At 44.5% G+C, this 115,343-nt stretch carries 102 protein-coding genes, 14 tRNA genes, 1 pseudogene and 1 riboswitch (1 of these 118 running past the window's edge); of the genes and pseudogenes, 64 read left to right on the forward strand and 53 right to left on the reverse strand.

Annotation, left to right across the window (positions count from 1 at the left end; genetic code table 11):
• Positions 1 to 166: 166 nt before the first annotated feature.
• The 3 genes from BK820_RS00005 (at position 167) to BK820_RS00015 (ending at position 4,862) form a co-directional block, all read left to right on the forward strand.
• Entirely contained in the window at positions 167 to 1,381 is a 1,215-nt protein-coding gene (locus BK820_RS00005; protein ID WP_071319742.1) for an MFS transporter, read from the forward strand.
• Between the two features lie 143 nt (positions 1,382 to 1,524).
• A complete protein-coding gene (locus BK820_RS00010; protein ID WP_071319883.1) occupies positions 1,525 to 3,921 on the forward strand; it encodes a YgiQ family radical SAM protein in 2,397 nt (798 codons plus the stop codon).
• A gap of 392 nt (positions 3,922 to 4,313) precedes the next feature.
• A complete protein-coding gene (locus BK820_RS00015) occupies positions 4,314 to 4,862 on the forward strand; it encodes a DUF2726 domain-containing protein (protein WP_071319743.1) in 549 nt (182 codons plus the stop codon).
• 67 nt (positions 4,863 to 4,929) lie between these two features.
• Here BK820_RS00015 and BK820_RS00020 read toward each other — a convergent pair whose 3' ends face one another.
• The 6 genes and pseudogenes from BK820_RS00020 to mdtD all read right to left on the reverse strand — a co-directional run bounded on the left by BK820_RS00020 (position 4,930) and on the right by mdtD (position 11,169).
• Positions 4,930 to 5,286 carry a RidA family protein gene (locus BK820_RS00020; protein WP_071319744.1) on the reverse strand — a complete coding sequence of 119 codons (357 nt, stop codon included), beginning with the start codon at positions 5,284 to 5,286 and terminating at the stop codon, positions 4,930 to 4,932.
• A 4-nt stretch (positions 5,287 to 5,290) separates the two neighbouring features.
• Positions 5,291 to 6,586 carry a shikimate transporter gene (shiA, locus tag BK820_RS00025; RefSeq protein ID WP_071319745.1) on the reverse strand — a complete coding sequence of 432 codons (1,296 nt, stop codon included), beginning with the start codon at positions 6,584 to 6,586 and terminating at the stop codon, positions 5,291 to 5,293.
• Positions 6,587 to 6,807: 221 nt separating this feature from the next.
• Positions 6,808 to 7,863, reverse strand: coding sequence for a DNA polymerase IV (gene dinB, locus BK820_RS00030; RefSeq protein WP_071319746.1), 1,056 nt, complete (start codon positions 7,861 to 7,863; stop codon positions 6,808 to 6,810).
• Positions 7,864 to 7,881: 18 nt separating this feature from the next.
• A pseudogene (locus tag BK820_RS00035) lies at positions 7,882 to 8,898 on the reverse strand (MBL fold metallo-hydrolase).
• 43 nt (positions 8,899 to 8,941) lie between these two features.
• Positions 8,942 to 9,715 (reverse strand): glycoside hydrolase family 25 protein, encoded by a 774-nt coding sequence (locus tag BK820_RS00040; protein ID WP_071319747.1) that lies wholly within the window; start codon positions 9,713 to 9,715, stop codon positions 8,942 to 8,944.
• 62 nt (positions 9,716 to 9,777) lie between these two features.
• The gene (gene mdtD / locus BK820_RS00045) at positions 9,778 to 11,169 is read right to left on the reverse strand and encodes a multidrug transporter subunit MdtD (protein WP_071319748.1); all 1,392 of its coding nucleotides are present in this window, start codon (positions 11,167 to 11,169) and stop codon (positions 9,778 to 9,780) included.
• Positions 11,170 to 11,479: 310 nt separating this feature from the next.
• On the opposite strand from mdtD, the gene BK820_RS00050 reads away from it, so the two are divergent.
• A complete protein-coding gene (locus BK820_RS00050) occupies positions 11,480 to 12,454 on the forward strand; it encodes a hypothetical protein (protein WP_004810207.1) in 975 nt (324 codons plus the stop codon).
• Between the two features lie 57 nt (positions 12,455 to 12,511).
• Here the strand turns inward: BK820_RS00050 and BK820_RS00055 are convergent, their stop codons facing one another.
• Positions 12,512 to 13,129: an LOG family protein gene (locus tag BK820_RS00055; RefSeq protein WP_008305153.1), complete on the reverse strand. Its 618-nt coding sequence runs from the start codon at positions 13,127 to 13,129 to the stop codon at positions 12,512 to 12,514.
• Between the two features lie 320 nt (positions 13,130 to 13,449).
• Between BK820_RS00055 and BK820_RS00060 the strand changes: the two genes are divergently transcribed.
• The 6 genes from BK820_RS00060 (at position 13,450) to BK820_RS00085 (ending at position 21,943) form a co-directional block, all read left to right on the forward strand.
• Positions 13,450 to 15,030: a TerC family protein gene (locus BK820_RS00060; RefSeq protein ID WP_004810201.1), complete on the forward strand. Its 1,581-nt coding sequence runs from the start codon at positions 13,450 to 13,452 to the stop codon at positions 15,028 to 15,030.
• A gap of 74 nt (positions 15,031 to 15,104) precedes the next feature.
• Complete coding sequence (locus tag BK820_RS00065) at positions 15,105 to 15,581, forward strand: YchJ family protein (RefSeq protein ID WP_071319749.1); 477 nt, start codon at positions 15,105 to 15,107, stop codon at positions 15,579 to 15,581.
• 61 nt (positions 15,582 to 15,642) lie between these two features.
• Positions 15,643 to 16,287: a trimeric intracellular cation channel family protein gene (locus BK820_RS00070; RefSeq protein WP_008305156.1), complete on the forward strand. Its 645-nt coding sequence runs from the start codon at positions 15,643 to 15,645 to the stop codon at positions 16,285 to 16,287.
• A gap of 125 nt (positions 16,288 to 16,412) precedes the next feature.
• A complete protein-coding gene (gene niaP / locus BK820_RS00075; RefSeq protein ID WP_071319750.1) occupies positions 16,413 to 17,732 on the forward strand; it encodes a niacin transporter NiaP in 1,320 nt (439 codons plus the stop codon).
• A 165-nt stretch (positions 17,733 to 17,897) separates the two neighbouring features.
• Complete coding sequence (parC, locus tag BK820_RS00080; RefSeq protein WP_004896423.1) at positions 17,898 to 20,117, forward strand: DNA topoisomerase IV subunit A; 2,220 nt, start codon at positions 17,898 to 17,900, stop codon at positions 20,115 to 20,117.
• Between the two features lie 149 nt (positions 20,118 to 20,266).
• Positions 20,267 to 21,943, forward strand: a complete 1,677-nt coding sequence (locus tag BK820_RS00085) for an AMP-binding protein (RefSeq protein WP_008305159.1) — start codon at positions 20,267 to 20,269, stop codon at positions 21,941 to 21,943.
• A 51-nt stretch (positions 21,944 to 21,994) separates the two neighbouring features.
• On the opposite strand, the gene BK820_RS00090 is transcribed toward BK820_RS00085, so the two are convergent.
• Complete coding sequence (locus BK820_RS00090) at positions 21,995 to 22,393, reverse strand: hypothetical protein (RefSeq protein ID WP_004810189.1); 399 nt, start codon at positions 22,391 to 22,393, stop codon at positions 21,995 to 21,997.
• A 99-nt stretch (positions 22,394 to 22,492) separates the two neighbouring features.
• On the opposite strand from BK820_RS00090, the gene BK820_RS00095 reads away from it, so the two are divergent.
• Positions 22,493 to 22,891, forward strand: coding sequence for an MAPEG family protein (locus BK820_RS00095; RefSeq protein ID WP_004810187.1), 399 nt, complete (start codon positions 22,493 to 22,495; stop codon positions 22,889 to 22,891).
• A 120-nt stretch (positions 22,892 to 23,011) separates the two neighbouring features.
• Positions 23,012 to 23,548 carry an inorganic diphosphatase gene (gene ppa, locus BK820_RS00100; protein WP_004281037.1) on the forward strand — a complete coding sequence of 179 codons (537 nt, stop codon included), beginning with the start codon at positions 23,012 to 23,014 and terminating at the stop codon, positions 23,546 to 23,548.
• 99 nt (positions 23,549 to 23,647) lie between these two features.
• On the opposite strand, the gene BK820_RS00105 is transcribed toward ppa, so the two are convergent.
• Positions 23,648 to 24,973: an OprD family outer membrane porin gene (locus BK820_RS00105; RefSeq protein WP_004810184.1), complete on the reverse strand. Its 1,326-nt coding sequence runs from the start codon at positions 24,971 to 24,973 to the stop codon at positions 23,648 to 23,650.
• Positions 24,974 to 25,482: 509 nt separating this feature from the next.
• On the opposite strand from BK820_RS00105, the gene BK820_RS00110 reads away from it, so the two are divergent.
• The 3 genes from BK820_RS00110 (at position 25,483) to BK820_RS00120 (ending at position 27,355) form a co-directional block, all read left to right on the forward strand.
• Complete coding sequence (locus tag BK820_RS00110) at positions 25,483 to 25,857, forward strand: TorF family putative porin (protein WP_071319751.1); 375 nt, start codon at positions 25,483 to 25,485, stop codon at positions 25,855 to 25,857.
• Positions 25,841 to 26,248: a hypothetical protein gene (locus tag BK820_RS00115; RefSeq protein ID WP_228715843.1), complete on the forward strand. Its 408-nt coding sequence runs from the start codon at positions 25,841 to 25,843 to the stop codon at positions 26,246 to 26,248. Before BK820_RS00110 ends, BK820_RS00115 begins: the two co-directional genes overlap by 17 nt.
• Before the next feature lie 372 nt (positions 26,249 to 26,620).
• A complete protein-coding gene (locus BK820_RS00120) occupies positions 26,621 to 27,355 on the forward strand; it encodes a TorF family putative porin (protein WP_004810177.1) in 735 nt (244 codons plus the stop codon).
• A gap of 58 nt (positions 27,356 to 27,413) precedes the next feature.
• On the opposite strand, the gene BK820_RS00125 is transcribed toward BK820_RS00120, so the two are convergent.
• A complete protein-coding gene (locus BK820_RS00125; protein ID WP_071319752.1) occupies positions 27,414 to 28,901 on the reverse strand; it encodes a YifB family Mg chelatase-like AAA ATPase in 1,488 nt (495 codons plus the stop codon).
• Positions 28,902 to 28,965: 64 nt separating this feature from the next.
• Positions 28,966 to 29,193, reverse strand: a complete 228-nt coding sequence (locus BK820_RS00130; RefSeq protein ID WP_004810171.1) for an accessory factor UbiK family protein — start codon at positions 29,191 to 29,193, stop codon at positions 28,966 to 28,968.
• Between the two features lie 276 nt (positions 29,194 to 29,469).
• On the opposite strand from BK820_RS00130, the gene glnK reads away from it, so the two are divergent.
• The 7 genes from glnK (at position 29,470) to BK820_RS00165 (ending at position 35,597) form a co-directional block, all read left to right on the forward strand.
• Positions 29,470 to 29,808 carry a P-II family nitrogen regulator gene (gene glnK / locus BK820_RS00135; RefSeq protein WP_004281042.1) on the forward strand — a complete coding sequence of 113 codons (339 nt, stop codon included), beginning with the start codon at positions 29,470 to 29,472 and terminating at the stop codon, positions 29,806 to 29,808.
• A gap of 59 nt (positions 29,809 to 29,867) precedes the next feature.
• Positions 29,868 to 31,274, forward strand: coding sequence for an ammonium transporter (locus BK820_RS00140; protein WP_071319753.1), 1,407 nt, complete (start codon positions 29,868 to 29,870; stop codon positions 31,272 to 31,274).
• A 139-nt stretch (positions 31,275 to 31,413) separates the two neighbouring features.
• Positions 31,414 to 31,881, forward strand: coding sequence for a transcriptional regulator NrdR (gene nrdR / locus BK820_RS00145; RefSeq protein WP_004810168.1), 468 nt, complete (start codon positions 31,414 to 31,416; stop codon positions 31,879 to 31,881).
• 2 nt (positions 31,882 to 31,883) lie between these two features.
• Complete coding sequence (ribD, locus tag BK820_RS00150) at positions 31,884 to 32,972, forward strand: bifunctional diaminohydroxyphosphoribosylaminopyrimidine deaminase/5-amino-6-(5-phosphoribosylamino)uracil reductase RibD (RefSeq protein WP_004896403.1); 1,089 nt, start codon at positions 31,884 to 31,886, stop codon at positions 32,970 to 32,972.
• Complete coding sequence (locus tag BK820_RS00155) at positions 32,969 to 34,261, forward strand: DNA adenine methylase (RefSeq protein ID WP_071319754.1); 1,293 nt, start codon at positions 32,969 to 32,971, stop codon at positions 34,259 to 34,261. Before ribD ends, BK820_RS00155 begins: the two co-directional genes overlap by 4 nt.
• A 21-nt stretch (positions 34,262 to 34,282) precedes the next feature.
• On the forward strand, positions 34,283 to 34,942 hold the full coding sequence (locus tag BK820_RS00160) for a riboflavin synthase (protein ID WP_048881727.1): 660 nt from the start codon (positions 34,283 to 34,285) through the stop codon (positions 34,940 to 34,942).
• Between the two features lie 109 nt (positions 34,943 to 35,051).
• Positions 35,052 to 35,597, forward strand: a complete 546-nt coding sequence (locus BK820_RS00165; protein ID WP_004810159.1) for a VTT domain-containing protein — start codon at positions 35,052 to 35,054, stop codon at positions 35,595 to 35,597.
• 59 nt (positions 35,598 to 35,656) lie between these two features.
• On the opposite strand, the gene blhA is transcribed toward BK820_RS00165, so the two are convergent.
• From blhA to BK820_RS00180, 3 genes are read right to left on the reverse strand one after another with little or no spacing between them, the layout of a single operon-like run.
• A complete protein-coding gene (gene blhA, locus BK820_RS00170) occupies positions 35,657 to 36,247 on the reverse strand; it encodes a cell division protein BlhA (protein ID WP_071319755.1) in 591 nt (196 codons plus the stop codon).
• Between the two features lie 29 nt (positions 36,248 to 36,276).
• The gene (locus BK820_RS00175) at positions 36,277 to 36,684 is read right to left on the reverse strand and encodes a DNA polymerase III subunit chi (protein ID WP_071319756.1); all 408 of its coding nucleotides are present in this window, start codon (positions 36,682 to 36,684) and stop codon (positions 36,277 to 36,279) included.
• Entirely contained in the window at positions 36,677 to 38,125 is a 1,449-nt protein-coding gene (locus BK820_RS00180) for a leucyl aminopeptidase (RefSeq protein ID WP_071319757.1), read from the reverse strand. Before BK820_RS00180 ends, BK820_RS00175 begins: the two co-directional genes overlap by 8 nt.
• A gap of 162 nt (positions 38,126 to 38,287) precedes the next feature.
• On the opposite strand from BK820_RS00180, the gene lptF reads away from it, so the two are divergent.
• The 4 genes from lptF to BK820_RS00200 all read left to right on the forward strand — a co-directional run bounded on the left by lptF (position 38,288) and on the right by BK820_RS00200 (position 43,329).
• Positions 38,288 to 39,388, forward strand: coding sequence for an LPS export ABC transporter permease LptF (gene lptF / locus BK820_RS00185; protein WP_005223518.1), 1,101 nt, complete (start codon positions 38,288 to 38,290; stop codon positions 39,386 to 39,388).
• Positions 39,389 to 39,390: 2 nt separating this feature from the next.
• Positions 39,391 to 40,461: an LPS export ABC transporter permease LptG gene (gene lptG / locus BK820_RS00190; protein WP_004810149.1), complete on the forward strand. Its 1,071-nt coding sequence runs from the start codon at positions 39,391 to 39,393 to the stop codon at positions 40,459 to 40,461.
• A 124-nt stretch (positions 40,462 to 40,585) separates the two neighbouring features.
• On the forward strand, positions 40,586 to 42,136 hold the full coding sequence (gene gpmI, locus BK820_RS00195) for a 2,3-bisphosphoglycerate-independent phosphoglycerate mutase (RefSeq protein WP_071319758.1): 1,551 nt from the start codon (positions 40,586 to 40,588) through the stop codon (positions 42,134 to 42,136).
• Positions 42,137 to 42,156: 20 nt separating this feature from the next.
• A complete protein-coding gene (locus BK820_RS00200) occupies positions 42,157 to 43,329 on the forward strand; it encodes a S41 family peptidase (protein ID WP_004810144.1) in 1,173 nt (390 codons plus the stop codon).
• 26 nt (positions 43,330 to 43,355) lie between these two features.
• Here the strand turns inward: BK820_RS00200 and BK820_RS00205 are convergent, their stop codons facing one another.
• From BK820_RS00205 to gacA, 3 genes are read right to left on the reverse strand one after another with little or no spacing between them, the layout of a single operon-like run.
• Positions 43,356 to 44,774: a sigma-54-dependent transcriptional regulator gene (locus BK820_RS00205; protein ID WP_004810143.1), complete on the reverse strand. Its 1,419-nt coding sequence runs from the start codon at positions 44,772 to 44,774 to the stop codon at positions 43,356 to 43,358.
• Positions 44,775 to 44,797: 23 nt separating this feature from the next.
• The gene (locus BK820_RS00210; RefSeq protein WP_071319759.1) at positions 44,798 to 46,363 is read right to left on the reverse strand and encodes a two-component system sensor histidine kinase NtrB; all 1,566 of its coding nucleotides are present in this window, start codon (positions 46,361 to 46,363) and stop codon (positions 44,798 to 44,800) included.
• 49 nt (positions 46,364 to 46,412) lie between these two features.
• The gene (gene gacA, locus BK820_RS00215; RefSeq protein ID WP_004810139.1) at positions 46,413 to 47,048 is read right to left on the reverse strand and encodes a response regulator transcription factor GacA; all 636 of its coding nucleotides are present in this window, start codon (positions 47,046 to 47,048) and stop codon (positions 46,413 to 46,415) included.
• 223 nt (positions 47,049 to 47,271) lie between these two features.
• On the opposite strand from gacA, the gene BK820_RS00220 reads away from it, so the two are divergent.
• A complete protein-coding gene (locus BK820_RS00220) occupies positions 47,272 to 48,327 on the forward strand; it encodes a serine hydrolase family protein (RefSeq protein ID WP_026056747.1) in 1,056 nt (351 codons plus the stop codon).
• A 64-nt stretch (positions 48,328 to 48,391) separates the two neighbouring features.
• Here BK820_RS00220 and thrC read toward each other — a convergent pair whose 3' ends face one another.
• The 4 genes from thrC to xerD form a co-directional block, all read right to left on the reverse strand.
• Positions 48,392 to 49,531 carry a threonine synthase gene (gene thrC, locus BK820_RS00225; RefSeq protein ID WP_071319760.1) on the reverse strand — a complete coding sequence of 380 codons (1,140 nt, stop codon included), beginning with the start codon at positions 49,529 to 49,531 and terminating at the stop codon, positions 48,392 to 48,394.
• 56 nt (positions 49,532 to 49,587) lie between these two features.
• Complete coding sequence (locus BK820_RS00230; RefSeq protein ID WP_071319761.1) at positions 49,588 to 50,892, reverse strand: homoserine dehydrogenase; 1,305 nt, start codon at positions 50,890 to 50,892, stop codon at positions 49,588 to 49,590.
• 127 nt (positions 50,893 to 51,019) lie between these two features.
• Complete coding sequence (locus tag BK820_RS00235; protein WP_071319762.1) at positions 51,020 to 51,835, reverse strand: DsbC family protein; 816 nt, start codon at positions 51,833 to 51,835, stop codon at positions 51,020 to 51,022.
• A gap of 97 nt (positions 51,836 to 51,932) precedes the next feature.
• On the reverse strand, positions 51,933 to 52,850 hold the full coding sequence (gene xerD, locus BK820_RS00240; RefSeq protein WP_071319763.1) for a site-specific tyrosine recombinase XerD: 918 nt from the start codon (positions 52,848 to 52,850) through the stop codon (positions 51,933 to 51,935).
• A gap of 174 nt (positions 52,851 to 53,024) precedes the next feature.
• Here xerD and BK820_RS00245 point away from each other — a divergent pair, with 174 nt between their 5' ends.
• From BK820_RS00245 to ftsW, 5 genes are all read left to right on the forward strand, one after another.
• Positions 53,025 to 53,285 carry a FeoA family protein gene (locus tag BK820_RS00245; RefSeq protein ID WP_004810128.1) on the forward strand — a complete coding sequence of 87 codons (261 nt, stop codon included), beginning with the start codon at positions 53,025 to 53,027 and terminating at the stop codon, positions 53,283 to 53,285.
• Positions 53,282 to 55,138: a ferrous iron transporter B gene (feoB, locus tag BK820_RS00250; protein ID WP_071319764.1), complete on the forward strand. Its 1,857-nt coding sequence runs from the start codon at positions 53,282 to 53,284 to the stop codon at positions 55,136 to 55,138. The genes BK820_RS00245 and feoB overlap by 4 nt, the downstream gene beginning before the upstream one ends.
• Before the next feature lie 36 nt (positions 55,139 to 55,174).
• Positions 55,175 to 55,426 carry a DUF6587 family protein gene (locus BK820_RS00255; RefSeq protein ID WP_004896377.1) on the forward strand — a complete coding sequence of 84 codons (252 nt, stop codon included), beginning with the start codon at positions 55,175 to 55,177 and terminating at the stop codon, positions 55,424 to 55,426.
• 161 nt (positions 55,427 to 55,587) lie between these two features.
• Positions 55,588 to 56,934 carry a UDP-N-acetylmuramoyl-L-alanine--D-glutamate ligase gene (murD, locus tag BK820_RS00260; protein WP_071319765.1) on the forward strand — a complete coding sequence of 449 codons (1,347 nt, stop codon included), beginning with the start codon at positions 55,588 to 55,590 and terminating at the stop codon, positions 56,932 to 56,934.
• 20 nt (positions 56,935 to 56,954) lie between these two features.
• Complete coding sequence (gene ftsW, locus BK820_RS00265; RefSeq protein ID WP_071319766.1) at positions 56,955 to 58,151, forward strand: putative lipid II flippase FtsW; 1,197 nt, start codon at positions 56,955 to 56,957, stop codon at positions 58,149 to 58,151.
• On the opposite strand, the gene BK820_RS00270 is transcribed toward ftsW, so the two are convergent.
• The 7 genes from BK820_RS00270 to BK820_RS00300 all read right to left on the reverse strand — a co-directional run bounded on the left by BK820_RS00270 (position 58,140) and on the right by BK820_RS00300 (position 64,900).
• Positions 58,140 to 58,400 carry a zinc ribbon domain-containing protein gene (locus tag BK820_RS00270; protein ID WP_004896373.1) on the reverse strand — a complete coding sequence of 87 codons (261 nt, stop codon included), beginning with the start codon at positions 58,398 to 58,400 and terminating at the stop codon, positions 58,140 to 58,142. The two genes, ftsW and BK820_RS00270, sit on opposite strands and share 12 nt — an antisense overlap.
• A gap of 49 nt (positions 58,401 to 58,449) precedes the next feature.
• Positions 58,450 to 59,397: a tRNA glutamyl-Q(34) synthetase GluQRS gene (gene gluQRS / locus BK820_RS00275; RefSeq protein WP_071319767.1), complete on the reverse strand. Its 948-nt coding sequence runs from the start codon at positions 59,395 to 59,397 to the stop codon at positions 58,450 to 58,452.
• Between the two features lie 2 nt (positions 59,398 to 59,399).
• The gene (gene dksA, locus BK820_RS00280; RefSeq protein WP_004810113.1) at positions 59,400 to 59,927 is read right to left on the reverse strand and encodes an RNA polymerase-binding protein DksA; all 528 of its coding nucleotides are present in this window, start codon (positions 59,925 to 59,927) and stop codon (positions 59,400 to 59,402) included.
• A gap of 210 nt (positions 59,928 to 60,137) precedes the next feature.
• Positions 60,138 to 60,950, reverse strand: coding sequence for a 3',5'-cyclic-AMP phosphodiesterase (cpdA, locus tag BK820_RS00285; protein WP_071319768.1), 813 nt, complete (start codon positions 60,948 to 60,950; stop codon positions 60,138 to 60,140).
• A 5-nt stretch (positions 60,951 to 60,955) separates the two neighbouring features.
• On the reverse strand, positions 60,956 to 61,579 hold the full coding sequence (locus BK820_RS00290) for an NUDIX domain-containing protein (RefSeq protein ID WP_071319769.1): 624 nt from the start codon (positions 61,577 to 61,579) through the stop codon (positions 60,956 to 60,958).
• A gap of 75 nt (positions 61,580 to 61,654) precedes the next feature.
• Entirely contained in the window at positions 61,655 to 63,550 is a 1,896-nt protein-coding gene (gene thiC, locus BK820_RS00295; RefSeq protein ID WP_071319770.1) for a phosphomethylpyrimidine synthase ThiC, read from the reverse strand.
• Between the two features lie 86 nt (positions 63,551 to 63,636).
• Positions 63,637 to 63,767: riboswitch (TPP riboswitch) on the reverse strand.
• A 92-nt stretch (positions 63,768 to 63,859) separates the two neighbouring features.
• Complete coding sequence (locus tag BK820_RS00300) at positions 63,860 to 64,900, reverse strand: hypothetical protein (protein ID WP_071319771.1); 1,041 nt, start codon at positions 64,898 to 64,900, stop codon at positions 63,860 to 63,862.
• Between the two features lie 293 nt (positions 64,901 to 65,193).
• Here BK820_RS00300 and abuO point away from each other — a divergent pair, with 293 nt between their 5' ends.
• From abuO to BK820_RS00315, 3 genes are all read left to right on the forward strand, one after another.
• A complete protein-coding gene (abuO, locus tag BK820_RS00305; RefSeq protein WP_071319772.1) occupies positions 65,194 to 66,537 on the forward strand; it encodes a multidrug efflux outer membrane protein AbuO in 1,344 nt (447 codons plus the stop codon).
• A gap of 483 nt (positions 66,538 to 67,020) precedes the next feature.
• Complete coding sequence (locus tag BK820_RS00310) at positions 67,021 to 68,358, forward strand: glycosyltransferase family 2 protein (protein ID WP_071319773.1); 1,338 nt, start codon at positions 67,021 to 67,023, stop codon at positions 68,356 to 68,358.
• A gap of 1 nt (position 68,359) precedes the next feature.
• Positions 68,360 to 69,316 carry a hypothetical protein gene (locus BK820_RS00315; protein ID WP_228715844.1) on the forward strand — a complete coding sequence of 319 codons (957 nt, stop codon included), beginning with the start codon at positions 68,360 to 68,362 and terminating at the stop codon, positions 69,314 to 69,316.
• A gap of 87 nt (positions 69,317 to 69,403) precedes the next feature.
• On the opposite strand, the gene BK820_RS00320 is transcribed toward BK820_RS00315, so the two are convergent.
• Positions 69,404 to 71,206 (reverse strand): ABC transporter ATP-binding protein, encoded by a 1,803-nt coding sequence (locus tag BK820_RS00320; protein ID WP_071319775.1) that lies wholly within the window; start codon positions 71,204 to 71,206, stop codon positions 69,404 to 69,406.
• Between the two features lie 150 nt (positions 71,207 to 71,356).
• Here BK820_RS00320 and BK820_RS00325 point away from each other — a divergent pair, with 150 nt between their 5' ends.
• On the forward strand, positions 71,357 to 71,980 hold the full coding sequence (locus BK820_RS00325; RefSeq protein ID WP_071319776.1) for an alpha-ketoglutarate-dependent dioxygenase AlkB family protein: 624 nt from the start codon (positions 71,357 to 71,359) through the stop codon (positions 71,978 to 71,980).
• A gap of 93 nt (positions 71,981 to 72,073) precedes the next feature.
• Here the strand turns inward: BK820_RS00325 and ruvX are convergent, their stop codons facing one another.
• The 3 genes from ruvX to recN form a co-directional block, all read right to left on the reverse strand.
• Positions 72,074 to 72,517 carry a Holliday junction resolvase RuvX gene (ruvX, locus tag BK820_RS00330; protein WP_071319777.1) on the reverse strand — a complete coding sequence of 148 codons (444 nt, stop codon included), beginning with the start codon at positions 72,515 to 72,517 and terminating at the stop codon, positions 72,074 to 72,076.
• Complete coding sequence (locus BK820_RS00335) at positions 72,510 to 73,064, reverse strand: YqgE/AlgH family protein (RefSeq protein ID WP_004810091.1); 555 nt, start codon at positions 73,062 to 73,064, stop codon at positions 72,510 to 72,512. Before BK820_RS00335 ends, ruvX begins: the two co-directional genes overlap by 8 nt.
• A 115-nt stretch (positions 73,065 to 73,179) precedes the next feature.
• On the reverse strand, positions 73,180 to 74,841 hold the full coding sequence (gene recN, locus BK820_RS00340) for a DNA repair protein RecN (RefSeq protein ID WP_048881744.1): 1,662 nt from the start codon (positions 74,839 to 74,841) through the stop codon (positions 73,180 to 73,182).
• A gap of 418 nt (positions 74,842 to 75,259) precedes the next feature.
• On the opposite strand from recN, the gene ppnP reads away from it, so the two are divergent.
• The 3 genes from ppnP (at position 75,260) to BK820_RS00355 (ending at position 77,415) form a co-directional block, all read left to right on the forward strand.
• Positions 75,260 to 75,583, forward strand: a complete 324-nt coding sequence (gene ppnP, locus BK820_RS00345) for a pyrimidine/purine nucleoside phosphorylase (RefSeq protein ID WP_004810087.1) — start codon at positions 75,260 to 75,262, stop codon at positions 75,581 to 75,583.
• Between the two features lie 152 nt (positions 75,584 to 75,735).
• Positions 75,736 to 76,485: a 23S rRNA (guanosine(2251)-2'-O)-methyltransferase RlmB gene (gene rlmB / locus BK820_RS00350; protein WP_004810085.1), complete on the forward strand. Its 750-nt coding sequence runs from the start codon at positions 75,736 to 75,738 to the stop codon at positions 76,483 to 76,485.
• A 6-nt stretch (positions 76,486 to 76,491) separates the two neighbouring features.
• Positions 76,492 to 77,415: a DMT family transporter gene (locus BK820_RS00355; protein ID WP_081405839.1), complete on the forward strand. Its 924-nt coding sequence runs from the start codon at positions 76,492 to 76,494 to the stop codon at positions 77,413 to 77,415.
• Positions 77,416 to 77,435: 20 nt separating this feature from the next.
• Here BK820_RS00355 and coaE read toward each other — a convergent pair whose 3' ends face one another.
• The 4 genes from coaE to pilB are packed head-to-tail and all read right to left on the reverse strand — an operon-like array spanning position 77,436 to position 81,864.
• On the reverse strand, positions 77,436 to 78,032 hold the full coding sequence (gene coaE, locus BK820_RS00360; protein WP_071319778.1) for a dephospho-CoA kinase: 597 nt from the start codon (positions 78,030 to 78,032) through the stop codon (positions 77,436 to 77,438).
• Between the two features lies 1 nt (position 78,033).
• Complete coding sequence (locus BK820_RS00365) at positions 78,034 to 78,894, reverse strand: prepilin peptidase (protein ID WP_071319779.1); 861 nt, start codon at positions 78,892 to 78,894, stop codon at positions 78,034 to 78,036.
• A complete protein-coding gene (locus BK820_RS00370; RefSeq protein ID WP_004810078.1) occupies positions 78,894 to 80,123 on the reverse strand; it encodes a type II secretion system F family protein in 1,230 nt (409 codons plus the stop codon). The genes BK820_RS00365 and BK820_RS00370 overlap by 1 nt, the downstream gene beginning before the upstream one ends.
• Before the next feature lie 31 nt (positions 80,124 to 80,154).
• Positions 80,155 to 81,864 (reverse strand): type IV-A pilus assembly ATPase PilB, encoded by a 1,710-nt coding sequence (gene pilB, locus BK820_RS00375; RefSeq protein ID WP_071319780.1) that lies wholly within the window; start codon positions 81,862 to 81,864, stop codon positions 80,155 to 80,157.
• A gap of 282 nt (positions 81,865 to 82,146) precedes the next feature.
• Here pilB and tpiA point away from each other — a divergent pair, with 282 nt between their 5' ends.
• The 18 genes from tpiA to BK820_RS00465 all read left to right on the forward strand — a co-directional run bounded on the left by tpiA (position 82,147) and on the right by BK820_RS00465 (position 90,488).
• A complete protein-coding gene (gene tpiA, locus BK820_RS00380) occupies positions 82,147 to 82,938 on the forward strand; it encodes a triose-phosphate isomerase (protein ID WP_071319781.1) in 792 nt (263 codons plus the stop codon).
• 13 nt (positions 82,939 to 82,951) lie between these two features.
• A complete protein-coding gene (secG, locus tag BK820_RS00385; protein WP_004810073.1) occupies positions 82,952 to 83,281 on the forward strand; it encodes a preprotein translocase subunit SecG in 330 nt (109 codons plus the stop codon).
• A 52-nt stretch (positions 83,282 to 83,333) separates the two neighbouring features.
• A tRNA-Leu gene (locus tag BK820_RS00390) sits at positions 83,334 to 83,418 on the forward strand.
• A gap of 52 nt (positions 83,419 to 83,470) precedes the next feature.
• Positions 83,471 to 83,547, forward strand: a tRNA-Met gene (locus tag BK820_RS00395).
• A 67-nt stretch (positions 83,548 to 83,614) separates the two neighbouring features.
• A tRNA-Met gene (locus BK820_RS00400) sits at positions 83,615 to 83,691 on the forward strand.
• Positions 83,692 to 83,758: 67 nt separating this feature from the next.
• Positions 83,759 to 83,835: transfer RNA gene (locus BK820_RS00405), tRNA-Met, on the forward strand.
• A 62-nt stretch (positions 83,836 to 83,897) separates the two neighbouring features.
• Positions 83,898 to 83,974 (forward strand) — tRNA-Met (locus tag BK820_RS00410).
• A gap of 67 nt (positions 83,975 to 84,041) precedes the next feature.
• Positions 84,042 to 84,118: transfer RNA gene (locus tag BK820_RS00415), tRNA-Met, on the forward strand.
• Between the two features lie 62 nt (positions 84,119 to 84,180).
• Positions 84,181 to 84,257 (forward strand) — tRNA-Met (locus tag BK820_RS00420).
• Positions 84,258 to 84,453: 196 nt separating this feature from the next.
• Positions 84,454 to 84,530, forward strand: a tRNA-Met gene (locus BK820_RS00425).
• Positions 84,531 to 84,597: 67 nt separating this feature from the next.
• A tRNA-Met gene (locus BK820_RS00430) sits at positions 84,598 to 84,674 on the forward strand.
• A 62-nt stretch (positions 84,675 to 84,736) separates the two neighbouring features.
• Positions 84,737 to 84,813: transfer RNA gene (locus BK820_RS00435), tRNA-Met, on the forward strand.
• 67 nt (positions 84,814 to 84,880) lie between these two features.
• Positions 84,881 to 84,957 (forward strand) — tRNA-Met (locus BK820_RS00440).
• Between the two features lie 62 nt (positions 84,958 to 85,019).
• A tRNA-Met gene (locus tag BK820_RS00445) sits at positions 85,020 to 85,096 on the forward strand.
• Positions 85,097 to 85,320: 224 nt separating this feature from the next.
• Positions 85,321 to 85,845: a ribosome maturation factor RimP gene (gene rimP / locus BK820_RS00450; protein WP_004810072.1), complete on the forward strand. Its 525-nt coding sequence runs from the start codon at positions 85,321 to 85,323 to the stop codon at positions 85,843 to 85,845.
• Between the two features lie 35 nt (positions 85,846 to 85,880).
• Complete coding sequence (gene nusA / locus BK820_RS00455; protein ID WP_004810069.1) at positions 85,881 to 87,365, forward strand: transcription termination factor NusA; 1,485 nt, start codon at positions 85,881 to 85,883, stop codon at positions 87,363 to 87,365.
• Between the two features lie 10 nt (positions 87,366 to 87,375).
• Positions 87,376 to 90,084: a translation initiation factor IF-2 gene (gene infB, locus BK820_RS00460; protein WP_048881747.1), complete on the forward strand. Its 2,709-nt coding sequence runs from the start codon at positions 87,376 to 87,378 to the stop codon at positions 90,082 to 90,084.
• The gene (locus BK820_RS00465) at positions 90,084 to 90,488 is read left to right on the forward strand and encodes a ribosome-binding factor A (protein WP_004810065.1); all 405 of its coding nucleotides are present in this window, start codon (positions 90,084 to 90,086) and stop codon (positions 90,486 to 90,488) included. Before infB ends, BK820_RS00465 begins: the two co-directional genes overlap by 1 nt.
• 142 nt (positions 90,489 to 90,630) lie before the next feature.
• Here the strand turns inward: BK820_RS00465 and BK820_RS00470 are convergent, their stop codons facing one another.
• The 11 genes from BK820_RS00470 to BK820_RS00520 all read right to left on the reverse strand — a co-directional run bounded on the left by BK820_RS00470 (position 90,631) and on the right by BK820_RS00520 (position 103,668).
• Complete coding sequence (locus BK820_RS00470) at positions 90,631 to 91,029, reverse strand: Na+/H+ antiporter subunit G (protein WP_004810062.1); 399 nt, start codon at positions 91,027 to 91,029, stop codon at positions 90,631 to 90,633.
• Positions 91,030 to 91,039: 10 nt separating this feature from the next.
• Positions 91,040 to 91,315, reverse strand: coding sequence for a monovalent cation/H+ antiporter subunit F (locus tag BK820_RS00475; RefSeq protein WP_004810060.1), 276 nt, complete (start codon positions 91,313 to 91,315; stop codon positions 91,040 to 91,042).
• On the reverse strand, positions 91,312 to 91,830 hold the full coding sequence (locus BK820_RS00480) for a Na+/H+ antiporter subunit E (RefSeq protein ID WP_004896311.1): 519 nt from the start codon (positions 91,828 to 91,830) through the stop codon (positions 91,312 to 91,314). Before BK820_RS00480 ends, BK820_RS00475 begins: the two co-directional genes overlap by 4 nt.
• Complete coding sequence (locus tag BK820_RS00485; protein ID WP_071319782.1) at positions 91,830 to 93,641, reverse strand: monovalent cation/H+ antiporter subunit D; 1,812 nt, start codon at positions 93,639 to 93,641, stop codon at positions 91,830 to 91,832. Before BK820_RS00485 ends, BK820_RS00480 begins: the two co-directional genes overlap by 1 nt.
• Entirely contained in the window at positions 93,641 to 94,006 is a 366-nt protein-coding gene (locus BK820_RS00490) for a Na+/H+ antiporter subunit C (RefSeq protein ID WP_071319783.1), read from the reverse strand. The genes BK820_RS00485 and BK820_RS00490 overlap by 1 nt, the downstream gene beginning before the upstream one ends.
• A gap of 4 nt (positions 94,007 to 94,010) precedes the next feature.
• Entirely contained in the window at positions 94,011 to 96,848 is a 2,838-nt protein-coding gene (locus BK820_RS00495) for a monovalent cation/H+ antiporter subunit A (RefSeq protein ID WP_071319784.1), read from the reverse strand.
• A 423-nt stretch (positions 96,849 to 97,271) separates the two neighbouring features.
• Complete coding sequence (locus tag BK820_RS00500; protein ID WP_071319785.1) at positions 97,272 to 98,654, reverse strand: AAA family ATPase; 1,383 nt, start codon at positions 98,652 to 98,654, stop codon at positions 97,272 to 97,274.
• A 37-nt stretch (positions 98,655 to 98,691) separates the two neighbouring features.
• A complete protein-coding gene (locus tag BK820_RS00505; RefSeq protein WP_071319786.1) occupies positions 98,692 to 100,194 on the reverse strand; it encodes a UvrD-helicase domain-containing protein in 1,503 nt (500 codons plus the stop codon).
• Between the two features lie 15 nt (positions 100,195 to 100,209).
• The gene (gene hisIE, locus BK820_RS00510; RefSeq protein ID WP_071319787.1) at positions 100,210 to 100,992 is read right to left on the reverse strand and encodes a bifunctional phosphoribosyl-AMP cyclohydrolase/phosphoribosyl-ATP diphosphatase HisIE; all 783 of its coding nucleotides are present in this window, start codon (positions 100,990 to 100,992) and stop codon (positions 100,210 to 100,212) included.
• A 217-nt stretch (positions 100,993 to 101,209) separates the two neighbouring features.
• The gene (locus BK820_RS00515) at positions 101,210 to 102,097 is read right to left on the reverse strand and encodes an SDR family NAD(P)-dependent oxidoreductase (RefSeq protein WP_004810045.1); all 888 of its coding nucleotides are present in this window, start codon (positions 102,095 to 102,097) and stop codon (positions 101,210 to 101,212) included.
• Between the two features lie 293 nt (positions 102,098 to 102,390).
• On the reverse strand, positions 102,391 to 103,668 hold the full coding sequence (locus BK820_RS00520; protein WP_071319788.1) for an O-acetylhomoserine aminocarboxypropyltransferase/cysteine synthase family protein: 1,278 nt from the start codon (positions 103,666 to 103,668) through the stop codon (positions 102,391 to 102,393).
• Between the two features lie 317 nt (positions 103,669 to 103,985).
• Between BK820_RS00520 and ettA the strand changes: the two genes are divergently transcribed.
• On the forward strand, positions 103,986 to 105,647 hold the full coding sequence (ettA, locus tag BK820_RS00525; RefSeq protein ID WP_004810042.1) for an energy-dependent translational throttle protein EttA: 1,662 nt from the start codon (positions 103,986 to 103,988) through the stop codon (positions 105,645 to 105,647).
• 57 nt (positions 105,648 to 105,704) lie between these two features.
• Here the strand turns inward: ettA and BK820_RS00530 are convergent, their stop codons facing one another.
• The 6 genes from BK820_RS00530 to BK820_RS00555 form a co-directional block, all read right to left on the reverse strand.
• Positions 105,705 to 106,091 (reverse strand): SEL1-like repeat protein, encoded by a 387-nt coding sequence (locus BK820_RS00530; RefSeq protein WP_004810040.1) that lies wholly within the window; start codon positions 106,089 to 106,091, stop codon positions 105,705 to 105,707.
• Between the two features lie 175 nt (positions 106,092 to 106,266).
• The gene (locus BK820_RS00535; protein WP_004810038.1) at positions 106,267 to 106,608 is read right to left on the reverse strand and encodes a hypothetical protein; all 342 of its coding nucleotides are present in this window, start codon (positions 106,606 to 106,608) and stop codon (positions 106,267 to 106,269) included.
• 164 nt (positions 106,609 to 106,772) lie between these two features.
• Positions 106,773 to 106,848 (reverse strand) — tRNA-Glu (locus tag BK820_RS00540).
• A gap of 34 nt (positions 106,849 to 106,882) precedes the next feature.
• Positions 106,883 to 106,958 (reverse strand) — tRNA-Ala (locus BK820_RS00545).
• A gap of 57 nt (positions 106,959 to 107,015) precedes the next feature.
• Positions 107,016 to 108,524 carry a glutamate--tRNA ligase gene (gltX, locus tag BK820_RS00550; RefSeq protein WP_071319789.1) on the reverse strand — a complete coding sequence of 503 codons (1,509 nt, stop codon included), beginning with the start codon at positions 108,522 to 108,524 and terminating at the stop codon, positions 107,016 to 107,018.
• 135 nt (positions 108,525 to 108,659) lie between these two features.
• Positions 108,660 to 108,989 carry a hypothetical protein gene (locus tag BK820_RS00555; RefSeq protein WP_004896289.1) on the reverse strand — a complete coding sequence of 110 codons (330 nt, stop codon included), beginning with the start codon at positions 108,987 to 108,989 and terminating at the stop codon, positions 108,660 to 108,662.
• Between the two features lie 399 nt (positions 108,990 to 109,388).
• On the opposite strand from BK820_RS00555, the gene BK820_RS00560 reads away from it, so the two are divergent.
• The 6 genes from BK820_RS00560 to BK820_RS00585 form a co-directional block, all read left to right on the forward strand.
• Entirely contained in the window at positions 109,389 to 110,390 is a 1,002-nt protein-coding gene (locus tag BK820_RS00560; RefSeq protein WP_004896287.1) for a sulfate ABC transporter substrate-binding protein, read from the forward strand.
• Positions 110,391 to 110,644: 254 nt separating this feature from the next.
• Complete coding sequence (locus BK820_RS00565; RefSeq protein WP_005223477.1) at positions 110,645 to 111,664, forward strand: sulfate ABC transporter substrate-binding protein; 1,020 nt, start codon at positions 110,645 to 110,647, stop codon at positions 111,662 to 111,664.
• Between the two features lie 190 nt (positions 111,665 to 111,854).
• Positions 111,855 to 112,766, forward strand: coding sequence for a 16S rRNA (cytosine(1402)-N(4))-methyltransferase RsmH (gene rsmH, locus BK820_RS00570; RefSeq protein WP_004896284.1), 912 nt, complete (start codon positions 111,855 to 111,857; stop codon positions 112,764 to 112,766).
• Positions 112,767 to 112,776: 10 nt separating this feature from the next.
• The gene (ftsL, locus tag BK820_RS00575; protein WP_004810026.1) at positions 112,777 to 113,109 is read left to right on the forward strand and encodes a cell division protein FtsL; all 333 of its coding nucleotides are present in this window, start codon (positions 112,777 to 112,779) and stop codon (positions 113,107 to 113,109) included.
• A gap of 15 nt (positions 113,110 to 113,124) precedes the next feature.
• Positions 113,125 to 114,948: a penicillin-binding protein PBP3 gene (ftsI, locus tag BK820_RS00580; protein WP_071319790.1), complete on the forward strand. Its 1,824-nt coding sequence runs from the start codon at positions 113,125 to 113,127 to the stop codon at positions 114,946 to 114,948.
• Between the two features lie 11 nt (positions 114,949 to 114,959).
• A protein-coding gene (locus tag BK820_RS00585) for a UDP-N-acetylmuramoyl-L-alanyl-D-glutamate--2,6-diaminopimelate ligase (RefSeq protein WP_004896282.1) crosses the window boundary here: on the forward strand, positions 114,960 to 115,343 show its beginning. 1,113 nt of this gene lie beyond the right edge of the window; the window shows 384 of its 1,497 coding nt (coding positions 1-384); the start codon lies at positions 114,960 to 114,962; the stop codon falls past the right edge of the window.

Consider the following 115,343-nt stretch of genomic DNA (forward strand, 5'->3'; position numbering starts at 1 on the left):
AGTCATCGCCAGCTCATTATTTTAAACACCCCCTGTCAAATGGCAGGGGGTGTTTTTTTATGCGCGGGATTTAGTCAAATAACTGTTGTTTATATGCTATTTCGACTGAAATATCACATAAAAATAAACTTGAGAGGCGTATACTGAACCGGTCTAAGGAGCGGATATGTCCCCAAATTTATCTTCAAGCCATATTGAATATGAGTCATCTGCCTTTAAAGCGGTTTTGTTTTCCTTGTTTCTGGCTGGATTTGCAATTTTTTCATCATTGTATTGTGTACAGCCGATGATGCCGATTCTGGCAGACTATTTTCATATCTCTCCTACGCAAAGCAGTTTTCCACTTTCATTTTCTACCATTGCATTAGCTGTTGGCCTGATTTTTACTGGACTCATTTCTGACCGTTTTGGCCGTAAGCCGATTATGGTCTGGTCTTTATTTTCGGTTGCAGTATTGTTGTTGCTGAGTGCTGTATTGCCAGTCTGGTCAGTGTTTCTGGCGACCCGGGTGTTAATAGGTTTAACCGTAAGTGGCGTGGCCGCAGTGGCGATGACCTATATTGGGGAAGAGGTAGCCGCGAAAGATGTTGGTTTTGCCATGGGACTCTATATTTCTGGAACTGCAATTGGCGGTATGAGTGGCCGTTTGATTGCAGGAGTATTGGTGGATTTTATTTCCTGGCAGTCAGCGACTTTAATCATTGGACTAATTAATCTCTGTATTGCAACAACCTTCTATTTCTTATTGCCTAAATCCAGGAATTTTCAAGCTTATCCTATTAAGTTGAGCCGCTTTATTACTGCGTTTCAGCATAATTTGAGTGATCCCAAGCTGCGAATCTTGTTCTTGCAAGGTTTCATCCTGATGGGCTGTTTTGTTTCAGTCTTTAATTATCTCAGCTATCGCCTGATTCAGGCACCTTTTGAGCTGTCGCATGTCTGGATTGGGCTAATTTCGGTTACCTATCTGGCAGGAATCTATAGCTCACCTCGTGCTGCGCGCTGGAGCCAGAAGTCTGGACGTTTCCAAGTATTGGTAACCATGCTTGTCAGCATGTTACTAGGATTAGGGTTGATGTTAGTTAACAGTTTGCTATTGGTCTTTATTGGATTGCTCATTTTTACCTTTGCATTTTTTGCTGCACATTCGATAGCCAGCAGCTGGGTATCTGTACAATCTTTACAATATCGTGCTGTAGGATCATCACTCTATTTATTCTGCTACTATCTTGGATCCAGTGTCCTTGGCAGCTCCAGTGGTTTGGTCTGGGAAAATACAGGATGGTTCGGCCTCAGTGTGTTCATCGGTATTATTTTGGTAATTGGTTTATTGGTAGCTCAAAAGTTAAAATCTCAAATAAGCAGGCTAGAAACAGAATAAGCATATATTCCTGATTAAGGTCTTAAAGCCAGTATTGTATAAATTATAATCAAGCAACCTCAGCCGAATTCATGCTAAAATGCTCGGCTTTCATCTTTGATCTATTTTTTGATCTTCCATCTGCCAGCCGAGAATTGCTAGCCATGTCTACTGCTTATACCATGCAGACAGCGCCTACAGCGTTGTTTGATTACGACAAATATTGGGCGTCATGTTTTGAACCTGCGCCATTTTTGCCGATGTCACGCGAGGAGATGGATCAACTCGGCTGGGACAGTTGTGACTTTATTTTAGTCTGTGGCGATGCCTATATTGATCATCCTTCATTCTGTTCAGGCATTATTGGCCGTACCCTAGAAGCGCAAGGTTTCCGTGTCGGGATTATTGCGCAGCCAGACTGGACCAATGTTGAAGCCTTCCGTGTATTGGGTAAACCAAACATTGCATGGGGTGTGACAGCAGGTAACATGGACTCGATGATCAACCGTTATACGGCAGATCGCAAGATTCGTTCAGATGATGCCTATTCACCAGACAATCAGCCAAACAAACGCCCAGACCGGGCGGCAACCGTATATTGCCAGCGTGTGCGTGAAGCTTATCCAGATGTACCTGTATTGTTAGGTGGTATTGAAGCATCATTACGTCGTATTGCGCATTATGATTATTGGTCAGATAAAGTGCGTCGTTCAGTATTGATGGACTCTAAAGCCGATCTTTTGATGTACGGTAATGGTGAGCGTTCCATCACTGAAATCATGCATCGTCTGGCGCGTGGCGAAAAAATCCAAGACATTACCGATGTTCGTGGTACAGCATTTATTGTCAATAAACACAACCGCCCGTCGAAAGCAAAATTTGTTGAAATCGCATCGAATGATGTCGATACGATTGGTCGTGTCGATCCAATTATTAACCCTTATGTCATGACTGAAGATATTGAAGGTTGTGAAATTGAGCAGGGGAAGGACTCGAGCCAGTACCAGGGTTTCCAAAAAGAACATGTAGCTAATCCGATTGTACGTGAAGGCGACAATTTGGACGAAAATACGCAAATCGTTCAGCTACAACCGGCGTCGAAAGCGATTAAACATAAATTACCACCGCGTGAATTGGCTGTGATTCGTTTGCCTGCTTTTGAAGAAGTGGTGAATGATCCGGTGCTTTATGCACATGCTAACCGTATTTTACATCTGGAAACAAATCCAGGGAATGCGCGTGCATTAGTACAAAAGCATGGTGAACGTGACGTATGGTTAAATCCACCGCCAATTCCGTTGACTACGGAAGAGATGGACTACGTGTTTGACCTGCCTTATGCACGTCTACCACATCCATCATACGGTAATGCACGTTTCCCAGCCTTTGACATGATCAAGTTCTCTGTGAACATCATGCGTGGCTGTTTCGGTGGTTGTACCTTCTGTTCGATTACGGAACATGAAGGTCGTATTATTCAGAACCGTTCGGAAGAATCGATTCTGCGTGAAGTGGAAAAAATTCGTGATACTGCACCAGGCTTTACTGGCATCATTTCGGATTTGGGTGGCCCAACAGCCAACATGTACCGTTTGGCCTGTAAAGATCCTGAGATCGAAAAGAACTGTCGTAAGCCTTCGTGTGTGTTCCCAGGAGTATGTCAAAACTTACATACCGACCATGCGCCATTGACACAGTTATATCGTAAGGCACGTGCTCTACCAGGCATTAAAAAAATTCTGATCGGTTCAGGTCTGCGTTATGATCTTGCGGTCTTAAACCCAGAATATGTCAAAGAATTGGTCACTCACCACGTAGGTGGTTACTTAAAAATTGCGCCCGAGCATACCGAAAAAGGTCCGCTCAATAAAATGATGAAGCCGGGCATTGGAACTTATGACCGATTCAAGCAAATGTTTGATCGTTATAGTAAGGAAGCAGGCAAGGAACAATACTTGATTCCTTATTTCATCGCGGCGCATCCGGGTACAACCGATTATGACATGATGAACCTGGCGATTTGGTTGAAGAAGAATGGTTTCCGTGCTGATCAGGTACAGACCTTCTATCCGTCGCCTATGGCGACTGCAACCACCATGTACTACACCGGTAAAAACCCACTGGCGAAAGTGGCGCGTTATACTGAAAATGTCGACATTGTGAAAGGTGAGAAGCGTCGTCGTTTGCATAAAGCGTTCTTGCGTTACCATGATCCAAATAACTGGCCTTTACTGCGTGATGCCTTGCGCGAAATGGGCCGTCAGGACCTGATTGGTAATTCGAAACAGCATCTGATTCCGACCTATCAGCCTGCAGGTGTGGATGGTCAGTATCAGTCAGCACGTAAGAAGAACTCGACTGTTGCAGGCGATTCACAGAAACGTACCGGTCAGGCAGGCAATCGTGGACAAGGTCAAAGCCAAGGACAGAACAATCGCCCGAAGAAAGGGCAGATCTTGACCCAGCACACCGGTTTACCACCACGTGAAACCGGTGATGCGAAAAAGCCTTTTGGCGGTTCTAAAGCTAAAGGCAAAACCAAACCAAAAAGTCGTGCCTAAATCACTTAAAAAAGACACTTCGGTGTCTTTTTTATTTTTCTACTGATTTTTTATTAAAAGAAGTCAAATCTCAATTAAACAATAATTAAATTAAGATATTTATTAGAAAAAACTGTTTTAAAAATTATACTTTATCGGAATTGTAAGAAAAAAAGAGGAAAATGCTCTTGCTTAAATTTGAGTGGCTGATTTAGAGTGAGTAAGGAACACATTACATTTCCAGTACACGGAATTTTTTAATCTCCCGAAATGTAATGCCCTTATATAAGTTTTGATACCGGATGTTGCAGTATCTAAGCAAATTGGTTGTACCGTGATTTTCGGATGAAAATCGATCTATACTCACGACAATAAAACAAAAACGATTATAAGAATGCAGAAAGGACTAACGCATGACCACCTATATCATAATTGGCAGTTTTCTGCTCTTGTGCACCATCCTGATGGCATATAAGAGAGTACGGAACAGCGGCAAGCAGCAAGACAGTGTGTTGAAGCAGCGCGCCATTTTTAACCTGAATCAACAGTTGACTTATACCCGTCTAAAGGAAATTCTGCCAGAGAACATCATTCTGGCCCATGTCTCCTATGATGCGCTGTTGACCACCAAATTTTTTCGTACCCGTAACAAATATCGCAATCTGGTCGCGGACTTTGTGGTTCTAGATCAGGATCATCTGGTTGTTGCCATCGTGGCCGTGGACGATCCGATGATTTTAAAACGCCCACAACAATCCCAGTATCAGGATGCCTTGCTGACTATGGCAGGCTATCGGGTAATCCGTTATGAAGATATTCCGGAATATTATCAGCTGCGCCGTGACTTCCTGAATGAACAGGGTGAGGAGGACAGTTTAGTCAACCCGAATAACCTGACTGCACTAAAGAAGTTTCCACTGTACTCCGCTCTGGGTCGCCCTAAGGTGAAGACAGTGGGTTAATATATCTGGCACAAATAAAAGCATGCAGATCGCATGCTTTTTTATTGGAAGACAAGTTCTATCGGCATTATTCCGGTTTTACTGCGACAACGGTCAGTTCGACCAATACCCTTGGATCATACAACTTGGCTTCTACACAGGTACGCGGTAGGGCCTGAATATCAGCTACCCATGTGTCCCACACTTCATTAAAAGCTGCATAGTCACGCTCAATATCTTTGAGATAAATGGTAACTGACATGATGTGGCTCTTATCTGTTCCCGCATCTGCGAGGAACTGATCAATAATGTCTAAAGTTTGCTGTGTCTGACCTTTAATATCCAGATCAAAATCACTGGCCAGTTGACCTGCCAGATGAACGAGATTGCCTGAAATCGCGATTTCAGAGAAGCGTTGAGACACATGCAAACGTTGAATAGTCATGAGTTTAATCCTGGGTTTTTGGCATCAGGGCAGCAACCAATGCAGTCAGTAGACAGCCCACAGCAAGATAGATGGCTACATAATGCCATGAACCATCACCCCAAATCACTAAGGAAGCCGCAATCATTGGGGTAAAACCACCACCAATAATACTTGCTACCTGATAACCTACACCGGCGCCACTGTAACGATACTCGGTACCAAACAGTGAGGTAAAGATGGGTTGATGTACACTGACTACCATGTCATGCGCGATATTGGCCAGTAGAATTGAGCCAACAATAATCATCCAGGTATTTTGAGCATCCAGCGCCATAAAGAACGGGAAAGCCGACAAGGCACCGATTAAACCACCCCAAACACACATGGTTTTATGGTTAATTTTGTCTGAGATCCAGGCAAAGAACGGAATACTGATACAACTAATCGCACCGACCATCAGGGTGATATTCAGGAAGAATTGCTTGTCCATGCCCAGATTATTGGTGGAATAATTCAGTGCAAAATTGGTCACCAGATACATGGTGAGCAGCTCGGTCATACGCAAGGCAATAATGTACAGGAATGCTTTAGGATGCTTGCTGATCGCCTGAAAAATTGGCAGTTTGGTTGGATGTTGCTTGGCTTTAACCACTTTTTCGACAAATTCTTGTGACTCCTCCTGATCACGCCGAATCCACATGGCAATGCCGATCAGCACAATACTGGCAATAAATGGAATACGCCATGCCCAGTCCGAAAATGCCTCTTCGCCTAGAGTCGCAATGATCAGTGATACAGCACCCGTAGCGAGAACTAAACCGACACCATAACCAACCTGAACGCCACTACTGTAAAAGGCTTTTTTGCCTTTCGGCGCATTTTCAACCGCCATCAGGGCAGCGCCACCCCATTCACCACCGACGGCAAAACCTTGAATGGCACGTAAGGTCACCAGCAGTACAGGCGCCCACCAGCCAATGGCTTCGAAATTCGGCAACAGGCCAATCCCGACAGTAGAAATCCCCATGAGGATGACAGTGAGTACCAGCATTTTTTTACGGCCGAGTTTGTCACCGAAGTGACCAAACACTACACCACCGAGTGGACGGAACAGAAAGCCGACACCAAAGGTTGCCAAGGCGGCTAATGTGCCCATATTGTTGCCAATACTTGGGAAAAATTGATCTTTAAAAATCAGGGCTGCGACAATCCCGTAAAGAAGAAAATCGTACCAGTCGACAACAGCACCAATAAAACTGGAAAGCGCTGCTTTTCGCGCGCGTTGTTCTTGAAAAGAAATTGAATTTGCAGAAGACATGCAGGATAGGATTCCATGGGGAGAACAGAGTTGCCCTGTAATATTCGGATTTGATCGTCACGCCAATCACAGGACAGCATGCTGAAAGTAAAGGTGATTTTCAGCATCTCAGCATATACATGGATAATGCATTGCGCGGATAGATTACTCTAAAAACATACAATGGTAAAAATAAAGTTGTTGGCTTTTTAAACTAGTGACTACTTCTTGCTCAGTTTACTTTAAAGCAGGGACAGTTGTGCTTCTTGCTGGCGAGGTGACAGCTGATACACTCCAACACCAATCAGGCGAAATTGCAGGGCTGGATCCAGATGCATATCCTGCAGCAAGAACTGTAACGCCTGATGTAGCTCTAGCGGATTTTTAAGCACGGAACGGAAGCTGCGGCTATGTTGCATGATCTGGAAATTTTTTAGCCTGAGTTTCACGGTAATGCCACGTGCAGTCAGCTGTTTCTTTTCCAGACTGTTCCAGACCTGCTGGATCAGTTGATCCCAGTAAGGGCTGCACTGGCTAAGTAGCAGGTCATCACCAAAGGTAGTTTCCTTGGAAATCTGCTGGCGTTCACGTTCGGTTTCGACCGGACGTTCATCGATGCCTTGTGCATAGAGATACAGCCGCTTGCCGTATTTGCCAAAATGCTGAATCAGGACAGCTTCATCCATCTGTTGCAAATCACCCAGCGTTTCCAGATTGAGACTTTTCAATTTTTCCTGCGTAACCTTGCCGACCCCGGGAATTTTCTTAAGCGGTAAATCCTGAATAAAGGCCTGTACCTGTGAAGGCTTGATCACACAAATGCCATTCGGTTTATGCCAGTCTGAAGCAACTTTGGCCAGGAATTTATTTGGTGCAACACCCGCAGAAGCGGTGAGTCTAGTCAGCTGAAAAATGTCTTCACGGATACGCATCGCAACTTCTGTTGCACTGGGGATTTGCAGCAGATTATTAGTCACATCCAGATAGGCTTCATCCAGTGAAAGTGGTTCAATAACTGCTGTATATTTTTGAAAAATCTGATGGATCTGTGAGGAAACCTCACGGTATTTCTGAAAATCCGGTTCAATCACAATCAGCTGCGAACAACGTTTGCGTGCCTGACTCATTGGCATGGCAGAATGCACACCAAATTCCCGAGCTGGATACGAGGCAGCCGCAACCACAGCCCGTGGATGATGCGAAGCGATCACCACAGGCAAATGTTTTAGTTCCGGACGTTCACGCAGTTCTACCGAGGCGTAGAAGGCGTCCATATCGATATGGATAATTTTACGCATATGCCATCTTAAAAGGCTTTAAGGCACTTGGGAAGATGCTGATTTCAAAAGATTATAGGGTTGACTATTACTCAGTAGCACAACCTGAATCTGTTGCGCTTCAGCCGCTTTGATCAGAATTCGTATACTCTCGGGAGCATTATCGGCAAAGCGTGGCAAAAATTGTAAGGGTTGATCTAGCGGCTGAAAGAAATCATCCCAGTGAATCGGAATGACAATCTTGGGTTTTACCATTGCCAGCGTTTGTTACAGATAAGATTTCTGATAATCCTCAGGCTGTCGCGACAGCTGGGCTATGCCTAAAAATAAAATATCGGCCTGAATATTCTTGAGCTGTCCTGGAATAAACCCTGTGCTGGCTTTAACCAGAATTCGTTGTCTGTCATGTTCAATCAGATAATCAAAGCTGCTGCCTTCTTTAAATTCGGAAAACTTGGCAGGCAGTTTCAGTGGTGCTGTAATTTCTTCACCGAGATCATCATTTACGGGTGTTGGAGGCGTATGTGCGGAAGCAAGTGGAGTGACTTTAAACTGTCCCGATCGGAGCGATTACGCTGATACAGCACGCCGTAGCTGGGAGGCTTTTACCTCTGGATGACTGCGTGCAATATTCAGGGTGCTATTCGATCCGATGATCTGGGGTTGAGGTAACAGGGCAGCCAGTTCAGGAATATCCAGAGCATGATCATAATGGCTATGGGTCACTAAAATCGCCTGTGTCCGATCCAGCTGTTCCTCCTGAATAATCTTCTGAAGTAACCTAGAATCGCTGGAAACCTTAGAACTGAGAACATGCCAAAGACTGGGACGGCTAAAGAAGCCATCAATTAAAATCTGCTCCTCACCATTATCAAACAGCAGGGTAGACACCCCAAAGAAGCGGACATTTAAGCCTTCTGCGGATGTATTGGATCTGGCTTGCCACGCGTCAAAGTCACGCAGCTGACCTGAAGGTTGGCGTAAATAAGCGCCCATTCCCCCCAGTATGACTACCACTATCAGAATGGTAGTCACGATAATTTTTCCAAGCTTCACAGCTATTTATCCTTTTATTTTTGATTACATTGCAATTGTAGAATTATTTTGCCGATTTTTGTGCAGGTGCAGTCTTAATACCATTCTGTTTTAAAAAATTCAGCCAGTCCTTTTCCGAACCATAAAACACATTCAGGTCTACAGCCGTTGCAATACCTTTGATCTGACCCTGACTGGTATGCTGCCAGAAATGCCATTTCGGATTATCTTTGAGCTCAGGCAGACCCTTGTATTCACGTATCCAGAGAGGGACATCAGTAAATTGTCCTACCAGCACAATATTATAGAAAGCTTTAGAGGTATAGAACATCGGCTGCTTGCCGTAGTGCTGCTTGAGCAGGTCATGCATGACCTGGATTTCTTTGAGTAACTGTTCCTTGGAATAGGTATTGATACAGTTACTATCATATTCAAGATCGATTACCGGAGGTAAGGCATCCGCTCTGTTCGGTACGGTTTCGATAAAGTTTTGCGCTTGAACCTTACCCTCCCGACAGAGGCGATAAAAATGATAGGCGCCGACCAGCAAACCCTGTTCGCGAGCCTTAAACCAGTTTTCCTGAAATTTGCTGTCCTTAAAGTCACCGCCTTCGGTTGATTTTAAATAAACAAAGCGGTATTTATCTTTGGGAATCTGCTGCCAGTTAATCTCTTTTTGATGATGCGAAACATCAAAACCATGAATGTCATATTCGGAAGCGTTGGCAGGTAGCGGTTTCAGCAATAGCCACCAGATTGCACAGACCACAGCAAGCAGCAGAATGACACTCATGATTGCTGCCCAAAGAGGTGGATAATGCTTGTCTGGCTTTTTCATCACGTTCTTCAAAATTTGACTCTATCTAGCTTATACCGATTTGTCTTGTATCGGGATGATGATCATACTGGCGTATTCTTAGGAATATGCCAGAAAATATAGGCGGCAATAATATTCAAACAGCCCAGACAAATCAGGGCGAGATGGAATGCATTATCCAGCTGCTCAGCGCCAAAGTAGGCACTAAACATATTTACCAGCGTACCTGCCAGTGCGACCCCAATACTCATCGATAGCATCATGATCATGGACAGAAAACTGTTGCCACTACTGGCATCCTGCTGACTTAAGTCTTTTAAGGTTAAAGTATTCATGGAAACAAACTGCAGTGAGTTCAGGATACCAAAAATAAAGAAATGAATCGCACGTAGCCAGATCGGTGTATCCGCCGTAGTCAGGGCAAAGCTGGCAATACATAGCCCCACCAGCAAAGTATTTACCAGTAACACCTGGCGATAGCCAAAGTGCTGAATGATCTTGCGAATAATGGGTTTGGAAGCCAACGAGCCTAATACGGTTGGAATCATCAGCAAGCCGGTAATAAAGGGTTCAAAACCAAACGCGACCTGCAACATTAGTGGTAACAGGAAAGGAATGGAGTTACCACCAAGACGGGCAAAGAAATTGCCCAGAATCCCAATAGAATAAATCCGGTTTTTAAACAGCTTACTGCGGAACAGGGCATTGCTATGGGTATGTGAATGATAGGCATAGATCAGCGAAAACAGGAACCCAGCTGCAACTAAGCTGAGACTCCACCACAATGGATATTGCGGATTGGCAAAGTTCTCAATGCCCAGACATAGCCCGACCATCGCCACCACCAGCATAACAAAACCAGCATAGTCAAACTTCGCCACATCCGGTTCAGTAACATTCGGCATGGCTTTGAAGGTAATCAGGGTGCCAAGCAGGCCAATCGGCAGGTTAATCAGAAATACCCATTGCCAGGACAGGTATTCGACCATCCAGCCACCTAGCGTCGGGCCAATCAGGGGACCAATCAGGCCGGCCAGACTCATCAGGCTCATTGCCGCCAGAAACTGGGTGCGTGGAATAATCTTCAGCATTGCCAGACGGCCGACTGGTAGCAGCAAAGCACCACCAATGCCTTGCAGAACCCGATAGAGCAGGAGTTCATTCAGGCTGTTTGAGACAGCACAACCTATTGATGCAAGCGTAAAAATAATGATGGCGCTAAAATAGGTATTACGTACACCAAAACGATCTGCCAGCCAGCCACTCAAGGGAATACAGACTGCAACCGAAAGCACATAAGCCACCACCACACTATGCATTCGCAACGGATCTTCCTGCAGGCTAAGAGCAATCGCTGGCAGGGCAGTATTGATAATTGTGGTATCCAGACCTTGCATGAAAAAGCCGATCGATACCAATAAGACCAGCAGTCTAAATTCGGGTTGCAGTGCTTGATGGGTGGGCGTGGCATTCATGTGATATTTAGAAAGTCATATAATTTTGAATGTGAGCTCAGTTTAAATCAATTCACCCCATCCGTTGTACTAAATCAGTGTCTTATTCTGGTATTTATGACATGAAATAGAACTATGAAAACTGATTGATATCAGTTGGATAAATGGGATTTAGCAGAAATAGCAACTGCTTGCTGAAAGGTAATAAATGTCTTGAAACTGGCTAGTGTTACAAGAATATATGACGTTTCTGTCATGAAACTGCAATAAAAACGTCATAATCTTGGCCACATCTTACAGTAATGCTGATCTCCCTCAGCAGGTATGTTTTATGTCTATCGAAATCTTGATGGTTATCGGCTTCTGTCTAGCAGCCTACTCCATTGTCGGCAATGATGTGCCTCAGACATTGGGAACCTTTATCTCATCAAATTCACATCGACCTTGGTGGCTGCTGTGGATTTATATCAGCGTCATCCTTGTGGTGGTTTTGGTCTATGGCTGGTATGCATCAGGGGTAGGAGATGCCTCTTATGGCCGTCTCGAAACGATTCCATTCCCTGAGGGTGGGATTACCTGGCTGTATATTGTACCGCCAATTCTACTCTTGTTATTAACCAAATATGGTATTCCAGTCAGTACTACATTCTTGGTGCTCACCATTTTCTCTCCAGCGAGCTTAGGTTCGATGATGGTGAAATCGATGATGGGTTATGCTGTAGCCTTCATCTCAGCTTTGGTGATTTACCGTTTTGTTGCCAACAAAATGACGGTGTACTTTAACCAAACCAAAGACCAAGAGCATTCGACCAAATGGATGATCTTACAATGGTTATCAACCGGTTTCTTGTGGAGCCAATGGTTGATCCAGGACTTAGCCAATATCTTTGTGTATGTGCCACGTCAGGTTCCATTTGAATTCCTGATGTTTGCGATTGCGGTATTCGTGGTCTTGCTGGGTGTGATTCTGTACCAACGTGGTGGTGCAATCCAGAAGATCGTCGATACCAAAACCGATGTAACCGATGTTCGTGCAGCAACCATTGTTGACTTTATCTATGCCATTATCTTGTTGATTTTCAAAGAGTGGAGCAACATCCCAATGAGTACCACATGGGTGTTCTTGGGTCTATTGGCCGGTCGTGAGTTTGCCATCTCGATGATCGTCAATGGTGTGAGCAAACACCGTACTTCACGGAACGTCAGCAAAGATGCAATGAAGTTGATGTTTGGTTTGGCAATGTCTGTGATTTTGGCGACAACACTACCTTGGTTCTATAACCTGGTGACTAATTTGGCTTCTTAAGAGTTAAAAAATAAAAAAGCGAGCTTCGGCTCGCTTTTTTATTTTTTAGATCAGCATTTAAATTGCAAACTGTTTTGGACTATCCAGATTTTTCAGGGCATTAAAGATATGTGCAGAATGTTCACAGACAATTAGTTTGGCACGATGCTGGGGCGGCAAAAAGCCTTCATTCACGGCATGATCCAGCTGGGCAATGAGTGGATCATAAAAGTTATTCACGTTGTATAGCATCATTGGTTTCTGGTGCTGGTTCAACTGTCCCCAAGTCGCAATTTCCAGAATTTCCTCAAAGGTGCCTAGTCCACCTGGCAGAGCAACGAAGGCACAGGCACGTTCTGCCATTAACGCTTTGCGTTCATGCATAGACTGCACAATATGCAGTTCAGTCAGCTTGCTATGCGCGATTTCATAATCCAGCATAAACTCGGGAATCACACCTACAGCTTCACCGCCATGTTCAATCATGGCATCAGCGACCTGACCCATCAGGCCGATGCTGGCACCGCCGTAGACCAGACCAAAGCCTTGCTGGGCCAGACTCTGTACAAGCTGAATAGCTTTTTCCTGATAAATAGGATTATTGCCAGCACGTGAACCACAATATAGGGCAACGAGCGGGCGGGTAGTACGGGGAGATTTGTTTTTATGTTCAGTCATTTTAATTACGCTAGTCATGTCTCTCTTTCACCTTATCATTTTTTAATTTTGTTACTACAACATATATTAAAAATATGACAATTCTATGCATCATTCTTGCCAATCTTGAAGTCAAGAGTCGGGAAGCTTAAACCAAAGCATGAAAACTGGTGAATTTCATTTTGAACTTGCTATACTGAAAATCTGTCTTACTACAATAGAAATCACATGGGTAGTCGAAGTTGGCGCTTTAACCAGATAAAACGTCACCATATCAAGTGTTTAAATAAAATTGGATATAGTTCCGCGCTACGCAGCAGCATTGCATGTCTTTCCACTGATCTACAGGAGAGAATGCAATGATTTTCGAATGGATGTCAGATCCTTCTGCCTGGATTGGCCTGCTGACTCTGATTGTGCTGGAAATTGTTCTGGGCATCGATAACCTGGTCTTTATTGCAATTCTTGCTGAAAAACTGCCGCCAGAACAACGTAATACCGCCCGAATTGTAGGTTTGACCCTGGCCTTGGTCATGCGTCTGATCCTGCTGGCTTCTATTGCCTGGGTAGTCACGCTGACTGAACCGTTCTTCTATATTTTTGATCATCCATTTTCCGGACGTGACCTGATTCTGCTGTTTGGTGGGGTATTCCTGTTATTTAAAGGTACCATGGAATTACATGAGCGCCTTGAAGCCAAGCCAGTGGTCAAAGAAGAAAATCCGGTGCATGCCGTGTTCTGGATGGTGATCGTTCAGATTGTGGTGCTGGATGCCGTGTTCTCACTCGACAGTGTGATTACTGCTGTGGGTATGGTCAAAGACCTGTCGGTAATGATGATTGCAGTGATTATCGCCGTCGGCATCATGCTGTGGGCTTCCAAGGCCTTGATGGATTTTGTGAATCGTCATCCTACTGTGGTCATCCTTTGTCTCGGCTTCCTGATGATGATCGGTTTCTCGCTGGTGGTTGAAGGTTTCGGCTTCCATATTCCAAAAGGCTACCTGTACGCAGCGATTGGTTTCTCGGTCATTGTCGAATTTATTAACCAGACCATGAAACGCAATCAGGAAAAAATGGTGACAACTACAGATCTGCGTTATCGCACTGCTTCAGCTGTGATGCGTATGCTCGGTGGTAAACCTGCTCAGGATAATGCTGCTTCTGAGCCGGTAGATGTACTGGCAACGCGTGCCTTTGCTGACGAAGTGTTTAATGATGATGAAAATGGCGTTTATCACAGTGTGATGGTGCAGGGCGTACTCGGCCTGTCTGAACGTCCGGTGAAGTCGGTGATGACCCCACGTCCTGAACTGGAATGGATTGATCTGGATGAAGATGAAGCTATCATTAAGGCCCATTTGTTGCAGATGAGTCATTCACGTCTGATCGTGGCACGTGGTGAGCTGGACAATATTGCTGGTGTAGTACTGACCCATAAAGTGCTAAACGAATATATCGAAACGGGTGTACTTGATTTCGAAAAACATCTACGTGAACCGGTAATTGTGCATGAAAATGCTCAGGTACTGATGGTGATGGACCAGTTGCGTCAGGCGCCGCTACAAATGGCGATTGTGCTGAACGAGTATGGTTCGATCGAAGGGATTGCAACACCGATTGATGTGCTTGAAGCCATTGCCGGTGAATTCCCGGATGAAGATGAAATGGAAACTGCAGCTGAAAGTCTGCATGACGGTAGTCTGTTGCTGGAAGGTTCAACCGATATTCGTCATGTATCCTTGCTGATTGGCCGTGATCTGGTGGATGAATCAGAAGAATATTCGACGCTGTCGGGCTATATTTTATTCCACCTTGGCCGTCTGCCTGAAAATGGTGAGAAGTTCGAAGCCGATGGTCATATCTTTGAAGTCGTGACAATGGATGGTCATAAGATCGAAAAAGTCCATATTATTCCGCAAGAGCAAAACAAGAATTGAGTTCTGCCTCAGGCATGCGCTGAATTTTGCTAAAATAGCCCGCATCGTCGGGCTATTTTTTTTGGAATTCATTTTTGGAACTTACCACTTCAGAAGCATGTCCATGTGGACTGGGCATTTATGAAAGCTGTTGTCAGCCACTGCATCAAGGCAAGCGAACTGCACAGACAGCCGAACAGTTGATGCGTTCACGTTATAGCGCCTTTGCCAAACAGGAAATTAACTATATCCAGCAGACGACCGCATTGGGACAGCAAAGGTTTTTAGATATGCCAGCAATTGCCGAGTGGAGCAGGGCCAATCAATGGCTGAAACTGGAAATCGTACAAACCAATGAAAAATTAGATAAATGTCATGCACTGGTCGATTTCAAGGCACATTTTCATGATGGTACACAGGCACAAATTCATCATGAAGCGTCCCATTTCGTCAAAGTAGAAGGCTGCTGGTATTTTCTCGATCCGACCACAGATCAACAATTTACAATGAAGCAAGCCTGCATTTGCGGTTCAGGGAAAAAATTTAAGCTATGTTGTGCGCAATTTTTGTAACTTTCACATAGATTTGCCTTAGAATAGCCGCCATCTCAAAGCCTCAGGTGGAAGCAGGGCGATGTTGTTGACCGTAATCTATATTATTGCCATTACCGCAGAAGCGATGACCGGTGCTTTATCCGCTGGACGGCGCAGCATGGACTGGTTTGGGGTCGTGATCATTGCCTGTGTTACGGCACTGGGAGGTGGTTCGGTTCGCGATGTGCTGCTTGGTCACTATCCACTAACCTGGGTCAAGCATCCTGAATATCTGGTGCTGACCTGCTGTGCGGCTTTTGTCACCATTCTGATTGCCAAATGGATGCGTCATTTACGTAACATCTTCCTGGTACTAGATGCCTTGGGACTCATCGGTTTTACCATCATCGGTTGCCAGATCGCATTAGAAATGGGACATGGCTTTGTGGTCAGCGCCGTAGCTGGTGTCCTGACGGGTGTCTCCGGCGGTATTCTGCGTGACATTCTGTGTAATGATGTGCCGCTGGTGTTCCGTCGTGAACTATATGCCAGTATTTCCTTCGTTGCGGTAATCTTCTACTGGCTGTGTAGCCACGCAGGTCTGTCGCTTGAGCTGACCATCATTTCTACCTTGATCTTCGGTTTTAGCCTGCGCCTGATCGCCATTTACTTTGGCCTGGAAATGCCGAAATTTATCTATAAAGATGATGATGAACAATCCGCCTCATCTAAGGATGAATCATAAAACACGATTTTCAGATGAGCGAGGCAAAATAGCCTCGTTTCTGTATTCAATCGTAGTATAAAAATAGGATGAACACTTCTGCTTTCCCTGCAGTTTCTCCCGAATCACATATCAGAGATTTATTTATGGACCTAGTTTCCCGGATTCAGCGCTTACCTGTAGGCAGGTTTCACTATATGTTGCTGGTCGTGATTGGTTTAGGCTGGATGTTCGATGCCATGGACACCGGACTGATTTCCTTCATTCTGGCCAAAATGGCAGAAGACTGGCAGATGACCCCTGACCAGAAAAGCTGGGTAGTTTCAATCGGTTTTATCGGGATGGCAATTGGGGCAATCTGTTCTGGCGGTCTGGCAGACCGTTATGGCCGCAAAACCATATTCGCTTTAACGCTGGTGATCTATAGCCTGGCAACCGCGGCTTGTGCCTTTGCACCGAACCTGACCTGGCTACTGGTCTTCCGCTTTATTGTCGGCCTGGGGTTGGGTGGCCAGTTACCGGTTGCGGTAACGCTGGTCAGTGAATATATTCCGGCGCAGGTGCGTGGCCGTTTTATTGTTTTACTGGAAAGTTTCTGGGGATTGGGCTGGCTCTGTGCAGCCTTGATTTCTTATTTTGTGATTCCGAAATTTGACTGGCATACCGCCTTTTTAATCGGTGGTATTCCTGCACTGTATGCAATTGTGATCTGGAGGTTCGTTCCGGAATCGATTCCCTTCCTGATCAACCGTGGCCGTATCGATGAAGCGCATGCCTTGGTGAAAAAAATTGAAGCCAAATGTGGGGTAGAGGTATTGGAAATCTTCCAGGTTCAACCTGTGGCCGAAAAACAGACGATTTCTTTTGCTCAGCTCTGGTCAGGCATATTTGCCCGCCGTACCTTAATGCTGTGGTTGATCTGGTTCGGCATCATCTTCTCTTACTATGGTATTTTCACCTGGTTGCCAAGTCTGTTAGTGAAGGAAGGCTATACCATTGTCCAGTCTTTTGAATATGTACTGATCATGATTCTGGCGCAGTTGCCAGGCTATCTGGTTGCAGCATGGCTGGTAGAAAAACTTGGACGTAAGGTAACACTGGCCGGCTTTATTGGCATGTGTGCCGTATCTGCCTATTTCTTTGGTCAGTCCGGCAGTGTTACCGAAATCGTGATCTGGGGTTGTCTGATGTCCTTCTTTAACCTCGGTGCTTGGGGTGTGCTCTATACCTATACGCCAGAACAGTACCCAACCAATATCCGTGCTTTTGGTTCGGGCTGGGCAGGGGCAATCGGCCGGATTGGTGGTATTGTTGCGCCATTTGCAGTGACCCATCTGATGGTCATGCCGAGCGGCTTCAGCTATGTCTTTACCATGTTTACCGTGGTTCTAATTGCTGTAGCTGTGGTGATCTTGGTACTGGGTGAAGAAACCAAAGGTCGGACTTTAGAATCCTTGAGTCAATAAAGGTGGGGATTTTTTAGTTGCTTAGGGCGTTTAAAGTGGATATTTTTACGCCATAAGACACGATTTGTCGCACTGTGTACTGTACTGCTCTTGTGCAGTCAGGCAGTGCGACTTAGCATAAGAAACATTGATACAAAAACGACATTTTTAGGATTATAGGTTGTTATGACAAGCCTTGCGCATCATGCGACAGAAAACCGTTCCGTAGCAGAATTTACCGAACAGGCCTACCTCAACTACGCCATGTACGTCATCATGGATCGTGCACTGCCACACATCAGTGACGGTCTGAAACCGGTACAGCGCCGTATTGTTTATGCCATGAGTGAGCTGGGGCTCAAGTGGACCAGCAAACCAAAGAAATCTGCACGTACTGTGGGTGATGTACTGGGCAAATACCATCCACATGGCGACTCAGCCTGCTATGAAGCGATGGTGCTGATGGCACAGCCGTTCAGTTACCGTTATCCGTTTATTGAGGGGCAGGGCAACTGGGGTTCACCAGATGATCCAAAGTCTTTCGCGGCGATGCGATATACCGAAGCCAAACTGTCACAATATAGTGAATTATTGCTTTCTGAGTTGGGTCAAGGCACCTGTGACTGGCAGGACAACTTCGACGGTTCGATGAAAGAGCCAGTCAATCTGCCGGCACGCGTACCGAACATCTTGTTGAATGGTACCACGGGTATTGCCGTGGGTATGGCAACCGATATTCCACCACATAACCTGCGTGAAGTGGTCAAAGGTACAATTGCACTGATTCGTAATCCGAACCTGACCGATGTCAAAGTAGCTGAATATATTCCGGGACCGGACTTACCAACCAAAGCAGAAATTATTACTCCACCGGCTGAATTGCTGAAAATGCAAACGACAGGTCGTGGTAGTTACCGTATGCGTGCCGTATATACGGTTGAAAAAAACGAGATCGTGATTACTGAACTGCCCTATCAGGTGTCTGGTTCCAAGATCATTACCCAGATTGCAGACCAGATGCAGGCGAAGAAACTGCCTTTAGTCACAGATGTGCGTGATGAATCCGATCATGAAAATCCGACCCGTCTGGTCATTGTGTTGCGTTCAAATCGTATCGATGCTGAATCGGTAATGAGTCATCTGTTCGCAACCACCGATTTGGAATCCAGCTATCGCGTCAATATGAATATGATTGGTGCAGATGGTCGCCCGCAGGTGAAATCGATCCGTCGTATTTTGCTGGAATGGATTGAAATCCGTAAGACCACCGTGACCCGTCGTCTGCAATTCCATTTGAATAAAATCGAGAAACGCTTACATATTTTGGGTGGCCTGATCATTGCCTACCTGAATATTGATGAAGTGATTCAGATCATCCGTGAAGAAGATCAGCCCAAACCGGTGCTGATGCAACGATTCGGTATTGATGAAATTCAGGCAGAAGCCATTTTAGAACTCAAGTTGCGCCATTTGGCCAAGCTTGAAGAAATGGAAATGCGCCGTGAGCAGGAAGAGTTAGAAGCCAAGGCAGCTGAAATCCGTGAGCAACTGGCCAATCCAGAATCTTTAAAGAATTTGATCATCAATGAACTTAAAGATGATGCCAAGAAATTTGGTGATGATCGCCGTTCTCCAATCGTAGAGCGTGCCGAAGCTGCGGCAATTGATGAAACTGAAATGCTGCCTGCTGATCCGGTGACCGTGGTCTTATCTGAAGCTGGCTGGATCCGCTGTGCCAAAGGCCATGAAGTGGATGCCGAAAACCTGAACTTCCGTGCAGGGGATCAGTACTTGAGTCATGCCCAAGGCAAATCTAATCAGCGTGTTTATGTACTGGATGATACGGGGCGCAGTTATGCCTTGGCCATCAACAGTCTGCCGTCTGCGCGAGGATTAGGTGAACCACTGAGTTCAAAACTTTCTCCTGCAAGTGGCGTCGGCTTTAAACAGGTTCTGGTTGCCGAAGATGAGGCAGAAATCCTGGCAATCAGCAGCAAAGGTTATGGTTTCAAGACCCAAGCCAAGCAGCTGGATACCAATGCCAAGGCGGGCAAGGCATTCCTGACTGTGCCGGAAGGTGCGCAGGCAATGAATCTGCAGCCACTTGAAGACAAAACTCATCTGGCATTGCTCAGCTCTGCAGGTCGTCTATTAATTGTTGATTTGACTGAATTACCTGTGTTGAATAAAGGCAAAGGTAATAAATTGATACAACTTGAAGATAAAGATCAGATTTTGTCCATGACAGCCTTGAGTTTAGATGAAATAATTCAAGTGCTTGCAGGACAACAGCAAATAAAATTAAAAGGGGATGATCTGCAAAAGTACATCGGCAAACGCGGTTCGAAAGGACAGCTTTTACCACGCGGATATCAAAAAGCAAATAAACTGTTGATTCAAAGATAAGACTAGCATCCATCAATCGAAATACGTTATATATGAACAACGATTCGACAAGATGGATGCATTATTGCGCATAAACAAGTTAAAAAATTAGCGCAATATTGAAAAAAACAGTTGAGATTCTAAGGATTATGATTGGAGAGAATGGCATTATGGAAAAGATTTGGTTCGCTGAATACGAGAAAACAGGGATTCCACGCACTGTAGAACTGCCACCAGAAAACACTTCATTAGTTGATATTTTTGAGCGTAATTTCCAGAAGTTTGGCTCACGTGATGCCTTTATCTTTATGGATAAAGTAATGACGTTTAACGAGCTGGAAGAAGCTAGTCGTAAATTTGCAACATATTTACAGAGCTTGGGGCTTGCAAAAGGTACACGCGTGGCAGTGATGATGCCAAACGTGTTGCAATATCCGGTCGTGGCATTGGGCGTATTCCGTGCTGGTCTGGTATTGGTCAATGTAAATCCACTTTATACTTCACGTGAACTTGAACATCAGTTAAATGACTCTGGTACAGAAGTACTGGTGATCATTGAAAACTTCGCTTCTGTATATCAAGCAATTATTGGCAAAACACCAGTGAAGCACGTCGTTGTTGCTTCTGTAGGTGATATGCTGGGTGCACTTAAAGGTACGCTAGTTAATTTTGTGCTACGTTCTGTACGTAAACAGATTCCAGCATGGGATATTCCAGGTCACATCAAGTTCAATGCTGCGCTGAACAAAGTCAGCCCAACGAACTATAAACGTCCTGAACTGACTTTAAGTGATACTGCTGTACTGCAATATACTGGTGGTACGACAGGTGTTTCTAAAGGTGCTGAACTGACACATCGCAACCTGGTTGCAAACATGCTGCAATGTGATGGTATTTTCCAGAGCAAATTCGGTGCACAAGATGGCCAGCCAGATGACCGTATTTTCTGTGCTCTACCGTTGTACCATATCTTTGCATTCATGGTGTGTGCACTGTACGGTATGTACAAAGGTCAAGCCAACGTTCTGATTCCAAATCCGCGTGATCTGCCTGCGGTAATTAAAGAATTACGTAAATACCAGCCGACGTTCTTCCCGGCAGTGAATACTTTATTCAATGCATTGATCAATAATGAAGACTTCAAACAGCTGGATCACAGTCGTCTGAAAATGGCGATGGGTGGTGGTATGGCGGTGCTGCCTTCTACTGCAGAAGCATGGAAGAAAGTTACAGGCACTAACATCATCGAAGGTTATGGTTTATCAGAAACTTCTCCGGTTGCAACTGCAAACCCGCCTGCATCTGAAGAATTTAGCGGCACCATTGGTATTCCATTGCCGTTGACTGAAGTTGCAATTTTAGATGATGATGGCAATGAAGTACCATTGGGCGAGCAGGGCGAGATTTCGATCCGTGGTCCTCAGGTGATGAAGGGTTACTGGAATCGCCAGGATGAAACTGACAAAGTCATGATTAATGGTTACTTCCGTACCGGTGATATCGGTGTGATGAACGATCGTGGTTATGTGAAGATTGTAGATCGTAAAAAAGACATGATTCTGGTATCTGGTTTCAACGTTTATCCTTCAGAGATTGAAGAAATCGTTGCGAAACATCCAAAAGTGCTGGAAGTGGCTGCTATTGGTGTACCAGATGAGAAATCAGGTGAAGTGCCTAAACTGTTCGTGGTGAAAAAAGACCCATCTTTAACAACTGAAGAAGTTCTGGCATTCGCAAAAGAAAATCTGACAGGTTACAAGCGTCCGCGTTATGTAGAATTCCTGGATGAATTGCCAAAATCTAACGTAGGTAAAATCCTGCGTAAAGATCTACGCAAAACAGCTTAAAAGCTGTGTAAAAAAAGCGCCTTTGAGAGGCGCTTTTTTTATGGAATCTTTTCAAAGTTGGGCAGATTTATTCTTTTCCATCCACCAGCGGTCGAAGTAGCGACGACCAACACCTACAATCCCGACGAAGATAAACAGGCTAATGAAGTGACGGTTGAAACCAGGGCGGTAGAACTCGCCATAGCTGAGCACATTATCAATCAGGCAATATACTAAAATAATTGTCAGCCAATGCCACAGGGTATAGCGCTTGATGCCCACTGCATAAAAGGCAATCCATAACATCACAAAGGTGAACAGAGCTGACCAGATATTCATATTGGCAGCGATGACACTGAGTAAAAATGCCACGATCGGCAATACAATTTTCAGGACGCGATCCACTTGCAGCTGATGTTGACGCTGGCGTTCCAGGACATCCAACATTTCTTTTTGATCGGGACTGACCATCGTGAATCCTTATGTGGTTGCTAAAACACCCTATTTAACAAAATTTATTCACGAAATGCCATGCTATGATACAGATAAAATTTTCATGAGAAAAATCAGATGCAGAGCATTAGTGGGATCATTTATCTCATTTTAGCGGCTTGTCTGCTACCTTATGTGTTTACCATGATTGCTAAAAAAGCTGGAGGCTTTAAGGCTAAAGATAACCAGAATCCGCGTGATTTTTTAGAACAGTCTACCGGTGTTGCAAAACGTGCTCATGCTGTTCAGCAGAACAGTTTTGAAAGCTTGCCGCTGTTTATTGCAGCTGTCCTGATGGCTGAATATCTGGTCATGCCGCAAAGTCTGATTATGACTTTTGGTATTGGTTATCTGATTTTCCGGGTGCTGTACGGTATTTGCTATCTGGCAAACTGGGCGACATTGCGTTCCATCATGTGGTTGCTTTCCATGTTATGTCCGATTGCGTTATTGCTACTGATCATCAAATTAATTTAGGTCAGTCCAGTCATCAAGCGCCTGATTGATTGTTCGATATTTTTAAACCGAAAAAAATCTGCAAAAACCGTTATAATTGTCGCGGTTTTTAAAAGATTTAACTTGTTAAAGAGTGATGCTATGAGCTACAGCAATATCCCAGCGGGTAAAGATGCACCAAATGACATCTATGTAATTATTGAAATTCCTGCAAACGCAGCACCAATCAAATACGAAATCGACAAAGATTCTGATGCGCTATTTGTAGACCGTTTCATGGGTACAGCAATGTTCTACCCAGCGAACTATGGTTATGTGCCAAACACTTTATCTCTAGATGGTGACCCTCTAGACGTATTGGTTGTGACGCCACACCCAGTAGAGCCGGGTTCTGTTATTCGCTGCCGTCCTGTGGGCAAACTGAATATGGAAGATGACGGGGGTGTTGATGCGAAGCTAGTTGCAGTTCCACATGATAAATTGACACCGATCTATAAAGATGTTCAAGAATATACTGATCTTCCTCCATTATTGATCAGCCAGATCGAACACTTCTTCCAGCACTACAAAGACTTGGAACCAGGTAAATGGGTTAAGTTAAGTGGTTGGGAAGGTGCAGATGTTGCGAAACAAGAAGTACTAGACTCAATTGCTGCTTATGCAGAAGCAAACAAATAATTGCTTTGCTTTTCCATTTAAGTCTTTAAACTTTTAAAGCTTAAATAAAAAAACCTGCACAATGTGCAGGTTTTTTTGATTTAAAGCATCGTCAGGACATTAGAATAATTTCACCGGGATGTCTAACCAGATACGCCATTCATTTGTTGAGCTGATAGCATTACTTACATAGTTGCCAGAAGCATTATTGTAAGTATCACTTGCGCGCAAGTATGAGTGACGTAAGCGTAAGTTTGCATCTTTGAATGCACCAGATTGAACCGTATATTTCACTTGGTTAAAGAATTCATGTTCTTCAGCTTGGTCGATAATTTGTGCTGGATTATTTATTTCGGCTACATCAATATCCCAACCATAAACGAATGCTGTTGTCCAGTTTAGACCTGGAAGACCATGGTTTTTAAAATTATAGTTGTACTGTAAGCCAACAGATTTTTCATCGTTACCCTTAAAGTCGGATAAGTATGAGTTTGGTACATAAATGCTTTGTAGACCATCTGCGTTGTAAGCATAGTCGTAACCTATGTTGCCCGCATTATCTTGGTATGCAAGCATCAAATTGTGTGCATCTCTGTTATAGCTTGCAGATACACCCCAAATTGAGTTAGTCAATTCTTCAGTTGCACTGCGTGGATCAGTGGTTGCTGCTCCAACTTTCCATTTAGTATTGTAACCCATTGCCTCTAAAGTTACGGTCGCACCATTTGCTGTAGGAAAGCTGTAATTTACATTCCCATAGTGACGATCTAATTTATCTTTAACGTCTACCCCATAATAAGAGGCATTAACTTGGTCGTTAAACTTGTATTTCGCGCCCCAGAAAATAGCACTGTCCAAATTTTGTTGGTCTGAGCTGATATCATTAGACCATTGATTTTTAGTGAATTTACCACCGATTAACGTCAAGTCTTTAATTTCGTTACTTTCAATATAAAGACCAGTGTAGTACTCAGGGGTTAAACGAGCAGTATTACTTGCAATTACTGGAATTTCAGATACTTGCGTACCATATTTAGCCGTTGTGTTTGATACGCGTGCTTTGACATAAGCACCTCCACGTGCCCAATGATCATAGGCATCTTTAGTTCCATCGGCATTATCTTGACTATGCGTTGGGATCATTTGGTTACCAGTATGCCCATTTTTACCGAGTTTAAATGAAGCATCACCAATGATACCTGCACCAAAACCAACAATACCTTTGGTAAAGCCAGAATCTAGATTAATTATTGCTGTTTGAGCTGCAGAGCTTGTATCATCAACACCATTTTTTTTATCACGGCTTAAGTAACCCGTACGGAATAGAACTGTGCCTTCAGCATCTTCTACAAAGCCTTTTGCTTCACTTTGTTCGCTTGCATAAGCTGTAGAGATCAGAGCAGCTTGTACCAACACTGCTAATGTAAGTTTCTTTGCGTTTAACATGGGGAGAGAGCCTCATATATGTTTTTTTGTACTGCATCTGCTTAAAGCACACGCAGAAATTAACCAAATTGTATAATTAATCTGATAAAAAATATCGTTTTTATGACATTCTTTAAACTAAAGTTGAGTTTTTTTAACCTATTATTCACAATCACGCTATAGTTTTTAGTATTATTTTTTCCCATAAGGTAAAATTAATATTGAAAACAATAAGATAAAAATAAAGTTTTTATAATGTAATATTTTTAATAATGAAGGGCATGTTTCAGAGCTCATATTGATTTTTTTTAATTTGATGTTATGTAAGGTTAAAACTGATTAAAAGATTCTATAAGCTGTTTTGTCCACTTTAACAATACTTTAAATTTTTCCTTTATACTGCAATTCACTATTTAGACTAGTTCACAGTCATCCATTTTCATTTTTAAACCTTTTGGTAAAAATTTATTATTCACGTTTTTCATATTCTTAACCCCCCGTTTATTCAAACCTGGTAAATGAGGGCATGTATGTCTCAACTGCCGAAACTCGGTTTGCTTGTGCTGCTTGTTACCATGACTTCAGATGCTTTTGTTGAAGATACCCAAAATCTATCTAAGGGTGAACTTAGCGCAACTATTGGTACGGTGAACAAATATATTTACCGTGGTGGTGAGGAAAATGATGATCCATCGGTACAGTTTGGACTGGAATATACATATAACAGCGGGATATTCCTGGGCTATTGGGGCTCAACCTTAAATTATGATTCTTCTGATGCAAACCAGGATCATGGTTTTGAACATGACTTTTATATTGGTTATGGCCGAGTGCTGAATGAGAACTGGAGCTACAAGTCTCAGATCGTATCTTATTACTATCAAAAGGGTGGGGACAGTTTATAGCGAAGATGGCCCAGATCAGCGTCGTACTACTAGCTTTGAGATACTGAATGATGTGTTTTATAAAGACCTGACCTTAGGTCTCGGTGTCATGCTGGCAGATGTTAACTATGCAAATGCAGGAGATGTTTATCTCAGTGCAGCTTATAGCTATCTACTGCCGAAAGACTTTAGCCTGAATACGTCAGTAGGTGCTTCCCTGTATAACGCTAGCGGTGATGATCAACTGATTCAGATCACAGAAAGCTTTAGTTTTAATGAAGCACGGACTGGACTAAGTAAAACAGTCGCAAAACGAATTGATTTAAGCCCGGACTATGTCTATGGCGGCAAAGGTCGTGATGACATAGATTTCGATAATCATGGTGTCGTAGGTGCAAACTTTAATTTCTAGGTTTTGCTGAAATAGTGATTGCAAGGTAGGTCATATTGATTAAATATTATGCACCTTTTTTATGCATAAAAATTTATCTATATAAAATATAGCTTCAAAAAGTAGCAAGTTGTAAGCGAATATTTAGACATACAGTGGAATAGCGCAAGTACTTTATTTTTCAGTTTTTTCTTGATTTTATCTTTTAACCTAAAACAATTTAAATTTTAATTTTTAATATATATGATTAAAATCAAATATTTATATAAACAAAAAAACTTTTATAGCTAATTTGGATTTTCCTTTTTATGGGTTGGCATAGCTATTGCAAAGCCTAGGTTGAGTTTAAAAACACAACTAAAAACGTCTGCGGACGGTTGGGGGAATCTAACAATGAAATTCACTTTAAAAGCTTTAGCAGTTGCAGCAGTAGCTTCAGCATCCAGTTTTACTTTTGCAGATGAGCCTACATCTCCGCACTCAGTATCTGGCAATATCGGTGTATTATCGAGCTATAACCTGCGTGGTATTACCAACGTGCCTGAAAATAGCGGAGCAACCTTGCAAGGTGGACTGGATTATAACCATGCCTCTGGTTTCTATGCAGGCTGGTGGGGATCTACCCTGGATTATTCTTTGGCTGAGGAAGGACGTGATGCTTTTGAAAATAACTTCTATCTAGGCTATAGCCATGCAGTAAATGATGACTTAGGTTTAACCATCGGTACGACTTACTATTATTATTATGAATCTGATGTGGAATCCAATGGTTTTGAGCTGTTATTGGGTATGAGCTATAAGGATTTAGGTGTTACGGCACAAACCCTTCTTGAAGATACGACTTGGGGGAATGCGGGGGATACTTATATTAAAGGTACTTATAGCTACGCCTTGCCGAATGATTTCAGTCTAGATACCGCTCTGGGTTTATATGCTTATGAAAAATCAGGTGACTTTATTGAAGGAACGACTGAAAGTTTTGGCTTCCGCCATTTTGACATCGGTCTAAGTAAACCACTGGGTGATACAGGTGTCACTGCCAGCATGAACTACATCATTGGTGGTTATGACCGTTTTGATGAAAAACAAAAGAATAAAGTGGTATTCGGGCTTGGTTATAGCTTCTAATCTCTTATAGAAAAAAGGCGACAAATGTCGCCTTTTTTTATTTTTATTGTCCAATCGTTTAGCTTTGCTGACCTCGATAAGATAAAGCTTCCGATAAATGCTGAGGCTGAATTTCTGAATTCTCAGCTAAATCAGCTATGCTTCGTGCTACTCGTAATACTCGATGATAAGCACGGGCAGATAAATTTAACTTTTGTTGGGCAAGTTCAAACATTTTACTGGTCTGAGCATTTAGTGGCGCAAATTGCTCTAATTCTTTTGGGTTTAATGCCATATTCAGCTTGTTCTGTCTTTGCATTTGCAGTTCGTAGGCAGTTATCACACGCTCCCTAACGGTTGCAGAATCTTCTACCGGTTGTGTAGATTGTAATTCATGAGCTTGCAGAGGTGGTACATCGATATGCAGGTCAATCCGATCCAGTAATGGCCCAGAAATCCGGTTCTGATAACGCTTGATCATTTCTGGAGAACACTGGCAGCGAATATCCTGATTGAAAGCATAACCACAAGGGCAGGGATTCATCGCTGCAACCAGCTGAAAGTTGGCTGGGAAAGTAATTTGTCGAGAGGCACGCGAAATTACAATTTCCTTAGATTCCAAAGGTTGACGTAGTACTTCAAGAACTTTCCTGTCAAATTCCGGCAGTTCGTCGAGAAATAACACACCTAGATGTGCCAGCGTAATTTCACCTGGTTTAGGATGCGATCCTCCACCGACCAGGGCAACTGCAGACGCGGTATGATGTGGCGCGCGGAAAGGACGCTGTCCAAAAGTATGACTATTATTGGCAATAGAATAAATACTGGCGACTTCAAGATTTTCTTTAGTATTGAGAGGCGGCAAGATACTGGCTAGCCGCGAAGCCAGTAAAGTTTTACCGGTTCTAGGAGGTCCTCTAAATAATAAAGAATGTCCACCTGCAGCAGCAATTTCCAAAGCCCGTCTTGGGCGCAGCTGGCCTTTGACATCGGCTAAATCAAAGCGAGAATCTGAGTGATTTACCTGTGGCCGGGCTTGCATCTGGGCTAAAGGTGCGAGTCTATTTAAATGATCACAAACTTCTTTTAGATGAGCAGCGGCAAATACCCGAAAATCAGGTAACTGACAGGCTTCCTGAGCATTTTCTTTAGGTAGAATCAGTTCATGCTGCGATTGTTGACAGGCAATCGCAATACTAAGCGTACCAGTGATGGGGCGGAGTTGACCATCTAAAGCAAGTTCACCGATGAATTCCATTCCATCAGTACAGTTTTCAGGTAATTGCCCCGATGCCATCAGAATCCCTAAAGCAATTGGCAGATCTAAACGTGAACCGTCTTTGGGCAGGTCAGCAGGAGCTAGGTTAATAGTTAAGCGTTTGGTCGGGAACTGGTAGCCACTATTCAAAATAGCAGAACGAACCCGATCCTTACTTTCCCGAACCGCCGCTTCGGGCAGTCCAACAATAGTTAAGGAGGGCATGCCCTGACTGACATGAACTTCAACTTCTATTAAAGGGGCATGCAGTCCCAGCAATCCCCGGGTATGGATTTTAGCAAAAGACATTTATTGTTCCATTTTGGTGCGTTATTATTGTTCATTATTTGTCTTTTATGCACCTCACTGGTGCTTATTTTTTGTTCGATATCTTTTCTTCAAGTGATTCAACTTGTTTGAGCAACTCATTTAAACGCTGATTGGCCTGATTTAAGGCTGTACGCTGACGTTCAATTTCCTCTTTTGAAACCAGATCCATTTTACTTACTGCTTCGTTTAATAAAGCCCGAAGATTATGTTCCAGATCTTTTTTTGGTTCTTCGATTTGCTGCAAGATTGCTTGTAATAAAGTTTCAATCATTGTGTGGTCCATAGAGATGGAAATAAGCGCACAGTTTAACACCGCAGGAATCAAGACTATAGTATTTCAGACAAAATATGGGATTAATCGATAATTATTATCATAAAAGACCACATAAAAATGACTAAAATTTGAAGATTCAAAAGATTTATAAGTATAAAATAATGTTCAGGGAAACCGCATGTCGAGCTTTCTAATTTCCCCCGACCTTAGAAATCTTGGCATGAAATTTGAACATAAAACCTTACTGGTGAAATAAGCCGAAGGAAAACAAACATGAAGCTCGTAACTGCAATTGTAAAACCTTTCAAATTAGACGATGTGCGTGAAGCATTGTCTGAAATTGGCGTTCAAGGCATCACTGTGACTGAAGTCAAAGGCTTCGGTCGTCAAAAAGGCCATACTGAACTTTATCGTGGCGCTGAATACGTTGTTGATTTCTTACCAAAAGTCAAAATTGAAATCGCGATCAGCGACGAAATGGTTGACGCGGTAATCGAGTCAATTACGCGTGTAGCAAGCACAGGCAAAATTGGTGACGGAAAAATTTTCGTAACAAATCTGGAACAGGTCATCCGTATTCGTACAGGTGAAACAGGTGCAGACGCTGTTTAATTTGGCACAAAGTTTGCTGAGTAGCGAATAACTCACAAAAACTTGGTTGGGGGATACGAATGAAAAAAATACTACTCGCGTTGGGTCTGTCCAGCGCACTTTTGGGCGGTTCTGTTGCCTGGGCTGAAGAAGCCGCATCAGCAGCCGTTCCTACCGAGGAAGTTGCTTTAGTTGATGCAACTGCAACTCCAGATATTACAGAAGTTACTGCTGTGGAAGCAGTAGAAACAGCGCCGGTTGAAGAAGCGGCAGCTGCAGAAGAAGCCACACTCGATACAGGTGACTCTGCCTGGATTTTAACGTCAACAGCCCTAGTTCTACTCATGACCATTCCAGGTTTAGCCCTGTTCTATGGTGGTATGGTACGTAAGAAAAACGTACTGAGTACTATGGCACATAGCTTTGTAGCAGCCGCAGTAGTCAGTATTGTCTGGGTCGTGATTGGTTATACCCTGGCATTCGGTGAAGGGAATGCCTTTATTGGTAGCCTAGATAAATTTATGCTGTCCGGTATTACGACTGAAGCGCTGTCAGGTACCATTCCTGAAATCCTGTTCGTCATTTTCCAAATGACTTTTGCGATTATTACGGTTGCCATCATTAGCGGTTCTATTGCTGAACGTATGAAGTTTGGTGCTTTCATCGCATTCATCACACTTTGGGTGATTCTGGTTTATGCGCCAATTACTCACTGGGTATGGGGCGGCGGCTGGTTAGGCAGTGACGGTGCACTGGACTTCGCTGGTGGTACAGTCGTACACATTAACTCGGGTGTTGCAGGTCTGGTTGCAGCTTACATGCTGGGTTCGCGTATGGGGCTAGGACGCGAATCTATGGCACCACACAATCTGACACTTACTGTAGTCGGTGCAAGCTTACTATGGGTGGGCTGGTTCGGTTTCAACGGTGGTTCAGCATTGGGTGCAAACGGTTCAGCAGGTTATGCACTCGTGGTTACACAAGTGGCAGCTGCAGCAGCAACAATCTCTTGGTTAATTACTGAAAAAATTGCACGTGGTAAAGCATCTGTATTAGGTGGGGCATCGGGTGCGGTTGCAGGTCTGGTGGTAATTACTCCAGCAGCTGGTTTTGTGACTGTAGGTGGTGCCTTAGCGATGGGTCTCATCGGTGGTGTAGTATGTTTCTGGGGTATTACTGCACTGAAACGTATGCTTAAGGCTGATGACTCTCTAGATGCTTTTGGTCTGCATGGCGTAGGTGGTATTGTCGGTGCGATTCTGACTGCATTCTTTGCCAGCGAATTTATCATGGGCGACGGTGCACCAACCAATGTAATGCATCAATTATGGGTACAAATTGAAGGGGTACTGGCAACAATCGCTTACTCTGCAATCTTGACCTTTATTATCCTGAAAGTGATCGATCTGATCATTGGTATCCGTGTTTCTTCTGATGATGAACGCATGGGTCTGGACTTGAGCCAACACGGCGAACGTGTCGAATAATCTGCTAAAACAATAATCAATATATTGTGTGAAACAGCCCGTCAGGGCTGTTTTTTTTCTATATATTGCGTAAAGCTCTACAAACTTCAGAATTTTTGCTACACTCGGAAATCATCAGGATTTGTTCAATTAAACCGCTATGCATTGCCCATTTTGCAATACACCAGACAGTAAAGTGATCGATTCACGCCTGGCCGCTGAAGGTTGCCAGATTCGCCGTCGTCGTGAATGTGTCAGTTGTAATGAACGCTTTACCACCTTTGAAAGTTATGAAGTGGTAATGCCGCGGGTCATCAAGTCTGATGGCAAGAATGAACCCTTTGATGAAGCCAAATTACGCCGTTCTCTTATGCATGCCTTGCAAAAACGTCCTGTGACACAAGAACAGATTGAAACGGTGCTTAGCGATATCCAATTGCAGATTCGCCGTCTCGGTGAACGTGATGTCAAGTCACGCACTATTGGTGAAATCGTGATGCAGTCTTTGTTTGCCCTCGATCATGTTGCTTATGTACGTTTTGCTTCGGTGTATCAGGACTTTCAGGATGTCGAAGCCTTTCGTCGTCAGATCGAACAGATGCAGCAACGCGGCGAATTACAAGAATAAGCATGATTGAAATAACTCAAGATCAAATCTGGATGCGCCGTGCCATCGAACTGGCACGTCAGGGCCAGTATTCCACCAAACCGAATCCAAACGTTGGCTGTGTCATACTTAAAGATGGCGTAGTAGTGGGCGAAGGTTTTCATCCCAAAGCGGGTCAACCACATGCTGAAGTCTTTGCAATGCGTCAGGCCGGTGAGCAGGCCCATGGTGCAACCGCTTATGTGACTTTGGAACCCTGTGCGCATTATGGGCGGACCCCGCCTTGTGCCAAAGGTCTGGTTGAAGCTGGCGTAGCTAAAGTCGTCGTGGCTTGTCCTGATCCAAATCCACTGGTCGCCGGAAAAGGTGTACAGATCCTGAAAGATGCTGGTATCGACGTTGAAGTGGGCATCTGTGAAGATGAAGCACATCCACTCAATTATGGTTTTCTGAAAGCCATGGCGACTGGGATGCCTTATGTGCGTGTGAAAATTGCATCGAGTTTAGATGGTCGTACAGCCATGGCTTCGGGTGAATCGAAATGGATTACCGGTATAGAGGCTCGACAGGACGTCCAGCACTGGCGTGCGATTTCTGGTGGGGTGATTACCGGGATTGAAACGGTATTGGCCGATGATTGCCAGCTCAATGTCCGTAGCCTGAAAGGCGTTGATGACATCAGCAGGATTGTTCAGCCAAAACGGATTATTCTGGATCGCCAAGGTCGTTTGCCACTCACTGCCAAGATTTTGGAACAACCAGAAACGGTGATGGTGATGGGACCTTATCGTCAGGAACTGGCGGATCTCGGTGTGATCCAGCTTGAGATTCAGCCTTTAAAAGAATTATTACAGTACCTGGTTCAGCAGCATCAGATTTATGACGTGCTGGTGGAAGCAGGAGCGACTTTATCTAGCGCATTTTTACAGGAAAAACTGGTGGATGAACTCATCAGTTATGTTGCACCGACTCTATTGGGGCAAACTGCGCGTAGTATGTTTAATGCAGAATTCAGCCAAATGGCAGAACAACTTCGATTCAAATTGCAGGACGTGACCCGTTTGGGTGATGACGTGCGCTTCAGGTTAATTCCTTCTCAAGAGACACTATGAATTCAGAGTCTACGGTTTACCACAAACGTCGCCATGCGGCACGTACCACAGATGAATATCTTTTCCATCAGCTGGTTCCTTATCTGGGGAACAAACGCCGTTTACTACACTTAATTCTGGAAGCACTTGAGAGCACGGGAACCCTAAAACGTGAAGATGGCCGTGCGCCGATTTTTGCCGATTTTTTTGCAGGTTCGGGGGTGGTTTCACGTCTGGCCCGTCAGAATGGCTATCGGGTGATTGCCAATGACTGGGAACCGTATAGTCATGCACTCAATCATGCAGTTTTAGCTTGTACCGAAGCACCTGCCTTTAAAGAGCTCGGTGGCTATCAAAAAGCGATTGATTATCTGAACCGTTTACCAGAAGTCAAAGGCTGGGTGACACATAACCTGTGTCCACGCAATGATGAAATTTATGATCCGACCCGTGACCGTTTATTCTTCAAACGCCGTAATGGTATGCGTATTGATGCGATACGCCAGCAGATTGCCACCTGGCAAGCCCAAGGCGCAATTGATGATGTGGAAATGAGTGCTTTATTGGCGCCACTTCTATATTCAGCCAGCTTCGTCAGCAATACTTCAGGCGTATTTAAGAGCTTCCATCATGGCTGGGGCGGTAAAACCCAGACCGCGCTGGAACGCATTGAATCGCTGCTTTGGTTAACACCAAGCCGTTTCTGTGAGGATAACAAGCATAAAGGTCCTGCAGCTGAAATGTGGTGTGTCGATGCCCAACATCTGGCGAATCAGATGAATGGCTTTGAAGTGGATGTTGCTTATCTCGATCCACCATATAACCAGCATGCCTATAGCAGTAATTACCATGTGTTGAATGCTTTAACCCTCTGGGATCAGGTTGATCTGCCGACACCCGATACCAAAGGCTTTAAGAGCGGGATTGACCGTGCTTGGCGTAAAGAGCGTCCAAGTCAGTACAACTCGTCCAAGCATGCCAAGGAAGCCTATGAAACCTTGTTGGCAACCATCAACGCACGTTTTATTCTGACCAGTTATTCAACCGATGGTAATATCAGTGCGACAGATCTGTTGCAGGCCAATCTGAAACGTGGTCGTGTGACCTTGCTAACTCAAGATGTGCCACGTTACCGTGTCAGCAAGCAGCGCCAGTCTGAACGTGCACGTGTACTGGAATTTATTGTGATTACCGACACGCATGCCAAGTCTGGGCCACCGATCCGTCAATTGTTAGGTCAGTTACACCATTATGCAGAACTGGGTGGTGTCGATACGACCAGTGTGAGTACGCAGCTAGCTCTCTGGTAAAAGCATAAAAAGGAATAGAAAATGTTTACAGGTATTATTGAAAGCCTCGGTAAGGTCGAAAGCCTGCAAAATGTCGGCGGTGATGTACGCTTACGTATTCAGACTGATCTGGATATGACCGATGTCCATCTGGGCGATTCAATTGCCACCAATGGCATTTGCCTGACTGTAATTGACTGGGGCGACAACTGGTATGCGGCAGACGTGTCTCGAGAAAGTTTAAATCGAACCACACTCGGTAACTGGAAAGCGGGTCAACCTGTAAATGTTGAAAAAGCCATGCTGCCAACCACACGCTTTGGCGGGCATATTGTTTCTGGTCACGTCGATGCGGTGGGCGAAATCACGGTAGTGCGTTCCGATGCCCGTTCCATCTATTTTGAAGTGACAGCACCTGCTGAAATTGCCAAGTATCTGGCAGAGAAAGGTTCAGTCACAGTAGATGGTATCAGCCTGACGATTAACCATCTGCGTGGCAATATTCTCAGTTTAAACCTGATTCCGCATACCGCTGAACGAACCAATATTGGCACCTGGAAAGTCGGGACCAAAGTCAATCTGGAAGTCGATGTGCTAGCACGTTATATCGAGCGTTTGTTGCTGGGTGACAAGGCTGCTGAAACCACACCACAGTCAAAAATCAGTATGGATTTTTTAGCTGAAAATGGCTTTTTAAAATAACCAAACTGCCTAAATACTCAACAGTCTAATTGAAAAATTAGACTGTTTTTTTATTTTTCGGGATAATCCTGACTTCACTTTACGATTTTAACCCCAGCGGACAGGTCGAATGCTCGATTTCTTACTAAACCTGGAACAGTCTTTGCCGATATTGCTTGAGCAATATGGGGTGTGGATCTATGCCATTTTATTCCTGGTGATTTTTGCAGAAACGGGATCTGTATTTTGCTTTTTCCTGCCGGGAGATAGCCTGTTAATTGCAGTCGGTGCGCTCTGTTCTAGTAGCGATTTGATTACGCTGCATTCTATGGGATTACTGCTATTTACTGCGGCAGTGCTGGGCTATACCGTCAATTATTACACTGGCAAAGTGTTAGGCTTAAAATATTTCAATCAACATTCGCGTTTCTTTAAACCCGAATATTTGACCAAGACCAATCATTATTTTATGAAGCATGGCGGCAAAACCATCTTGATTGCACGTTTCATTCCTTTTGTACGTTCTTTTGCTCCATTTGCTGCCGGTTCGGGCCATATGAATTTTATGACTTTTACGCTTTACAATCTGGCTGGAGGCGTATTGTGGATTGTAAGCTTACTAGGCATAGGTTATATGGCAGGTAATGCCGCCTTTATGCTGGCAGATTTTTTCTAGATGTGAATAAATAGAAAAGCCCACTTTTGTGGGCTTTTCTAGGCTTATTTCTAAGTGAATTAACGCTTTTGCAGAATATAATCAATTTCTTCACGGGCTGCAGCACGTAAGCGGTTACGCAGCTGTACCAAAGTTTCCTCGATCGCAGTTTCGGCTTCCAGTTCCAGACGTAATCGGGTACTTTCCAGCTCTGACAGAATCTCAGTATCATCAATTTTGATTTGGGCGGAATTTAAAATGCGATTTTGCTCAAAACGTGCCGCATAATTCAGGACTTCAGCATTCAGGCTGTCCCGTAATAATTCTAGGGTACGTGTCTGTTCTGCATATTTACGTTCTTCATCCAGCTTCATCTGCTCGATATACGCCTGCTCCTGAGCACGCTTATCTGCCAGCGCTTTTTCAAGGGCCTGCTGTTTACGAATCCGTGCTTCTTCAATCAGTTCCGCTTTACGTTGTGCATAAGCTTCCTCAATTTTACGCTCGGATTCTTTTTGCAGTTGCTGGTCATGCACCAGCCATTCCTGCAATGACGTCTCTGGCTGAAGTACATCGCAGATACGCGCGAGGTCATCAATAAAGGTCTGACGCACAGCTTCAGGCACATTTAACCAGCGCTGTTTGAAATCTGGACCAACATTTAATGCCACGGGCATCTCCTTATGAGGTTTAAGTAGGGCTACAGTTTATAAGTTTTCGGCTCAATACCCAGTCGACGGTATTGCTTAAACTTTTCACGGCCGAGTTGCTTGGCCGTTTCATTGTTTTCAATAATCTCAATAATGTGACTAAATTTAGCGTAAGGTTCAAGTGCTTCAGGATTAAAATTAAAGATAATCCAGTCTTGTTGCTCAGGCAAGCTCGCAGAGATACAGACACTGGCCTGTGGCTGATCAATACCATGCGGGATGAAAGCGGTAGGATCAAAAGTCCACAGATGTTCATCCAGCTGTTGCTGCAAGTCCGCATCGTCACAGAGTAACCAGATCCGTTCCGGCTGGCGTAGAATCTTGCGGCATAAACGGCAAGTACTTTCGACCTGCCGTTCAGGGCTTTTTTCAAATAAATAAAAGCTGACTTTAGCCATTCTTTTGAACACGGTTCGCCAGGAATTGCATTAATAATGGCACTGGACGACCTGTTGCGCCTTTATTGGTGCCTGAATTCCAGGCTGTACCTGCGATATCTAGGTGTGCCCAGCGATAGTCATGGGTGAAACGCTGCAGGAAGCAGGCTGCAGTCACAGAGCCGGCCTTAGGACCACCAATATTGGCAATATCTGCAAATGGAGAATCCAGCTGTTCCTGATAATCATCCAATACTGGCATACGCCATACCCGGTCAAATGAAGTTTGACCAGCAGCTTCGAGTTCAGCGGCCAATTCATCATCCGGCGTGAACATGCCAGTCAGGACTGAACCCAGTGCAACCACACAGGCCCCGGTCAAAGTTGCAATATCAATCACGAGAGCAGGGTTAAAGCGTTTTACGTAAGTTAAAGTATCGCAAAGTACCAGACGACCTTCTGCATCAGTATTCAGAATTTCAACCGTTTGACCGCTCATCGTGGTGACAATATCGCCTGGACGGGTTGCTTTGCCAGATGGCATGTTTTCAGCAGCGGCAATGGTACCCACAACATGAATATCTAAACCAGATTCGCATAATGCACGCATGGTACCCAGCACGGAAGCTGCACCACACATGTCGTATTTCATTTCGTCCATGCCAGCACCTGGTTTCAGGGAAATACCGCCGGTATCAAAGGTAATCCCTTTGCCGACTAAAACCACAGGTGCTTCACTACGTTCTGCATGATATTCGATGGTAATGATACGTCCTGGACGGTCTGAACCTTTACTCACCGCCAGGAAAGAGTGCATTCCCAGATCAGCCATTTGTTGTTCATCCAGTACATTCACTTTAAGCAGTTCTGGATATTCAGCTGCTAAAGCCAGTGCCTGTTCCGCCAGGTATTCCGGGAAACAAATATTGCCTGGACGGTTACCCAAGTCACGTGCTAAGTTTTGGCCGGTTTGCACTGCCTGAAGCAATTGCAGCTGTTCTGCAGTTACTGGACTATCGGTCGCAATCAGGTTGATTTGCTCAAGTACAAATTCATTTTTCTTGGATTTGAATTCATCAAAGGCATACGCAGCTTGGGTCAGCAATAGTGCAAAAATGTTATGAAATTGGGCTGGCAGAGCAGAAATGTCTACGCTGATCTGCTGGAATTTTTTCTGTGCTGCTTTTACGATGGTTTGCGCAACTTTCGCCAGTTTGCCCGGCTGTAGTTCAGCAGTCTTGCCCAAGCCAACCAGACACGCGTTGGCACTCGCTGGAACATTACCAACTAATGCCAAGGTTTCATTTAGACTTGCTTTATATTGTGTCGCTGTGGTGATTTCTTCGAACTTGTCAATCTGATAAGTGGCAGCTGACTGCTGAAGTTGCTCAGCATCCACAAGAATTAACAGATATTGGCTGGATGCATTCTCTTGGAATGACGTATTAATTGTCAGTTTCATATGCGTTTATTTAAGCCTTATAAAATTTGCAACCATTAAACCATTGAAACAATTTCCTGAACAGGGTTTCAATGTTCAACTCAAGTATCGGTTTTATATTTTTAAGCTTAACATTCGGGTAAACTATGACAAGTTTTTACCCTGTATTCTGGAAGATTTAATTTGATTATTCGGCGTTATCTGGTCAAGCAAGTTGTATCAACATCCTTGGTTGTGATTGCCTTATTGACCTTGATCATGATGGGTGGTCGACTGATCAAGTACTTCGGTGTGGCAGCACAAGGACGTCTGGATGCAGGCATTCTGTTCAGTATTATTGGTTATCGTTTGCCTGAATTCCTGACCCTGATTTTACCTTTAGGTTTCTTTATTGGTCTGATGCTGGTATTTGGCCGGCTCTATGTCGATCATGAAATGGCAGTCATGAACGGTAGCGGGGTCAGTCGCAATCAGCTGGCACGATTACTCATTCCGATGACTTTGGTATTTCTAGTCGTTCAGGCATTTTTAATGCTCTGGGCGGCACCGTGGGGTATTCGTCAGTTTGAAGCATTGACCAATGAGCAGGCAGTACGCACTGGTTTTGATCTGGTTCGGCCGAAAGAATTTATTTCCTCGGGACCCTATACCATCTATGCAGGTGATTTGTCGGAAGACCGTAAAAACCTGAAAGATATCTTTTTCTATCAACGTGCAGAACGTGAAGGCAAACCAGATGTTATGATTCTGGCGCAAGAAGCGACCCGTGTAGAAGTGGCAGGGGACACCGCCAATGTGGTGGATCTAGTCAATGGTCGCCGTTATGAAATTTTTGCCGGCATGCCGAAATATACCCAAGCGGAATTCGAGACTTATCGTCTGCGTCTGGAAAATGATAAAGAAGCCAAGTTTGAAAGTGCTGAAGTTGAAGCCTTGCCGACTTCGAAACTCTGGGAAAACCGCGATGATCCTGTGGTCGCCAGTGAGCTCGGTTGGCGAGTATTTGTACCATTTGCGATTATTGCGGCGCTGATGCTGGCCAATGCCTTGTCTGAAGTGAGTCCACGTCAGGGGCGTTATCTTAAACTCTTTCCAGCACTCTTGATCTTTGCCAGCCTGATTGTGGCTTTAATGGCAGTAAAAACGCGCGTCAGTAAAGAGGAAATGGGGATCTGGGCTTATCCAATGGTCCTGATTTTCTATGGTATTGCTGCGGCTCTATTTGCACGTAAGCAAAAGCTGGCGCCGAAAATCAAGAAACAGATTCAACGAGCGAGGTCTTAATCATGCTGGCACGTCGTATCGTTGCAAAACATGTGACCGGAACCACTGCACTTGCTATGCTCGGTGCAACAGCCGTATTGGCCGGTCTACAGGTATTATTTACTTACTTGGGTGAACTGGGTTCATTAAAAGAAGGCTACGGTGCCTGGCAGGCATTAAAATATGTGCTATGGGGAGCGCCAAACTATCTGTATGAAATCCTACCCATCTCTGCACTGATTGGTGCTGTTCTCGGCTTAGGTACACTCGCTTCTAACAGTGAGTTGATTGTGATGCGTTCGGTTGGGGTCAGCCTGTGGCGGATTGTCGGCTGGGTAATTCGTTCGGCATTACTCCTGGTGATTTTATCTTTTGCTTTAAGTGAATGGGTAATTCCGTATACCAATGAGCAGGCCAAAGCAGTGAAGAGTTACAACAAGCCTGTAAAAATTGGTGAGGTTAAAGGCTACTGGACCCGTGAAGGTCAGCGTTTTATCTACATTGACTATGCTAATGCCAAAGGTGAGCTAAAAAATGTACAGATGCTGGACTTTGATGAAGATTATCGTCTACGCGGGACGCTAAAAGCCGAGCAGGGTGATTTTATCAAGGATGGTGCGTGGACTCTGCAGAATACGCAGGAAATGAATATTCTGCAGAATGGTAATGCCACGCTGATAACACATTCCGAACAGCCGCTGGCCTTAGCGCTGCAACCGAAGTATGTGCATATGGTGACCATTGACCCAGAGGATCTATCGCCTAGTCAACTGGTCAGTTTCATGAGCTATATGCATGAATATAGCCAGGTACCAAAGACCTATGAACTGGCTTTCTGGCAGAAAGTCGGCTCGCCATTTGCCCTGATTGCACTGGTGGTGATTGCCTGTTCCTTTATTTTTGGACCGCTGCGTCAACAATCTATGGGCTTTCGCCTGGTGATTGCATTATTTGCAGGTTTAGGCTTCTTCTATCTGCAGGACTTCTTGGGTTATGCGAGTTTAGTCTATGCGCCGTCGCCCGCATGGTTTGTATTTATTCCAATTATCATCATGTTTGCAATTGGTGGTTATCTACTGCATCGGGCACGCTAAGCCACAAGAAAATAGAAGAAATCAATCGCAGTGAGAGGCTTAAACCATGGTGTGGTCATGGCCTCTCACTGCAAAATTAGTTAAAATAGAACGATTAATTCGTAAACGAACAAGAGTATTCATTATGACGGATGCAACTGCTGGCAAAATCCCTCACGTATTGGTAATTATGGATGGTGTGGGTCATCGCGAAGCGGTCGAAGACAATGCGTTTTTAGCGGCTAAACGACCTCATTTAACTGCTATGCAGGAAAAGCATCCGCATGGTTTGATCTCTGGTTCTGGTGAAGATGTCGGTCTGCCTGATGGTCAGATGGGTAACTCTGAAGTCGGTCATATGAACCTGGGTGCTGGCCGTGTGTTATATCAGGACTTCACCCGTATTACCAAAGATATCCGTGCCGGTGCGTTCTTTGAGCATGAAGTACTGATTGATGCGGTAGAAAAAGCCAAAGCATCAAATGGTGCCGTACACATTATGGGCCTGTTATCTGAAGGTGGTGTGCACTCACATGAAGACCATATCGTAGCGATGGCAGAGCTGGCATTAAAACGTGGTGCCAAAGTCTATCTACATGCTTTCCTGGATGGTCGTGATACGCCGCCGAAAAGTGCACAACCATCATTAGAAAAATTAGACGCTGTTTTTGCTCAATATCCAGGTCAAGGCCGTATTGCCACCATGATTGGCCGTTACTTTGCCATGGATCGTGACAACCGTTGGGATCGCGTGGAACAGGCGTATCGTTTGCTGACTGAAGGTGAAGCAGTTCGTACGGCAGCCACTGCAGTAGAAGGTCTTGAACAGGCGTATGCAGCAGATGAATCCGATGAATTCGTAAAAGCGACCCGTATCGGTGATGTGGCTGCGATTCAGGATGGTGACAGCGTAGTCTTCATGAATTTCCGTGCGGATCGTGCGCGTGAATTAACCCGTGCTTTTGTTGAGAAAGATTTTACCGGTTTTGAGCGCAAAGTTGTGCCACATCTGGCGAAATATGTGATGTTGACCCGTTATCAGGCAACAATCGATGCGCCTGTAGCATATATGCCAGAAGCGCTGGTGAACTCGATTGGCGAATATTTATCAGACCTGGGCAAAACCCAATTACGTATCGCAGAAACTGAGAAATATGCACACGTGACTTTCTTCTTCAGCGGTGGTCGTGAAGATGAATATCCAGGTGAAAAACGTATCCTGATTCCATCTCCAAATGTAGCAACTTATGATCTCAAACCGGAAATGAGTGCATACGAAGTGACCGATGAACTGGTTGCAGCGATCAACTCAGGTGAGTTTGACCTGCTGGTGGTGAACTATGCCAATGGTGATATGGTCGGTCATACTGGCGTATTTGATGCAGCAGTCAAAGCAGTGGAAGCAGTAGACACTTGCCTAGGTCGTGTTTATGAAGCCGTGATGGCGCAAAAAGGCCATATGATTATTACTGCAGACCATGGTAATGTTGAGCAGATGCAGGACTATCAAAGTGGTCAGGTACATACCCAACATACGACTGAACTGGTTCCGTTTATTTATGTGGGTCCAACTTCGGCAACGATTGCAGAAGGCGGTGTACTGGCGGATGTGGCGCCAACATTGTTAAGTCTGATGCAACTTCCAGTGCCGGCAGAAATGCAGGGCCGTAACTTAATTGAGCTGAACGCTTCATAAAAATATCAATAGGATAAAGAATGGCAAAATCACAGCAGAAGTCAGTTGTACTCGCAAGCTTACTGATGTGTTTGAGCCATTCGGCATGGAGTGCTGGTTCCCAGGGTCCGGTACTCGATGATATGGTCATGGACCAGCAAACCTATAGCGAAATTCCGGTTTCTTCGATTCAGGAATTCGTGCAGATTTATGGCATTGTCAAAGATAATTATATTCAAGATAAAAATGACGATGCATTATTCCAACAGGCAATTCGTGGTCTGGTCGGTGGTTTAGACCGCTATTCCCGTTATCTTTCTCCAGAAGACTTCAAACAGCTCCGTCAATATACTGAAGGCGATCTAGCCAGTATCGATTTTGACCTGCAGTTTAATCCGCAATTGAAGCAGTGGATGGTGCAGGGACTTAGTCCGGATGCCGACTCTGCCAAGCAGGGATTGCGTAATGGCGTGACTGTTTACAAGATTGATGATCAGATCTTAAATACGCTGAAGCGCGAGCAGGTTCGGGATTTGCTCAGTGGCGCGATAGGCTCTACTTTAAGCATTCAGCTTTCTGCGCAAAGTACGCCGGTGACGCTGGTTCGTAATATCAAAGTAGATACCGAGATTAAATCGACCCTGCATAATAATCAGGTGCTGGTCTTGCAGGTCAAGGTCTTCCAGCAGGACACAGCCAACGAAATTAAACGAATTATTGACAGCTATTCCAGTCAACGTTTAAAAGCCGTGTTATTTGATCTACGTAATAATCCAGGTGGCCTGCTTTCGGCAGCGGTAGAGTCTGCAGATCTATTCCTGAATCAGGGCATTATTGTCTCAACCAAAAGCCGGGCAGAAGGGGATCAGCAGTTTCAGGCTTTACCAGGATTTGAATTTCAGAATCTGAAAATTGGAATCTTGATTAATAACCGTTCAGCCTCTGCAGCCGAAGTCTTTACCGCTGCCTTGAAAGAGCATAACCGTGCCTGGGTGGTCGGTGAAAAAAGCTATGGTAAAGGTGTGGTGCAGAAACTGTTTCCTCTTAGCAATGGGGCGGCGTTACAGATGACGGTATCGCAATATTTCAGTCCCAGTGGTCAGCGTATTGAGGGTCTTGGTGTGCAGCCTCACCTCAGTTATCCGCTTGGCGTTGAGATGAGGGAAGAAAGTTATCTGGATCACATCACTGAATTATTGCTTTTACAAAAATAATGAAGGGGGCATAGCCCCCTCATCAATCATTCTTCTTCATCGGTATCGAGCCCAAATTTCTTCAGACGATAACGCAGCGAGCGGAAAGACATGCCCAACTTTTTTGCGGCAAGCGTACGGTTCCAGTGAGTCAGATTCAATGCATTTAGCAAAATTTCTTTCTCGATTTTCTCCATATACAGTTCAAGACCTTCTTCAGGCAGTTTTTTCGGTACGATAAAAGTGTCAGTAGTGTTACTCGATTCGGATGCTATATTCGATGTGATTTCGGAGGTCACAAAACTCTGGCGTAAAGGTGCAGTTTGCAAATGCTGGATATCAATTGTGTCTTCATCGCTGAGGGTAATAGCTCGCTCGATGATATTACGCAATTCCCGGACATTTCCTGGATAGTATTGAGTCAGTAACTGCTCTTTGCTATGTTCAGTCAGGCGTTTCACAGGGATTTGCCATTCCTGACAGATCTTCTGAATAAAGTGTTCAGCCAGCAGCAGAATGTCATTACCACGCTCACGTAATGGTGGCAACACTAGATCCATCACATGAATGCGGAAGAATAAATCCTGACGAAATTTACCTTGCTGTACCTGTGCTTCCAGGTCCTGATGACTGGCGCTGATGACGCGAAAATCCACATCAATTTCGATATCTGAGCCTAAAGGGCGAATCCGTTTTTCCTGTACTGCACGTAGCAGTTTGACCTGCATACTGAGTGGAAGTTCTGCAATTTCATCCAGAAATAAACTGCCGCCATGTGCAGACTGGATTAGGCCCTGTTTGTCCTGCATGGCGCCAGTAAAGCTGCCTTTCTTGTGCCCGAATAGCTCACTTTCCATCAGTTCAGCTGGAATTGCGCCACAGTTAATGGCAATAAAGGGTCCTTCACTCCGGTTACTGAGGCGATGAACCAGATTTGCTACAACTTCTTTACCTGTACCAGATTCACCGGTAATAAATACCGGGGCTTGAGAGCGGGCAATTTTATGCAAAGTCGTACGTAATTGCTGAATCGGCTTGGACTGGCCAATCAGCATTTTATATTCTAGGGTATCTTGCTGATTGGATTGGTAATCTACTGGCTTATTTAGTGCCTTTTGCAGTAACTGCTCCAGATGTTTCTGATTGATCGGCTTACTGACAAAGTCAAAGGCACCTGCCTTGAGTGCAGCAATGGCAATATCCATATTGCCATAGGCAGTTAACACAGCAACCGGTAGGGAAGGATGATGCTCACTGATAAATTCCAGTAGCTGCAAGCCATTACCATCAGGCAGATTCAAGTCCGTAAGGCAGGCATCATACTGATGATCTGCCAGGCGTTTTTTAGCATCCTCCAGACGATGGGCGATATGCGTGCGAATTCCCATACGCATGAGCGACATCTGCATGAGCGTACAGAGATCTTCTTCATCATCGACCAATAGTACCAGTGGTTGTTGTTCCACACTTTTCCCCTTAAATTCAAAAATTAAACAGTGATGCGCTGGCAGCTAATCCGGAAGCAGGCACCCTGTTCTTGTTGTATATAATTCAGCTGGGCCTGATTGGCCTCACAGAAACTGTGGGATAAATATAGCCCTAGCCCTGTACCATTAATTGAAGTGCTGAAAAATGGCTTAAACAGCAGACTCTGATCGGCAGGCGCAACGCCCTGACCAAAATCCCGTACATCAATCCAGACTTTATGTTCATAAGGATGAACTTTTAATTCTACATAACCTACAGCTGGATCGTTATGCCGCACGGCATTACGCAATAAATTGACCAATACTTGACGTAGCTGGGCTTCATCAAACTGGATGTCCAGTCGCATATCAATATTCAGCTTAATCTGATCAGCAATATCAGCCAAATCCTCATGGATACATTGTGGAATAAATTCATTCAGCTGAATAGATACTGGATGAGTCTCTTTATTCTTCACCATATTCAGCGTGTCTTCAATAATCCGGTTGATTCGTGTTGCCTGCTTGCTGATCATGCCATGCAACACCTGCTGTTGGTCCTGTTCACAACCAGGTAACAGATCATTAGCTTGAACAATCGCTGCAAGCGGATTACGAATCTCATGGGCAATACTGGCAGAAAGTTGCCCGAGTGCCGCCAGTTTTAATTGCTGGACTTGTTGATTAAGTTTTTGCGCATCTTGCAGCACCAGCAACATTAAAGTTTGATGCGGTACAATCAGTTTTTGTACTTGAACATGAATATTGAAACGGCTTTGCTGGGATTCAAACTGAAAGCGTTCGCCATTTTCCAGATCTTCAAAGCGGATCAACTCAAACAGATCTGGTTGTGACTGGTACAATGGAAACGTGTCATGTGCATACATTTGCTGGATGCCAAGCAAGTGGCAGGCAGCAGGATTACTCAGCACCACATGACAGTTTTCATCGAGAACCAGATAACCAGTCTCAATCTGTTCCAGAATATAACGGTTAATATTTTGTAGACGATAAAGTTCCATGGACTGGGAAAAATTGACATTTTCCAAGATCTGGAAACGTCGGACTGCAATTTGCCCGATGCCATAGACCACAAAAAACATGAAAGCCAATATGGCGCTATTGCCGATATTACCCAGAGAGGAAAGGGTAAACAGGCTGGTGATGAAATGCTGGTAAATCACACTGATGACCGCAATCAAGGTAATCACCAGCGCTTTTTGTGCATTCAGTAAAATGGAAGCGGCAAAGATAGTAATCACGAATAGCATACTGAGCTGTAGATTGGTGCCATTCGTGGCCAAGGTCAGCAGGCTGAGTGCACAGACATCGACAATAAAAATACCGGTCAGCTGTTGCTGAACAAATTTCTTAAAATACTTCAGAACAAAAAGCTGGATCAAGGCGATAGCAATGAAGCTACTCAGTACATAATGATACAGCTTGGGATATTCTAAATCGCTGGTGTGCTCAGGATAAGTGAGCACGAAAATCAGCAGTAAACCAGTACTGATGATCAGGCGGTATGCCGCATACCAAGTGCCCAGCAGATATTGGTTAAGCTCTGAATAAGAAGATCGCTGCGACATAGAACCTTTTTTGTTTTTTTAAGTTTTCTTAAATAAAGGGCATAAAATATTAAGGTTTAATCAGACCATAGCGCATTGCTAGATGGGTCAGTTTCACATCGCTGTCGATATTAAGTTTTTCAAAAATACGATAACGATAGGTATTTACAGTCTTAACACTAACAAAAAGTTTATCCGCAATTTCCTGGGCACTAATGCAGTTGACGACCATCATGGCAACCTGCATTTCGCGTTCGGACAGGGAATCAAATGGGGATTGCTGTGTGTCAGATAAATAAGAGCTCGCTAATTGCTCGGCAATATCTGCACTAAAGTATTTGCCGCCCTGCATGACTTTATTAATAGCACGTACCATCTCGGTAACAGGTGCACCTTTGGTGATATAGCCTTTAGCACCTGCTTTGAGTAACAGCGATGGATAAGGTTCTTCGGCAAGACCACTGACAGCGATAACTTTAGTATCAGGGGCTGTTTGTAACAGTCGACGCGTAGTTTCAACACCACCAATACCCGGCATATTCACATCCAGGAGCACTACATTCGGATGATGCTGACGCACCAGAGTAATTGCTTCTTCACCAGATTCAGCTTGTCCAATGACCTGAACATCAGTGTGGTCTTCAAGCATTCTACAGATGCCAGTACGCACCAATTCATGGTCATCTACAACTAAAACTGTGATCACGTATACTCTCCCTCAGATGAAAAAAAATCATTTTTTTTGTTACACAACGCAAAATAAGCTTGCAATGAAACTACAAAATTAGCAATCCTACAGACATGTCATATTGAACTGTATCACGCAGTGTAGAGATCAATAATTGTTCTGCATTGTGGTAAATGTAATGTAAGCCATATTAGAGGTAATACGCAAATCAATCTTACCTCGTAAGTTGGGTGAAGGAATAGTGAAGAAAACACATAAGTCTTTGATGCATGTACTGGGTCTGTCGCTGGCAGTCAGCATGAGTACGACGACGAGTTTTGCTGAAATTATCATGAATTCGTCAGCAGCGGCCCCTCAGTCTAGCCTGAGCTGGTCTTCTGAACAGGCCAACCAGTTCTTGAGTGATGGATCGGATGCCGATGATGAGCCTTCTCCGCTTGGCTCTACGACAGTCACCACGACCATCCGTAGTCAGAATGGTCAAGCAGTACAAGAACCTGCCAAAACTGTACAGATTCTGGATACCAAGACCTATGGCACGCAGCCATCTGTCAATGCGCGTTCAGCGCTGGTAATGGACGCGCAGACCGGTGAAGTGCTGTATAGCAAGAACAGTAATACAGCAGTGCCGATTGCATCGATTACCAAGCTGATGACAGCAGTGGTGATCTCTGATGCACGTTTAAACATGAATGAAAAAATCACACTACAACAGGGTGATTTTTCATGTTCAGGTTGTAAGAGTTCAAGCTCGACGTTACGTGTCGGAGACACGATGAATCGTGCTGAAGCTTTATTGTTTGCACTGATGAAATCTGAAAACCCGGCTGCAGCAGCGTTGGCACGTACCTATCCAGGTGGTCGTAGTGCTTTTATTTCTGCCATGAATAGTAAAGCCAAAGCATTGGGTATGAATTCAAGTAAATTTCTGGAATCTACCGGATTGCATCCGGGCAATAAGTCATCTGCAAGAGACTTGGGGATTCTGGTAAACACCGCTTCGCAATACGGCTTGATCCGACAGTTCTCAACCACAGCAAGTTATGACTTTAATCTGGGTTACCGTGTGTTGAAATCGAATAATACCAATGCACTAGTACGTAATGGTGGCTGGAATATTAATATTTCTAAAACCGGTTTTATCAATGAAGCTGGACGTTGTGTAGTGATGCATACCACCTTAAATAACCGTCCAGTAGTCGTAGTGTTGCTTGGAGCAGATTCATCTGCTGCACGTACCAATGATGCAACACGTCTCATGACTTGGGTGTCTAGTTTGCCGAAACAGCGTGTTTAAGCTTTTATAAAATATTTAAGTCATAAAAAAGCCCTGCAGATGCAGGGCTTTTTGATTCTGTCTCTTACATATTAGACAGTATAGAATCGCGTACTTGATCCAATGTTGCATCGATCGACAGCATTACTGCATCAGAACATTGTTTGATTGCAGTATCGGGATCTTTCAGACCGTTACCTGTCACAGTACAAACAATTACTGAGCCTTCAGCAATCTTGCCAGCTTTGATGTCACGAATTGCACCGCCGATAGACGCTGCAGAAGCAGGTTCTACGAATACACCTTCGTACATGGAAAGTAGACGTTGTGCTTCAAGAATTTCAGCATCAGTCAGTTCGTCGAACCAACCTTGAGAATCACGAACAACTGCTTTGGCATGGTTCCAGCTTTGTGGATTACCAATACGGATTGCAGTTGCCACAGTTTCAGGGTTTTCTACTGGCGCACCACGTAGGAACGGTGCAGCACCAACCGCCTGGTAACCGACCATTGTCGGAAGGCCTTCAGGTTTAGGACCAGTGAACGCATCAGTTGCAGGGTCATAAACCACTTGCTCAAACTGATCAGCAGGTTGGTTGGCAACGGCTTCGGTATAACCCATCCAGTGTGCAGTGATGTTACCTGCGTTACCGACAGGTAGGCAGTGGTAGTCAGGCGCACGGCCCAGCTCATCTACGATTTCGTAAGCAATGGTTTTTTGACCTTGCAAACGGTATGGATTGATTGAGTTCACGATCGTCACCGGAGCTTTATCCGCAATTTCTTTCACCAGACGCATACCATCGTCAAAGTTACCGCGAATCTGCATGGTGATCGCGCCATACATCATCGCTTGTGCCATTTTACCCATGGCAATTTTGCCTTCAGGAATTAACACAAACGCTTTCATGCCTGCACGTGCAGCATAGGCAGCCGCAGCAGCAGAGGTGTTACCTGTAGAGGCACAGATAATGGCTTTTGAGCCTTCTTCAGCGGCTTTGGTCACCGCCATGGTCATACCACGGTCTTTAAATGAACCAGTCGGGTTTAAGCCCTCGTACTTCACATAAATTTCAACATTTTTGCCAATAATGCGCGGAATATTCGCAAGCTTAATCAGTGGTGTATTACCTTCGCCTAGAGAAACAGCAGGGGTAGTTGCAGACACTGGTAAACGGTCGCGATAGCGGTCAACTAAACCAGTATAACGATTGGCATTCGACATGATGATGTTCCAATTGTGTGTAGAGCTTGGTGAGGAGTGTAAACCCCTCAACCCGATTAATTATCAAGCGATTCTAAACGAATTCGCACAATTTCGCCATGAATGACAGGAAGAGCTTGAATTTGCTTTAACGCTTCATCCATTTTCGCTTCCTTAACTGGATCAGTCAGGATCACGATAGGAATAAGGTCTTTTAAGCGAGACTGCTGCATGATGGCATCGATACTAATACCGTTACGGCTCAGAATAGAGGTCACTTCTGCAAGAACGCCGGTTTGATCTTCAGCGTTAATACGGATGTAGTAGCCTGTGGTCATTTCTTCACGAGAAAGAATTGGCAAGTCGCTTAAGCTTTCAAAAGCCAGTTGTGGAATGGTACCTGCGCCATCTTCAGTGTAAGAAATGTCACGCACGATATCCACCACGTCAGCGACTACAGCAGATGCTGTAGGACCAGCACCAGCACCAGCGCCATAGTAAAGTGTAGGGCCAACGGCATTGGCTTGTACCAGGACTGCATTCTTCACGCCATTTACATTGGCGATCAGTTGCTCCTCAGGAATCAGGGTCGGGTGAACACGAAGTTCAATCCCTGTTTCTGTACGACGAGCAATACCAAGGTGTTTAATACGGAAACCTAAGTCTTCAGCATATTTTACATCTTGAGCCGTGATTTTGCTGATGCCTTCGGTGAAGACTTTATCAAATTGCAGCGGGATACCAAATGCAATCGATGCAAGTAAGGTTAGTTTATGTGCGGCATCAATACCTTCAACGTCAAAGGTTGGATCTGCTTCAGCATAACCCAGTTCTTGCGCTTCTTTCAGTACATCTTCAAAAGCACGGCCTTTGTCACGCATTTCAGTCAGGATAAAGTTACCTGTACCGTTAATGATGCCCGCCAGCCAATCAATTTTGTTGGCAGCCAAGCCTTCACGCATGACTTTAATAATCGGGATGCCACCTGCCACCGCTGCCTCGTAAGCAATTTGCACAGCGTTGTCATCAGCAAGTTTGAACAGTTCATTACCGTGTTCAGCGAGCAAAGCCTTGTTCGCAGTCACAACCTGTTTGCCATGCAGGATGGCTTCTTTAATGACTTCATAGGCAGGATGAATACCACCCATCACTTCAACCACAACATCAACATCTGGCTGACGTACGATCTCTAGCAGGTCAGCACTTTGCTTGATGCTGTCATCAAGTTCCAGGTCAGGACGCGGACGACGGGTACCCACATAAGTAATTTGAATTTCACGACCGGTGCGACGTTTAATCTCAGCAGCATTTTGTTTTAATAGTTTAAGGGCACCACCACCCACAGTACCAAGACCGAGGATTGCCAGACGAACTGGTTTCACGTCACACTCCAAATATAAACAGTTTTTTACGAGAGCCTAGATCATAGCTAAAAAAACGCGCTGACTCTAGGGTGATCTCAGAATATCTTTATGTATAACATAAAGTAAAATAACTTATTAAAATGAGTTATTTAAGACGGTCCAAAAGTTCAGCGGTCGACATGTATCCGCCCAGGTAAACACCCTCTGAACTATAGACACCCGGGGTACCGTTCACACCGATATTCAGACCCATTTGATATTGATCTTTCACAGGATTTTGACAGGTTGCTGGTGTAATTGATCCACCGGCAATAGCAGTATCAAAGGCAGCACGACGGTCGGCACTACACCAGATTGCTTCCATGGCTGGCATATGCTGCTCACCACGTGGCCATGCGATATAACGTACCTCAATGCCTTTATTGTTCATCTCATCCATCTGTTCGTGGAATTTATGGCAGTACGGGCAGCTAACATCGGTAAAGACATAGATAATATGCTTGGCTTTGTTGCCTTTGGCAGGGTAAATCAACAGGTCTTCGGCTTTTAGTGCTGCAAAGATTTTCTTGTTTACATCGGATTGCAGGGATTCGCTGACATTATGCAGCTGTTTGTCACCCAGACGGATCACATCACCCTGAATGATGTATTTACCATCACTGGTCGCATAGACAGACGACATGCCTTCCAAGCTAACCCAGAACAGATTAGGTACTTCAGTGGTTTTAACACCAGTGATTTTTGCCTTAATACCAGCCTTTTTGAAGTGACCTTCCAGGGTTGAGATCAGGCGTTGCTGAGCATTACGTTCTGATACGGTAGATGCTTCACCCGTCGCTGGTGCACTTGCAGTTAAAGTATCTGACTTTTTATCGTTTTGATTAGAGTTGGAGCAAGCAGTAAGACTGAAACCTGCAGCAAGCATACATGCGATAAACAGACTGGAGCGGGCAAATGTCATGGATAACCCTTTTTGTTCTTAGATAAAAATAGATGCCTAGCATAACAAAAAAATAGTTTGCAGGTTGAACTTCTCTGTACACGTGGTCAGTTCAGGTTCAGGCCCGTGGATGATGTGACGCATGCAGCTGTTGCATACGCACTTGTGCCACGTGGGTATAAATTTGGGTGGTCGACAGGTCACTATGTCCCAACAGCATCTGCACGACACGTAGATCTGCACCATGATTCAACAGGTGGGTGGCAAAGGCATGACGCAAGGTATGGGGGGAAAGCTCTGCCTGGACACCGGCCTGTAGTGCGTAACGCTTGATCGCATACCAGAAATTCTGTCGGCTCATGATACCACCATGCTGAGTCAGGAACAGATAGTCGGTTGCTGTCTTGTACAGTTGCGGACGTGCTTCATTCAGATATTTCTCGATCCATTCGCAGGCGACCTGCCCCATGGGTACTAATCGTTCTTTGTTGCCTTTACCTACGATACGCAGATAGCCCTGTTTTAGGTTAATCAGTTCCAGTCGCAGGTTGAGTAATTCTGTCACACGTAATCCACAGGCATAGAGTACTTCCAGCATTGCCCGGTCACGTAAACCCAAGGCAGTATTAATATCCGGTGCATTGATTAGTGCTTCAACATCGGCTTCAGAAAGATCTTTGGGCAGGGCACGTCCCAGTTTTGGTGTCTTGTGTGCAGCAACCGGATTGTCATTTCTCAGCTTTTGTTCACGCAAGAATTTATAAAATGAGCGCAGGGCGGACAAACAGCGTGCAATTGAACGTGGACTTTTTTGCTGTTTGGTCAGCTCAATCAATACATCCGAGACATCATCATGATCCCATTCTGGTAAGGCTTTAGTTAGACAACTACTGCATTGAATTAAATCAGATAAATAAGCATTCCGTGTATGAGGACTTACGGTATGTGCAATCAGATAGTCACGATAGCCGTGCAGAAACTGGGTATTTTCTGGAATCTGGACAGGAGCGGGAATACGGGGTTTTTTATTCAACATAGGATGAAAGAATCTGATCTAAAAAAGCGATAATGAGTATTGATATTCTCCAATGTAGTTTAATTTTATTACAGTGTCGATGTGATATAAGCTAAATCGGTTTGTAATTAATCTTATTTGTTAATTATTCTCATTTGTTTGTATACTGTACAAAATAGTTTAGGAATTTTCGCGGTGCGTTTGTCGGATTTGAAAGTGAAGCAAACAGCTATCATTCGAAAGGTTAATCGAACTACTGATGGCGAGGGCGCTCAACACGATGTCGTGGCGAGTCGCCTGGAAACGTTGGGTTTTGTGCCTGGCACAGAAGTGCAGGTCATTACCAAAGGTATTTTTGGTGGGGATCCGATTTTAATTCAGGTCGGTTTTACCCGTTTTGCCCTGCGTAAGTCAGAGGCAGCCAAAATTGAAATTGAAGCTGGAGTGTCGGCATGAGTGATGCCTTACGTATTGCCCTTGTCGGTAACCCTAACTGTGGTAAAACCTCATTATTCAACCATTTAACAGGTACGCGTCAAAAAGTCGGCAACTATGCCGGAGTGACAGTAGAACGTAAAGTCGGTCACTTTACTTTGCCATCGGGCAAGGCTGTGCGTGTACTGGATTTACCGGGGACTTATAGTCTGGATGCTACCAGTCCGGATGAAGCGATTACCCGTGATGTTGTACAGGGCAAAATTGCAGATGAAGAACAGCAGGATGCATTCCTGTGTGTGGTCGATGCCACCAATCTGAAACTGCATCTCGGTCTGGTTCTGGAAATGATCCAGCTCGGCCGTCCAGTGTTACTCGTTCTGAACATGATGGACGAAGCACGCCGTCGTGGGATGCAGATCAATACCCAGAAATTGTCCGAGCGTTTAGGTGTACCCGTTGCTGAAACGGTTGCGGTGCGCAAGTCAGGTGTTGAGAACCTGATGAATGCACTGGATCAGGGAAAATATGCTGTTCCAGAGACTGAAATGACTGGCTTAAGCGGTGACAGTCATCACAAAGTTGAAAGCATCCTGAAAGATGTGGTGAACTTTGTAGATCAGGAAGACAAGCGCACCGATTTTCTGGATAAAATTTTCCTGCATCCGGTACTCGGTCTGCTTAGCCTAGCGGTGATGATGTTCGTGATCTTCCAGGCAGTATTTGCCTGGGCAGCACCCTTCATGGATGGGATTGAAACCTTCTTCGGCTGGCTCGGTGAGGTAGTCGGAGACAACATTGCCCATCCTTTGCTGAATAGTCTGCTCGTAGATGGGATTATTGCCGGTGCCGGCGGCGTTGTAGTGTTCCTGCCACAGATTCTGATCCTGTTCTTCTTTATCTTGGTATTGGAAGAATCCGGTTATCTGCCACGTGCTGCATTCCTGCTGGATAAATTGATGTACAAAGCCGGTCTTTCTGGTCGTGCCTTTATCCCATTATTGTCGAGCTTTGCCTGTGCAATTCCGGGCATCATGGCGTCACGTACCATTAGTGATCCACGGGATCGTTTGACCACAATTTTTGTAGCACCCTTGATGACCTGTTCGGCTCGTCTGCCGGTATATGCATTGCTGATTGCCGCATTTATTCCATCACAGTCGGTCTGGGGTATTTTTAACCTGCAAGGCCTGGTGCTGTTTGCTCTGTATATGGCAGGCATTCTAAGTGCGCTGATTGTTTCGTTTGTGTTGAAGTTTTTCAGCAAAGACAAATCAGAGCATATGCTGCTAATGGAGCTGCCAAGTTATCGTTTTCCAGATATCAAGAACGTCTGGATTGGTTTGCTGGATCGCGGCAAGATCTTCTTGAAGCGTGTTGGTGGCATCATCTTCGCATTGTCGATTCTGCTGTGGTTCCTGTGTACCTTCCCGCAACCGCCTGAAGGGGCCACGTTGCCAGATATTGATTATTCTTTTGCCGGGATGATTGGTCATTTTATCCAGCCGATCTTTGCACCGTTAGGCTTTAACTGGCAGATCTGTATTGCGCTGATTCCGGCAATGGCAGCTCGTGAAGTGGTTGTGGCTGCACTGGGTACAGTTTATGCCTTGTCAGCAGTTGATGAAGATGCGATGTCTGAAGGGCTTGCAGCTTTGATTAGCGGTGGCGGTGAATTAGGCTGGACACTGGCAACCGGTTTATCGTTACTGGTGTGGTTTATCTATGCACCACACTGTCTGGCAACTCTGGCAACAGTAAAACGTGAAACAGGTTCATGGAAAACTGTGGGCTTTATGACAGTTTATCTGTTTGGTCTGGCATATATCATGTCATTCCTGACTTATCAGATTGCTTCACACTATTTCGGTTAATACTGACTGAAACAGCACAGTGAAGGGGAGATTGAGATGATTGAAATTCTGATTGTGACGGCACTGGTGCTTTGGAGTGCAGTGGTAGTATTTAAGAAGGTATTTCCGAATACTTCACGCTCGGTCTTCCTGAAGCTATCCAATGCTTGTGAAGCCCAAGGCTGGCATAAGCTGGCGAAATGGTTAAAACCTGCGATGGCCAGTGGCTGTGGAGGCAATTGTGCCTGTCCGGCATCCGAGCAGCCAGCAGAGAAAAAGCCTGCTCAGCAAGCTGTGAAATGGAAATAATTTTCCAGCAAAATTAAAAGTGAAAAAGCCATCATTTTTATGATGGCTTTTTTATGCAATATACAAAAAAATCTGCAGAAAGATGAAACAGAAAAAGCATTCAAAACGGCAAAGTGCTAACATTTCAAAAGTTTCAAATTAGACCAGAACATGAGGCAAAAATGTTAATACAACGTGGTGGACTTAAGGTCGTTGCAGGACTTGGAATTTCAGGTGTTGCAGCAGTCAATTTCTTACATGACAAGGGCTACCGCGTTGCAGTAACAGACTCCAGGGCAAATCCACCGGGGCATGACCAGATTCCTGCCGAAGTACAAACCAGCTTTGGTAAATTTGACCAGGAATTATTGCTATCAGCAGAAGAAATCGTCATCAGTCCGGGGCTTGATCCGAAACTTCCTGAAATTCAGGCAGCGATTGCCAAAGGTATTCCGGTGGTGAGTGAAATCCAGATTCTGCGCCGTTCTACCGATAAACCCATTGTTGCGATTACCGGTTCAAATGCCAAAAGTACCGTCACCACATTAATTGGTCTGATGGCCGCAGATGCGGGTAAGAAAGTGGCCGTTGGTGGCAACCTTGGCCGTCCTGCGCTGGATCTGACCAAAGATGATCCTGAACTTTATATTTTAGAGCTTTCAAGTTTTCAGCTGGAAACCACGTCGAATCTGAATGCTGAAGTGGCAGTCGTGCTGAATATGAGCGAAGACCATCTGGATCGTCATGGTGACATGATGGGCTACCACACAGCAAAACACCGTATTTTCCAGGGTGTCAAAAAAGTGGTGTATAACCGCGATGATTCACTGACTCGTCCACTGGTTCCGGATGTAACGCCAATGCAAAGCTTTGGTTTAAATGCACCTGATATAAACCAGTACGGCGTGTTACGTGACACGGATGGCACGATCTGGTTAGCGCGTGGACGCGAACGTTTATTGAAAAGTTCTGAGATGTATATTCAAGGCACGCACAATGTCGCGAATGCTTTGGCCTGTTTGGCTTTAGGTGAAGCAATTGGCTTGCCAATAGACAGCATGCTGGAAACACTAAAAACCTTCAAAGGGCTGGAGCATCGCTGTGAATTTGTCAAAGAAGTTAATGGTGTGCGTTATTATAACGATTCTAAAGGTACCAACATCGGTGCGACTCTGGCCGCTTTAGACGGTCTAGGTGCGGCGATCGAAGCACAAGGTGGGAAAGTGGCAATCATTCTCGGTGGCGAGGGCAAAGGCCAGGACTTCTCTGCTTTACGTAATTCACTGTCTAAATATGCGAAGGTAGCAGTGTTGATTGGTGTAGATCGTCCAATCATTGAAGCAGCAATTGAAGGAACCACGACACTTGTGCATGCGGAAAGCCTGCAGGAAGCAGTAGAAATCTGCCAGAGCAATACCCAGCCACATGATGTCGTGCTATTGTCTCCGGCATGTGCAAGTTTTGATATGTTCTCAGGCTATCCTGAGCGTGGTCGTCAGTTCGTTGCGTATGTCAACGCACTTAATTAAGAACAACAAGGATTCGTGATATGGCTGAGTTTGCTCAGACTGCGATCAATAAAATTACTCAAATCTACGAGCAGTGGCTACCTAAGTTACCCGCTGAAGTTAATCCACGTAATGTGCTGATTTTCTGTGTATTGGCTTTGCTGTGTATTGGTTCAATCATGGTGGCATCCGCTTCGATGCCGTATGCAGAACGAATTAATGGCAATGCCTTTCACTATATTACCCGACATGCCATCTCGATCGGGGCTGGGGCAGCAGTCGCCTATGCTACTTATAAGATTCCTTTAAATCGCTGGTTTAACAGTACTTTCTTTTTATGGTTTGTGACCATTCTGCTGCTATTGGCAGTATTGCTGGTCGGTACTGAAGTCAATGGTTCCAAGCGCTGGATTCGTCTTGCTGGCTTTACCTTACAGGCTTCCGAAGTAGCGAAGGTAATGATGGCAATCTTCACCGCAGACTACGTAGTACGTCGTGCTGAAGAGGTACGTAATAAGATTTCCGGTTTGGGACGCTTAAGTATCATCATGGGGGCAACCATCCTGTTGGTCATGCTTGAGCCGGACTTGGGGGCAACCGTAGTCATCACGCTAACCATGCTTGGAGTATTCTTCCTGGCGGGTGCGCCGTGGAACCAGTTTGGTCTGGCTTTCGGCGTCATTATTGGTGCGTTGATCGCTGCAATTGCTTTTGAGCCATATCGTCTGCAGCGTTTCCTGTCTTTCTCGAATCCTTGGGAAGATCCGCTGGGTACGGGTTATCAGCTATCAAATGCGCTCATGGCTTTTGGTCGTGGAGAATGGATGGGTGTCGGTCTGGGACACAGTATTCAGAAAATGTCTTACCTGCCTGAAGCCCATACCGATTTTATGCTGGCAATTCTGGGTGAGGAATTCGGTTTTCTGGGCATTGCGATCGTTCTGATTCTGTCTTTCAGCATGATTGTCTGCTGTATTCGCATTGGTCATCGTGCCCTGAAAAACCATTACCTGCGTGCTGGTTATCTGGCATATGGCATCAGTATCATTTTCCTGTTACAGGTTTTGGTGAATGCAGGCATGAACATGGGCATGCTGCCAACCAAAGGTTTGACCCTGCCATTTATCAGTTATGGTGGTTCTTCGCTGATTATGTGTGCCATGATGATCAGCCTGATTCTCAAGATTGATGCCACGACTCGTGAAAGTAATCCAAGCCGTGAGGAATCAAGCTTCTAGATTAGACTGACGGTTCGAGTCAGGCTGGGCATGGTCGAGAACTGTGCTTGGCATGACCGTACCGCAGTGATTGCAGCGCACAAAAGCATCCTTGGCTTTCGACAGGGGAATCAAGGGAATAAAGAATAAGGAAAAATAATTACGCTGCTGTCTCAGCTCGTAACCGGCTCGGGTTCGGCACACTGGACATAAGAACTGACTTTTTTCGATGACTTTGGTTTTCGGTCCAACACCAAAAATAAAAAACATAGACTGACTTCCACCTGAATTTTTCTTTAGCTTAAGCCAAAACAGCCCTTTATAAATAGTAGCCTTGTAGCTCAGTTGTGTGTGGAATCCGTTCGATATTCCATTGTGCCACCGCCTGTTTCAGCATTTTTTCCGGAGTATCCAGTTCAACTTCAGCCTGATGCAAAGCTTTAAGTACCTGTTTTAATAATTGCGGCGCCTGAGTTAAATCCAGTGCTTGCGCCAGATTCTGTTTAGAGAGTTTCTGACCCTGATCATTCATTGCGAGTGGCAGGTGCATATACTGCAGACGAGGGTAGCCGAGCAATTGGCCTAGATAAATCTGACGTTCGGTATTATCCAGCAGGTCCGCGCCACGTACCACATGAGTTATGCCTTGCAGGTAATCATCCACCACGACTGCCAGCTGATAGTTAATGATGCCATCACGGCGCTTCAGGATAAAATCTCCCAGATCATGCTTAAGATTAGAGCAATGATGACCTTGCAGCGGATCATCAAAACAGATTTCGACATTTTCAACTTTTAAGCGAATGGCCTGATGTTCGAAAGCTAAGCCTAAATCGCGGCAGGTATCCTGATAGATATGATTGGAACCGAGCATCTTGCGCGTGCATTGGCAGGCATAGACCAGACCCTGCTGACGTAGCTGTTCAATCACAGCATCATAAATGTCCAGGCGGTCTTTCTGAAAAATGATTGCGGCATCGGGATCGAAACCAAAGGCATCCATGGCACGAAGAATATGATCTTCACTACCGGGATAAATGCGGGGAATATCTGTGTCTTCAATACGAACCAGCCATTGACCCTGATGGGCACGGGCATCACAGTAGCTGGCGACTGCAGTAATGAGGGAACCAAAATGTAAAGGGCCGGTTGGCGATGGCGCGAACCGACCTGAGTAGCGAGTTAGCGAAACATCGTTTCGCCGCTGCGCATGAGGAGCATGCTCCGCAAGGGAGCTGTGCTCGGCTGAGGAATTCTCAACAGTCACGATTAACCGTTATTTTGCTTCTCTTTGATTTCAGCAAGGGTCTTACAGTCAATACACAAAGTCGCAGTTGGACGAGCTTCTAAACGACGCAGACCGATTTCGATACCACAAGTTTCACAGAAACCGTAGTCATCATTTTTGATTGCTTCAATAGACTGTTCGATTTTGCGAATCAGTTTACGTTCACGATCACGGGTACGTAGTTCGATCGCAAATTCTTCTTCTTGTGTTGCACGGTCGTTTACATCTGGAAGTGCCGTATTTTCGTCTTGCATGGTATTCAGCGTACGGTCAACTTCTGTCATCAACTCAGCTTTCCAGGCCAGCAGAATCTGGCGGAAGTGTTCAAGCTGACCTTCAGACATGTATTCTTCATTTTTTTTCGGTTGATAAGGTTCGATACCAAATAAGCTAGCAGTAGAACCACCTTCAGTCGTTTTTGGCTTAGATTTGCGCACACGTTTTGTAGCTTTTTCATCTACCACATCAGTTTGTTCATCTAAGACTTGATTTTGGTTGTCATTCGCCATTTAGGGCATTCCTCATCATATGCGTAGGTAACTACGCAAAAAATATGGTGATATGCAAATTTTTATCCACCCTGAAGAAGGATTATCCTCCTATAGGGGTCGTCATCATATAGACTTTTTATGCGTTTTGATAGTCTTTGATGGCGGGATTGTAGATATCACGTTTCCTTTAAGAGCAATAAAGTAAAGCAAAAAAAACAAATTGAAAAGTTAATAACCTGAAATTTCAGTATTAATTTTAGCTTGCTTTAAAACTACCCTTTGAATGTAAGTCTGGTACTCACCATTGTCTTTTAATTGTAATACGCGATAGCCGGGCTGCGCCTGGTCTAAGGCAAAATTTTCGCTCAAGGGTTTGAACTGTACACTGGTTGAAGGGGTGGACAGATAGCGCACACCCTGCCATTCATTTTCAGAATCCTGATGCACATGTCCAAATAGCACCATTTTGACATTGGTATGTCGTGCAATCACATCTTTCAATGCTTCCGAATTTTTCAGCCGATGCTGGTCAATCCAGTGTGATTGCATCGCAAAAGGATGATGATGACAGGTCACGATCACATACTGCTTGCTATGCTCAAGCAATAACTGTTCCAGCTGATCCAGCTGTTTTTGTTCTACCCAGCCATCGACCCGACCTTTTACAGCACTGTTGAGCAGAATTAAAGTCCAGCAACCAAAGCTAATCGCATGCGCTTCATCACTATTTTTATAAAAAGGGAAAATAGCGAGATAATCATCATGATTACCCGGAATCTGATAATGCGGCACATTCCAGGCCTGCATAAATTGTAAGTAACGTTGATAGGTAGATTCTGCTGCAACCTGGGCCAGATCTCCGGTATGTACCACCGCATCAATATACGGAAAACGCTGCTGAATGTCGTGTACGACCTCTAAAAAGCTTTGCTCCGGATTCATGCGGGCAAATTCAAGCTCAGGCTGGTCCATCAGATGCGTGTCTGAAATCTGGATGAGCGTCCAGACTTTTTCAGATGCAGGAGTAGAGGTCTGTGTCATCTGATCTACTCCTTTGGATAGGCTGTTGAGATATGTTGCTGTAACCACTGTAATGCCATAATGACAGGCGCATTTTTGAGGCGGTTATAACGGAATAATTCTGGAAGGTGGGCATAATCAAAAATATGCAGCTGGATATTTTCCCCTTCATCCGGCATGCCATGTACACCGCCATGTTCAGGCAGTTCTGCCTGAGCCACATAAAGGTGGAACAGTTCAGAGCAGGCACCCGCTGAAGGATAGAAACTATACAGATGTTGCAGCTCCTGGATTTCACAGCCAGATTCTTCCAGTGCTTCACGACGGATGCAATGCTCTGGAGATTCATCACCATCTAAAACCCCGGCGATAATTTCCAGCTGCCATGGGGAATCGGTATCATCCAGTGCACCAATACGGAACTGCTCGATCAGGGCAAATTTTTGTTGTTGGTCATTATAAATCAGCACCCCAGCTGCAGGACGCCGCGCAATCAGTTCACGCTGAATCGGAGGAATATATTTATTGCTCTCAAAAAGACGATGACTCAGCTGCACTTTTTCGACTTTCACGAATCCTTGATACAGATATTCGCGCTGTTGCAGGTCGACATCATTATAGTTATAGGACGCTTGCTGAATAATCTTCATAAATCAGAAAAGGATGAAAACATTTATTTCATCCTATCTGAGTTTTTAGCAAAAACAACTGATTTTCAGTGGGAATTAGACTTTGTGATATAAATTTCGACCACTTTCAATGAAGCTGGTTTTCATGCTGTTAAGACCTGCTTCAACCTCTGGATCGAGCTCTGCTGCCTGCTGTGCATTTTTCTGATTATTCGCATAATCCCGCACATTCTGGGTGATCTTCATCGAACAGAATTTCGGACCGCACATCGAACAGAAATGCGCTGACTTATGTGCCTCTTTCGGCATGGTCTCATCATGCATGCTGCGCGCCGTATCCGGGTCCAGACTCAGGTTAAACTGGTCTTCCCAACGGAACTCAAAACGGGCTTTGGACAGGGCATTGTCACGTGCCTGTGCACCCGGATGGCCTTTGGCCAGATCCGCTGCATGTGCGGCAATCTTGTAGGTGATGATACCGTCTTTCACATCCTTTTTATTTGGCAGACCCAAATGTTCTTTTGGCGTCACATAACACAGCATCGCGGTGCCATACCAGCCGATCATCGCGGCACCAATGGCAGAAGTAATATGGTCGTATCCCGGAGCGATATCGGTGGTCAGTGGTCCTAAGGTATAGAAAGGCGCTTCTTTGCAGACTTCCAGTTGCAGATCCATATTTTCCTTGATCATATGCATTGGCACATGGCCCGGACCTTCAATCATTACCTGTACATCATGTTCCCAGGCACGATGGGTCAGTTCGCCTAAAGTACGTAGCTCGGAGAATTGTGCTTCATCATTGGCATCCTGAATACAGCCTGGACGCAGGCCATCTCCCAGACTGAACGAGACGTCATAGGCTTTCATGATTTCGCAGATCTCATCGAAATGGGTATACAGGAAGTTTTCCTGATGATGGGCCAGACACCATTGCGCCATGATTGAACCACCACGGGATACAATCCCGGTCAGACGGTTCGCAGTCAGTGGTACATAACGTAATAACACGCCAGCATGAATCGTAAAGTAATCCACGCCCTGTTCGGCCTGCTCAATCAGGGTATCTTTAAAGATTTCCCAGGTCAGGTCTTCGGCTACACCATTCACTTTTTCCAGCGCTTGATAAATTGGCACAGTACCGATTGGCACAGGGGAGTTACGGATAATCCATTCGCGGGTTTCATGAATATTCTGACCTGTCGACAAATCCATAATCGTGTCAGCACCCCAGCGGGTTGCCCAGGTCATTTTTGAAACTTCTTCTTCAATCGATGAACCCAGTGCCGAGTTACCGATGTTGGCATTAATCTTGACCAGGAAATTACGCCCGATGATCATCGGTTCGCATTCAGGGTGGTTGATATTGGCTGGAATAATGGCACGACCCGCTGCAACTTCCTGACGCACGAATTCTGGTGTGATTTCAGTCAGGTTTTTCGCACCAAAGTTCTGTCCGGCATGCTGGCGCATATCAACACCTTCACGCTGGCGCAGATTTTCACGGATGGCGATGTATTCCATTTCCGGTGTAATAATGCCTTGCTTGGCATAGTGCATCTGGCTGACATTGTGACCGCGTTTGGCACGACGGGGTTTTTGAATATGCGCAAAGCGGATATTGGCAGTACGGATATCGCGTAGGCGCTGGCGACCAAATTCGGAACTTAAGTCTTCTAGTACTTCGCTATCACTACGCTGTTCAATCCAGCTTTCGCGTACATGCGGCAGACCTTTATTCAGGTCAATCGTGATTGCAGGATCGGTATAAGCACCAGACGTGTCATACACCATTAAAGGTAGATTTTTTTCACCGCCCAGGCCAGTTGGGGTATCTGTCAGTGAGATTTCACGCATCGGTACCTGAATATCAGGGCGTGAACCTTGAATATAGACTTTGCGGGAAGCTGGTAAAATACGGGTGAGATCTCGAGCTTCTTGCTCATGATGAGCATCAGTTGCGGGAGTGGAGAGATTCGTTAATTGGTTCATGGTAATGATCCTTAGAATGACATCAACGAATCAAGCACGACCAAAAACGCAGGCGGATCTATCTTATAGATAGAAAGAGGGCTTTAAGTTTTTAGAGGCTTGATTCCTACGCAGGTCTTAACCTGATCAGGTTCAACGGTACTCACCATCAAATTGCACTCTAAAAGGCTATTTTGGTGATCTCAGCGAGTGATTACTCGCGCTCCGTCAAGCTCAGGCGATCATATAATAGTTAGGGAATAAAAAGTAGACGTGATTCGCTACTTTCCAGCAGAAATATGCAGTAAAGATTTCAGGAAGACAGGGCTGCTATAAACAGATGGCGTCCCTGAAACAGTCTTTTTTATAGTCTTGGGCTGGCATCTGAATTCCGGAATAATGTGCAATCTGTTCCCAGGCTGAACGGTTCTGATATTCGCTGTCAAGCACCTGTCTGCGCTGCTCTTCATTCATATCCAGAAATTCTAGAAAGCGTTGTGCCTTGGAAGTGATACCACTTTCATTTCCTTTAGACAGGCCGATAATGGTTTCCAGATGGCTGTGATCAACCGCATAACGATCCCGGTAATCCTGGGAAATTGGCGCACTATTCATGCCATGAAACAGGAAATAGCTGTATTGCTGTAGCAGATATTCGGCATCTTTCTGGTAAGGGCTTTGCGGAAAACGCTTGAGATAATCCTCCCAATCCAGAATACGCGCAGCAATTTCAGCAGGTTCAATCATTAAGCGTTGTTGCGTGAATACCGGTTCAAGATTCTGCTGAGACAAGGTTTCAATAAAAGCACGTTCTGCTGCCGGGAGATAAGGTGCAAAGATACGAGCCAAATATTCAGGACTACGACGATAAGTCAGTTGCTGTTCCCCTTGCTCCACCACTTCGACATATGCTTGTCCCTTATGTTTAAGCAGGTACTGGTCACGGGCAGTCAGTTCAACAAAATGACTTTGCTGAATGGTCGGATGTTGAGCCATTTCCAGCGCATATTGTTCAAATGCACGTTGCTGGGCTGGTGTTCTTTCAACTTTCAGGAAACGGCTATACATGGCATTGGCATGACGCATCAGGTTTTTTTGCTGTTTATGCTCTAACAGTGGCAGACACACTTTAAGATTCTGATTGATCTGCTCAAGCGCAAAAGTCGTGCGCTGGTCATCAATTTCAGCCATCTGTTTTTCAATATTCTGGCACATCAGGCTAAAATCTTGAGTTGCAGTATTTTTCTTGACACTGGTTTCAGCAGGCTCAATTTCGACCTGCGGCTGTTTGGGCTGCTGACAGGCAAGCATCAGCAACAGCAACAGGGCAAGGCAGCTGGCAACTAAAATTGAGGAAAAACGTGTAGACACTATAACTCTATGCTCTGATACAAATAATGAATAACAGCGGGGAATGCGCCTATTGTATACATCTTGTGCCAATAGACTGTTTAGTATTGTGAAGCTGTTTGTTAAGCTGTTGTCATCGATTCAAAAATGTGAATCAATATAGGATAAGTTCACTTATTTGAATTAAAAAAATTAATAAAAATCATACGTAAGTTTAGGAATAGACAAGTAATATTTGTATCACTTTAAGATTCAAGCATTTGGCTATATTTTGTTATGTAAGACGATACAGCAGTTAGGGATTCACATTATAAATGAAGATAAAATTCATCCTTAGTGCCAGCCTATTGTGTTCAAGTTCTGCCGTATGGGCACTGGACTTGGTTGAGGCTTACGAACGTGCCAAACAAAATGATCCAAACTGGCAGGCCAATGTGCTGCAATATGAAGCCGACCAGCTGAATCTTGGAATTGCCGGCGGCAATTTACTTCCAACTGTAAGCTTGTCGGGAAATGTGACCCGAAAAAACCAGTCGACTGATAATTCTGGAACACAAGGCTTGCCTGCGGAATTTGGGGAATTACAGGGTTCAAGTACAACCACCCGACAGATTGCTGTGACTGCACGTCAACCTTTGTTTCGCTGGGATGCCTGGCAGGGATACAAGCAGGTCCAAACCTCAGTAGAATTGAGTGAAGTCAATTTGCGTCTGCAGAAGCAGCAGCATATTTTGCAGGTAGCGGAAGCTTATTTTAATGTACTGCGTCAGCAATCCCTGACCAGTGCCTATTTACAGGAAGAGCAGGCACTGGCTGAACAGTTGCGCATGATGAATGCCAAACTCAAAGAAGGTCTGGTAGCACGCAGTGATGTCAGCGAAGCCAATGCCCAATATCAGAGTGCTCAGGCCAACCGAATCGCCACACAAGTACAGTTGGTGTTGGCACAGGAGCAACTGGCGCAGTTAATTGGTCCTTATCAGGATAATCTGGCGGTCCTACGCAATGATTTCCAGTTCCAGAAACCATTACCAGCCAATATCCAGTCCTGGACCGAACTGGCACAAAGCCAGAACCTGGAAATTCTACAGGCTCGTCTGCAAAAGCGTTATTCCGAAGATGCCAAACGTGTTGAAGAAGCAGCACGCTATCCGCAAGTTGAAGCAGTGGCAACTTATGGTTATCTGAAACAGACGCCAGAAACCGTTTTATCTTCCAATGGAGACTTTGATCAGGTCGGAGTAGAGGTCAACTGGAATCTGTTTAGCGGTGGCCGTACCAGCAAGAATATCCAAAAAGCAGGAGTACTAGTGCAGCGTAGTGATGCCCAGCTGGATGCTGCGATGCGTAAAGCCAATACCGATGTGAAGCAGTCTTATCTACAGGTGGAAACAGATGAAGCCAAGCTGAATGCCCGCAAGGCGGCAATGGAATCAGCAGAAATTGTTTCCCAAGCATCCCGCGCACAATATCAGGAAGGGCTGAAAGCTATGGTGGATGTACTGCTGGCACAGCGTAATGCTTTTTCTGCCAAAACTGATTATCTGAATGCTAAGTATGATTACCTGATTCATGTGCTGCAGTTGCAGGCCTCAGTAGGGCAGCTCAATGAACAGCAGCTAGCGGAAATGAATGCCTGGCTAGTAGAATATAACTAAAATCTAGCAAGCTCTTTTGAATAGATTGCCACCCTACTTTCATTATTGCAGTGCTTTAGGACTGGGGGGATTCCTCTCTAATACGGTTCGATGCAGCGTTAATTTTCTAGGTAAATAAAGCTATAAAGAGACGTCGATTTATAGTAAATTTTTATTATAAATTAACAAAAATGAAATCCTAATTATTTGTTTAAGATAGTGAATCATTTAAATGTTAATAATTTTTAAGCAATAAACTAATGCAAAAGTTACAAAATATATTTTTTTTAATAAAAAAATAATACAAAAAAGCGTACAATTGTGCGAAATGTGATCCAATCTCCCTTGAAAGTGTGAAGTAGTTCTTGAATTCACGCAGGCATATTTAATGCAACAGATATTTATATAAGAAAATATCCGCATGTCTTCTGATCACATAATTAATTCTATTTAGGATGGTTTAGGCATCCTATTAAGCAAATTCACGCATTGAAGAAAAAATCTATGATCATAGATGAAAATAAAAAAGCAGGGTCTGGGCTTTACTTTACCGTACAGCTTAAGTTCGTTGTAGCATTTATTGGTGCCTGCTTCTGGGCAGGATTTTCAATATGGATCGCTCAAGATTGGATAGATGATCTGAGTAACTATATTGGTCAATTTGCGGCTATTTTTTTCGTATATGGTATAGCTATTATTCCTGGTTTTATGAATTCATTTGCAGCTTTTAGTCTGCTGATGGATCGAAGACCGAAGCGAGAACCTTTACCCGTTTATCCTGGGATTACAATGCTGGTTGCTGCCTATAATGAAGCTGCCTCAATTAAAGATACACTGGTCAGTATTGCTCTGCAAAAATATCCAGGACCATTACAAGTAATTGTTATCAATGATGGCTCCCAAGATAATACAGCAGATATTGTTCGACAGGCTGAAGCCAAATATCCTTGGCTAGCCTTGCTGGATTTAAAGAAAAATGCAGGTAAAGCCAATGCATTAAATCAAGGTTTAAAAATTGCCGAGCATGATCTTATCATTACTGTTGATGCTGACTCTTACTTACATAAAGTGGCATTAATTAATATTGTTGAGCGCTACAAGTTAGATCCCCCTAATACACGTGCTGTAGCTGGCAAAATTCTGGTGCGTAATTCTCGTGAGAATATGCTTACCAAGGTGCAGGAATGGGATTATTTTCTGGGCATCGCTGCTACTAAACGTTTGCAATCTTTATATCAAGGAACCCTAGTTGCTCAAGGTGCTTTTTCTATTTATGACCGTGATGCATTAATTGAGGTGGGAGGGTGGCCTGAATGTGTAGGTGAGGATATTGTGCTGACTTGGGCTTTATTAAAAGCAGGCTATCGTGTTGGGCATTGTGAGGATGCCTGTTTATTTACCAATGCACCCATGACTCTTAAAGTCTTTGTCAAACAACGTCAGCGTTGGGCACGTGGTATGATCGAAGCCTTTATTAAACATCCCGCTATTTTAATTAAACCAAGATTGTCTACATTTTTTATTCATTGGAATTTATTTTTTCCCTGGTTAGATATTGCTTTTACTTTTGGCTTTATCCCGGGGCTCATCTTGGCATGCTTTGGACACTATTGGATCGTTGGGATTATGACTCTTGCACTATTGCCACTGGCATTCCTACTTGGTCTACTTAATTACAAGATTGAGCGGAGCATGTTTAAAGATTTAGATCTCAAAGTAAGAAAAAATTTTGTTGGTTTCTTACTGTATGTGCTGACCTATAGTTTTTTGCTACAACCCGCCAGTATTTTAGGATATCTGGATGAAGTTTTCAGAACAAGAAAAACCTGGGGGACAAAATAAAATGAGAAGTTATAAAATCTGTCTGTATGGTGTTGCTTTAATCATTAGTATGACGAGTACCAGTAATTATGCAGATGTATTACAAGAAGAGAAAATTGGAAAAGAGCATGCGGCTGGAACTGAATTCTTTTTCAGTGACGATAGCGAAGGTTTCCAGACTCGTAAATTATCAGCAGAATTTTTGCCTCAATATGAAGATGCTGATCATTATTTAGGAGTACGTGGCAGTGCTTATCAATATAGAGCTGATGACTGGAAACAAGATGGTCAGAAGATCTCATTTATTGGACGTGATATTGAATCTGCTACCGCTAATGGCTGGGTCTTAGAAGCGGGGCTATTCGAGCAAGGTGCTCATACTTTATTAACCTTCGATGGTAGTTATCGTACGCTTCTTGCAGAAAAGACAGCTATTGAAGTTTTTGCTAACCGAGATTGGGTTGAAACCCAAGCTGCTTTAGAACATGGAACACATTTTACTTTTGTGGGTGCTGCACTGGATCAAGGTCTGGGAGATCATGTCACCGTAGTAGGAGTAGCGGGTTCACAGCTCTTTTCAGATGATAACCGCCGTGATCATGGACGAGTTAGGCTTATCTATCAGCCTTCACTTGACCTAGGCCTGACATTGCAAGCCCGATATCGCACTTATCGCAGTAGTGAGACGGATGTAGGGGGCGAGTACTTCAATCCGAAAGATTATCAAGAAAGCATGTTTGCTATCGGCTGGCGTAAACGTATTTCTGGATGGACCACCGGTATTACTGCCGGGCTGGGCCGTGAAAAAATTAATGATGATGCTAGTCAGAACACACGATTATTTGAATTGAACTTGCAAAGTCCTGTACGTAGTGAGCAGTTTTTGCGCCTGAATGCTGGATATAACCGCAGTGCTTCTTTCTATGGGCCAGATTATAACTATCGTTATGTTCGAGGTGAGTGGATTTTACGCTTTTAGGCAAATTGAACTGGTTCGCTGAATAGCGGTCTATTAGGCCGCTTTTTTTTAGATCTATGTTTGAGGGAATAGAACTTTTTCAGCTTCTTAACTATGTGTTTCCTCTTCTGAATCCTCCTCAAGGGTCCTGGCAATCTTTTCGATATTGAGGCTCTTTGCCATCGCGTCAAAGATTTGCTTATACACGCCGTCCTGATGATAAAGCTGATCATGCTCGCCATGTTCAGCAATAGCACCTTCTTTCATCACGTAGGTATAATCCGCATCAATAATCTGTGACAGGCTATGCGAGATAATAATCACGGTACGACCTTGCTTGATCTGATCCAGACTCTGCTTGATCTGTTCAGCAGCAATGGCATCCAGGCTGGCAGTCGGTTCATCCAGAAAAATAATCGGCGGATTTTTCAGGAACATGCGTGCCAAGGCAATGCGCTGCTGCTGTCCACCAGAAAGCTGCAAGGCATCGGAATCATAACCATTGGACAACTGTAAGATCTGTTCATGAATCGAAGCTTTCTGCGCAGCTTCAATGACATCTTGCATACTGGCACTGGTCTTGCCATAACGGATATTGTCAAAAATCGTGCCCTGAAAAATATGATTTTTCTGTAGAACCAAGCCAATATGATCACGTAAATACTGGGTGTCATAATCCTGAAGATCAATACCATCCAAGGTGATCTTGCCTTGCTGTGGTTGATAAAATTTATCCAGTAAACTAATCAAAGTGGATTTACCCGCACCCGATAAACCGACCAGCGCAGTGATCTTGTTAGGGCGGATTTCCATATTGATATCTTTCAGCGCATGGTGTCCATTCGGATAATAGAATTCGACATGGCTCAGCTGAAATTTACCCTGAACAGATGGCTTCTGCTGTCCACTGGATTCAATTTCATGATCTGCTTCCAGAATATTAAAGAAGCTCTCGGAATAGATCATGGCATCATTGACTTCATCATAAATCCGGTGCAACGAACGGATTGGTGCCGAGACATTATTAAACAACAACACGTGATACATGATCATGCCAATACTCATCTGACCAGCAAGTACAAAATAAGCGGTCAGAATAATAATAAGGACGATGCCAATCTGCTCAATAAAGGTTTTCAGACCATCAAACAGAAAACTGGTTTGACGGGTTTTCATCTGATTATCGGTCAGTTCACGCTGTAGGCCGAGCTGCTTTTCGGACTCAATCGACTCACGGTTAAAGGATTTAATTACGGTTATCGAGTTAATAATACTGAGAATGCCCTGACTCTTTTTCTCGCGACCATCTCTTAAACTACGGCGCCAGCCGCCCAGTTTTTGTGCCTGTTTGTAGGTCAGCCAGAAGTAAATTGGTACAATTGCCGTGGCTACCATCCCCACATAAATATTGGCATAGTACATCAGGCCCAAAGCTACAATCGCGCTGGTAAATAGCGGCAGGATATCAATAAAGAAGATCTGCACCAGACGCGTCAGTGAGCCAATACCACGGTCAATACGGGTTTGCAATTTACCGGCCTGGTTATTGTCCTGATTAAAAAAAGCCAATCGATAGGTCAGAAACTTTTCAATAATGCCTTGTGCCAGATCCTGAGATACAAAAATTCGCAACTTTTCCCCATAGAATTTTTGTCCAAACTGCACAAAAGCATTAATCACTTCTTTCACCAGCAAGATCGCTGAAATGGTAATCAGGATATGCCAGCCCTCATTCAGTCCTTCACCTGCTCCAAGCAGCTTATTGATACTGTCGACTGCATATTGCAAAGTGATCGCGTTGACCTGAGCGGTAAATGAACCGATCAGGGTCAATATCAGGGTCGCAATCACCAGCAGCCGGTAAGGACGGACAAAGGGACGCAGCTTGTGAAAGAGTTGCCAAAGATCCATGCAGTATTATTTTTATTGTGAAAGTTAAAACAAGTTTATGCCCCTGAATGATCATTCACAAGAAGCTGATTTGTATTGATTTGTGCAATTTTAGTTGTGTGCAGAAAGCGAAACTGACAGGATAAAAGCTCTAAAGAGAATGAAACTGACATGACACTGGATTTATTTTCACCCCAGCCTCAAACCAATCTTTTGCCCTGTGACGGGGTGGTAGAAGACCATGGTCTGATTTTGAATGGAGGGCAAAGTCAGAAATATCTCGACTATTTTTTGCAGCATCTGGCTTGGGAGCAGGATGAGGTTTTCCTTTTTGGCAAGCACCATGTCACTGCCCGTAAAATTGCCTGGTATGGTGATGCAAATTACCAATACCATTATTCGGGCAGCTTGAAGAAAGCCCATATCTGGCAGCCAGCATTATTGAGATTGAAACAGCATATTGAACAGCAGGTAGGTCATCCCTTTAATTCCTGTCTGGCCAACCTGTATGAACATGGTCAGCAAGGCATGGGCTGGCATAGTGATAATGAAGCCAGTTTGATGTCAAAACAGCATGAAACTGTCATTGCTTCTTTAAGTTTTGGTGCTACCCGGAAAATGCGTTTTAAGCATAACTATACTGGGGATCTGGTAGAGTTGCTGCTTCAAAGTGGACAGCTGATTGTGATGCGTGGGCAAACCCAGCAGTTCTGGAAACATCAAATTACCAAGACTACTAAAGTCATTACACCACGGATCAATCTGACCTTTCGCTATTTTTATCCCGAAAATTAGAAATATAGAAGGACCAAGATTACATGCGTATTTATTTAAGATTTCTTGTTTCACCTATCCATTAAAAAAGCATCCATCTGGATGCTTTTTATTTTAAGGATTCACTCCGACCGGATGTCGATACCAGCTTTCAATAAATAGCGCTGCTACAATACTGTCAGCCGCTAACTTTTTAGCCCGGCCTTGAGTCTGATAACTCTCTAATTCATCCCGCGCTTCACGTGTAGTGAGACGTTCATCGACCATCAAGGTTTCAATATTGGTTTGATGACGTAAACGGCGGGCAAATTTGCGTGCACGCGCAGAAAGTTCAGATTCTGTATCATCCATATTCAGCGGTAGACCGACTAAAAATAAAGTCGGTTGATATTGCTTGACGATTTTCAGTAATTTATCCCAGTTGGGGATTCCATCTTTCATCGGGAACAAGGCAAGAGGATTGGCACTTTCAATCAGGGATTGTCCAACCGCCATGCCCATTTTTTGTGTACCAAAGTCAAACGCCATAATCATCTGTGGCGCGTTTACATCAGGCATGTCCAATCTCAGAAGACAACCAGTTTCGATCTACGCCCATCTTTTTATAGGCAGCATCCCAACGGTCGTCATAAGGTAAATTAAAAATTAAATCCATATCAGATTCACAGATCAGCCACTCACCTTTGGCAATTTCTTTTTCCAACTGGCCTTTACCCCAGCTGGCATAGCCAAGTGCAATCTGGTAACGTCCGACACCTTGGTTATGGGCGATGGCATCTAGAATATCCTTGGATGTGGTAATACAGACATTTTCACCGACGGCAATTGAAGAATGCCAGGTAGGCTGACCGGTGTGCAGCACAAAACCGGCTTCAGGTCGCAATGGGCCCCCTTGCAACACTTCATGAGGATTGACATTATCTGCTTCGATTTCAAGATCATTCAATAATTCTTTAATTTGAATGCCTGCAGGTCGATTGATAATGATGCCTTGCGCTCCATCTTCGTCATGTCGTGCGAGATAAATGACCGTGTTGGCAAAAAAATCGTCACGCATTTCTGGTGGAGCAATCAGACAACGGTGTGTCAAATATTGTTTGTTCACCGAAAAGCTTCTCCTTAAAATCAATTTCTTGGCAAAGAAATCGTGTGATCTTCACCTTTAACTTACTAGAGCTTTGGTAATTCACCAACAGTTTTTTGTGAGCATTGTAATATTTTTAAACATGCTGAAACTTTAGCTGACGTAATTGACGCGCGTGTTGCAGTGTTGTTTCATTAATTTCCACACCGCCTGTCATTCGTGCAAGCTCTTGAATACGTTCGTCTTCTTCTAGATCAAGAATTGTGCTGCTAGCCGGATCGGTTTGCTGCTTTTTCACCAGCAGATGCTGATCAGACTGTGCTGCGACCTGTGCCTGATGGGTGATACACAGAATTTGTACATGCTGCGCCAGATCGGCCAACAGACGTCCCACAATTTCCGCCGTACCCCCACTAATGCCGACATCAATTTCATCAAAGACCAGAACTTCAGCTTCAGTTTTTTCAGCATTCATCACTTGCATTACCAGTGCAATACGGGACAGTTCACCACCGGATGCCACACGTGCCAGCGGCTGTGCCGGAATACCTTTATTGGCAGTAAATAACAACTGAATAAAGCTCAAGCCTTCACTGTTTGGTTCATCGAGCGGTTCAAATTTAAATTCAAAATAGGCTTCTGGCAGGGCAAGCTGTTTGACCTGTTCCGTCAGTTGTTTCGCCAATGGACCAGCTGCTTCACGACGAATCTCATCCAGATGCTGTGCTTTGGCCAAAAACTCCTGATAAGACAATTCAACTTGTTCCGCCAGTGTTTCTGGATCTTCGAGTTGATGCAATTGTGCTAGTTCAGCCTGCCAAGTTTCATACTCTTCCTTCAATAATTCGGGTTGGGTACGGTATTTACGTGCCAGACGGTGAAACACTTCAAGTTGTGAATTTAGCTCTTCCATACGTTCAGGATCAAAACTTTGACGATCCATAAAATGACGCAGGTTGGCTGTAGCATCTTCAATTTCACTCTGCGCATTGAGCAAAGAAGTGTGGATTTCAGAAAGCTGTTCACTGCGACCAGCATGGGACTCTACACGACGCAGAATAGAGGAAAGCTCCTGATTAATATTCTGTTCCGCTTCATCCAGGCCATTCAGACTATAGACACAGTCCTGCATGATCGCTTCATGATGAGAGAGACGATCAAATTCCTGTTCAATTTCCTGATAATCAATCTGTACTACATCTTCAAGTTCTTCGAGCTGTAGTTCCAGTGTTTCCATGCGCTGTTTACGGGTGGCTTGAGCATCAAGCGCTGCCTGATGCTGGCGGATATTTTTATGCCAAGTACTGTATGCATCACGAACTGCCTGGGCGGGCTCATAAAAATTATAATAACGGTCCAACCAGTGTTTTGGGTAAGGCGGCTCCAGTAGCTGTTGCTGGCTGTGCTGGCTATACAGTTGTACCAGTAAACGGCCAATTTCTTTCAGTTCAGACAGACTGCTTGGACGGCCATTAATCCATGCCTTGCTACGTCCCGTAGCAAAAATCACCCGACGCAGATGGATTTCACCCGACTCATCATCCAGTTCATGCTCTTTAAGCCAAAGCGCTTCGGGACTATTGTCCTGATAACTGAAGGTTGCTGTCACATCGGCTTTTTCTGAACCATAGCGCACATAGTTGGTATCGGTGCGTTCACCCAGACAGGCCGAGAGGGCGTCCAGCAACAAAGATTTACCAGCGCCGGTCTCGCCGGTGAGCACGTTAAAACCTTGATGAATATCAATGGCCAGGTGGTCAGCTAAGGCAAAATTGATCAGAGTTAAATGTGTCAGCATACACGCATCCAAGCTGCGAAAAGTTTGATTGAAATCAAGTAGGATCTGATACGCATCAGATCATGTATGTCATTATAAATCAGGATGAAACCCTTTGATTCTATCTTATATTGTGGTCAATGATACAAGCAGATTTTGTAGTATTGTCAGTATGCACGACTAAAGCAGGTCAATCTCCCCACAAAATTGATTACTCCCTATAGTTCAGCGAATCCTACTAAATTTGATTTTGCATTGCAGAATTGTTCATCCTCCTTTAAATCACTTTATTTTACATATTTGCTTATTGAATATATGTACAAAATATATACAGAAAATTTTAAGCTGAGCTAGGCAAACTTCGATTGATTAGTTAGGAATGCGCATTTAAACTACAGCCATTCCAATATTATAAAACCCGTGCTCTGGAGATAAACGGATGTCAGCTCAGTTTGACCATGTTTCAGTACTTAAGAAATCAAATGTATATTTTGGCGGTCTGTGCATCAGCCATGTGGTTCAGTTTGAAGATGGTACGAAAAAAACCCTGGGAGTCATTCTACCGACTGAAACCCCACTTACATTCGAAACGCATGTACCTGAGCGTATGGAAATCATTTCCGGTGAGTGCCGTGTGCAGATTGCAGATAGCGAAGAAAGCGAACTGTTCCGTGCTGGCCAGTCTTTCTACGTGCCAGGCAATAGCCGTTTCAAAATTGAAACTGATGATGTATTAGATTACGTTTGTCATTTTGAAGGCTGATTTTATTATTTCATCTCCCTAACCGGACTGAAGCTGATCAGGAAATTTTCTGCCGAATTGGTTAAACTTCATTTATACAGAAATCCTGTGAAGCTGGCTTTGCAGGATTTTTCTTTTGCAGCATATTTCCCAAATTAATTTAGAGGTCGTTCATGGCTAAACCTGAGTATTTTTATGGCGTACATTCAGTTGAGTCATTACTGGAGCTTGAGCCTGAACGCGTCCTGACGCTGTTTACTCTGAAAGGTCGTGATGATCAGCGCTTAAAGCGTGTATTAGAGCTTGCTGAACCGTTTGGGATTAGTGTGCAACAGGCTAGTCGCGACAAACTGGAAAAACTGGCAGGTTTGCCGTTCCATCAGGGGGTGGTAGCAGCAGTGCGTCCGCATCCAACTTTAAATGAAAAAGATTTAGAAGAGCTTTTAAAACAAGATTCGCAAGCACTTTTGCTGGCACTTGATCAGGTCACCGATCCGCATAATCTCGGTGCCTGTATCCGTACAGCAGCAGCCATGGGTGTCGTGGCTGTAATCGTGCCACGTGACCGTTCTGCAAGTTTGACACCGACAGCGCGTAAAGTCGCAGCCGGTGGTGCCGAGAAAGTTAAATTTATTCAGGTCACTAATCTGGCACGTACTCTGGGGCAGATCAAAGATGACTTTAATGTCCGCGTTGTGGGGACTATGCTCGATGAGAAAGCATTACCAATTCAGCAATTTGATTTTACTGGTACTGGTGTCTGCGTGGTAATGGGGGCGGAAGATACCGGTCTGCGTCCAATTACGCAAAGTCAATGTGATCAAACGGTCTATATTCCGATGGCAGGCAACTTGCAAAGTTTAAATGTCAGTGTGGCAACAGGTATGGCTTTATATGAAGCTTGCCGTCAGCGTAATGCTTAATCCCTGATGAGATTATCCACACGTGCACAAGGTTATTTTTTCCTCTTAACGACCATGTGTATCTGGGGCGGTTTTACTTTAACCGCTCGCCTGAATGCAATCTGGCAGATCAGTGCCTGGGATATCGTCGCACTACGCTTCTCTCTGGCTTTTCTCATTCTCATGCCGATTTTAATCTATCGTAAAGAGGCTTCTTTTTTACTGAAAAAAGAATCTTTTATCCTGGCTATGATCGGTGGAGTGGTATATTGCCTGTTTGCTTATAGCGCATTCCATTACGCGCCGACTGCCCATGCCGCCATTTTCTTGAATGGCTGCATACCGTTGTGTACCGCAGTGATGGCTTATTTTCTGATGAATCAGGCTTTTGATAAACATACCTGGATCAGTCTGAGCATTATGATCGGGGTGCTGTGTCTGATGAGCGTACTAATGTATCAGGAAACAGGTGTGGCCTTTGGGGCAGGGGATGTCCTGTTTTTCATCAGTGCGATTTTATGGGGGATATTTACGGTGTTGTTACGTAAATATCAACTGTCTGCCTGGCAAGCCATGTGTGGCGTGGCAATTTGGTCGGCTGTGGTGTATGTGCCGATTTATTTACTGTTCTTACCTAAAAATTTAACTGTACCTGAGCCACAACATTTATTGTTTCAAACACTTTTCCACGGGGTGTTTGTAGTCATCATTGCAACCCTAACCTATGTGGAAGCGATTAAGCGGCTTGGCGCATTTAAAGCAGGCAGTATTACCAATCTGGCACCTTTTATTGCGGCTATTCTGGCAGTGCCCTTGTTGAATGAAACGCTGAGTCTGGCAATGGTCTGTGGTCTGATCGGGATGGCAATCGGTGCCTTGCAGCCATGGCGCTGGCTGCAACATCAGGACAGTTTGGCCATCAAACTTGAAGAACAAAAAAAGCAGTCTTGATGACTGCTTTTTTTGTTAGTTCAGAGAGCTCTTTGCAAATATTGTTCATGTAGAGGCTGTAGATGCGCATATAAGTGCTCCAGATGGCCATCATTTAATACGATATCATCCGCCAGTTGCTGTTTTTGTTCACGGGGCATCTGAGCAGCAATAATACGGTGAATCTGTTCAATATTTTGACCATCACGCTGTGCAGCACGCTGGATCTGCAACTCAATCGAAGCATCAATCAGTAAGGTATGGTCGGTAAGTTCATGCTGGTTGGTTTCAAACAGCAGGGGAGACACCAGAATCACATAAGGACTTTGCGCATCCTGTAATTGCTGAATAATCGATTGGCGAATTGCGGGATGAGTAATGCTTTCTAAGATTCTACGGGCATCATTGAATTGGAAAATATGTTCGCGTAAAGCACGACGGTTTAAGGTTCCATCTTCTTTTAATACCCAGTCACCAAAAGCTTGCTGAATTTGTAGCAGTGCTGGCTGACCGACTTCGACAATCTCGCGTGCCACAACATCAGCATCCACGACCACAATACCATGCTGTTCAAACCATTGACTGGCAGCAGATTTGCCGCTGCCAATACCACCTGTCAGACCTAGTATAAATTTCAAATTATTGACCTAAATAGACTTTCATAATCTGCTCGCCCCACAGGAAAGCGATCCAGCCGGCAATGGCAATATAAGGACCAAAAGCAAAAGGCTGATTTTCCTTACGCACTTTTAGCAGGATAATGCCAATGATTGCACCGACGAGTGATGACAATAATACAATTAGTGGCAACATTAACGGTCCCATCCAGGCACCTAGAGCAGCCAGCAATTTAAAGTCACCATAACCCATGCCTTCTTTACCAGTTACTATTTTGAACAGGTAGTACACGATCCATAAACACAGAAAGCCAATGATGTAACCCCAGATGGCTGAAGTTGGTGAGGTGTAAATTGCATAGCTATTCACCCCTAAGCCTAAAGCTGCAAGTGGAAGGGTATAGCGATCTGGAAGCAGCTGGGTATCAAAGTCAATAAAGGTTAGTGCAATCAGAATATAAGTCAGCACCAGACCGAACAACATTTGTATTGTAGGACCAAATACAGCCAAAACGGTCAATGCACAAACTGCTGTTAGAATTTCAATGAATGGATAACGGGCACTAATTGGATTTTGACAGTTAGCGCATTTGCCGCGAAGAGCCAGCCAGCTGATCACAGGAATATTTTGATACCAGCGAATTGGTGTATGACATTTTGGACAGGTCGACGCAGGTTTACTTAACGTGAGCTTGCTTTCATCAATGATCGGTTGATCAGGGTGTAAAAACAGCTGGCAGTCGTTACGCCATTCCAGTTCCATCATTTTAGGGGTGCGGTAAATTACGACATTCAGGAAACTACCGATACAGAGACTAAAAAGCCCGACTGCAATATAGAGCGCAGTCGGGTTTTGAGTGAAATATAAAATAAGATCTTGCATTAAACCACGGAACCCATCTGGAAAATCGGCAGGTACATTGCAATAACAAGACCACCTACAAGCACACCAAGAACGGCCATAATCAATGGCTCCATCATGGAGGTCAAACCATCAACGGCATTATCGACTTCATTTTCATAATGGGTCGCAACTTTATCCAGCATGGCATCTAGTGCACCAGATTCTTCACCAATCGAGACCATTTGCACGGCCATAGAAGGAAACTTATTGGTAACACGCATGGCGAATTGCAGTTGTTGGCCAGTAGCAACATCCTCACGAATTTTCATTACCGCATCTTCATAAACTACATTATTTGTAGCGCCTGCAGTTGATTCCAGTGCATCAATTAATGGAACACCAGCAGCAAAAGTCGTTGCCAGAGTACGACTATAACGAGCAATAATCGCCTTATACACCAGATCACCGAAGATAGGTGCTTTTAGTGCAGCCTTATCCAAGAAATCACGGAATTTTTTACTGCGTTTTTTTGCTTCCAGGAAAGCAGTAATGACTACACCAATCCCAATGATCAGCAGGAACCAGTATTTCTGCATCCATTCAGACATATTGACTACCATTTTTGTAAATGCTGGCAAGTCTGCACCAAATGACGAGAAGAGATCCTGGAAAACTGGAACGACTTTAACCATCAAAATAATCGTAACAATAATTGCAACAACAACCACTGTTGCTGGGTATTTCATTGCTTTTTTAATTTTCTGCTTTAACAGTTCACTTTTTTCTTTATAAATCGCAACACGATCCAGCATGGTCTCTAAAGCACCGGATTGTTCACCGGATTCAACCAGCGAACAGAATAGCTTATCAAAGTATTGAGGATACTTGCGCAGTGCACCTGCAAAGGTATTTCCGCCTTCAACCTCACCTTTAATCCCGAGTACAACCTCGCGCATTGAAGGATTTTCAAGGCCTTCCGCCACAATTTCAAAGCCTTGTACGAGTGGTACACCGGCTTTCATCATGGTAGCAAGCTGACGGGTAAAAATGGTAATATCCAGTGTGGTCACTTTTTTCTTCATCAGGCCTTCAAGAATATTCTTCTTTTTTTCTCGAATACTCTTGATACTGATACCCTGCTTACGCAACGTGACCTTGGCCAAGGCGAGGTTACGTGCAGGTATTTCCCCTTTAATCTTTATACCTTTACGGTCTACCCCTTCATAGGTGAAGGTCGGCATCATTTGACCTTTTTTCACTGAAGCCATGAGTTTATCCTTATTTTATAGCAGCACCTGATCATTCGCTGGTAACACGATTGACTTCCTGAAGAGAAGTCACCCCCTGCATTACCTTTAATAACCCTGATCGGCGTAAATTGTTAAAACCTGCGCGTGCGGAAGCTTCGGCAATCTCAATTGCATTGCCATCTTCCATAATAATACGTGAAATCTCTGGTGTCACTTTCATGACTTCATAAATACCGACTCGACCTTTATACCCTTCACGACATTCGTTACATCCGACAGGTTCAAAAATACTAAATTCCGGATTCTGTAAATCATCATCGCTAAAGCCCATTTCAAGCAGGCTCTGACGTGGAATATCTGCCGGTTTTTTGCAATGTGGACAAAGGCGACGCGCCAAACGCTGAGCAATCACCAAATTCACCGAGGTGGCAATATTAAATGATGGCACACCCATATTACGTAAACGGGTCAGGGTTTCTGGTGCGCTGTTGGTATGTAGTGTTGACATCACCATATGACCTGTTTGTGCTGCCTTGATTGCAATCTCTGCAGTTTCCAGGTCACGGATCTCACCGACCATGACAATATCAGGATCCTGGCGCAGAAATGATTTCAAGGCAGCAGAGAAGGTTAGGCCGACTTTATTATTGACGTTAACCTGGTTGATCCCTTGCAAGTTAATTTCAACGGGATCTTCAGCAGTTGAAATATTGGTGTCTTCACGATTCAGGATATTTAAACCGGTATAAAGAGATACAGTTTTACCAGAGCCTGTCGGACCGGTAATTAACAGCATACCTTGAGGCTTATCTAGTGCCTCCATAAATAAGGCTTTTTGATCAGGCTCATACCCCAAAGCATCAATACCCAGCATGGCACTCGATGGATCCAGAATACGCAGTACCAGTTTTTCCCCAAACAGGGTTGGGAGTGAGTTGACACGGAAGTCAATGGCCTTATTTTTAGAAAGTTTTAACTTGATCCGGCCATCTTGAGGCACACGCTTCTCGGAAATATCCATTTGTGACATAACTTTAAGACGTGAAGCCAGACGTGTTGCAAGCTGTAAAGGTGGCGTGGCGATTTGACGCAAGACCCCGTCGACACGGTAACGCACACGGTACATTTTTTCATAAGGTTCAAAGTGTAAATCAGATGCACCCATACGGATTGCATCAATCAGTAACTTATTAATATATTTAACAATGGGTGCTTCATCACCTTTATTATCATCCTCATCATCTTTATTCGGGTCAGAGTTATCGATATCAACATCTAGATCAAAATCATCATCAAAGTCAAAGGTGCTTTCTTCAGTAAAATTCTGCTCGATCAGTTTTTCGAGTTTATTATGTTCAACAATGATGGTTTCAATATTGAGTTTGGTCGCAAAACGGACAGCATCAATTGCTTCGATATTGGTCGGGTTGCTGGTCGCGATAAACAGAATATTGCTATTTTTAAAGATTGGTAGCACGCGGTGTTTGGTAATAATCTTTTCATCAAAATCTTCGCGTACGATCAGGGCAGGATCATAAGCACTGATGTCAAATAGCGGTTCACCGAATTCAAGAGAAATCGTTTCTGCGATTTTGGTTGGCGAGAGGCGGTGATGTTCAATCAGATAAGGAACAATATCAATTTTATCTTTTTTGGCACTGCTCAAAGCACCCTGCATATCTTCTGCAGATATAACCCCTTCATCGACAAGTCGACGAATAAACCCCGTAAATCTTGGAGATCCCTGAATTGCTGTCATGCTCTAATATGCCCGTGAATCAAAATTGTTTTAATTGCTTTATCAAAATTATACGTTGCTTGCGTAAAATTACCATAGCGTAAAATGCTGCCTTCTTCCCATTAATATTCAAAATACTGAATGAATCGTAAGAAGTGATCCCCATAATCTCAAGTGATAACAAAAAATGAGCAGTTTGAACAGACCTGACATTGAAAATGCCGCAAGAAAACTCTTCTTCAAATTTTCTAATTCCGTGTAGAATGTGCCCAATTAAAGATAGGTATTCAGAATAGGTTGTTTATGTCGTTGTCGACGATTACCCCATGGGTAGTGGGTAACTGGAAAATGAACCCGCTGCAGACAGATGCACAGACATTGCTTCGTGGGGTGAAAGGTTTACTTGAATCTACACCGATTTCAGCAGAAAAGTGTCATTTAGGCGTAGCACCTGTAGCAATTGCACTGACTCAGGTTCAAGCTGAATTGGCTTCTGCCGTTCGTCCGGTTTATACCGTTGCTCAGGATGTATCTCGTATTGCAGGCATGGGTGCCTATACGGGTGAAGTGAGTGCAGAATTGCTGGCAGACAGTGGTATTGGTTATGTTCTGGTAGGACATTCTGAACGTCGTGAAATCTTTGGTGAGTCACGAGAGATTCTCAATACTAAAATCAAAAATGCTTTAAATGCAGGTTTGACTGTGATTTATTGTGTAGGTGAAAGTCTGGAACAGCGTGAAGCCGGTCAGGCGGAAGCTGTGGTATTGCAGCAGATCTGTGATATCGCGGCTGTAGTTGAAGCAGAGCAATGGAAGAATATTGTAATTGCCTATGAACCGATCTGGGCGATTGGTACTGGCAAAACTGCTTCTCCGGAAGATGCACAAGCGATACATGCTCAGATCCGTCAAGGTCTAAAACAGATTACTGGTTATGGTGAAACCACTGCAATTCTGTATGGTGGTAGTGTTAAACCTGAAAATGCAGTAGAGTTGGCAGCCTGTCCTGATATCAATGGGGCACTGGTGGGTGGTGCATCACTCAATGCCGAGTCATTTCATAAAATTGCCCAGGCATTTGCAAATACACAATAATTAGGAGTTCAGCATGCAAACTTTTGTGCTGGTAGTACATATTATCTTAGCGATTTTGATGATTGTCTTGATTTTAGTTCAGCATGGTAAAGGTGCAGATGCTGGTGCATCTTTCGGTGGTGGCGGTGCTGCGACTGTTTTTGGTGCTTCAGGTTCAGGTAATTTCCTGACCCGTTTGACTGCAGTATTTACGGCATTGTTCTTTATTACCAGCTTGACTTTAGCGGTATTTGCCAAAAAGCAGACCACAGATGCTTATACTCTGAATAGCGTTCCAACGACTCAGACTGCACCTGCTCAATCGACTGAAACTTCACCAACTGCACCAAAAACTGGTGAATAATTTCGCCAAAGGCTTTCTTTTTGTGCATGATGCGAATAGAATGCCTGCAGCTGCGGTGGTGGTGGAATTGGTAGACACGCTACCTTGAGGTGGTAGTGCTTTCGGGCGTGGGGGTTCAAGTCCCCCCTTCCGCACCAACTTATAATCCAGAACATAAGTTGGTGTATGCAGCTAAAAAACTTCTGTTGTTGCGGGATGGAGCAGTCTGGTAGCTCGTCGGGCTCATAACCCGAAGGTCGTTGGTTCAAATCCAGCTCCCGCTACCAATCAATCCTTTTATAAAGAGGCAACTTGAAACCAGTTTTAAGTTGAGAAGAGTTATTTGCATGTTGTTGCGGGATGGAGCAGTCTGGTAGCTCGTCGGGCTCATAACCCGAAGGTCGTTGGTTCAAATCCAGCTCCCGCTACCAATCCATCCTTTTATAAAGAGGCAACTTGAAACCAGTTTTAAGTTGAGAAGAGTTATTTGCATGTTGTTGCGGGATGGAGCAGTCTGGTAGCTCGTCGGGCTCATAACCCGAAGGTCGTTGGTTCAAATCCAGCTCCCGCTACCAATCCTTTAAAGATGCAAACTTTAAAGGCAGTTCTATGAACTGAAAGTTTTTTTGTACGCTGATGCGGGATGGAGCAGTCTGGTAGCTCGTCGGGCTCATAACCCGAAGGTCGTTGGTTCAAATCCAGCTCCCGCTACCAATCAATCCTTTTATAAAGAGGCAACTTGAAACCAGTTTTAAGTTGAGAAGAGTTATTTGCATGTTGTTGCGGGATGGAGCAGTCTGGTAGCTCGTCGGGCTCATAACCCGAAGGTCGTTGGTTCAAATCCAGCTCCCGCTACCAATCCTTTAAAGATGCAAACTTTAAAGGCAGTTCTATGAACTGAAAGTTTTTTTGTACGCTGATGCGGGATGGAGCAGTCTGGTAGCTCGTCGGGCTCATAACCCGAAGGTCGTTGGTTCAAATCCAGCTCCCGCTACCAATTTTTGGAAAGTGTGGTTTCGTTATTTTAATCAGTTGCAAGCTCGTCGGGCTCAACTCTTTATAAAATCTCGAAGATCGTTGGATTAAAGTCCAGTGAGCGCTACCAATTTTTCAGCGACAAAAGACCAACATATCGATAGAGATAGTTTTGATTGAAAACTTATCGTCTTTTGTATATAATTTTTGCACGTTGATGCGGGATGGAGCAGTCTGGTAGCTCGTCGGGCTCATAACCCGAAGGTCGTTGGTTCAAATCCAGCTCCCGCTACCAATCAATCCTTTTATAAAGAGGCAACTTGAAACCAGTTTTAAGTTGAGAAGAGTTATTTGCATGTTGTTGCGGGATGGAGCAGTCTGGTAGCTCGTCGGGCTCATAACCCGAAGGTCGTTGGTTCAAATCCAGCTCCCGCTACCAATCCTTTAAAGATGCAAACTTTAAAGGCAGTTCTATGAACTGAAAGTTTTTTTGTACGCTGATGCGGGATGGAGCAGTCTGGTAGCTCGTCGGGCTCATAACCCGAAGGTCGTTGGTTCAAATCCAGCTCCCGCTACCAATCTTTCCTTTTATAAAGAGGCAACTTGAAACCAGTTTTAAGTTGAGAAGAGTTATTTGCATGTTGTTGCGGGATGGAGCAGTCTGGTAGCTCGTCGGGCTCATAACCCGAAGGTCGTTGGTTCAAATCCAGCTCCCGCTACCAATCCTTTAAAGATGCAAACTTTAAAGGCAGTTCTATGAACTGAAAGTTTTTTTGTACGCTGATGCGGGATGGAGCAGTCTGGTAGCTCGTCGGGCTCATAACCCGAAGGTCGTTGGTTCAAATCCAGCTCCCGCTACCAATCTTCTTAAAAGAGGCTCACAACTATGGTGGGCCTTTTTGCACAGTGGGATTTGAAAAAATCCGAAATTGTGCATTAATTGGGGCGATTTACGCCCTTTTTTATTGGCTATCGTGTAGTGTCGACAAAATTTGGTCATATCTCCATGTTTCACTACTACTATAGTTTGTATTGGTTTGTAGTGGTCAAATAGATCATAAAATCGCACCAGATGACGAGAGTAAATGAAGCTATCAAATAAAACTCAAGCACTTCAGGACTTGATTGCACCTGCAGTTGAAGCCTGTGATGTAGATCTTTGGGGAATCGAATTTGTTCCTCAGGGTAAACGTTCTCTATTACGTATTTATATCGACAAGCCAGTCGATCCAACTGCTGAACCGGTCATCAATGAAGACGGTGAAGTGGAGCAGGGCCGCGGAATTGGTGTGCAGGACTGCGTACGCGTCACCCAACAGGTGGGCGCGATGCTAGACGTACATGATCCGATTTCAGGTGAATATGCACTTGAAGTGTCGTCTCCAGGCTGGGACCGTCCATTCTTCCAGCTTCAGCAAATGGCAGATTATATCGGTCAGACCGTTGCCTTACGTCTGATCAGTGCGGTGGACAACCGTCGTAAATTCCAGGCAAAACTGGTTGCAGTCGACCTTGAAAATGAAATGATTCAGGTAGAAGTAGAAAAGCAGCAGGTTCTGGACATCGACAGTCACAATATCGATAAAGCAAATTTGGTCTATCAAGATTAACTAAATCAATAAGAATCTGAACGAATAGGTGACATATGGCACGTGAAATTCTTACCGTCGTTGAAACGGTTAGTAACGAAAAAGGTGTACCTCGTGAAGCAATTTTTGAAGCACTAGAACAAGCTTTAGTTGCAGCGACCAAAAAAAAGTTCTACGAAGGAACCAACTCGGAAGAAGCACGTTTACGTGTAGAAATCGATCGTAAAACTGGTGACTACCGTACTTTCCGTCAATGGGAAGTGGTTGCAGACGAAGATCATGAAATGCCAGCTTGTCAGGATGCCATCTCTGATGTTGATCCGGCAAAATGGTCAATCGGTGACATTCGTGAGCTGGAAGTTGAGTCAATCGATTTCGGTCGTATTGCTGCACAGATTGCTAAACAGGTGATTGTACAAAAGATTCGTGAAGCAGAACGTGCACTGGTTGCTGATGCTTATGAATCTAAAGTCGGTGAGCTGATCTACGGTGAAGTGAAAAAACAAACCAAAGACGGTTTCATTATTGACTTAGGGGACAATGCTGAAGCATATCTTGCACGTGAAGAAATGATTCCGAAGGAAATCCTTCGCCCGAAACAACGCGTGAATGCGATTCTTTTCAATGTCAATCGTGAAGGTCGTGGTGCTCAGCTACAGCTTTCTCGTGCTAAACCTGAAATGCTGATCGCATTGATGAAAAAAGAGATTCCAGAAATCTCGGAAGAAATCATTGAAATCAAGGCAGCCGCACGCCAGCCAGGTGTACGTGCCAAAATTGCAGTGAAAACAAATGACCACCGTATTGATCCGGTTGGTGCTTGTATTGGTATGCGTGGTACACGTATCCAGGCAGTACAACAGGAACTCAATGGTGAGCGTATTGATGTCGTAGTATGGTCAGATGATCCTGCTCAGTACATCGCAAGCGCACTTGAACCAGCAGATGTATCCAGTATTGTTATCGATGAAGATGCACGTACTGCAGACATCATTTTCGCAACGAGTGATCAGTTGGCTCGTGCGATTGGTTCACAGGGTCAGAACGTTCGTCTGGCATCGGAACTGACTGGCTACAAGCTAGATATGATGCTGGAAGAAGAATACTACGCACGTCAACAAAGCGAAGCACAAAAATACCTGGACATGTTTGTAACACGTCTGGATATTGCTGAAGATTTGGCTATGGCGTTGGTAGAAATGGGCTTCACCTCGCTTGAAGAAATTGCATACGTACCTGCAGAAACGTTTGATGAAATCGAACTGGATGCGGAACTGGTTGAACTACTGCAAAGCCGTGCAAAAGAAGTTGCACTTGCTGATGCATTACAACAGCAAGAAAACGTACAAGCGCCAAGTGAAGAACTTGTTGCAATGGATGGCATGACAGCAGAGATCGCGCAAGCTCTAGCAGCTCGTGGTGTGGTAACAGTGGATGACCTTGCAGATCAGGCAACTGACGATATCGCAGATATTGAAGGTTTAGGCGCTGAAAAAGCGGGTCAGCTCATTATGAAAGCGCGCGAATCATGGTTTAACTAGGAGGTAGTATATGACGGACAAGTCGATTAAAGAGTTAGCCCTCAAATTGGGTCGCCCAGTTGAGAAGCTCCTGGAACAGGTTCGTGAGGCAGGTTTACCACAGAGCAAATCTGACGAAATTATTACCGCCGAACAACAAGATCACCTGATGAGCCATGTGAAAAAATCACAAGGTTCGGATGGTCATGCAGGACAAATCACGTTGAAACGTAAAACGACCAGTACGGCTAAAGTAGCCAGTACTTCGGGTAAGGCAAAAACCATTAATGTAGAAGTTCGCAAGAAACATACATTTACTAAGCCTGATCCAGAACAAATCAAGGCAGAAGCACTGGCAAAAGCGCAAGCTGAACAGCAAGCAAAAGCTGAAGCTGAGCAAAAACCAGCAGCGCCGAAGCCAGCTGATGCACCAAAATCAGGTGCAAACAATGCCAGCAAAGCATTAGAAGCAATGCGTGCTGCTGCGAAACAAACCAGCGACAAGCAAGAAGTTTCTAAAGCGGCTGTAGTTGTAAAACGCAAATCTACAAACAAACCAATTGTGAAGCAGGTTGTTAAACCGACTGAAACTGCTGAACAGAAAAAAGCACGTGAAGCGCAAGCAGCACAACTCAAAGCTGTTGAAGAAGCTGCACGTCGTAAGGCTGCTGAAGAAGCGCAACAACGTACGCTTGAACAAATGCGTCAAATGGCCTCTAAGTACACGGCGGAAGATACCACAGCAACGATTCGTGTTGTTGATGATTCTCCTCTTGCTGCTGGTCTGGTTGGCCAAGCATACGAAGACTCTTTCGCAAAAGAAGACCGTGAAATTAAACGTGGTACGAACACGAATAATACTCGCTCATCTAAGAAAGGTGGTCGTCGTGGTGAAGAGCAATCTTTCCGTGATAACTCACATAAACGTGGTCTGAAAACAAGTCAATCGAACAAACATGGCTTCGAAAAACCTGTTAAGAAACAAGTTTATGACGTTGAAATCGGTGAAACGATTGTCGTTGCTGATCTGGCTGCGAAAATGGCAGTTAAAGTTCGTGAAGTTATCAAATCACTGATGAAAATGGGCGAACTAGTTACTCAGAACCAGGCGATTGACCAGGAAGTTGCTGCGCTGATCGTTGAAGAAATGGGCCATCATCCGGTACTGGTTTCTGAAACTGCAGCAGAAGATACGCTGATGGAACAAGCTGAAGAGGCGCGTGGTGTGCAATCTACACGTGCACCTGTTGTTACCATCATGGGTCACGTTGACCATGGTAAAACATCGCTGCTTGACCGTATTCGTCGTGCCAAAGTGGCTGCGGGTGAAGCGGGTGGTATCACACAGCATATCGGTGCTTACCACGTAACAACTGATAAAGGCATCATCACTTTCTTGGATACTCCGGGACACGCAGCATTTACAGCAATGCGTTCACGCGGTGCGAAAGCGACTGATATCGTGGTGTTAGTTGTGGCGGCAGATGATGGTGTAATGCCACAAACTGCTGAAGCAATTGACCATGCGCGTGCTGCGGGTACGCCAATCATCGTTGCGATCAACAAAATGGATAAAGAATCTGCTGATCCAGATCGCGTATTGAATGAATTGACGACCAAAGAAATCGTGCCTGAACAGTGGGGCGGTGACGTTCCTGTGGCCATGGTTTCCGCGCACACGGGTGCCGGTATCGACGAGCTTCTTGATCTGATTTTAATTCAGGCTGAACTTCTAGAGCTTAAAGCTTCTGAAGAAGGTGCTGCACAAGGTGTAGTTATTGAAGCACGTGTTGATAACTCTCGTGGTGCAGTAACGTCGATCCTTGTACAAAACGGTACCTTGAAAGTGGGTGATCTTGTTCTTGCAGGTTCATCATACGGCCGAGTTCGTGCCATGACAGATGAAAACGGTAAACGTATTCAATCTGCAGGTCCTTCGATTCCAGTGGAAATCTTGGGTCTTCCAGAAGCGCCAATGGCAGGTGACGAAGTTCTTGTGGTAAATGACGAGAAAAAAGCACGTGAAGTTGCTGATGCGCGTATGGATCGTGAACGTCAAAAACGTCTTGAGCGTCAATCTGCAATGCGTCTTGAGAACATCATGGCATCAATGGGCAAGAAAGATGTGCCGATTGTGAATGTGGTTCTGAAAACTGATGTACGTGGTACATTGGAAGCATTACACGTTGCGCTTGCTGACCTGGCAACCGACGAAGTTAAAGTACGTATTATTGGTTCAGGCGTCGGTGCAATCACCGAGTCTGACGTAACACTTGCTGAATCTTCTGAAGCTGTACTTCTAGGCTTTAACGTTCGTGCCGACAACACTGCGCGTCAAAAAGCAGATGCTGACAGTATCGATATCCGTTACTACTCAGTAATCTACCAGTTGATCGACGATGTGAAAGCAGCCATGAGCGGTAAGCTTGCACCTGAACACCGTGAAACAATTCTTGGTGTTGCGCAAGTACGTGAAGTATTCCACTCTAGTAAATTTGGTGCAGCTGCGGGCTGTATGGTACTTGAGGGTACTTTACACCGTAACAAACCGATTCGCGTATTACGTGATGACGTAGTTGTGTTCCAGGGTGAACTTGAATCTCTACGTCGCTATAAAGAAGTGGTTGAAGAAGTTCGTGCCGGTATGGAATGTGGTCTTGCAGTGAAAGGCTATAAAGACATTAAACCTCTCGACAAGATCGAAGTGTATGATGTTCAACTGATTAAACGGAGTCTTTAATGGCGGGTAGTCAGCGTCTTAAGCGTATGGCTGATACAGTTCAGAGAGAACTCTCTGAACTGATTCGTCAGGAGCTTAAAGATCCACGTCTGGGTGGTCTGGTGACCATCTCGGCGGTGAAAGTCAGCCCTGATTTAGGCTATGCTGAAGTTTATGTGACTGTAATGGGTCGTGAACTGGGTGATGAGCAAAGTGAAGCGGCAAATAAAGAAACGCTGGATGTATTAAACAAAGCGTCTGGTTTCTTGCGCCACGAACTAAGCCGTCGTATCAAGACACGTATTACGCCACGTCTGCGTTTCCATTACGACAAAACCAATGCATATGGTAACTATATGTTTGGTCTGATTGCTGAAGCTGTGAAGGATTTACCTCCAGCTGAAGACAAAAAAGATGAAGAATAAGCACTGATCAAGTGCAATAAAAAAGCCACCTTCGGGTGGCTTTTTTATTGGGCAGAGGAATAAAGAAAAAGGAGTTTCGCTTATTTATACCCTCTTTTTATTTTTTTTCCAGAAGGAAAATAGAGGGAAATGAAAGCGCTTACTATTTTAAATCATCATCGCAGTTTTTCTTTTCAAAAAAAGCACGACGACGGGTTTTCTGCCAGGGTAGGGGACGTTCCAGTGCTTCCGGTACTTCACCACTCATCGAGCGCAAACGTAAGTGCAGTGCTGCCTGAGCCATCAGGTTGGCCGAAACGGGTGCTGTAATAAAGGCAAACAGAGTAATCAGTACTTCAGCAAAACCAAAACGACCAAAGCTTGCAGAATAGATCATGGCAGCAATCAGGAAGCTACCGAGGCCCAAGGTGCTCGACTTGGTCGGTGCATGCAAGCGCATAAACAGGTCGGGTAATCGAACCATACCAATCCCGCCGACCAGCATAAAGAATGAACCGATCAGCAGGAAAATCGAGATCAGAATTTCTAGGTATAATTGCATCTGAGAACTCCTAATCGATCACATGGCCAGTGGTAAAGTAACGTGCCAGCGCAGCCGTAGAGACGAAACCTAACATTGCCACGAGTAAAGCACCTTCAAACATAAAGGTACTGGCCCAGTAAATACCGAGGATGACGACCAGACAGGTAGCATTCAGGAACAGGGTATCCAGAGCCAATAGTCGGTCCACAATTGAGGGTCCTATGACCAGACGTGCCAGACACAGGAACATGGAAATGGTCACGGCACCCAGACAAATCAGTAAGGCATAAGGCAAAATCGTCATGCATTTTCTCCAGTCTGAGCGCTAAAAATCTCAATCAGTGGACGTTCATAGCGCTGTTTGATAACTTCAATCTCAGCAGCTTCATCGTCGGTACTTAAGGCATGCACCAGAATGTCGCCACGATCCTGATCAATTCCGGCAGATACCGTACCTGGCGTTGTGGTAATGATCATTGCCAGTAAGGCATTTACTTCTTCATGTTCAGTATCCAAAGGAACACGGAACCATTTGGGATGCAAATTCTTGGTTGGTCCCAAGACCAGAATAGCGACTTTAATATTGGCAACAATAACGTCCCAGATCACCACAAAGAACAGACGAATGGCGGGTAGCCAGTGAATATTCGGTGTGTAGTCAATAAACCGGAATACCATTCGTGGGATTAGTACTGCAAGGACTAATGCGGTGACGAGTGTACCGGCATCTAGACTATGATTGAGTAAAGACCAGCTTACTCCGACAATGACGGAAACCAGTGGATGAGGGAACCAGCGGCGTAAGAACGATGCTTTCATTATGGTCCCTCCTGCGGTTTAAGCTGGTTATCGCTTGGCGCATTTTTCTGTTCAATATACTGTTCATTGATCTGACGCTGTTTGAATTCAGAAATATTTTCACCTTCTAAAGTTGCCGGTGAAATTACATATGGAATCAGATGTGCATTTGGATCTGGATTTTCTCCACCATATTTGGTTTCAGGCAAATATTCCGGATCAAATGGCTGTACGCTAATGACCTTGCCTTCAGCATCACGTTTCAATAATGCCGCTTCATAGACTGGATTATCTTTAATTTGTACAGCAGTGCGATACACATAATTATAGACAGGTGAAGCAAATACCACATAGGCTGTCAGTCCGGCGAGCAACAGGTAAATCACCTTATCATTACGCAAAGGTGCCCGGCTTGGCAGGGTTTCGTACTGGGTAAAGGCTTCAGAATGGACATTATCATCCGGTTTGCTGGCGCGCCAGAACAGGATAAAACCAACCCGGGTAAAGGCTAGAATACTCAGCAAGCTAACCAGTAGCACCGTAATAATGATGATCACTTGATAAGGTGAGCCTGTCGTCGCTTGCAAGATGAAAACCTTGCCGAAGAAACCACTAAATGGTGGCAGACCCGCCATCATCAAGGCAATGATAAAGTAGACTATCGATACCAGGGTATTCTGTTTCATCTGTGGTGCGATTTTAAAATGATCTTTGAATTCACCACGCTGAGAGGTGATCCAGCCGCTAAGCATATAGAAAGCAGCAGCAATCACGGTACTGTGCACCATATAGTACAAACCACCAGCCCAAGCTGCTGAATTATTCAAGGCAATTGCAATCAGAATAGTACCCACTGAAGACAGCAGCATAAAACCAATAAAGCGACGCAAACGATCTGTGCCAATAGCAGCCACAGCACCATATAAGGAGGTGATTAGACCGATGACCATCAGACAGTTCATCAGAATCTGATGGCTGTATTCATCATCAAAGACCGTACCATTGACCCGCAGGATGGCATAAATACCCACCTTGGTCATGATGGTAAACAGGGCCGCTACCGGTGTTGTTGCCACTGCATACGTTTTCGGGAGCCAGAATCCGACAGGCAGCATGGCAGCCTTGATCCCAAACACCACAAATAACAGCAGCGCACCAGCAACTGCAATTTTATGCTGATCGTTTTCCAGCGTTGGCATCAGTCGGGCAACGTCGGCCATATTCAGGCTGCCAACACTGCCGTAGATCATGCCTAAGCCAATCAGAAACAGGGCAGAAGCCAGCAGGTTAATTGTGACATAGTGAATACCCAGCTGGAAACGAGCCTTGCCTTGACCATGCAGAAGCAGGACATAAGATGCCATCAACAGGATTTCAAAGAATACAAACAGGTTGAACAAGTCACCTGTTAGGAAAGCTCCACTGAGTCCCATCAAAAGGAAATGCATCATGGCATGGAAATAACGCCCGCGCATGTCCCAGTCACGACTGGCATACCAGATAATCGGCACAGCCAGTGCATAGGTCAGTACCAGCATCAAGGCAGACAGCTGATCCAGAACCAGTACAATTCCAAATGGAGCAGACCATTCACTTAGGGTATAAACACTGATTTGTCCCTGACTGGTGCTTATCAAGTAACTGATTGAAACCACCAGGCCCAGCAGCGTTGAGACATGGCTGATGCCACGACGCCAAGGTTGACGCCAGTCTGTCGCCAGTGAACCTGCACCAGGATTGCCTAATAACAGCAGAATGAATGCAGTGAATGCTGGCAGGAGAATACTGAAAATAGGTGTATGTTGAACCCAGAAGTTATAAAGATCAGTCATTAAGGCTCATCCTCACGTGGGTCATAGTTTGATATTTCTTCTTTGGAATCAACGTGGTCTGTCCCTGATTCATAACGGCTGCGAAGTGCCAGCTGAACAATGAATGCCGTGGTGGCAAATCCGATTACAATAGCAGTCAGTACCAATGCCTGTGGCAGTGGATCCGTAGTTTTGGTGGTTTCTGTAAGGACTGCAGGTGCATTGAGCTGAATACGTCCCATGGCAAACAGAAACAGGTTGACGGCATAGCCGATCATTGCCAGACCCAATACTACAGGGAAGGTACGGGCACGCAGGATTAGGTAGATCCCGGTTGCTGTCAGGAGTCCAATTGCAGAGACCAATAAAAATTCTAGACTGATCATTGCATTATCCTCTTGGTACCGGGCCAGTCATAGACGAGTGACGTGAATCCCCAAGCACAGAAATCATTAACATGGTCGCGCCGACCACGGTGACATAAACCCCGACGTCGAACAGCGCTGCAGAAGCCAGATGCATATCGCCCAGTATTGGGGGATGGACATAAATATGCGCACTAGTCAGGAATGGACGTGACCAGAACCATGCAGCAACACCAGTTAGGCCAGCAAACATCAAACCGCTACCAATCCAGATTTCATAGAGACGACCAGATTTGGCACCCAGCATTTTTTCTGCATGATCCTGACCGATGGCAATGTACTGAATAATCAAGGCTAAAGAAGTCACCAGGCCTGCGATAAAACCACCGCCAGGCTGATTATGACCGCGCATGAAAATATACAAGCTCACCACCAGCGCAACTGGCAAAATCCAGGAAGCAGTAATTCGCAGCATCAGCGGGGAGGGGTTAAAACGATAAGTCAAACCTTGAGTCATGGTAGTACCATGGGCACGCATACCATCCATCAGGCTCAATACGCCAATCGCCGCAATACCGAGTACAGTGATTTCACCAAAGGTATCGAAACCACGGAAATCCACCAGAATCACGTTCACCACATTGGTCCCGCCGCCGAGCGGTATTGACTGCTGGGCAAAGAACCAGGAAATTGAATTATGATCTCGGGTCATGACGAGCCAGGCTACCCAGGCAATACTCAGACCACCCGTAATTGCAATAATGGCATCGCGCCAGCGTCGGGTCGGGCTGGATTCATAAGGGGTAAGCTGTGGTAATAGAGACAGGCTCATCAGCAGCAATACTGTGGTAACTACATCAACGGTAATCTGGGTCAGGGCCAAATCTGGTGCCGAGAAACCGATAAAGATCATGGTCACGACCAGACCTACTGCACCGCTGATCAGTACGGCTTTAATCCGCTCGTGATGGAACCACAGCATCATCCAGCAGGCTGAGAATAATAGCAGCCATAAGATAATCGCTAAAGCCGGTGCATGAGTCAGTTCACGTGCGCCAGTACCAATCTGATGGGTCAGCAAAGGTACAGCAACCAGACCGATGGTAAAGATCACAATCCACAGCAGATAGCTTTGCAGTTTACCATTTTCGGTGGCACGGCGGAAACGACGTGAATTTAGCAATAATGATTTTAAGAACAGATCAAATAAAATCCGGCCCTGAAATTTGCCCAAGCTCGGATCAAGATCAATTTCACGAATCAAGCCACCTTTGGCCAGCGAGAAATAGAACAGGATTCCGCCAATCAGGGCGATCGCACTCATTAAGAGTGGTGCATTAAAACCATGCCAGATAGCAAGGTGGGTGCCTTCAAATGCCAGGTTTTGTGTGGCAGCCCGGGTAGTGCTATTAACAATTTTCTCAACCAGTAAGGCAGGCAAAATACCGACCAGAATACATAAGGTTGCCAGTAAAGTTGCTGGTGCACGCATGCCAAATGGGGGTTCATGCGCATTTTTATTCGGTACATGGCGTCCAATTGGACCATCGAAGAATACGCCGTGAACCAGACGAATAGAATAGGCTACCGCGAAAATACTGGCTAAAGTCGCGACAATGGCAGAGCCAATCATCACTGGACCACTTAGGTTGGCCAGCAGTTCAGTAAAGAACATTTCCTTGGACAGGAAGCCATTCGTTAATGGGACACCTGCCATTGAGGCAGCAGTGATCATGGTAAGTGTTGCAGTAAAAGGCAGTAATTGCCATAAGCCGGACAGCTTGCGTAAGTCACGTGTACCCGATTCATGGTCAATAATGCCCGCAATCATAAACAGTGCAGCTTTAAAGGTTGCATGGTTAATGATATGGAAAATTGCAGCAGCCACCGCGAGTGGTGAACCAATCCCCAGCAGACACATGATCAGGCCAAGATGACTGATGGTTGAATAGGCCAGCAAGCCTTTCAGGTCTTCCTTAAAGATGGCAAAAAAGGCTGCGATGCACAGGGTAAATAGACCGATAAAGGTAACAATATTATGGAAAAGTGCCGCACCAGCAAAAATTGGCAACAAGCGTGCGACCAGAAATAAGCCCGCTTTTACCATCGTGGCAGAATGCAGATAAGCAGATACCGGTGTCGGTGCTGCCATGGCATTTGGCAGCCAGAAATGGAAAGGAAACTGCGCACTTTTGGTAAAGGCACCAAGCAAAATCAGCAGCAGGGTAGGTACAAACAGGCTATGCGATTGGATCAGCTCGGTCATCCCAAGGATCTGATCAATCTGATAAGTTCCTGTGATCTCACCCAGTAGAATGAAACCACCCAGCATTGCCAGACCACCCATACCGGTAATGGTCAGGGCCATGCGTGAGCCACGTTGCGCTACTTCATAATTGCTCCAGTAACCGACCAGCAAGAACGAGGAGATGCTGGTCAGTTCCCAGAAAATTAATAAAATAATCAGGTTATTCGACAAGGAAATGCCGAGCATGGCTGCCATGAACAGCATCAGCAGGATATAAAGTTTGCTGAGCGAGTTCTTCGGACTTAAATAATAGTAGGCATAAATAAAAATCAGGGTGCCGATGCCACTGATCAGCAGAGCAAATAATAGCCCCAGAGAATCCAGGCGGAAACTGAAATCAATACCAAGTTGAGGCAGCCATGACCAGCTTTCGCTAATGACTGCACCATCTAGCACCGCAGCCGCCTGGCTGAGTAATAATGCAAAACTGCTGAGGCTGACACCAATGGCCCCTAAGGCCGTTACCCCGCGCGAAAATCTTTTCAGCCACGAGACAAGGGTTGTGCCTAATACTAACGGTAACAATATAATAATCGGCAGCACACTCGTATCCATTGTCGTGAATTAGGTTGTCATGAACCTAGGGTGAATCTTTATCTTTCAAGGATTACAGGAATGCAAGGAGCAGCCCAAATTTCTCAATCTTGAAAGCCAAATCGTATTCAAAGAATAAAAACAGTTGTATTGCGCAACTTATAAACGATAGCAAATTCCGATTTTACAATGAAAAATGCAAGTAATTCCGATCATATTACAGGATAACAACAACATCAATCTTTTTGTGTACGACTTAACAATTATACGATGACCCCATGAAAACATGGGGCGTATGCTTGAGCACATCGACCGGATTGAACTGAAAATAAAGATTGAACTTGAAGATTCTATTGAAAAAAATGGACAGTCTTGAAGGCTTGCTTTGATGAGGAGGCATTCAGAAAAATTAAATCAGGTTAATTCAAGAGCCAGCTTATTCGCTTAAAACGGAATTTGGGGAATTTTCCGGTCATTTTGATTCAGTAAACGTAGCAACTCTTGTTGCTGCTCTTCATTCAATGTTTGCTGAATCAGTTGCAAGATTGAAAGTGGCGTTACTTGTTCAAGCTCGGGCTCGAGCAGCACGATTTCCTCAGTATTCAGGGTTTCTTGACCCAGGCCTAAATTCGCATAGAGTTGATCAAATTGCGCTGGGATTGTATCAACTTGAACTGGATAGAGTTGTTTATCTTCAAGACACACACATTGAAAATCTGCTGCCTGTTCCAGTAACTCAGGACGGTTACCAGTCACAATGATTTGCAGTTCAGGAAAGGCTTGATGCAGACGAGACAGAATGACTGCTGCCATGTCCTGATCCAGCTGATGATCAATCGCATCAATCAGTAGAATGCCACTGCCTTCCTTGCATGGAAACAGGCTTTTCGGATTGAGCAGACACAGGCGACGTACAATATCTCCGACTAAGCCAATCCAGTTACGGATGCTATTCGGTAATTGCTGTAAAGTCTGGGTTTGTCCTTTGTAGCTCACCATCAGCTGCATTTTAGGTTGGTACTGCAAATAGAGATTGCTGACTTCAGGCAGAACGATCGACAAAGCTTCACGCAGGCTATTTAAACTCGGAGTATTCACCTGGATCTGGGCATGTTCAATATGTTTGACTAGTTCATCCATATTGTGTTTTTTATCCTGCTGCGAAGCGCGGCTCAGGATCTGCTCTAGAATCTGCGCACTTTGCGCATTTTCAATGTCGCTGATTTCCCGGAACCATTCAAAAAAACGGGTAAAAGTCGTGAAGGGAATAGCTGCAATTTCATAGGCATACACCGTTTGTAAAATCGCCGGATTGTTTTTACTGAGCAGATTGATTTCATTGACAAAACGCTCAGCCGGATAATAGGCAATCAGCGGTAAGCCCAGCATTGGATCTTTGGCGAGGGCTTTCTGATACAACGTGACCATCGCTTCGAGTTGCGATGTATCTACCTTACTCAGTCCCACACCCTGACTATTTAAAGTTTTATAAAGCTGCCAGCTGCACTGCTGGGTAGAAGATTGCTGTTGATCGCTACTTTCTGCAAAAGAGCCAATTTCTTCAGGAAAACGGACCTGAATATTGACCTTGGATTGCAGACGATGTTGCATGATGTCCTGATCCAGCATCACCATGCCGGCAGTACGCAGGTCACGATAGCGCGCAGCGAACCAGGTCAGTGCCTGATAGGTGCTACGCAGCAGCGCCGTTTTACCAGAACCCTGATCACCGAGAATTAAGGTAACGGGCAGTTTATGATATTTAAAATCAAGCTGGATATCAGAAAAGTGCAGGGTATGTTTGAGTTGTATGGATTCGACTTGCATAGACCACCTGTATCGTGATGCCTACATCCATGCTGTACTAGCCTGCTGCCTGCCGTAATGATAGAGGCATTTTAATTTTTAGCTGCTGAATCAGGTCATAAATGTGGTGAATATTTAAGCTTACTTTAGCACGTGTACAGGCCACGTAAAGCAGTCTTAACTCTTCATCACTAATCTTGTGATCTTTTTCATTTAATTTAAACTGGTAGTCATCTTCAATATGGACCCGGTCCCATTCCAACCCTTTGGCTTTGTGGGCAGTGGAGATGATGTAGTCGGCCTGTCCGATTGGCGTGATCTTGGCCAGCGCAGTTTTTAGTGGATCAGTCCCATGCTCATCCACTAACTTTACTAACGGTTTAATGTCGCTGCCTTCATTGGTCTCGCAATATTCATGCACATCATGCCAGGAGTTAAACCAAGCCAGTTCAGGCACATCCACCACGCGTTTGCCCTGTTTCAGCATGGCAGCCGCTTCGACAAAACGGTTGAGCTTGACATGATCGGCCTGCAGACTGACCTTTTCACCACGCACAAGTCCAGCAAGCAGCAGTTCCATGGCGCGGGCATTGGTACGGCATAAAATCGCATCACGCATTTTAGTATGTGGTTTATTCACTACTTTAGAGTTCAGATGCGGATTACCGAGTAAGGGCACGGTTTCATTCAAGGCTCCCAAAATTGCATTGGCATTCAGGGCAATTTCAGGACCAAAACGGAATGAGGTGGTCAGGCGGGATTCTGGTAATGGCAGTTGCTGCATGGCATTGACTGCACCACGCCAGGCATAAATCTGCTGATGCGCATCCCCGACATAGATCACCTGGGTGCTGCGCTGTTTTAGCAAAATACCCAGCATCAGGGGGTCAGCATCCTGAGCCTCATCAAACAGTACATAATCCGCTGGAATATTCGGTTCTGACAATGCCCAGAGTTTCAGATAAATATCATGTCCAATACCGGCCTGATGATTCGGATCAATTGATTCCAGCCAGCGACGCTCAACCGCAGGATAGAGTTTCTTTTGCAGGGCCTCGACATCGTCCGGATGTAACCAGCTTGGTGCCTGAATATGCCGTGGAGCAGGGTATTGCGAACTGGTGGAACAGAAATAACCGACCGCATTGGCGACCAGACTGGCCAGACGCGAAGGCATCATGACATATTTTTCATAACGGCCACCCATCATGCGGCGCAAGGTCATCGGCTCAAGGCGATATTCCTTGGCAATGAAGCTTGGACTGAGGCGGGGCAGGCGCAGTTTATCCGTGACTCCACGTGGAACACTGCGATAGGCCAATGAGTGGAAAGTCCGGCAGTCCACACCACGATGGAACTTATTTTGTGCTTCCGCAGCAATGGATTTGTTAAATGCCAGATACATGCCACGCCGCTGCGGCATGGCATCGCTGATCATTTGTAAAGTTGTGGTTTTACCTGTGCCGGCATAGGCAATCACTTTAAAAGATTTGCCCAGACGTGCGTTATCAATGGCAGTGGCTTGCTCATAGGTTGCGGTCGGTTTAATTGGCTCAGACACAGTTAAATTCAAAACTTAGTGTGAACGGTTGGCTTTTTCAACCAGACCAGATAAGCCCTGACGACGTGCCAGTTCATTTAAAACCAGTTGTGGATCAAGGTCGAAATAGCCCAGCATCACGATAGTATGGAACCACAGATCTGCCACCTCATAGATCAGGTCATTTTTATTGTCTTCGGTTGCTTCAGCTTTAAAGTCTTTGGCAGTAATCACGGTTTCAAAGCTTTCTTCACCGACTTTTTCCAGAATTTTGTTTAGACCTTTGTGATAGAGCTTGGCGACATAAGATGAATCGGGATCAGCCTGCTTACGTTCAGCCATCATCTGACCCAGATAAGACAACACTTCAACCTGTTCTGATTGGGCATTAGATGCATTCATCGCCATGGTATGCGGGTTTGCAGATTTTTCACCATAGATCGCTGCAGGATCTTTGATTTGAGCATCGACAATTTCCCAGCCATTCGGCGTCAGTTTGCGATAGAAACAAGATTCACGACCAGTATGACAGGCAATTCCACCATGCTGTTCGATTTGCAGCACAATCACGTCAGCATCACAGTCCAGACGGATTTCATACACTGTCTGGAAATGACCAGATTCTTCGCCCTTATGCCATAACTTGTCGCGGGAACGAGAGAAATACACGGCCTGATTTTTTTCAGCTGTCAGTGCCAGTGCTTCACGGTTCATCCACGCCACCATCAATACACGACCGGTTTGATGATGCTGGGCAATGGCAGGTACAAGTCCTTGTTCGTTAAATTTTACTTCATCGAGCCATTGCAGGTTATTCATAAGGGTGTCCATCTGTTGAATCAATATCTAAATGTTTAATACATGCGGATCAAATATCCGTCCGATAGTGTACGTGATCTGAGATCATTTGCGGCAAAAATCTGTATCTGAAATGACAGGATCTGTCGTGATAACTCGGGGTATCTTGATTGATGACCGATCAAAATAACAAAGCCGCCAGCAGGCGGCTTGGTTCAAAGTGCATTTTCGCCTGGACTTACCAGTGCTCACCCGGGAAGATGCGTGCATATGCTTTCTGTACCCAGTTCAACTTCTGTGGCTGACCTACAGAGGCAGATGAACTTGGGAACAGGTTGTAGCCGATCGACATCAGTTTATTGTTAATGTCTGGTGCAATTGCATAAGTAATTGAAGCTAGACGGCCCAAACCGGTAGCAACTTTTTTCGGTCGTTTCACAATTGCATGTGCTATCAGATCAGACGCTTCTTCAGGAGAAAGTGTCGGAACATATTTATAGATCTTGGTTGGTGCAATCATTGGCGTACGTACCAATGGCATATAGATGGAAGTAATTGCGATCTTATGTGAATTGACTTCTGCAGACAGACAGCGGCTAAATGCATCCAAGGCTGCTTTCGATGCCACATAAGCAGAGAAGCGAGTCGCATTTGCCAATACCCCAATCGAACTGATGTTGATGATGTGACCCTGACGACGAATCATCATATGCGGCAGGATGTTCATCACCAGACGCACAGCACCGAAATAGTTCAGCTGCATGGTACGTTCAAAATCGTGGAAGCGATCCACCGATTCATGTACCGCACGGCGGATCGAACGACCGGCATTGTTAATCAGAATATCAATGTGATCAACAGAAGCCAGAATCTGTTTGGATACTTCATCAATGGCGTCCAGATTATTCAGGTCACACGGAAAAACTGTTGCCATGCCGCCTTTTGCTTCAATTTCTTCTTTTACCTGGTCCAGAGTCTCTTTGGTACGTGCTACTAGCAGGACATGTGCACCTGCATCTGCCAGACGATGTGCTGCTGTCAGGCCAATGCCGCTGGATGCACCTGTAATGAGGATAGTTTTGCCTTGAACTCGTTTCAGTAGATGTTTCTGTAGTCTGGATTTCACGTTTGTTATTCCTGAAATATGCTGTAGATTTACGTTTTTTCTTATTTGGTTTGTACATAGGTATGCACGAAAGTTCGTACACAATGAAGTCTGTATATGATAACGAATTATGCAGGAAAATCCAGAGATTAAGTTGTTGAAAATAAGGAAAATTTTAGAGTAATTGCTCTATTTTTAAACTACGTTTCAATTAATTTTTATTGTGATCTAACCATAAGATAAAGCTCATGAAAAGTAAAGCCAGATAAAAAACTCCATCAGAAATGATGGAGTTTTTTGCTTTAAAAGAAGGCTTAAACGGCTGCGAGTGACTGTTCCAGATCAGCAATCAAGTCATCAATGTGTTCAATCCCGATAGAAAGACGAACCATATCTTCACTCACGCCAGCCGATTTAAGTTCTTCTGGATTAAGCTGGCGATGAGTCGTAGTGGCCGGATGACAGGCCAGACTCTTGGCATCCCCAATATTGACCAGACGGGTGAACAGCTGCAGGGCATCAATAAAACGAGCACCGCCTTCACGACCACCTTCAACACCAAAAGTCAGAATGGCAGACGGTTTCCCTTTCACATATTTCTGTGCCAAAGCATGCTGAGGATGATCTTTCAGGCCAGCGTAATTGACCCATTTTACTTTCGGATGCTGCTGCAAATATTCCGCAACTTTAAGTGCATTTTCAGTATGACGTTCCATACGCAGGCTTAAAGTTTCTAAACCTTGCAAAATTAAAAATACATTTTGCGGGCTGATTGCCGCACCAGTATTGCGAAGTGGTACCACACGGGCGCGGGCAATATAGGCTGCTTCACCCAAAGCTTCAACATAGTTCACGCCATGATAGCTTGGGTCAGGTGTATTCAGGGCAGGGAAGCGTGCTGCATGTTTGCCCCATGGAAACTTGCCGCTATCGACAATAATGCCGCCAATCGAATTGCCATGCCCGCCAATATATTTGGTCAGTGAGTGCACCAGGATATCGGCACCGAAATCAAAAGACTTCTGCAAGACAGGAGTTGCTACAGTGTTGTCGACAATCACGGGTACGCCGTATTCATGCGCAATCTTTGAAATCGCTTCCAAGTCGATAATGTTGCCGAGTGGGTTACCAATTGATTCCACAAAAACCAGTTTGGTTTTGTCGTCAATCAGACCACGCAGGGCTTCCGGATTTTGATAGTCAAAGAAGCGGACTTCAATGCCTTGCTTTGGCAGGGTATGTGCAAACAGGTTATAGGTGCCACCATATAAAGTAGACACTGAAGCAATATTATCCCCGGCTTCAGTAATGGTCTGAATCGCATAGGTAATCGCAGCCATACCAGATGCCAATGCCAGTGCGCCAATACCACCTTCTAGGGCAGCAATACGCTGTTCCAGTACCGCTGTGGTCGGATTCATGATACGGGTATAAATATTGCCCTGAACTTTCAGGTCAAACAGGTCTGCGCCATGCTGGGTATTGTCAAAGGCATAAGAGGTGGTCTGATAAATTGGCACCGCGACAGCTTTGGTGGTGGGTTCCGGGCTATAACCTGCATGAATTGCTAAAGTTTCTGCTTTATAAGTCATGATCGTTAGTCTTCTTTGTGTTTTGCTTTAATAAAATTGCTCAAATATTAGCACTTGAAATATGAAGAAAAGTGCATATTTATTCAGATGAATATCTTAATTAACGATATAACATCAACAAAATAATGCAAGTTCAGGTACTAAAAATTCTGTTTGAAAAATAAACAGGATTAAACTTGTAACAAGGCATTAACTTCACCGGAATGGCTTATGTTTTGTAGACATTCTGCGTATAATAGCCGATTATTTTTTCGCTCATGATTGAGCAGGGGAAATTCATTTTTTCCCCATCTGGTTTTTCAATTGAGGAGTCCTACGTGGCCCAATATATTTATACGATGAACCGAGTATCCAAGATGGTTCCGCCGAAGCGCGAAATCCTCAAAGATATCTCCTTATCATTTTTCCCAGGCGCAAAAATTGGTGTGCTTGGTCTGAACGGTGCGGGTAAATCTACTTTGCTTCGTATTATGGCGGGCGTAGATAAAGATTTCTCTGGTGAAGCTCGTGCGCAACCGGGTATCAAAATCGGTTATCTGGAGCAAGAACCACCTTTGGATGAAACCAAAGACGTTCGTGGTAATGTTGAAGATGGCGTACGTGAAGCACTTGATGCTTTGGCACGTTTGGATGAAGTTTTCGCTGAATATGCAGCAGAAGATGCAGATTTCGATGCACTTGCAAAAGAGCAAGAAAAGCTAGAAGCGATTATTCAGACTTGGGATGCGCATAACCTGAACAACCAACTTGAACAGGCGGCAGCTGCATTAAACCTGCCAGCTTGGGATGCTGATGTAACTAAATTGTCTGGTGGTGAGCGCCGTCGTGTTGCACTTTGCCGTCTGCTTCTGTCTAAGCCAGACATGTTACTTCTAGACGAACCGACGAACCACTTGGATGCATCATCTGTATCCTGGTTAGAGCGTTTCTTGAAAGATTTCCCAGGTACCATCGTTGCGATCACGCATGACCGTTACTTCCTGGATAACGTAGCAGAGTGGATTCTTGAACTTGACCGTGGCATGGGCATTCCATACCAAGGCAACTACTCTTCTTGGTTAGAGCAGAAAAATGCCCGTTTAGAGCAGGAACAGAAGCAAGAAGAATCTTTTGCTAAAGCACTTAAGAAAGAACTTGAATGGGTTCGTTCTAATGCGAAAGGTCAACAAAAGAAAAACAAAGCACGTATGGAGCGCTTTGAAGAGCTTAACTCACGTGAATTCCAGCAACGTAATGAAACGTCTGAAATCTACATTCCACCTGGTCCACGTCTAGGTAACAAGGTTGTAGAAGTTGAAGGTATCAGCAAATCGTTTGGTGATCGTACGCTCTATAAAGATTTATCGTTTGTTGTACCGCCTGCTGCGATTGTGGGTATCGTCGGTGAAAACGGTGCGGGTAAAACTACACTCTTCCGTATGATGACAGGCGAATTACAACCTGATACGGGTACAGTAACTTTAGGTGATTCAGTTAAAGTTGCTTATGTAGGTCAGATTCGTGATACCTTAGATAACAACAAAACTGTTTGGGAAGAAGTTTCTGGCGGTTTAGATATCTTGCGTATTGGTGAATACGAAATTGCATCACGTGCGTACATCGGCCGTTTTAACTTTAAGGGCCAAGATCAGCAAAAACGTGTCGGTCAGTTGTCCGGTGGTGAGCGTAACCGTTTACAGCTTGCAAAAATCCTGCAAATGGGCGCTAACGTAATCTTACTCGATGAACCGTCAAACGACTTGGACATCGAAACTTTACGTGCACTCGAAGATGCGATTCTTGTCTTCCCGGGTACAGTGATGGTGATCTCGCATGACCGTTGGTTCCTTGACCGTATTGCAACGCACATCCTGTCATTCGAAGGTGAAACACCTGAATTCTTCACCGGTAACTATGCAGAATTCGAAGAATACCGTCGTAAACGCGATGGTGATGACCTTGTTGCGAAACGTCAGAAATACCGCAAAATTGGTGCTTAACTAAAGCGCAAAAAACCAGCCCTAGGGCTGGTTTTTTATCCTATATTCTTAAGTTCTTCAGCTTTCTATTTCTGATAAAAGTTGTGCAGCCTTACTATGATTTTGCTGTCTGGCTTTATCTAACCATAATCTGGCCTGTTCATCATTTTGATCTAAACCTAGTTTCCCATGCAAATAATACACGCCAAGTCGATATTGTGCTTCCATATGTCCTCTTAACCCTGCACTCAGGTAGTTCCAGACAGCATTGCGTTGATAGATGTGTTTTGGGGTTAGGCGTTGGCTAATCTCTGGTATAGCCTGTAGTTGTTGCAGGGTCATGCACAGTGACTCATATTGTAAAGCCTGCAAATAATAAGTATCTGCTTCACTTGGTTGCTCCTCAATGAATGGAATAGGTGGATCATTACAAGAAAATAGAAAATTTATAATTTTTTTAAGCATTTTTATTATTCCTTTATGCTGCATCCCTGCAATAAATTGGAATCCTTTTTTATAAGAATAAATTACACCAGTTTGTCTGATGATGTTTTTAAATTTTTAGATAATCCGATAAAACTAATCTAATGAAAGGCATAAAAAAGACTGCCGAAGCAGCCTTAAATACGAAAGAGAAAAATCAGATTTCCCATTCATGATTACATTCACGGCATTTCCATTTTTTCTGGCTTTGCATGAATGCCTGCATAGAAATTTTAAAGTCAGGCAAGTCTTTATAGAACATAAAGCCTGCAATCAGACAGATCACGAATACAATTACTGTTGCAGTCTGTAGGGTAGTGCCTGCGCCGTCACCAAAAATCCACATACCAATACTGATGATCACCAGCAGAAGTAAGACAAATAGGGCAGGTACAAGAAGTACCAAGCTTTTTGGCACGACTGGACGTGCTGCTGGCTGACCTGGTTGTGCAAGCGGCATGATTTTAGGACTTTGACATTTCGGACAACGGTATTGCATTGCAACTCCAGAATTTTTCAATTTTGTCTATTTTAATCTTAATCATACAGAAAGCCAAAAGTGGCTCAAAGTTATCATAATAAATTTCAGACAATAAAAAACCCAAGTCGCAATGCTTGGGTTTTTATTAAGATCACCCTAATGTATTAGGGTGATCTTGAATATGGCGTCCCTACGGGGATTCGAACCCCGGTTACCGCCGTGAAAGGGCGATGTCCTAGGCCTCTAGACGATAGGGACAAATGAGGCAAATACACAAGTAAAGCAAGACTTTTGGTGGAGTCAAGGAGGATCGAACTCCTGACCTCTACAATGCCATTGTAGCGCTCTACCAACTGAGCTATGACCCCAGTCTGTGTGAGCGCTATATTATGGATATAACGTTCACACGTCAACTAAAAATTTAATTAAGCTTCATCAACTGCATCATTTTTCGGCAATTTTAAGCTTTCATTAAGTTTTTCCCAGACTTTCAGCTCTTTTTTGCTTGGACCACCGACAATTTCCAGGGCATGACGCAGACGGGCAAAGGTCAGGTCCGGTCCAATCGTCACCATGGTTTGCATCACGGGTGTAGATGCAGTTGAACCGGCAATGGCAATAAAGAAAGCTGGCATAAAGTCACGCAACTTGATGCCCATCTGGTTGGCAAGATCCATCAGAGTTTGGCTGACCGTATCATTATTCCAGGTAAACAGGCTTTCCAGACGCCAGATAGCAAACTGCAAACTTTGACGTACCTGTTCTTCAGTCAGTTTTTTGCTTTCAAACTGTTCTTTACTTAGTGTCGGGAAATGGTTGAAATAATGCGCTGACCAGTTCACCGCTTCAGACAGCAGGTTAATACGTGGCTGAATCGCAGCCGCAATTTCTTCCAGCTTCGCACGGTCTGCTTTCCAGGCCAGTAAAGTATCCAGCAGTTCGGCAGGAGAAAGTGCCTTAATCCACTGACCATTTAACCAGTTTAGCTTTTCTACATCAAAAATCGGACCACCCAGAGACACACGATTGATATCAAAATGCTTAATCATTTCAGCCAAAGTGAATTTTTCGCTTTCATCTGGCATTGACCAGCCCATACGACCCAAGTAGTTCAGCAGGGCTTCTGGCAATACACCGATGTCTTTATAGTAGTTAATAGACGTCGGGTTTTTACGCTTAGACAGTTTTGATTTGTCCGGATTACGCAGTAGTGGCATGTGGCACAGCACTGGCATGTCCCAACCAAAATATTTGTATAGCAACTGATGTTTAGGCGCAGAAGGAATCCATTCTTCACCGCGAATCACATGGGTGATTTGCATCAGGTGATCATCGACCACGTTTGCCAAATGATAAGTTGGCAGACCGTCAGTTTTTAGCAGAATTTGCATGTCGACTTGCGCCCATGGAATTTCTACTTCACCACGCAACATATCATTGAAGGTACATACACCTTCAGTTGGCACTTTCATACGAATCACATGCGGTTCGCCAGCTGCCAGACGACGTGCGACTTCTTCTTTAGAGAGTTTCAAACCACGGCCATCGTAACGTGGTGATTCACCACGTGCCTGCTGTTCAGCACGCATTTCATCTAACTCTTGCGCAGTCGCAAAACAGTAGAAGGCATGACCTTTATCTACCAGCTCTTCAGCATATTTTTTATAGATGCTCATACGTTCTGACTGACGGTATGGCGCATGTGGACCGCCAACATCCGGACCTTCAGACCAGTTCAGGCCTAACCAGCGCAAAGAATCCAGAATCATTTTCTCTGATTCAGGGGTAGAGCGCAGCTGATCAGTATCTTCAATACGAAGAATAAATTCACCGCCGTGCTGCTTGGCAAAGCACAGGTTAAACAAGGCAATATAGGCAGTTCCTACATGAGGAAAACCTGTAGGAGAAGGGGCAATACGAGTACGAACAGTCATAGTCGGATGGAATCTAAATATAAATTTCTGGCTATTATAACGAAAAAGCCACATCACTTAATGCTTAATTCAACATTGAATGATATGGCTTTAGATCAGAAGCAGTTTTAAATGTTGCGAGCTGTCAGCTGATAATTAGGAATTGCTGCTAAAGAAAAAATTTTGCAGAAAACGAGTAAAACTCTGGTTTTGATCGGCAAAAAAGTTTTGTGATGGACGTACTTTAATTGCAGTCAAAACTTTCAGGTTTTCTTCAGGATGCAGAGATTTTTCAGTTTTTTGCTGCTGAATTGCCTTTTCAATAGGAGATGACTTAGTCACTGTTACTGCTGGTTTAGAGGCAGCAGCTGTTAGTGCAGCCGGATTATTAACTAGCTCAGGGTGCGCAACAACAGCGTTGCTGAATTGTGCGGTAAATAAAATGGATAGGCTCAGGATGCCGGTCTTGAACGTTGCAAATTTCATGTCCAAACTCCCTCTCTTGTTGTGGTGCTGGATTTATAGTCTTAGGTTTTTTGTTGTGTTGAATACAATTCAATCACATTTAACCTCTAAAAAGTAGAACCAAGTCACAAAATTTACAAAAAAAATAAATATGACAATGGAAAATTGAGAAAAATCAGAGATCACCTCATAACGGCGCTATTTTTAGCACAGGACTATGAAGAGACTATGAAGAGACTATGAAGATTATATCCTAAAGTAATCAATTGATAGGCGATAAGTATAAAAAATGCAGAGAATTGTCATTTATAAGATATCTGAAAATAAGAAAAACTTTAAAATTATTATTATAAGCATATGATTGTTAAATATATTTCAAATTTATATAGTGTTTTTTAGATAAACAAAAGAGCTATTGTAATGAAAAAAATAATTGTATCTGCATTTTTCGCAGTGCTTTCGGGGACAAGTACACAGCTGGCAATAGCCAAAGATTTCCTGAATGTTTCCTACGATCCAACCCGTGAGTTCTATCAGGAATATAATGAAGAATTCGGCAAATTCTGGAAACAAAAAACCGGACAAACGGTTAACTTTAAGCAGTCACATGGGGGTTCAGGTAAACAGGCCCGTTCCGTAGTGGATGGTTTACAGGCAGATGTCGTAACATTGGCACTGGCCAATGACATTGAAGAAATCGTCACTGCTGGTCTGATTCATAAAGGCTGGCAAAAAGAGTTTCCGAATAACTCAGCACCTTATACTTCGACTATTGTCTTCTTGGTGCGTAAGGGTAATCCAAAACAGATTAGAGACTGGAATGACCTAACCAAGCCAGGGGTCGAAATTATTACCCCAAATCTGAAAACCGGTGGCGCACCACGCTGGATTTATCTGTCTGCCTGGGGCTATGCGCTGAAACAGCCGGGTGGTAATGATATCCAGGCCAAAGAACTGGTGAAAAAATTATATGGCAATGTCAAAGTGCTGGATTCAGGTGCGCGTGGATCTTTAACCACTTTTGCTGAGCGTGGCATCGGTGACGTGTTGTTGTCTTGGGAAAATGAAGCCTTGCTGGCGACTCAAGGTTTAGGTAAAGACAAATACGAAATTGTTTATCCGTCTATCTCGATCTTGGCTGAACCATCGGTGGCGATTGTCGACAAAAGTGTCGCGAAAAATGGTAATGCGAATCTGGCTAAAGGTTATTTGAACTACTTGTATTCACCGAAGGGACAGGAACTGGCAGCGAAATATTATTTCCGTCCGCGTGACCAAAAAGCGGCTGCAAAGTATGCAAAACAGTTTCCAAAAATTCAAACCTTTACAATTGATAAAGTGTTTGGTGGTTGGGCCAAGGCACAGAGAACTCATTTCGTAAATGGTGCAATCTACGACCAGATTTCTGCTGAAAACCGCTAATTTGCCATGGTTTTCTAAATACTTGATAAGACGGCAAAACGGATAAATTGCTTATCCGTTTTTTTCATATCTAAAGAATAAAATGCTATAAAACCTGCATAGCTCTATATTGTTAAAATTTTTATTATATAAAACATAATATTAAAACAAAAAATAACTGAATATTACCCTGTATACACTTTGTTTGCTGAATTGCGAAAAATAACTTTATTTCATATAGTTATATGAATACAAGATAATCCTCCCGTGCTCTCATGAAAACTCAGTTAAAATCAATATTTAGCGCTGCCTTATTGGCAACAGGTTTGACATTTACCGCAACTGCCACGCAAGCAGCTGACCGTGATTTTTTAAACGTGTCTTATGATGCAACCCGCGAGTTCTATGACGAATTCAATAAATCTTTTGGTGCTTACTGGAAAAGCCGCACCGGTATTAATGTAAACTTTAAACAGTCGCATGGTGGTTCTGGTAAACAGGCACGTTCGGTTGTTGATGGTCTGAAAGGCGATGTTGTGACGCTGGCTTTAGCCAATGACATTGAAGAAATCGTAAAATCGGGCCAGATCAAAGCGGGTTGGCAAAAGGAATTCCCATATAACTCTGCACCGTATACCTCGACTATTGTATTTATGGTGCGTAAGGGTAACCCTAAAGGAATTAAAGACTGGAAAGATCTGACTAAACCAGGCGTGGAAATTATTACACCAAACCCGAAAACTGGTGGTCTGCCACGTTGGGTGTATTTGTCAGCTTGGGGTTATGCAGAAAAACAACCGGGTGGCAGCAAGGCGAAAGCTCAAGAGTTTGTGGGCAAGCTTTATAAAAACGTAAAAGTCATGGACTCAGCTGCACGTGCATCGATGACTACCTTTGCAGAGCGTAATATTGGTGATGTATTGTTGACCTGGGAAAATGAAGCTTTAGTGACGCAAAAAACACTGGGTAAAGACAAGTTTGATATTATCTACCCATCTCTGACGATTCTGACTGAACCTTCTGTGGCAATTGTGGATCGTACTGTCGAGAAAAATGGCAATAAATGGTTAGCAACAGGCTATATCAATTATTTATATTCTCCACTCGGTCAGGAAATGGCAGCAAAACATTATTACCGTCCACGTAATCAGGAAGTTTTAGCGAAATACTCGAAGCAGTTCCCGAAAATCAAAACTTTTACCATTGATGAAGTATTCGGTGGCTGGGCCAATGCACAGAAAACTCATTTCGTGAATGGGGCGCTCTTTGATCAGATTTATAACTCAAAACGTTAATTTGTTGATTTAAAATTTAATTTTATAAATAAAGAAGCTTCCTCCAAGGAAGCTTTTTTATCGTTTGAGTAAAAATAAAAACGGTTTTCTCTATGGAAAATAATATTTATCTACAAAAAGTCGTTTGGAGCTTTAGCTAAACAGAGTGATAATGTGCAGTTAAATTTTTCGCCCTATTGATTGAGTTTTTATGTCCCATATTTCTGTATTGCTTCACGAAACCGTTGATGCCCTGGTGGCTGATCGAAATACGGGAATTTATGTGGATGGAACCTTCGGCCGTGGTGGCCATACGCGTCTTTTATTATCTAAATTAGATGAAAATGCCCGTGTTTATGCCTTTGATAAAGACCCTCAGGCACTTGAAACAGCGGCGATCCTGGAACAGGAAGATCCCCGGTTTAAAATTATTCATGCCAGCTTTGCTGACCTTAAAGAAGCACTTGCTGAGCATGGTATAGAAAGCGTGGATGGCGTGATGGCGGATTTAGGCGTGTCATCTCCACAGCTGGATCAGGCTGAACGTGGCTTTAGCTTTATGAAAGATGGTCCGCTGGATATGCGTATGGACAATTCACAAGGCCCGACCGCAGCTGAGTGGCTGGTGAATATTGAAGAAGAAGCTTTGGCCAATATCATTTTCCAGTATGGCGAAGAGCGATATAGCCGCCGGATTGCCAAAGCGATCAAGGCTGCCGGATATATTGATACGACAGCCAAGCTGGCAGAAATTGTCAAAGTGGCACACCCGAAATGGGAAAAAAATAAACATGCGGCAACCCGAACTTTCCAGGCGATTCGTATTGCTATTAATAAAGAATTAGAAGATATTGAAGTTTTCCTGCCACAAGCCGTTGAAGTACTTAAACCTCATGGCCGTTTGGCGGTTATTAGCTTCCATTCATTGGAAGACCGTTTAATTAAACAATTTATTCAAAAAGAATCTACCTTAGAGGAAGACTCGGGCTGGGGGATGCCGCAACAACGCAAGGATACACGTCGACTGAAAAAAGTATCCCGTATCAAGGCAAGTGATGAGGAAGTGAAAGCCAATCCTCGTTCACGTAGTGCATGGCTCCGAGTTGCAGAACGTTTAGCTTAATAGGCAAATAATGAAAACTGAAGTGGTCGAAAGGAAGTTGAATCAGTCAGGGATGAAGAAAGCCATTACTTACGGCATTCTGTTGATGATGGTTTTCATCAGTGCTGTATTTGTGGTATTTCAAGTCTTTGAATATCGTCAGGATTACCGAAAACTGAGCAGCTATCTGCGTGAGCGTGATGATCTCAATGCGGAGTGGGGGCGTTTGCTGATCGAGCAGCAGACCTTTGGTGCAACCGCCCAGATCGGAACACGTGCCGTGACCCAGCTCAGAATGTATTCTCCTCCTGTTTCACAGACCGTGGTGATTTCATTGCCACAAACTTCAGATGTAAAAAAATAAGGCTAGCGCTCAGACATGGTAGACAAGAAAACCAAGCAAGTGGCACGTAAAAAACAGTCCGTGACGACAAAAAATGCTTTAAGCGTTGATATTAGCCGTTTTTATATTATGTGGGCCGTGGTACTGCTGTGCTTTCTGGCTTTGATCGGGCGCGCTTTTTATGTACAGGTGATTAATAAAGAATTCCTGCAGAACAAGGCCAATGCCAAGATTTTAAGAACCGACAAAATTAAAGCCATGCGCGGTGTGATTTATGACCGTAATGGCGTGCCACTGGCGATAAGTACTCCAATTATGCGGGTGGTGATTGATCCACGTGATTATTTTGATAATAAAAAACTCTATGATGAAACGATTCAGGCTTTGGAAAAGGATCCGAATAACCGCAAGCTGAAACGTCAGTTACCGGATAAAAACCTGAACCTGGATGAACTGGCTGATGCGGTGGGTATGGATCGTGCCGACCTGCGCAAGAAAATGGAAGCGCGTCCGCGTTCCCGTTATCTGATCCTGAAAAAAGAAGTTCCGCCTCAACAGGCTGAGCTGATTATGAAGCGTAATTTCCAGGGTGTATACACCGAGAAAAACTATAAGCGTTACTATCCGCAGCCACAACCGAACTCACAGATTATTGGCTTGACCAACAGTGAGAGTGTGGGCATTGAAGGCCTGGAAATGCAGCTGAATACCCGTCTATCAGGTGTAGACGGCGAGCAGCACATAGTACGTGATAAGAAGGGCAACCGCGTTAAAGACCCTGAAATTATTAAAGAAGTTGAAGCAGGGGAAAATATCACGCTTAGCATCGATTCACGCTTGCAGTACATTATGTATCGTGAACTGACTGCAGCAGGTGTTGCAAATAATGCCCGTTCTGCAACCGCAATCGCGGTGGATGTGAAGACGGGTGAAATTCTGGCGATGACTTCATGGCCAGCTTATAACCCGAATGATAAAAACGGATTATTGAACAAAGATGCGATGCGTAACCGCGGTGCGGTCGACTCTTTCGAGCCGGGTTCAACCATGAAGCCGCTGACTGTAGCGATGGCGCTGGAAAGTGGTAAATACACAGCCAATTCAGTGGTGAATACGACCCCGGGAAGTATGCGGGTCGGGAATCACACAATCCGGGATACCCACAATTATGGGCAATTAACCTTGGGTGGTATTATCCAGAAATCCTCTAACGTTGGTGTCGCCAAACTGGCGTTATCACTGCCTTATGAAACCTTGCCGACTTTCTATAAACGCCTTGGTTTTGGTCAGCGTTCTGCCGTGAAATTCCCGGGTGAAAGTGCCGGTCTGATTCTGCCACCTAGTAAATGGAACGTGTCTGAAGTGGCGACTATGTCTTATGGTTATGGTCTGAATGCGACGGTGCTACAACTGGCTGATGCCTATGCCATGCTGGCTAACAAGGGCGTAAAAGTCCCACTAAGCCTGTACAAATTAGAAGAGCAGCCGAAAGGCGAGCAGATGATTGATCCGAAAATTGCAGACCAGGTTCTGCTGATGATGGAAACTGCAACCTTGCCAGGGGGTACCGCTACTCGTGCGACAGTGCCAGGTTATCGGGTTGCAGGTAAAACAGGGACTGCGCATAAATTGCGTGCTGACCGTAAAGGTTATTCGACCAATGAATACCGTGCTTTATTTGCCGGCGTGGCACCAGTCAGTGACCCACGGATCGCTATGGTGGTGGTGGTAGAAAACCCGCAAGGCACCTACTATGGTGGTACGGTATCTGCGCCGGTCTTTGCGCGTGTAATGCAAGAGTCTTTACGCTTGCTGAATGTCCCATTGGACAAACCTTTAGAATCTCCCCAAGTCCAGTAAACAGGTGATCAATGTCGATAACATTTCAAGATCTCTACGCCGTTCAAGATAGTGCTGAATGGATGCGACAATCCTTTCAGGGCTTTGAGCTGGACAGCCGAAAAGTAAAATTAGGGCAAATTTTTATTGCCCTGACCAGTCTGTCTCAACCTGAGAAAACTGTGGAATATGCGAAAAAAGCGCTATCTCTAGGAGCACTGGCAGTCATTTCTGAACAGGATCTCGGAATCTCTCCTGCATTAGTCGTGACAAATGTACGGCATCTAATGGGGGGGTGGCAGAAACGTTATCTGCAAGCGACCCAGCCAGTACAGGCTGCAAGTATTCTGGCCGTGACTGGAACCAATGGAAAAACCACCATTTCTCGCTTGGTCGCAGAACTCTTGATGCTGCAA

The sequence above is a fragment of the Acinetobacter sp. LCT-H3 genome (genome assembly GCF_001866125.1).
In the GTDB taxonomy this organism is placed as follows: domain Bacteria; phylum Pseudomonadota; class Gammaproteobacteria; order Pseudomonadales; family Moraxellaceae; genus Acinetobacter; species Acinetobacter schindleri.

Coding starts and splice junctions, on each gene's coding strand:
- BK820_RS00005 (WP_071319742.1), top strand. CDS start 167: ATGTCCCCAAATTTATCTTCAAGCCATATTGAATATGAGTCATCTGCC.
- BK820_RS00010 (WP_071319883.1), top strand. CDS start 1,525: ATGTCTACTGCTTATACCATGCAGACAGCGCCTACAGCGTTGTTTGAT.
- BK820_RS00015 (WP_071319743.1), top strand. CDS start 4,314: ATGACCACCTATATCATAATTGGCAGTTTTCTGCTCTTGTGCACCATC.
- BK820_RS00020 (WP_071319744.1), bottom strand. CDS start 5,286: ATGACTATTCAACGTTTGCATGTGTCTCAACGCTTCTCTGAAATCGCG.
- shiA (WP_071319745.1), bottom strand. CDS start 6,586: ATGTCTTCTGCAAATTCAATTTCTTTTCAAGAACAACGCGCGCGAAAA.
- dinB (WP_071319746.1), bottom strand. CDS start 7,863: ATGCGTAAAATTATCCATATCGATATGGACGCCTTCTACGCCTCGGTA.
- BK820_RS00040 (WP_071319747.1), bottom strand. CDS start 9,715: ATGAAAAAGCCAGACAAGCATTATCCACCTCTTTGGGCAGCAATCATG.
- mdtD (WP_071319748.1), bottom strand. CDS start 11,169: ATGAATGCCACGCCCACCCATCAAGCACTGCAACCCGAATTTAGACTG.
- BK820_RS00050 (WP_004810207.1), top strand. CDS start 11,480: ATGTCTATCGAAATCTTGATGGTTATCGGCTTCTGTCTAGCAGCCTAC.
- BK820_RS00055 (WP_008305153.1), bottom strand. CDS start 13,129: ATGACTAGCGTAATTAAAATGACTGAACATAAAAACAAATCTCCCCGT.
- BK820_RS00060 (WP_004810201.1), top strand. CDS start 13,450: ATGATTTTCGAATGGATGTCAGATCCTTCTGCCTGGATTGGCCTGCTG.
- BK820_RS00070 (WP_008305156.1), top strand. CDS start 15,643: ATGTTGTTGACCGTAATCTATATTATTGCCATTACCGCAGAAGCGATG.
- niaP (WP_071319750.1), top strand. CDS start 16,413: ATGGACCTAGTTTCCCGGATTCAGCGCTTACCTGTAGGCAGGTTTCAC.
- parC (WP_004896423.1), top strand. CDS start 17,898: ATGACAAGCCTTGCGCATCATGCGACAGAAAACCGTTCCGTAGCAGAA.
- BK820_RS00085 (WP_008305159.1), top strand. CDS start 20,267: ATGGAAAAGATTTGGTTCGCTGAATACGAGAAAACAGGGATTCCACGC.
- BK820_RS00090 (WP_004810189.1), bottom strand. CDS start 22,393: ATGGTCAGTCCCGATCAAAAAGAAATGTTGGATGTCCTGGAACGCCAG.
- BK820_RS00095 (WP_004810187.1), top strand. CDS start 22,493: ATGCAGAGCATTAGTGGGATCATTTATCTCATTTTAGCGGCTTGTCTG.
- ppa (WP_004281037.1), top strand. CDS start 23,012: ATGAGCTACAGCAATATCCCAGCGGGTAAAGATGCACCAAATGACATC.
- BK820_RS00105 (WP_004810184.1), bottom strand. CDS start 24,973: ATGTTAAACGCAAAGAAACTTACATTAGCAGTGTTGGTACAAGCTGCT.
- BK820_RS00110 (WP_071319751.1), top strand. CDS start 25,483: ATGTCTCAACTGCCGAAACTCGGTTTGCTTGTGCTGCTTGTTACCATG.
- BK820_RS00120 (WP_004810177.1), top strand. CDS start 26,621: ATGAAATTCACTTTAAAAGCTTTAGCAGTTGCAGCAGTAGCTTCAGCA.
- BK820_RS00125 (WP_071319752.1), bottom strand. CDS start 28,901: ATGTCTTTTGCTAAAATCCATACCCGGGGATTGCTGGGACTGCATGCC.
- BK820_RS00130 (WP_004810171.1), bottom strand. CDS start 29,193: ATGATTGAAACTTTATTACAAGCAATCTTGCAGCAAATCGAAGAACCA.
- glnK (WP_004281042.1), top strand. CDS start 29,470: ATGAAGCTCGTAACTGCAATTGTAAAACCTTTCAAATTAGACGATGTG.
- BK820_RS00140 (WP_071319753.1), top strand. CDS start 29,868: ATGAAAAAAATACTACTCGCGTTGGGTCTGTCCAGCGCACTTTTGGGC.
- nrdR (WP_004810168.1), top strand. CDS start 31,414: ATGCATTGCCCATTTTGCAATACACCAGACAGTAAAGTGATCGATTCA.
- ribD (WP_004896403.1), top strand. CDS start 31,884: ATGATTGAAATAACTCAAGATCAAATCTGGATGCGCCGTGCCATCGAA.
- BK820_RS00155 (WP_071319754.1), top strand. CDS start 32,969: ATGAATTCAGAGTCTACGGTTTACCACAAACGTCGCCATGCGGCACGT.
- BK820_RS00160 (WP_048881727.1), top strand. CDS start 34,283: ATGTTTACAGGTATTATTGAAAGCCTCGGTAAGGTCGAAAGCCTGCAA.
- BK820_RS00165 (WP_004810159.1), top strand. CDS start 35,052: ATGCTCGATTTCTTACTAAACCTGGAACAGTCTTTGCCGATATTGCTT.
- BK820_RS00175 (WP_071319756.1), bottom strand. CDS start 36,684: ATGGCTAAAGTCAGCTTTTATTTATTTGAAAAAAGCCCTGAACGGCAG.
- BK820_RS00180 (WP_071319757.1), bottom strand. CDS start 38,125: ATGAAACTGACAATTAATACGTCATTCCAAGAGAATGCATCCAGCCAA.
- lptG (WP_004810149.1), top strand. CDS start 39,391: ATGCTGGCACGTCGTATCGTTGCAAAACATGTGACCGGAACCACTGCA.
- gpmI (WP_071319758.1), top strand. CDS start 40,586: ATGACGGATGCAACTGCTGGCAAAATCCCTCACGTATTGGTAATTATG.
- BK820_RS00200 (WP_004810144.1), top strand. CDS start 42,157: ATGGCAAAATCACAGCAGAAGTCAGTTGTACTCGCAAGCTTACTGATG.
- BK820_RS00210 (WP_071319759.1), bottom strand. CDS start 46,363: ATGTCGCAGCGATCTTCTTATTCAGAGCTTAACCAATATCTGCTGGGC.
- thrC (WP_071319760.1), bottom strand. CDS start 49,531: ATGTCGAATGCCAATCGTTATACTGGTTTAGTTGACCGCTATCGCGAC.
- BK820_RS00235 (WP_071319762.1), bottom strand. CDS start 51,835: ATGACATTTGCCCGCTCCAGTCTGTTTATCGCATGTATGCTTGCTGCA.
- xerD (WP_071319763.1), bottom strand. CDS start 52,850: ATGTTGAATAAAAAACCCCGTATTCCCGCTCCTGTCCAGATTCCAGAA.
- feoB (WP_071319764.1), top strand. CDS start 53,282: ATGAGTGATGCCTTACGTATTGCCCTTGTCGGTAACCCTAACTGTGGT.
- BK820_RS00255 (WP_004896377.1), top strand. CDS start 55,175: ATGATTGAAATTCTGATTGTGACGGCACTGGTGCTTTGGAGTGCAGTG.
- murD (WP_071319765.1), top strand. CDS start 55,588: ATGTTAATACAACGTGGTGGACTTAAGGTCGTTGCAGGACTTGGAATT.
- ftsW (WP_071319766.1), top strand. CDS start 56,955: ATGGCTGAGTTTGCTCAGACTGCGATCAATAAAATTACTCAAATCTAC.
- BK820_RS00270 (WP_004896373.1), bottom strand. CDS start 58,400: ATGTTTTTTATTTTTGGTGTTGGACCGAAAACCAAAGTCATCGAAAAA.
- dksA (WP_004810113.1), bottom strand. CDS start 59,927: ATGGCGAATGACAACCAAAATCAAGTCTTAGATGAACAAACTGATGTG.
- cpdA (WP_071319768.1), bottom strand. CDS start 60,950: ATGACACAGACCTCTACTCCTGCATCTGAAAAAGTCTGGACGCTCATC.
- BK820_RS00290 (WP_071319769.1), bottom strand. CDS start 61,579: ATGAAGATTATTCAGCAAGCGTCCTATAACTATAATGATGTCGACCTG.
- thiC (WP_071319770.1), bottom strand. CDS start 63,550: ATGAACCAATTAACGAATCTCTCCACTCCCGCAACTGATGCTCATCAT.
- abuO (WP_071319772.1), top strand. CDS start 65,194: ATGAAGATAAAATTCATCCTTAGTGCCAGCCTATTGTGTTCAAGTTCT.
- BK820_RS00310 (WP_071319773.1), top strand. CDS start 67,021: ATGATCATAGATGAAAATAAAAAAGCAGGGTCTGGGCTTTACTTTACC.
- BK820_RS00315 (WP_228715844.1), top strand. CDS start 68,360: ATGAGAAGTTATAAAATCTGTCTGTATGGTGTTGCTTTAATCATTAGT.
- BK820_RS00320 (WP_071319775.1), bottom strand. CDS start 71,206: ATGGATCTTTGGCAACTCTTTCACAAGCTGCGTCCCTTTGTCCGTCCT.
- BK820_RS00325 (WP_071319776.1), top strand. CDS start 71,357: ATGACACTGGATTTATTTTCACCCCAGCCTCAAACCAATCTTTTGCCC.
- ruvX (WP_071319777.1), bottom strand. CDS start 72,517: ATGCCTGATGTAAACGCGCCACAGATGATTATGGCGTTTGACTTTGGT.
- recN (WP_048881744.1), bottom strand. CDS start 74,841: ATGCTGACACATTTAACTCTGATCAATTTTGCCTTAGCTGACCACCTG.
- ppnP (WP_004810087.1), top strand. CDS start 75,260: ATGTCAGCTCAGTTTGACCATGTTTCAGTACTTAAGAAATCAAATGTA.
- rlmB (WP_004810085.1), top strand. CDS start 75,736: ATGGCTAAACCTGAGTATTTTTATGGCGTACATTCAGTTGAGTCATTA.
- BK820_RS00355 (WP_081405839.1), top strand. CDS start 76,492: ATGAGATTATCCACACGTGCACAAGGTTATTTTTTCCTCTTAACGACC.
- BK820_RS00365 (WP_071319779.1), bottom strand. CDS start 78,894: ATGCAAGATCTTATTTTATATTTCACTCAAAACCCGACTGCGCTCTAT.
- BK820_RS00370 (WP_004810078.1), bottom strand. CDS start 80,123: ATGGCTTCAGTGAAAAAAGGTCAAATGATGCCGACCTTCACCTATGAA.
- pilB (WP_071319780.1), bottom strand. CDS start 81,864: ATGACAGCAATTCAGGGATCTCCAAGATTTACGGGGTTTATTCGTCGA.
- tpiA (WP_071319781.1), top strand. CDS start 82,147: ATGTCGTTGTCGACGATTACCCCATGGGTAGTGGGTAACTGGAAAATG.
- secG (WP_004810073.1), top strand. CDS start 82,952: ATGCAAACTTTTGTGCTGGTAGTACATATTATCTTAGCGATTTTGATG.
- rimP (WP_004810072.1), top strand. CDS start 85,321: ATGAAGCTATCAAATAAAACTCAAGCACTTCAGGACTTGATTGCACCT.
- nusA (WP_004810069.1), top strand. CDS start 85,881: ATGGCACGTGAAATTCTTACCGTCGTTGAAACGGTTAGTAACGAAAAA.
- infB (WP_048881747.1), top strand. CDS start 87,376: ATGACGGACAAGTCGATTAAAGAGTTAGCCCTCAAATTGGGTCGCCCA.
- BK820_RS00465 (WP_004810065.1), top strand. CDS start 90,084: ATGGCGGGTAGTCAGCGTCTTAAGCGTATGGCTGATACAGTTCAGAGA.
- BK820_RS00470 (WP_004810062.1), bottom strand. CDS start 91,029: ATGCAATTATACCTAGAAATTCTGATCTCGATTTTCCTGCTGATCGGT.
- BK820_RS00475 (WP_004810060.1), bottom strand. CDS start 91,315: ATGACGATTTTGCCTTATGCCTTACTGATTTGTCTGGGTGCCGTGACC.
- BK820_RS00480 (WP_004896311.1), bottom strand. CDS start 91,830: ATGAAAGCATCGTTCTTACGCCGCTGGTTCCCTCATCCACTGGTTTCC.
- BK820_RS00485 (WP_071319782.1), bottom strand. CDS start 93,641: ATGACTGATCTTTATAACTTCTGGGTTCAACATACACCTATTTTCAGT.
- BK820_RS00490 (WP_071319783.1), bottom strand. CDS start 94,006: ATGATCAGTCTAGAATTTTTATTGGTCTCTGCAATTGGACTCCTGACA.
- BK820_RS00495 (WP_071319784.1), bottom strand. CDS start 96,848: ATGGATACGAGTGTGCTGCCGATTATTATATTGTTACCGTTAGTATTA.
- BK820_RS00500 (WP_071319785.1), bottom strand. CDS start 98,654: ATGCAAGTCGAATCCATACAACTCAAACATACCCTGCACTTTTCTGAT.
- hisIE (WP_071319787.1), bottom strand. CDS start 100,992: ATGAATAACCTGCAATGGCTCGATGAAGTAAAATTTAACGAACAAGGA.
- BK820_RS00520 (WP_071319788.1), bottom strand. CDS start 103,668: ATGACTTATAAAGCAGAAACTTTAGCAATTCATGCAGGTTATAGCCCG.
- BK820_RS00530 (WP_004810040.1), bottom strand. CDS start 106,091: ATGCTTAAAAAAATTATAAATTTTCTATTTTCTTGTAATGATCCACCT.
- BK820_RS00535 (WP_004810038.1), bottom strand. CDS start 106,608: ATGCAATACCGTTGTCCGAAATGTCAAAGTCCTAAAATCATGCCGCTT.
- gltX (WP_071319789.1), bottom strand. CDS start 108,524: ATGACTGTTCGTACTCGTATTGCCCCTTCTCCTACAGGTTTTCCTCAT.
- BK820_RS00555 (WP_004896289.1), bottom strand. CDS start 108,989: ATGAAATTTGCAACGTTCAAGACCGGCATCCTGAGCCTATCCATTTTA.
- BK820_RS00560 (WP_004896287.1), top strand. CDS start 109,389: ATGAAAAAAATAATTGTATCTGCATTTTTCGCAGTGCTTTCGGGGACA.
- BK820_RS00565 (WP_005223477.1), top strand. CDS start 110,645: ATGAAAACTCAGTTAAAATCAATATTTAGCGCTGCCTTATTGGCAACA.
- rsmH (WP_004896284.1), top strand. CDS start 111,855: ATGTCCCATATTTCTGTATTGCTTCACGAAACCGTTGATGCCCTGGTG.
- ftsL (WP_004810026.1), top strand. CDS start 112,777: ATGAAAACTGAAGTGGTCGAAAGGAAGTTGAATCAGTCAGGGATGAAG.
- ftsI (WP_071319790.1), top strand. CDS start 113,125: ATGGTAGACAAGAAAACCAAGCAAGTGGCACGTAAAAAACAGTCCGTG.